Origin of the sequence: Stutzerimonas stutzeri (genome assembly GCF_024448715.1) — a bacterium.
Lineage (GTDB): Bacteria > Pseudomonadota > Gammaproteobacteria > Pseudomonadales > Pseudomonadaceae > Stutzerimonas > Stutzerimonas stutzeri_AR.
In genome coordinates this window covers 114,843-228,674 of record NZ_JAMOHZ010000009.1, presented here as the reverse complement: position 1 = coordinate 228,674, position 113,832 = coordinate 114,843, and the positions used below count along the sequence as shown (strand labels likewise).

At 59.0% G+C, this 113,832-nt stretch carries 105 protein-coding genes, 1 tRNA gene and 4 pseudogenes (2 of these 110 running past the window's edge); 58 read left to right on the top strand and 52 right to left on the bottom strand.

Translation table 11 applies throughout. The features are described from left to right. The 17 genes from mnmG to glmS all read left to right on the top strand — a co-directional run. Positions 1 to 942: the end of a tRNA uridine-5-carboxymethylaminomethyl(34) synthesis enzyme MnmG gene (gene mnmG / locus NAV33_RS19105; protein ID WP_255982974.1), read on the top strand. It extends 951 nt beyond the left edge of the window; only the last 942 of its 1,893 coding nucleotides appear in the window; the start codon falls outside the window, past its left edge; the stop codon is at positions 940 to 942. Next, positions 942 to 1,589, top strand: coding sequence for a 16S rRNA (guanine(527)-N(7))-methyltransferase RsmG (gene rsmG, locus NAV33_RS19100; protein WP_255982972.1), 648 nt, complete (start codon positions 942 to 944; stop codon positions 1,587 to 1,589). The genes mnmG and rsmG overlap by 1 nt, the downstream gene beginning before the upstream one ends. A 19-nt stretch (positions 1,590 to 1,608) precedes the next feature. Further along, positions 1,609 to 2,397, top strand: coding sequence for a ParA family protein (locus NAV33_RS19095; protein WP_255982970.1), 789 nt, complete (start codon positions 1,609 to 1,611; stop codon positions 2,395 to 2,397). Between the two features lie 9 nt (positions 2,398 to 2,406). Next, positions 2,407 to 3,279, top strand: coding sequence for a ParB/RepB/Spo0J family partition protein (locus NAV33_RS19090; protein WP_255982968.1), 873 nt, complete (start codon positions 2,407 to 2,409; stop codon positions 3,277 to 3,279). A gap of 149 nt (positions 3,280 to 3,428) precedes the next feature. Next, a complete protein-coding gene (locus tag NAV33_RS19085; protein WP_255982966.1) occupies positions 3,429 to 3,833 on the top strand; it encodes a F0F1 ATP synthase subunit I in 405 nt (134 codons plus the stop codon). Between the two features lie 15 nt (positions 3,834 to 3,848). Beyond that, positions 3,849 to 4,718, top strand: a complete 870-nt coding sequence (gene atpB / locus NAV33_RS19080; protein WP_255982964.1) for a F0F1 ATP synthase subunit A — start codon at positions 3,849 to 3,851, stop codon at positions 4,716 to 4,718. A 54-nt stretch (positions 4,719 to 4,772) separates the two neighbouring features. Then, entirely contained in the window at positions 4,773 to 5,030 is a 258-nt protein-coding gene (gene atpE, locus NAV33_RS19075; protein WP_002555987.1) for a F0F1 ATP synthase subunit C, read from the top strand. A 58-nt stretch (positions 5,031 to 5,088) separates the two neighbouring features. Beyond that, positions 5,089 to 5,559, top strand: a complete 471-nt coding sequence (locus NAV33_RS19070) for a F0F1 ATP synthase subunit B (protein WP_255982961.1) — start codon at positions 5,089 to 5,091, stop codon at positions 5,557 to 5,559. Positions 5,560 to 5,574: 15 nt separating this feature from the next. Continuing rightward, entirely contained in the window at positions 5,575 to 6,111 is a 537-nt protein-coding gene (locus NAV33_RS19065; RefSeq protein WP_255982959.1) for a F0F1 ATP synthase subunit delta, read from the top strand. A 21-nt stretch (positions 6,112 to 6,132) separates the two neighbouring features. Further along, positions 6,133 to 7,677, top strand: a complete 1,545-nt coding sequence (gene atpA, locus NAV33_RS19060; protein ID WP_255982957.1) for a F0F1 ATP synthase subunit alpha — start codon at positions 6,133 to 6,135, stop codon at positions 7,675 to 7,677. 51 nt (positions 7,678 to 7,728) lie between these two features. Then, entirely contained in the window at positions 7,729 to 8,589 is an 861-nt protein-coding gene (gene atpG, locus NAV33_RS19055; protein WP_255982955.1) for a F0F1 ATP synthase subunit gamma, read from the top strand. Between the two features lie 27 nt (positions 8,590 to 8,616). Continuing rightward, positions 8,617 to 9,993, top strand: coding sequence for a F0F1 ATP synthase subunit beta (atpD, locus tag NAV33_RS19050; protein ID WP_255982953.1), 1,377 nt, complete (start codon positions 8,617 to 8,619; stop codon positions 9,991 to 9,993). A gap of 79 nt (positions 9,994 to 10,072) precedes the next feature. After that, positions 10,073 to 10,498 (top strand): F0F1 ATP synthase subunit epsilon, encoded by a 426-nt coding sequence (locus NAV33_RS19045; RefSeq protein WP_255982951.1) that lies wholly within the window; start codon positions 10,073 to 10,075, stop codon positions 10,496 to 10,498. 125 nt (positions 10,499 to 10,623) lie between these two features. Beyond that, positions 10,624 to 11,988, top strand: coding sequence for a bifunctional UDP-N-acetylglucosamine diphosphorylase/glucosamine-1-phosphate N-acetyltransferase GlmU (gene glmU / locus NAV33_RS19040; RefSeq protein ID WP_255982949.1), 1,365 nt, complete (start codon positions 10,624 to 10,626; stop codon positions 11,986 to 11,988). Between the two features lie 116 nt (positions 11,989 to 12,104). Then, a complete protein-coding gene (locus tag NAV33_RS19035) occupies positions 12,105 to 14,252 on the top strand; it encodes a methyl-accepting chemotaxis protein (RefSeq protein ID WP_255982947.1) in 2,148 nt (715 codons plus the stop codon). Between the two features lie 72 nt (positions 14,253 to 14,324). Then, positions 14,325 to 15,110 (top strand): DeoR/GlpR family DNA-binding transcription regulator, encoded by a 786-nt coding sequence (locus NAV33_RS19030; RefSeq protein ID WP_255982996.1) that lies wholly within the window; start codon positions 14,325 to 14,327, stop codon positions 15,108 to 15,110. Between the two features lie 2 nt (positions 15,111 to 15,112). Then, positions 15,113 to 16,963, top strand: coding sequence for a glutamine--fructose-6-phosphate transaminase (isomerizing) (glmS, locus tag NAV33_RS19025; protein WP_255982945.1), 1,851 nt, complete (start codon positions 15,113 to 15,115; stop codon positions 16,961 to 16,963). 283 nt (positions 16,964 to 17,246) lie between these two features. On the opposite strand, the gene NAV33_RS19020 is transcribed toward glmS, so the two are convergent. From NAV33_RS19020 to NAV33_RS19005, 4 genes are all read right to left on the bottom strand, one after another. Beyond that, positions 17,247 to 17,810, bottom strand: coding sequence for a biliverdin-producing heme oxygenase (locus tag NAV33_RS19020; RefSeq protein WP_255982943.1), 564 nt, complete (start codon positions 17,808 to 17,810; stop codon positions 17,247 to 17,249). Further along, positions 17,810 to 20,206 carry a response regulator gene (locus NAV33_RS19015; RefSeq protein WP_255982941.1) on the bottom strand — a complete coding sequence of 799 codons (2,397 nt, stop codon included), beginning with the start codon at positions 20,204 to 20,206 and terminating at the stop codon, positions 17,810 to 17,812. The genes NAV33_RS19020 and NAV33_RS19015 overlap by 1 nt, the downstream gene beginning before the upstream one ends. A gap of 67 nt (positions 20,207 to 20,273) precedes the next feature. Beyond that, a complete protein-coding gene (locus tag NAV33_RS19010) occupies positions 20,274 to 20,759 on the bottom strand; it encodes a response regulator (protein WP_255982939.1) in 486 nt (161 codons plus the stop codon). A 13-nt stretch (positions 20,760 to 20,772) separates the two neighbouring features. Beyond that, positions 20,773 to 23,031 carry an ATP-binding protein gene (locus tag NAV33_RS19005; RefSeq protein ID WP_255982937.1) on the bottom strand — a complete coding sequence of 753 codons (2,259 nt, stop codon included), beginning with the start codon at positions 23,029 to 23,031 and terminating at the stop codon, positions 20,773 to 20,775. 203 nt (positions 23,032 to 23,234) lie between these two features. Here NAV33_RS19005 and NAV33_RS19000 point away from each other — a divergent pair, with 203 nt between their 5' ends. Both NAV33_RS19000 and NAV33_RS18995 read left to right on the top strand, forming a co-directional pair. After that, on the top strand, positions 23,235 to 23,642 hold the full coding sequence (locus NAV33_RS19000; protein ID WP_255982935.1) for an SMI1/KNR4 family protein: 408 nt from the start codon (positions 23,235 to 23,237) through the stop codon (positions 23,640 to 23,642). An 88-nt stretch (positions 23,643 to 23,730) separates the two neighbouring features. Then, on the top strand, positions 23,731 to 24,105 hold the full coding sequence (locus NAV33_RS18995; RefSeq protein WP_255982933.1) for a DUF3301 domain-containing protein: 375 nt from the start codon (positions 23,731 to 23,733) through the stop codon (positions 24,103 to 24,105). A 9-nt stretch (positions 24,106 to 24,114) separates the two neighbouring features. Here the strand turns inward: NAV33_RS18995 and NAV33_RS18990 are convergent, their stop codons facing one another. Then, positions 24,115 to 25,074: a CobW family GTP-binding protein gene (locus NAV33_RS18990; protein ID WP_255982931.1), complete on the bottom strand. Its 960-nt coding sequence runs from the start codon at positions 25,072 to 25,074 to the stop codon at positions 24,115 to 24,117. A 91-nt stretch (positions 25,075 to 25,165) separates the two neighbouring features. Between NAV33_RS18990 and NAV33_RS18985 the strand changes: the two genes are divergently transcribed. Further along, positions 25,166 to 25,519: an NADH:ubiquinone oxidoreductase gene (locus NAV33_RS18985; protein WP_255982929.1), complete on the top strand. Its 354-nt coding sequence runs from the start codon at positions 25,166 to 25,168 to the stop codon at positions 25,517 to 25,519. Positions 25,520 to 25,573: 54 nt separating this feature from the next. Here the strand turns inward: NAV33_RS18985 and NAV33_RS18980 are convergent, their stop codons facing one another. Further along, positions 25,574 to 26,098 carry a DUF3617 domain-containing protein gene (locus NAV33_RS18980; protein ID WP_255982927.1) on the bottom strand — a complete coding sequence of 175 codons (525 nt, stop codon included), beginning with the start codon at positions 26,096 to 26,098 and terminating at the stop codon, positions 25,574 to 25,576. Between the two features lie 153 nt (positions 26,099 to 26,251). Here NAV33_RS18980 and NAV33_RS18975 point away from each other — a divergent pair, with 153 nt between their 5' ends. The 4 genes from NAV33_RS18975 to NAV33_RS18960 all read left to right on the top strand — a co-directional run bounded on the left by NAV33_RS18975 (position 26,252) and on the right by NAV33_RS18960 (position 31,599). Further along, positions 26,252 to 26,770, top strand: a complete 519-nt coding sequence (locus NAV33_RS18975; protein ID WP_255982925.1) for a sigma-70 family RNA polymerase sigma factor — start codon at positions 26,252 to 26,254, stop codon at positions 26,768 to 26,770. Further along, on the top strand, positions 26,767 to 27,726 hold the full coding sequence (locus NAV33_RS18970; protein WP_255982923.1) for a FecR domain-containing protein: 960 nt from the start codon (positions 26,767 to 26,769) through the stop codon (positions 27,724 to 27,726). Before NAV33_RS18975 ends, NAV33_RS18970 begins: the two co-directional genes overlap by 4 nt. Positions 27,727 to 27,828: 102 nt before the next feature. Next, positions 27,829 to 30,345: a TonB-dependent siderophore receptor gene (locus NAV33_RS18965; RefSeq protein WP_255982921.1), complete on the top strand. Its 2,517-nt coding sequence runs from the start codon at positions 27,829 to 27,831 to the stop codon at positions 30,343 to 30,345. Positions 30,346 to 30,414: 69 nt separating this feature from the next. Next, positions 30,415 to 31,599, top strand: a complete 1,185-nt coding sequence (locus NAV33_RS18960) for a PepSY-associated TM helix domain-containing protein (protein ID WP_255982919.1) — start codon at positions 30,415 to 30,417, stop codon at positions 31,597 to 31,599. Between the two features lie 46 nt (positions 31,600 to 31,645). Here the strand turns inward: NAV33_RS18960 and NAV33_RS18955 are convergent, their stop codons facing one another. The 3 genes from NAV33_RS18955 to NAV33_RS18945 form a co-directional block, all read right to left on the bottom strand. Further along, positions 31,646 to 32,047 (bottom strand): DUF1850 domain-containing protein, encoded by a 402-nt coding sequence (locus tag NAV33_RS18955; protein ID WP_255982917.1) that lies wholly within the window; start codon positions 32,045 to 32,047, stop codon positions 31,646 to 31,648. Further along, entirely contained in the window at positions 32,044 to 34,080 is a 2,037-nt protein-coding gene (locus NAV33_RS18950; protein WP_255982915.1) for a TRAP transporter permease, read from the bottom strand. The genes NAV33_RS18955 and NAV33_RS18950 overlap by 4 nt, the downstream gene beginning before the upstream one ends. A gap of 172 nt (positions 34,081 to 34,252) precedes the next feature. Continuing rightward, positions 34,253 to 35,206, bottom strand: coding sequence for a TAXI family TRAP transporter solute-binding subunit (locus NAV33_RS18945; protein WP_255982913.1), 954 nt, complete (start codon positions 35,204 to 35,206; stop codon positions 34,253 to 34,255). A gap of 398 nt (positions 35,207 to 35,604) precedes the next feature. On the opposite strand from NAV33_RS18945, the pseudogene NAV33_RS18940 reads away from it, so the two are divergent. From NAV33_RS18940 to madM, 12 genes and pseudogenes are all read left to right on the top strand, one after another. Then, positions 35,605 to 36,033: pseudogene (locus tag NAV33_RS18940) on the top strand (DNA methylase). A 228-nt stretch (positions 36,034 to 36,261) separates the two neighbouring features. Next, complete coding sequence (locus NAV33_RS18935; RefSeq protein ID WP_255982911.1) at positions 36,262 to 36,504, top strand: hypothetical protein; 243 nt, start codon at positions 36,262 to 36,264, stop codon at positions 36,502 to 36,504. 42 nt (positions 36,505 to 36,546) lie between these two features. Next, positions 36,547 to 36,984 carry a YqaA family protein gene (locus NAV33_RS18930; protein WP_255982909.1) on the top strand — a complete coding sequence of 146 codons (438 nt, stop codon included), beginning with the start codon at positions 36,547 to 36,549 and terminating at the stop codon, positions 36,982 to 36,984. A 115-nt stretch (positions 36,985 to 37,099) separates the two neighbouring features. After that, positions 37,100 to 38,776 carry a malonate decarboxylase subunit alpha gene (gene mdcA / locus NAV33_RS18925; RefSeq protein ID WP_255982907.1) on the top strand — a complete coding sequence of 559 codons (1,677 nt, stop codon included), beginning with the start codon at positions 37,100 to 37,102 and terminating at the stop codon, positions 38,774 to 38,776. After that, a complete protein-coding gene (locus NAV33_RS18920; protein WP_255982906.1) occupies positions 38,776 to 39,651 on the top strand; it encodes a triphosphoribosyl-dephospho-CoA synthase in 876 nt (291 codons plus the stop codon). Before mdcA ends, NAV33_RS18920 begins: the two co-directional genes overlap by 1 nt. 2 nt (positions 39,652 to 39,653) lie before the next feature. Next, positions 39,654 to 39,953, top strand: coding sequence for a malonate decarboxylase subunit delta (locus NAV33_RS18915; RefSeq protein ID WP_003296879.1), 300 nt, complete (start codon positions 39,654 to 39,656; stop codon positions 39,951 to 39,953). After that, complete coding sequence (locus NAV33_RS18910) at positions 39,946 to 40,812, top strand: biotin-independent malonate decarboxylase subunit beta (RefSeq protein ID WP_255982905.1); 867 nt, start codon at positions 39,946 to 39,948, stop codon at positions 40,810 to 40,812. The genes NAV33_RS18915 and NAV33_RS18910 overlap by 8 nt, the downstream gene beginning before the upstream one ends. Next, the gene (mdcE, locus tag NAV33_RS18905; protein ID WP_255982904.1) at positions 40,809 to 41,594 is read left to right on the top strand and encodes a biotin-independent malonate decarboxylase subunit gamma; all 786 of its coding nucleotides are present in this window, start codon (positions 40,809 to 40,811) and stop codon (positions 41,592 to 41,594) included. Before NAV33_RS18910 ends, mdcE begins: the two co-directional genes overlap by 4 nt. 110 nt (positions 41,595 to 41,704) lie before the next feature. Further along, entirely contained in the window at positions 41,705 to 42,337 is a 633-nt protein-coding gene (locus NAV33_RS18900) for a malonate decarboxylase holo-ACP synthase (RefSeq protein WP_255982903.1), read from the top strand. Then, a complete protein-coding gene (gene mdcH / locus NAV33_RS18895; protein ID WP_255982902.1) occupies positions 42,334 to 43,269 on the top strand; it encodes a malonate decarboxylase subunit epsilon in 936 nt (311 codons plus the stop codon). Before NAV33_RS18900 ends, mdcH begins: the two co-directional genes overlap by 4 nt. A gap of 122 nt (positions 43,270 to 43,391) precedes the next feature. Next, entirely contained in the window at positions 43,392 to 43,790 is a 399-nt protein-coding gene (gene madL, locus NAV33_RS18890) for a malonate transporter subunit MadL (protein WP_255982901.1), read from the top strand. A gap of 3 nt (positions 43,791 to 43,793) precedes the next feature. After that, on the top strand, positions 43,794 to 44,558 hold the full coding sequence (madM, locus tag NAV33_RS18885) for a malonate transporter subunit MadM (RefSeq protein WP_255982900.1): 765 nt from the start codon (positions 43,794 to 43,796) through the stop codon (positions 44,556 to 44,558). A gap of 226 nt (positions 44,559 to 44,784) precedes the next feature. Here the strand turns inward: madM and NAV33_RS18880 are convergent, their stop codons facing one another. From NAV33_RS18880 to NAV33_RS18865, 4 genes are all read right to left on the bottom strand, one after another. Beyond that, positions 44,785 to 46,101, bottom strand: a complete 1,317-nt coding sequence (locus NAV33_RS18880) for a TRAP transporter large permease (protein WP_255982899.1) — start codon at positions 46,099 to 46,101, stop codon at positions 44,785 to 44,787. Beyond that, complete coding sequence (locus tag NAV33_RS18875) at positions 46,098 to 46,667, bottom strand: TRAP transporter small permease subunit (protein WP_255982898.1); 570 nt, start codon at positions 46,665 to 46,667, stop codon at positions 46,098 to 46,100. Before NAV33_RS18875 ends, NAV33_RS18880 begins: the two co-directional genes overlap by 4 nt. Positions 46,668 to 46,757: 90 nt before the next feature. Then, on the bottom strand, positions 46,758 to 47,750 hold the full coding sequence (gene dctP, locus NAV33_RS18870; RefSeq protein WP_255982896.1) for a TRAP transporter substrate-binding protein DctP: 993 nt from the start codon (positions 47,748 to 47,750) through the stop codon (positions 46,758 to 46,760). A 194-nt stretch (positions 47,751 to 47,944) separates the two neighbouring features. Continuing rightward, positions 47,945 to 48,865 (bottom strand): LysR family transcriptional regulator, encoded by a 921-nt coding sequence (locus NAV33_RS18865; RefSeq protein ID WP_255982894.1) that lies wholly within the window; start codon positions 48,863 to 48,865, stop codon positions 47,945 to 47,947. Between the two features lie 366 nt (positions 48,866 to 49,231). Here NAV33_RS18865 and NAV33_RS18860 point away from each other — a divergent pair, with 366 nt between their 5' ends. Then, positions 49,232 to 49,408 carry a hypothetical protein gene (locus NAV33_RS18860; RefSeq protein WP_255982892.1) on the top strand — a complete coding sequence of 59 codons (177 nt, stop codon included), beginning with the start codon at positions 49,232 to 49,234 and terminating at the stop codon, positions 49,406 to 49,408. 96 nt (positions 49,409 to 49,504) lie between these two features. On the opposite strand, the gene NAV33_RS18855 is transcribed toward NAV33_RS18860, so the two are convergent. Continuing rightward, a complete protein-coding gene (locus NAV33_RS18855) occupies positions 49,505 to 50,377 on the bottom strand; it encodes a helix-turn-helix domain-containing protein (RefSeq protein WP_255982890.1) in 873 nt (290 codons plus the stop codon). A gap of 158 nt (positions 50,378 to 50,535) precedes the next feature. On the opposite strand from NAV33_RS18855, the gene pobA reads away from it, so the two are divergent. Continuing rightward, positions 50,536 to 51,729 carry a 4-hydroxybenzoate 3-monooxygenase gene (gene pobA, locus NAV33_RS18850; protein ID WP_255982888.1) on the top strand — a complete coding sequence of 398 codons (1,194 nt, stop codon included), beginning with the start codon at positions 50,536 to 50,538 and terminating at the stop codon, positions 51,727 to 51,729. Positions 51,730 to 51,808: 79 nt separating this feature from the next. Here the strand turns inward: pobA and NAV33_RS18845 are convergent, their stop codons facing one another. From NAV33_RS18845 to galB, 9 genes and pseudogenes are all read right to left on the bottom strand, one after another. Then, complete coding sequence (locus tag NAV33_RS18845) at positions 51,809 to 53,068, bottom strand: OprD family porin (RefSeq protein ID WP_255982886.1); 1,260 nt, start codon at positions 53,066 to 53,068, stop codon at positions 51,809 to 51,811. Positions 53,069 to 53,183: 115 nt separating this feature from the next. Then, positions 53,184 to 54,506, bottom strand: a complete 1,323-nt coding sequence (locus tag NAV33_RS18840) for a TRAP transporter large permease (protein ID WP_255982884.1) — start codon at positions 54,504 to 54,506, stop codon at positions 53,184 to 53,186. Then, positions 54,503 to 55,030, bottom strand: a complete 528-nt coding sequence (locus tag NAV33_RS18835) for a TRAP transporter small permease (RefSeq protein ID WP_255982882.1) — start codon at positions 55,028 to 55,030, stop codon at positions 54,503 to 54,505. The genes NAV33_RS18840 and NAV33_RS18835 overlap by 4 nt, the downstream gene beginning before the upstream one ends. 46 nt (positions 55,031 to 55,076) lie before the next feature. Next, the gene (locus tag NAV33_RS18830; protein ID WP_255982880.1) at positions 55,077 to 56,138 is read right to left on the bottom strand and encodes a TRAP transporter substrate-binding protein; all 1,062 of its coding nucleotides are present in this window, start codon (positions 56,136 to 56,138) and stop codon (positions 55,077 to 55,079) included. 246 nt (positions 56,139 to 56,384) lie between these two features. Then, a pseudogene (locus NAV33_RS18825) lies at positions 56,385 to 57,439 on the bottom strand (TRAP transporter substrate-binding protein). A 355-nt stretch (positions 57,440 to 57,794) separates the two neighbouring features. Beyond that, entirely contained in the window at positions 57,795 to 58,694 is a 900-nt protein-coding gene (locus NAV33_RS18820; RefSeq protein ID WP_255982877.1) for an NAD(P)-dependent oxidoreductase, read from the bottom strand. Then, positions 58,691 to 59,830, bottom strand: a complete 1,140-nt coding sequence (locus tag NAV33_RS18815) for a 4-oxalomesaconate tautomerase (RefSeq protein ID WP_255982875.1) — start codon at positions 59,828 to 59,830, stop codon at positions 58,691 to 58,693. Before NAV33_RS18815 ends, NAV33_RS18820 begins: the two co-directional genes overlap by 4 nt. Position 59,831: 1 nt before the next feature. Beyond that, positions 59,832 to 60,548: a 4-carboxy-4-hydroxy-2-oxoadipate aldolase/oxaloacetate decarboxylase gene (locus tag NAV33_RS18810; protein WP_255982873.1), complete on the bottom strand. Its 717-nt coding sequence runs from the start codon at positions 60,546 to 60,548 to the stop codon at positions 59,832 to 59,834. Further along, positions 60,545 to 61,279, bottom strand: coding sequence for a 4-oxalmesaconate hydratase (gene galB / locus NAV33_RS18805; protein WP_255982871.1), 735 nt, complete (start codon positions 61,277 to 61,279; stop codon positions 60,545 to 60,547). Before galB ends, NAV33_RS18810 begins: the two co-directional genes overlap by 4 nt. Before the next feature lie 159 nt (positions 61,280 to 61,438). On the opposite strand from galB, the gene NAV33_RS18800 reads away from it, so the two are divergent. Beyond that, the gene (locus tag NAV33_RS18800) at positions 61,439 to 62,635 is read left to right on the top strand and encodes a LysR family transcriptional regulator (RefSeq protein WP_255982869.1); all 1,197 of its coding nucleotides are present in this window, start codon (positions 61,439 to 61,441) and stop codon (positions 62,633 to 62,635) included. A gap of 248 nt (positions 62,636 to 62,883) precedes the next feature. On the opposite strand, the gene NAV33_RS18795 is transcribed toward NAV33_RS18800, so the two are convergent. After that, the gene (locus tag NAV33_RS18795) at positions 62,884 to 64,140 is read right to left on the bottom strand and encodes a gallate dioxygenase (RefSeq protein WP_255982867.1); all 1,257 of its coding nucleotides are present in this window, start codon (positions 64,138 to 64,140) and stop codon (positions 62,884 to 62,886) included. Between the two features lie 17 nt (positions 64,141 to 64,157). Then, on the bottom strand, positions 64,158 to 65,495 hold the full coding sequence (locus NAV33_RS18790; protein ID WP_255982865.1) for an MFS transporter: 1,338 nt from the start codon (positions 65,493 to 65,495) through the stop codon (positions 64,158 to 64,160). Positions 65,496 to 65,849: 354 nt separating this feature from the next. Here NAV33_RS18790 and NAV33_RS18785 point away from each other — a divergent pair, with 354 nt between their 5' ends. Continuing rightward, positions 65,850 to 66,266: a VOC family protein gene (locus NAV33_RS18785; protein WP_255982863.1), complete on the top strand. Its 417-nt coding sequence runs from the start codon at positions 65,850 to 65,852 to the stop codon at positions 66,264 to 66,266. A gap of 32 nt (positions 66,267 to 66,298) precedes the next feature. On the opposite strand, the gene NAV33_RS18780 is transcribed toward NAV33_RS18785, so the two are convergent. The 5 genes and pseudogenes from NAV33_RS18780 to NAV33_RS18760 form a co-directional block, all read right to left on the bottom strand. Next, positions 66,299 to 66,667 (bottom strand): PH domain-containing protein, encoded by a 369-nt coding sequence (locus NAV33_RS18780; protein ID WP_255982861.1) that lies wholly within the window; start codon positions 66,665 to 66,667, stop codon positions 66,299 to 66,301. Between the two features lie 368 nt (positions 66,668 to 67,035). Next, positions 67,036 to 68,073 (bottom strand): RES family NAD+ phosphorylase, encoded by a 1,038-nt coding sequence (locus NAV33_RS18775; RefSeq protein ID WP_255982859.1) that lies wholly within the window; start codon positions 68,071 to 68,073, stop codon positions 67,036 to 67,038. Positions 68,074 to 68,076: 3 nt separating this feature from the next. Next, positions 68,077 to 69,015, bottom strand: coding sequence for a sce7725 family protein (locus NAV33_RS18770; protein ID WP_255982856.1), 939 nt, complete (start codon positions 69,013 to 69,015; stop codon positions 68,077 to 68,079). Between the two features lie 4 nt (positions 69,016 to 69,019). Further along, positions 69,020 to 69,922 carry a sce7726 family protein gene (locus NAV33_RS18765; protein WP_255982854.1) on the bottom strand — a complete coding sequence of 301 codons (903 nt, stop codon included), beginning with the start codon at positions 69,920 to 69,922 and terminating at the stop codon, positions 69,020 to 69,022. A 474-nt stretch (positions 69,923 to 70,396) separates the two neighbouring features. Continuing rightward, positions 70,397 to 71,301, bottom strand: a pseudogene (locus tag NAV33_RS18760) (tyrosine-type recombinase/integrase); the annotation flags it as partial. Positions 71,302 to 72,005: 704 nt separating this feature from the next. On the opposite strand from NAV33_RS18760, the gene NAV33_RS18755 reads away from it, so the two are divergent. Together NAV33_RS18755 and NAV33_RS18750 are read left to right on the top strand one after the other, a co-directional pair. Further along, positions 72,006 to 72,683: a DNA adenine methylase gene (locus NAV33_RS18755; RefSeq protein WP_255982852.1), complete on the top strand. Its 678-nt coding sequence runs from the start codon at positions 72,006 to 72,008 to the stop codon at positions 72,681 to 72,683. Next, positions 72,683 to 73,516, top strand: a complete 834-nt coding sequence (locus tag NAV33_RS18750) for an 8-oxoguanine DNA glycosylase (RefSeq protein ID WP_255982850.1) — start codon at positions 72,683 to 72,685, stop codon at positions 73,514 to 73,516. Before NAV33_RS18755 ends, NAV33_RS18750 begins: the two co-directional genes overlap by 1 nt. Here NAV33_RS18750 and NAV33_RS21535 read toward each other — a convergent pair. From NAV33_RS21535 to NAV33_RS18735, 4 genes are read right to left on the bottom strand one after another with little or no spacing between them, the layout of a single operon-like run. Next, positions 73,451 to 74,131, bottom strand: coding sequence for a nitroreductase family protein (locus NAV33_RS21535; RefSeq protein ID WP_423836675.1), 681 nt, complete (start codon positions 74,129 to 74,131; stop codon positions 73,451 to 73,453). The two genes, NAV33_RS18750 and NAV33_RS21535, sit on opposite strands and share 66 nt — an antisense overlap. Beyond that, complete coding sequence (locus NAV33_RS18745) at positions 74,109 to 74,714, bottom strand: 7-cyano-7-deazaguanine synthase (protein ID WP_255982848.1); 606 nt, start codon at positions 74,712 to 74,714, stop codon at positions 74,109 to 74,111. The genes NAV33_RS21535 and NAV33_RS18745 overlap by 23 nt, the downstream gene beginning before the upstream one ends. Further along, a complete protein-coding gene (locus NAV33_RS18740; protein WP_255982846.1) occupies positions 74,711 to 75,922 on the bottom strand; it encodes a PfkB family carbohydrate kinase in 1,212 nt (403 codons plus the stop codon). The genes NAV33_RS18745 and NAV33_RS18740 overlap by 4 nt, the downstream gene beginning before the upstream one ends. Before the next feature lie 18 nt (positions 75,923 to 75,940). Then, positions 75,941 to 76,258: a hypothetical protein gene (locus tag NAV33_RS18735; RefSeq protein ID WP_255982844.1), complete on the bottom strand. Its 318-nt coding sequence runs from the start codon at positions 76,256 to 76,258 to the stop codon at positions 75,941 to 75,943. A gap of 78 nt (positions 76,259 to 76,336) precedes the next feature. On the opposite strand from NAV33_RS18735, the gene NAV33_RS18730 reads away from it, so the two are divergent. The 4 genes from NAV33_RS18730 (at position 76,337) to NAV33_RS18715 (ending at position 81,865) form a co-directional block, all read left to right on the top strand. Continuing rightward, on the top strand, positions 76,337 to 76,576 hold the full coding sequence (locus tag NAV33_RS18730; protein WP_255982842.1) for a hypothetical protein: 240 nt from the start codon (positions 76,337 to 76,339) through the stop codon (positions 76,574 to 76,576). Positions 76,577 to 76,753: 177 nt separating this feature from the next. After that, positions 76,754 to 80,203 carry a hypothetical protein gene (locus NAV33_RS18725; protein ID WP_255982840.1) on the top strand — a complete coding sequence of 1,150 codons (3,450 nt, stop codon included), beginning with the start codon at positions 76,754 to 76,756 and terminating at the stop codon, positions 80,201 to 80,203. Continuing rightward, positions 80,200 to 80,652, top strand: coding sequence for a response regulator (locus NAV33_RS18720; RefSeq protein WP_255982838.1), 453 nt, complete (start codon positions 80,200 to 80,202; stop codon positions 80,650 to 80,652). Before NAV33_RS18725 ends, NAV33_RS18720 begins: the two co-directional genes overlap by 4 nt. A gap of 10 nt (positions 80,653 to 80,662) precedes the next feature. Further along, positions 80,663 to 81,865, top strand: a complete 1,203-nt coding sequence (locus tag NAV33_RS18715) for a response regulator (protein ID WP_255982836.1) — start codon at positions 80,663 to 80,665, stop codon at positions 81,863 to 81,865. Between the two features lie 203 nt (positions 81,866 to 82,068). On the opposite strand, the gene NAV33_RS18710 is transcribed toward NAV33_RS18715, so the two are convergent. After that, positions 82,069 to 83,004: a hypothetical protein gene (locus NAV33_RS18710; protein WP_255982834.1), complete on the bottom strand. Its 936-nt coding sequence runs from the start codon at positions 83,002 to 83,004 to the stop codon at positions 82,069 to 82,071. 137 nt (positions 83,005 to 83,141) lie between these two features. On the opposite strand from NAV33_RS18710, the pseudogene NAV33_RS18705 reads away from it, so the two are divergent. Beyond that, a pseudogene (locus NAV33_RS18705) lies at positions 83,142 to 83,319 on the top strand (IS30 family transposase); the annotation flags it as partial. A gap of 459 nt (positions 83,320 to 83,778) precedes the next feature. On the opposite strand, the gene NAV33_RS18700 reads toward NAV33_RS18705, so the two are convergent. Then, on the bottom strand, positions 83,779 to 84,027 hold the full coding sequence (locus NAV33_RS18700) for a helix-turn-helix domain-containing protein (protein ID WP_255982832.1): 249 nt from the start codon (positions 84,025 to 84,027) through the stop codon (positions 83,779 to 83,781). 121 nt (positions 84,028 to 84,148) lie between these two features. Between NAV33_RS18700 and NAV33_RS18695 the strand changes: the two genes are divergently transcribed. After that, positions 84,149 to 84,667: a hypothetical protein gene (locus tag NAV33_RS18695; RefSeq protein WP_255982830.1), complete on the top strand. Its 519-nt coding sequence runs from the start codon at positions 84,149 to 84,151 to the stop codon at positions 84,665 to 84,667. A 37-nt stretch (positions 84,668 to 84,704) separates the two neighbouring features. Continuing rightward, positions 84,705 to 85,013, top strand: a complete 309-nt coding sequence (locus NAV33_RS18690; protein ID WP_255982828.1) for a hypothetical protein — start codon at positions 84,705 to 84,707, stop codon at positions 85,011 to 85,013. 12 nt (positions 85,014 to 85,025) lie between these two features. Here NAV33_RS18690 and mobA read toward each other — a convergent pair whose 3' ends face one another. The 3 genes from mobA to NAV33_RS18675 form a co-directional block, all read right to left on the bottom strand. Then, positions 85,026 to 85,328, bottom strand: a complete 303-nt coding sequence (mobA, locus tag NAV33_RS18685) for a plasmid mobilization protein MobA (protein ID WP_255982826.1) — start codon at positions 85,326 to 85,328, stop codon at positions 85,026 to 85,028. Between the two features lie 849 nt (positions 85,329 to 86,177). Then, positions 86,178 to 87,149: a plasmid replication initiator TrfA gene (gene trfA, locus NAV33_RS18680; RefSeq protein WP_255982824.1), complete on the bottom strand. Its 972-nt coding sequence runs from the start codon at positions 87,147 to 87,149 to the stop codon at positions 86,178 to 86,180. Between the two features lie 68 nt (positions 87,150 to 87,217). Beyond that, a complete protein-coding gene (locus NAV33_RS18675; RefSeq protein ID WP_255982822.1) occupies positions 87,218 to 87,523 on the bottom strand; it encodes a helix-turn-helix transcriptional regulator in 306 nt (101 codons plus the stop codon). Positions 87,524 to 87,632: 109 nt separating this feature from the next. Between NAV33_RS18675 and NAV33_RS18670 the strand changes: the two genes are divergently transcribed. Further along, on the top strand, positions 87,633 to 88,208 hold the full coding sequence (locus NAV33_RS18670) for a hypothetical protein (protein WP_255982820.1): 576 nt from the start codon (positions 87,633 to 87,635) through the stop codon (positions 88,206 to 88,208). Between the two features lie 3 nt (positions 88,209 to 88,211). Here NAV33_RS18670 and NAV33_RS18665 read toward each other — a convergent pair whose 3' ends face one another. Beyond that, on the bottom strand, positions 88,212 to 89,285 hold the full coding sequence (locus NAV33_RS18665; RefSeq protein WP_255982818.1) for a site-specific integrase: 1,074 nt from the start codon (positions 89,283 to 89,285) through the stop codon (positions 88,212 to 88,214). 113 nt (positions 89,286 to 89,398) lie between these two features. Then, positions 89,399 to 89,475 (bottom strand) — tRNA-Arg (locus tag NAV33_RS18660). Between the two features lie 327 nt (positions 89,476 to 89,802). Between NAV33_RS18660 and gabD the strand changes: the two genes are divergently transcribed. From gabD to NAV33_RS18640, 4 genes are all read left to right on the top strand, one after another. Further along, positions 89,803 to 91,251, top strand: coding sequence for an NADP-dependent succinate-semialdehyde dehydrogenase (gene gabD, locus NAV33_RS18655; RefSeq protein ID WP_255982816.1), 1,449 nt, complete (start codon positions 89,803 to 89,805; stop codon positions 91,249 to 91,251). Between the two features lie 344 nt (positions 91,252 to 91,595). Continuing rightward, the gene (locus tag NAV33_RS18650) at positions 91,596 to 93,701 is read left to right on the top strand and encodes a 3-hydroxyacyl-CoA dehydrogenase NAD-binding domain-containing protein (protein ID WP_255982814.1); all 2,106 of its coding nucleotides are present in this window, start codon (positions 91,596 to 91,598) and stop codon (positions 93,699 to 93,701) included. 46 nt (positions 93,702 to 93,747) lie between these two features. Further along, the gene (locus NAV33_RS18645) at positions 93,748 to 94,944 is read left to right on the top strand and encodes an acyl-CoA dehydrogenase family protein (protein WP_255982812.1); all 1,197 of its coding nucleotides are present in this window, start codon (positions 93,748 to 93,750) and stop codon (positions 94,942 to 94,944) included. 12 nt (positions 94,945 to 94,956) lie between these two features. Next, entirely contained in the window at positions 94,957 to 96,099 is a 1,143-nt protein-coding gene (locus NAV33_RS18640; RefSeq protein WP_255982810.1) for an acyl-CoA dehydrogenase family protein, read from the top strand. 388 nt (positions 96,100 to 96,487) lie between these two features. On the opposite strand, the gene NAV33_RS18635 is transcribed toward NAV33_RS18640, so the two are convergent. After that, entirely contained in the window at positions 96,488 to 97,390 is a 903-nt protein-coding gene (locus NAV33_RS18635; protein WP_255982808.1) for an alpha/beta fold hydrolase, read from the bottom strand. 99 nt (positions 97,391 to 97,489) lie between these two features. Between NAV33_RS18635 and NAV33_RS18630 the strand changes: the two genes are divergently transcribed. Further along, positions 97,490 to 98,068 (top strand): TetR/AcrR family transcriptional regulator, encoded by a 579-nt coding sequence (locus NAV33_RS18630; protein WP_255982806.1) that lies wholly within the window; start codon positions 97,490 to 97,492, stop codon positions 98,066 to 98,068. Between the two features lie 14 nt (positions 98,069 to 98,082). On the opposite strand, the gene NAV33_RS18625 is transcribed toward NAV33_RS18630, so the two are convergent. Beyond that, complete coding sequence (locus NAV33_RS18625) at positions 98,083 to 98,865, bottom strand: IclR family transcriptional regulator (protein WP_255982804.1); 783 nt, start codon at positions 98,863 to 98,865, stop codon at positions 98,083 to 98,085. Positions 98,866 to 99,445: 580 nt separating this feature from the next. Here NAV33_RS18625 and rpmB point away from each other — a divergent pair. Both rpmB and rpmG read left to right on the top strand, forming a co-directional pair. Beyond that, on the top strand, positions 99,446 to 99,682 hold the full coding sequence (gene rpmB, locus NAV33_RS18620) for a 50S ribosomal protein L28 (RefSeq protein ID WP_025243688.1): 237 nt from the start codon (positions 99,446 to 99,448) through the stop codon (positions 99,680 to 99,682). Positions 99,683 to 99,693: 11 nt separating this feature from the next. Then, positions 99,694 to 99,849: a 50S ribosomal protein L33 gene (gene rpmG / locus NAV33_RS18615; protein WP_025243687.1), complete on the top strand. Its 156-nt coding sequence runs from the start codon at positions 99,694 to 99,696 to the stop codon at positions 99,847 to 99,849. A 67-nt stretch (positions 99,850 to 99,916) separates the two neighbouring features. Here rpmG and NAV33_RS18610 read toward each other — a convergent pair whose 3' ends face one another. After that, complete coding sequence (locus tag NAV33_RS18610; protein ID WP_255982801.1) at positions 99,917 to 101,236, bottom strand: aspartate aminotransferase family protein; 1,320 nt, start codon at positions 101,234 to 101,236, stop codon at positions 99,917 to 99,919. 204 nt (positions 101,237 to 101,440) lie between these two features. On the opposite strand from NAV33_RS18610, the gene NAV33_RS18605 reads away from it, so the two are divergent. Then, positions 101,441 to 102,934, top strand: coding sequence for an aldehyde dehydrogenase (locus tag NAV33_RS18605; protein ID WP_255982799.1), 1,494 nt, complete (start codon positions 101,441 to 101,443; stop codon positions 102,932 to 102,934). A 73-nt stretch (positions 102,935 to 103,007) separates the two neighbouring features. Here the strand turns inward: NAV33_RS18605 and NAV33_RS18600 are convergent, their stop codons facing one another. From NAV33_RS18600 to NAV33_RS18565, 8 genes are all read right to left on the bottom strand, one after another. Continuing rightward, positions 103,008 to 104,408: a glycosyltransferase family 2 protein gene (locus NAV33_RS18600; RefSeq protein ID WP_255982797.1), complete on the bottom strand. Its 1,401-nt coding sequence runs from the start codon at positions 104,406 to 104,408 to the stop codon at positions 103,008 to 103,010. Further along, positions 104,405 to 105,442 (bottom strand): HEAT repeat domain-containing protein, encoded by a 1,038-nt coding sequence (locus NAV33_RS18595; RefSeq protein ID WP_255982795.1) that lies wholly within the window; start codon positions 105,440 to 105,442, stop codon positions 104,405 to 104,407. The genes NAV33_RS18600 and NAV33_RS18595 overlap by 4 nt, the downstream gene beginning before the upstream one ends. Positions 105,443 to 105,518: 76 nt before the next feature. Further along, complete coding sequence (locus NAV33_RS18590; RefSeq protein WP_255982793.1) at positions 105,519 to 106,649, bottom strand: YaiO family outer membrane beta-barrel protein; 1,131 nt, start codon at positions 106,647 to 106,649, stop codon at positions 105,519 to 105,521. Next, on the bottom strand, positions 106,646 to 107,035 hold the full coding sequence (locus NAV33_RS18585; protein ID WP_255982791.1) for a response regulator transcription factor: 390 nt from the start codon (positions 107,033 to 107,035) through the stop codon (positions 106,646 to 106,648). The genes NAV33_RS18590 and NAV33_RS18585 overlap by 4 nt, the downstream gene beginning before the upstream one ends. Then, complete coding sequence (locus NAV33_RS18580) at positions 107,032 to 109,899, bottom strand: CHASE3 domain-containing protein (RefSeq protein ID WP_255982789.1); 2,868 nt, start codon at positions 109,897 to 109,899, stop codon at positions 107,032 to 107,034. Before NAV33_RS18580 ends, NAV33_RS18585 begins: the two co-directional genes overlap by 4 nt. A gap of 163 nt (positions 109,900 to 110,062) precedes the next feature. Further along, positions 110,063 to 111,700, bottom strand: a complete 1,638-nt coding sequence (locus NAV33_RS18575) for a diguanylate cyclase (RefSeq protein ID WP_255982787.1) — start codon at positions 111,698 to 111,700, stop codon at positions 110,063 to 110,065. Next, complete coding sequence (locus NAV33_RS18570; protein ID WP_255982785.1) at positions 111,693 to 112,079, bottom strand: response regulator; 387 nt, start codon at positions 112,077 to 112,079, stop codon at positions 111,693 to 111,695. The genes NAV33_RS18575 and NAV33_RS18570 overlap by 8 nt, the downstream gene beginning before the upstream one ends. Next, positions 112,076 to 113,832 carry the 3' portion of a PAS domain S-box protein gene (locus NAV33_RS18565; protein WP_255982783.1) on the bottom strand. 652 nt of this gene lie beyond the right edge of the window, so 1,757 of the gene's 2,409 nt are visible here — the last part of the coding sequence; its start codon lies beyond the right edge, outside the window — the gene reads right to left on this strand; it ends in the stop codon at positions 112,076 to 112,078. The genes NAV33_RS18570 and NAV33_RS18565 overlap by 4 nt, the downstream gene beginning before the upstream one ends.

The window sequence follows — 113,832 nt, the reverse complement described above, 5'->3', positions numbered from 1 at the left end:
TTCGATGTCCAGTTGCAGATCGTGCAGAGCATCCGCGGCATGGAGCAGGCGCACATCGTTCGACCAGGCTACGCCATCGAATACGATTATTTCGATCCGCGTGATTTGAAGTACAGCCTGGAAACCAAGGTCATTGCTGGACTGTTCTTTGCGGGTCAGATCAATGGCACCACCGGTTACGAAGAAGCGGGCGCGCAGGGGCTGCTCGCCGGAACCAATGCCGCGTTGCGCGCGCAGGGGCGCGACAGCTGGTGTCCGCGCCGGGATGAGGCCTACCTCGGCGTTCTGGTCGACGATCTGATTACCCTGGGCACCCAGGAGCCGTACCGCATGTTCACCTCGCGCGCCGAGTATCGGTTGATTCTCCGTGAGGACAATGCGGACCTGCGGTTGACCGAGAAGGGCCGTGAGCTGGGGCTGGTAGATGATGTTCGCTGGGCGGCTTTCGAGCGTAAGCGCGAGCGCATCGTTCAAGAGGAACAGCGGCTGAAAAGCACCTGGGTGCGGCCCGGAACACCCGAGGGAGACGCCATCGCCGAACGCTTCGGGACGCCGCTGACCCACGAGTACAACCTGCTCAATCTCCTTGCCCGCCCAGAGATCGACTATCGCAATCTGGTTCAGCTCACCGGTACAGGCGTCGAGGATTCGCAGGTCGCAGAGCAGGTAGAGATCAAGACCAAGTACGCTGGCTATATCGATCGCCAGCAAGACGAGATCGCCCGCCTTCGTGCCAGTGAAAATGTCGTACTACCGGCAGAACTGGATTATTCAAAGATTTCGGGGCTTTCCAAGGAAATCCAGCACAAGCTCTCGCTCGCTCGCCCTGAGACGCTTGGCCAGGCCTCGCGAATTCCAGGCGTGACTCCTGCTGCCGTATCACTGTTGATGATCCACCTGAAAAAGCGCAGTGCCGGGCAGAAGCTGGAGCAAACCGCCTGATGGAACCCGGAGACGTCAGCTACGCGGCAGATTTGGAGCAGGGCGCGACCCAACTGGGCATCGAGTTGAGCGAGACTCAGCAACAGCAGCTTCTCGCCTATCTCGCTCTGCTGAACAAATGGAACAAGGCCTACAACCTGACTGCGGTGCGTGATCCAGCGGAAATGGTTTCTCGTCATCTGCTCGATAGCCTTAGCGTCGTGCCGCATGCGGAGCAGGGCGGTTCACGCTGGCTCGATGTGGGAAGCGGTGGAGGTATGCCTGGCATACCTCTGGCCATCCTGTTCCCAAAGCGGAGCTTTACGCTGCTTGACTCGAATGGCAAGAAGACCCGCTTTCTCACCCAAGTGAAGCTGGAGCTGAAACTCGCCAACGTCGAGGTTGTCCACAGCCGCGTCGAGCAGTTCAAACCCGAGCAGCCATACACTGACATAACCTCTAGGGCTTTCAGTTCGCTAGACGACTTTGCCAAATGGACGCGTCATCTGGGTGATGTGGAGACTCGCTGGCTTGCCATGAAAGGTGTGCAGCCGGACGATGAGTTGCAGGCTCTGCCTGAAGACTTCCAGCTGGAGCACTGCCTAGTTCTCAAGGTTCCTGGTTGCCAAGGGCAACGCCATCTGTTGATACTGCGCCGCACTTCATGACTCCGGACAGACACTGACCATGGCTAAAGTATTTGCCATCGCCAACCAGAAAGGCGGTGTCGCCAAGACAACCACCTGCATAAACCTCGCCGCCTCGCTCGTTGCGACGCGTCGTCGTGTGCTGCTCATCGATCTCGATCCACAGGGCAACGCCACGACCGGAAGTGGTGTGGATAAGTTGAGCCTTGAATATTCGATCTATGACGTTCTGATCGGCGAATGCAACCTAGTCGACGCCATGCAGTTTTCCGAACACGGTGGCTATCAACTACTTCCGGCCAACCGTGACCTGACCGCCGCAGAAGTTGCGCTTCTGAATCTGCCGGCCAAGGAAAACCGCTTGCGTGAGGCGCTCGCCCCGGTACGGGAAAACTACGATTACATTCTTATAGATTGCCCACCTTCGCTGTCGATGCTGACCATCAACGCGTTGACTGCGGCTGATGGCGTAATCATTCCGATGCAGTGCGAATATTACGCGCTCGAAGGGCTGACCGACCTGGTCAATTCAATCCAGCGCATCGCACAGGCATTGAACCCGTCGCTGAAGATCGAGGGCCTGTTGCGCACCATGTACGATCCGCGAAGCAGCCTGACCAACGATGTCACCGAACAGCTGAAGGCGCATTTCGGCGAAAAACTTTACGACACCGTTATCCCGCGCAATGTGCGGCTGGCAGAAGCGCCCAGCCACGGCATGCCGGTGTTGGTCTATGACAAGCAATCCAAGGGTGCCTTGGCCTACCTGGCACTGGCGGGCGAGCTGTCGCGTCGCCAGCGGCGAGCCGCCCGCAGCGTAACCGCATAAGGAATTTTCATGGCGACCAAAAAACGAGGCCTAGGACGCGGACTGGATGCCCTGCTCGGCGGCGCCAACGTAACGGCAATGCAGGAAGAAGCCGTTCAGGTCGATGAGCGCGAACTGCAACAGTTGCCCCTCGATCTGATTCAACGGGGCAAATATCAACCGCGGCGTGACATTGACCCAGTGACCCTCGAAGAGCTGGCGCAATCGATCCGCACCCAGGGTGTGATGCAGCCAATTGTGGTCCGCTCGATAGGTTCGGGACGCTACGAAATCATTGCTGGCGAGCGCCGCTGGCGCGCCAGCCAGCAAGCTGGCCTGGAGAAGATTCCAGCGATGGTGCGCGAAGTCTCCGATGAGACTGCCATTGCCATGGCGCTGATCGAGAATATCCAGCGCGAGGATCTCAATCCAATCGAGGAAGCCGTGGCACTGCAACGGTTGCAGCAGGAATTCCAACTGACCCAGCAACAGGTTGCAGACGCCGTGGGCAAGTCCCGTGTGACCGTTAGCAATCTGCTGCGTCTGATTGCCTTGCCGGAAGAAATCAAAACCCTGCTTTCCCACGGCGATCTGGAAATGGGACACGCGCGGGCCTTACTGGGCTTGCCTGTCGAACAGCAGGTTGAAGGCGCGCGGCATGTTGTCGCACGGGGGCTGACCGTTCGCCAGACGGAGGCTCTGGTACGGCAGTGGCTGAGTGGTAAAGAAGGCTCTAAAACCGAGCCGAAGAACGATCCTGACATTGTTCGTCTAGAGCAGCGGCTGGCCGAGCGGCTGGGTTCGCCGGTGCAAATCAAGCATGGCGAGAAAGGCAAGGGTCAGTTGGTGATCCGCTACAATTCGTTGGATGAACTGCAGGGTGTTCTCGCCCATATACGCTGAAACAATTACAAACGTATGAGGTTGTAGTACCGCCTGGTAATCACTACCAAACGGTTGTACCTGGCTCTAACGCCACATATAATCTGCGCGCATTTTAAAGACACTGGCATGACGATTGAATGGCGTGCCGGCGAAGCCAAGGGAAATAATTGGTCGACTACGAGCGAAAACGCCTACCGCTCCATCGGATAGCGGTCTTTCCGGTTCTGTTGACACAATTGGCGTTGTTGCTCGCCGCAGCGGTTGTGTTGTGGCAATGGATCGATCACGTAGCAGGTTACTCTGGGTTGCTTGGCGGTTTGATCGCTTTGCTTCCAAACATTTATTTCGCTCATAAGGCTTTTCGCTTTAGCGGCGCTCGAGCTGCTCAAGCTATCGTTCGGTCATTCTACGCCGGCGAAGCGGGGAAACTGATCTTTACGTCAGTGCTGTTCGCGCTGGCATTCGCAGGGGTGAAACCGCTGAACCCGCTTTCCTTGTTCGGTGTGTTCATGCTGACTCAAGGGGTCGGTTGGTTTGCTCCTCTGCTGATTAAGAAAAGAATTTCAAATTGATTCATTGAGGCAATCATGGCAGCAGAGAACGCTTCGGGATACATACAGCACCACCTGTCGAATCTAACCTACGGCCGGTTACCCACCGGGGAATGGGGATTCGCCCATTCTGCTGAACAAGCCAAGGAAATGGGATTCTGGGCATTCCATGTTGATACTCTTGGAGTTTCCGTGGTGCTCGGTCTGGTATTTATCCTGCTGTTCTGGGCAGTTGCTAGAAAGGCCACGTCCGGTCAGCCGGGCGGCGCGCAAAACTTCGTCGAAATGATGGTGGAATTCGTTGACGGTAGCGTGAAGGACACGTTCCACGGCCGCAACGCGCTAATCGCACCCTTGGCCCTGACCATTTTCGTCTGGGTATTCTTAATGAACTTCATGGATCTCATCCCGGTAGATTGGTTGCCTATGTTGGCTGCCAACATCGCCGGCAATGAGCATCTATTCTTCCGCGTGGTCCCGACCACCGATCCTAACGCTACGCTTGGCCTTGCACTTTCCGTGTTTGCGCTTCTGCTGTTTTATAGCGTCAAGGTCAAAGGTTTGGGTGGGTTTTTCGGCGAGCTTACGCTGCATCCTTTCAGCAGCAAGAATATGGCCGTGCAGGTCCTGCTCATCCCGATCAACTTTCTTCTCGAATTCGTTACCCTGATTGCCAAGCCTGTTTCGCTGGCGCTGCGTCTGTTCGGCAACCTTTATGCTGGCGAACTGATCTTCATCCTGATCGCCATCATGTTCGCTAATGGGGTGATACTGGGTGGACTGGGTATTGTTCTGCAGTGGGCGTGGGCTGTGTTCCACATCCTGATCATCGTGCTGCAGGCTTTCATCTTTATGATGCTCACAATCGTCTACCTGTCGATGGCTCATGAAGAAAACGATCACTGATTCGATTCGCTATACCTAAACCCTTAACCAATACGACATTAAGTCGGAGGAAAAATGGAAACTGTAGTTGGACTGACTGCTATCGCTGTAGCTCTGCTGATCGGCCTGGGTGCCCTGGGTACTGCAATCGGCTTCGGCCTGCTGGGCGGAAAGTTTCTGGAAGGCGCAGCGCGTCAGCCGGAGATGGTACCGATGCTGCAGGTGAAGATGTTCATCGTCGCCGGCTTGCTCGATGCGGTAACCATGATCGGTGTCGGTATTGCGCTGTTCTTCACTTTCGCGAACCCCTTCGTTGGTCAATTGGCAGGCTGATCCATTCGATTTTCCGAATGGGTAGGTTTGACGGACAACGAACGAGCGAGGTGTTGGCGTGAACATTAATGCAACCCTGATTGGCCAGTCCGTTGCGTTCTTCATTTTTGTGCTGTTCTGCATGAAGTTCGTGTGGCCTCCGGTCATAGCAGCTCTGCGGGAACGCCAGAAGAAGATCGCTGATGGCCTGGACGCTGCCAGTCGCGGTGCTCGTGATCTGGAGTTGGCTCAGGATAAAGCGAGCCAGCAACTGCGCGAAGCCAAGACGCAGGCAGCTGAAATCATCGAGCAAGCCAAAAAGCGCGCTAACCAGATCGTTGACGAAGCTCGCGATCAGGCCCGTGTCGAGGGTGAGCGGCTTAAGATCCAGGCTCAGGCCGAGATCGAGCAGGAATTGAACGGAGTCAAGGACGCTTTGCGTGCCCAACTGGGCAGTCTGGCCGTCAGTGGCGCCGAGAAAATCCTGGGCGCTTCCATCGATCAGAACGCGCATGCGGAGCTGGTTTCCAAATTGGCAGCCGAAATTTAAGCGAGGGGCGCGATCATGGCAGAACTGACCACGCTGGCCCGACCTTACGCCAAGGCTGCCTTCGAGTACGCACAGGTCCATCAGCAACTGGCCCAATGGTCAGCCATGCTCGGTCTGGCTGCAGCGGTGTCGCAAGACGACACCATGCAGCGCGTGCTCAAGGCCCCGCGTATGACGAGAAACGACAAGGCCACCACCTTCGTTGAGGTGTGTGGTGAAAAGTTTGACGCTCAGGCACGCAATTTCATTCACGTATTGTCCGCTAACGACCGTTTGCCGTTGTTGCCGGAGGTCTCCGAATTGTTCGAGCTGTACAAGGCCGAGCAGGAAAAAACGGTAGATGTGGATGTGACCAGCGCCTTCGCGTTGAACAACGAACAGCAAGACAAACTCGCCAAGGTTCTCAGTGCACGGCTCGGCCGGGAAGTGCGCCTGCATGCCGCGGAAGACGCCTCCCTTTTAGGGGGAGTATTGATCCGCGCCGGCGACCTGGTTATCGATGGCTCAGTCCGCGGCAAGATCGCGAAACTAGCCGAAGCATTGAAATCTTGAGTTTGAAGGGGCAGCAGAGCAATGCAGCAACTCAATCCTTCCGAAATAAGTGAAATCATCAAGGGGCGCATCGAGAAACTCGATATCGCCTCTCAAGCCCGTAACGAAGGCACTGTCGTCAGCGTATCGGACGGTATTGTGCGGATTCATGGTCTGGCCGACGTTATGTATGGCGAGATGATCGAATTCCCAGATGGCGTCTACGGTATGGCCATGAACCTGGAACGCGACTCTGTCGGCGCCGTGGTTCTGGGCGCTTACCAGACGCTTGCCGAAGGCATGAGCGCCAAGTGCACTGGCCGCATCCTTGAAGTACCGGTGGGCCCTGAGCTGCTCGGCCGCGTGGTCGACGCTCTGGGTAATCCGGTCGACGGCAAAGGCCCGCTAAACAATGTCGCTACCGATGCGGTCGAAAAGGTTGCGCCGGGCGTGATCTGGCGTAAGTCAGTCGATCAGCCGGTCCAGACCGGTTACAAGGCTGTTGACGCCATGATTCCCGTTGGCCGCGGCCAGCGTGAGTTGATCATTGGCGACCGTCAGATCGGTAAGACCGCTTTGGCGATTGATGCGATCATCAACCAGAAAAACAGCGGTATTTTCTGCGTATATGTCGCCATCGGCCAAAAGCAGTCGACCATTGCCAACGTGGTACGCAAGCTTGAGCAGAACGGCGCTCTGGCTAACACCATCATCGTTGCTGCGAGTGCTTCAGAATCCGCCGCGTTGCAGTTCATTGCGCCATACGCTGGCTGCACCATGGGCGAATACTTCCGGGACCGCGGCGAAGACGCCCTGATCGTCTATGACGATCTGTCCAAGCAAGCAGTTGCTTATCGCCAGATTTCCCTGCTGCTGCGCCGTCCGCCAGGACGCGAGGCATACCCAGGCGACGTATTCTATCTCCACAGCCGTCTGCTGGAGCGTGCATCGCGCGTTTCTGAAGAGTACGTCGAGAAGTTCACCAACGGCGCTGTGACCGGAAAAACCGGCTCTCTGACTGCTCTGCCGATCATCGAAACCCAGGCGGGCGACGTTTCCGCGTTCGTTCCGACCAACGTGATTTCCATCACTGACGGTCAGATCTTCCTGGAATCGGCGATGTTCAACTCGGGTATCCGTCCGGCCGTCAACGCCGGTGTATCGGTTTCCCGTGTGGGCGGTGCTGCTCAGACCAAGATCATCAAGAAGCTGTCCGGTGGTATTCGTACTGCATTGGCGCAGTACCGTGAGCTAGCGGCTTTCGCCCAGTTCGCTTCCGATCTGGACGAGGCGACCCGCAAGCAGCTCGAGCATGGTCAGCGCGTTACCGAGCTGATGAAGCAGAAGCAGTACGCGCCGATGTCGATTGCCGACATGTCACTGTCGCTGTATGCCGCTGAGCGTGGTTTTCTGACCGACGTCGAAATAAACAAGGTCGGTAGCTTCGAGCAGGCCCTGATCGCCTACTTCAACCGTGATCACGCCGATTTGATGGCGAAGATTAACGTGAAGGGTGACTTCAACGACGAAATCGATGCGGGCCTCAAAGCCGGCCTCGAGAAGTTCAAGGCCACCCAAACCTGGTAAGCCGCAGCGGAGGCCATAAGGCCTCCGCCTGCTTAACCCGATAGGTGTGAAATGGCAGGCGCAAAAGAGATTCGCAGCAAGATTGCGAGCATCAAAAGCACGCAAAAGATCACCAGCGCCATGGAAAAGGTGGCCGTCAGCAAGATGCGCAAGGCTCAAATGCGCATGGCTGCCAGCCGTCCCTACGCGGAGCGTATCCGGCAGGTCATTGGCCATCTGGCCAACGCTAATCCGGAATATCGTCACCCCTTTATGCAGGAGCGCACCGTCAAGCGCGCCGGCTATGTAGTGGTGAGTTCCGACCGTGGTCTGTGCGGTGGCTTGAACACCAACTTGTTCAAGGCGCTGGTCAAAGACATGGCGATGAACCGTGAGAACGGCGTGGAGATTGATCTCTGCGTGATCGGCAGCAAGGGTGCGGCATTCTTCCGCAACTTCGGTGGTAACGTCGTCGCGGCAATTAGCCACCTGGGCGAGGAACCGTCGATCAATGATCTGATCGGCAGCGTGAAGGTCATGCTGGACGCCTATTTGGACGGTCGGATCGATCGTCTGTCGGTGGTTTCGAACAAGTTCATCAATACCATGACGCAACAGCCAAAAGTGGAGCAGTTGGTTCCGCTGGTGGCCGATCCGGATCAGGAACTCAAGCATCACTGGGACTATCTGTACGAACCCGATGCCAAGGAGCTGCTCGACGGCCTGATGGTGCGCTACGTGGAGTCGCAGGTGTACCAGGCGGTGGTCGAGAACGGCGCAGCCGAACAGGCCGCGCGGATGATCGCGATGAAGAACGCAACTGACAACGCCGGTGATTTGATCAGCGATTTGCAACTGATCTACAACAAGGCGCGTCAGGCCGCGATCACACAAGAGATCTCGGAAATCGTCGGCGGCGCTGCCGCGGTTTAACGGTTCAAATATTCAGAGGAACCAGCTATGAGTAGCGGACGTATCGTTCAAATCATCGGCGCCGTGATCGACGTGGAATTCCCACGCGACCAGGTCCCGAGCATTTATGACGCGCTGAAAGTGCAAGGCGCCGAAACCACTCTGGAAGTTCAGCAGCAACTGGGCGATGGCGTGGTTCGTACCATTGCGATGGGCTCCACCGAGGGCCTGAAGCGCGGCCTGGACGTCAACAACACCGGTGCCGCGATTTCGGTTCCGGTCGGTAAGGCGACCCTGGGCCGCATCATGGACGTCCTCGGCAACCCGATCGACGAAGCCGGTCCGATCGGCGAAGAAGAGCGCTGGGGCATTCACCGCCCGGCACCATCCTTCGCTGAACAGGCGGGCGGCAATGATCTGCTGGAAACCGGTATCAAGGTCATCGACCTGATCTGCCCGTTCGCTAAAGGCGGCAAGGTCGGTCTGTTCGGCGGCGCCGGTGTCGGCAAGACCGTGAACATGATGGAACTGATCCGTAACATCGCCATCGAGCACAGCGGTTATTCCGTGTTCGCCGGTGTGGGCGAGCGTACTCGTGAGGGTAACGACTTTTACCACGAGATGAAGGATTCCAACGTTCTCGACAAGGTAGCCCTGGTCTACGGTCAGATGAACGAGCCGCCAGGCAACCGTCTGCGTGTAGCGCTGACTGGCCTGACCATGGCCGAGAAGTTCCGTGACGAAGGTAACGACGTTCTGCTGTTCGTCGACAACATCTACCGTTACACCCTGGCCGGTACCGAAGTGTCCGCACTTCTTGGCCGTATGCCGTCGGCGGTGGGCTATCAGCCGACCCTGGCCGAAGAAATGGGCGTTCTGCAAGAGCGCATCACCTCGACCAAGAGCGGTTCCATCACCTCGATTCAGGCCGTATATGTGCCTGCGGATGACTTGACCGACCCGAGCCCGGCGACCACCTTCGCCCACTTGGATGCCACCGTTGTACTGTCGCGTGACATCGCCTCGCTGGGTATTTACCCGGCCGTCGATCCGCTCGATTCGACTTCGCGTCAGCTCGACCCGAACGTGATCGGCAACGAACACTACGAGACTGCTCGTGGCGTTCAGTATGTTCTGCAGCGTTACAAGGAGCTGAAGGACATCATCGCCATTCTGGGTATGGACGAGTTGTCGGAAACCGACAAGCAGCTTGTATCCCGCGCGCGTAAAATTCAGCGTTTCCTGTCACAGCCGTTCTTCGTGGCAGAAGTTTTCACTGGCTCTCCAGGGAAGTACGTTTCGCTGAAAGATACCATTGCAGGTTTTAAGGGCATCCTTAACGGCGACTACGATCACCTGCCGGAACAAGCGTTCTACATGGTTGGTGGTATCGAAGAAGCCATCGAGAAAGCCAAGAAACTGTAATCCGTGCGCCCGGGGACGGGCGCTCACCAGGCAGCGAGACTGGCATACCAATCTCGCTGTTTGATACGTGAGGCTAGATATGGCTATGACAGTCCATTGCGATATCGTCAGCGCAGAAGGCGAGATCTTTTCAGGTCTGGTCGAGATGGTGATTGCCCATGGCAACCTCGGTGACATCGGTATTGCACCGGGCCACGCGCCGTTGATCACCGATCTGAAGCCGGGTCCGATTCGTCTGACCAAGCAAGGTGGCGAAACTGAGGTGTTTTATATCTCTGGTGGGTACCTGGAAGTTCAACCGAACATGGTCAAGGTACTTGCCGATACTGTGCAGCGTGCCAGCGACATCGATGAAGCGTCTGCCCTGGAAGCGGTCAAGGCTGCCGAAAAAGCCCTGAACCAGAAAGGCTCGGAGTTCGATTACGGGTCTGCGGCGGCACGTCTGGCCGAAGCAGCAGCGCAATTGCGGACGATTCAGCAGATGCGTAAGAAGTTCGGCGGTTAAGCCATCAGCTTCTTCATCGCAACTGATTAAGAGGGTAGCCTTGGCTACCCTTTTTTTATTTTCAGGCTTGGAAAGCTCGTTGCCCTCATCGGCCACGCATCGGTCCAAGAATGTCAGGACTTACCATGTCTCTCGATATCGTCATTCTCGCCGCTGGCCAGGGCACCCGCATGCGTTCGGCTCTGCCCAAGGTCCTTCATCCGGTCGCCGGTCAGTCCATGCTTGGCCATGTCATCGATACTGCCCGTGCATTGAAACCACAGGCCATTCATGTGGTGATTGGCCATGGCGCTGAGCAGGTTCGTGAGCGCCTGGCCGCGGATGACCTGAATTTCGTCGTGCAAGCCGAACAGCTCGGCACCGGTCATGCGGTTGCCCAAGCAATGCCGGCCATTTCCGCTGAGCGTGTGCTGATCCTCTATGGTGACGTACCGCTTATCGAGGCGCAGACACTGGAGCGTTTGTTGGAAAACGTCGGCCCACAGCAGCTCGCATTACTCACCGTGAATCTTGCCGATCCGACCGGCTATGGCCGGATCGTCCGCGATGCGCAGGGAATGGTGAAGGCAATCATCGAGCACAAAGATGCGTCGCCTGAGCAGAAACTCATCCGCGAAGGCAATACCGGTATTCTCGCGGTGCCTGGTGACCGCATTGGTGATTGGCTGGGGCGCCTATCCAACAGCAATGCGCAGGGCGAGTATTACCTCACCGACGTGATCGCGATGGCGGTGGCCGATAATTTGGTCGTAGCTACTGAGCAGCCACTCGATGCGATGGAAGTGCAGGGCGCCAATGACCGCATTCAACTGGCCGAACTCGAGCGTCATTATCAGCAGCGCGCGGCGCGGCGTTTGATGGCGCAGGGGGTGACCCTGCGTGATCCAGCGCGTTTCGATCTGCGTGGCGAGGTGTCGGTCGGCCGCGATGTGCTGATCGACGTGAACGTAATTCTCGAAGGCCAGGTGGTAATCGAGGATAGTGTCGAGATCGGCCCGAATTGCGTGATTCGCAATAGCACGCTGCGCCGCGGCTCGGTGGTCAAGGCCAACAGTCATCTGGAAGGTGCCGAACTGGGCGAGGGTGCCGATTGCGGGCCTTTCGCTCGCTTGCGTCCCGGCGCCGTACTAGGCGAGAAGGCGCACGTCGGCAATTTCGTCGAGGTAAAGAACACCCACATGGGCGAGGGTGCCAAGGCCGGCCACCTGGCCTACCTGGGAGACGCAGAAATCGGCGCGCGGACCAACATTGGTGCCGGTACTATCACTTGCAACTACGACGGCGCCAACAAGTCCCGCACGGTCATGGGTGAGGATGTATTCATCGGTTCCAACAGTTCGTTGGTTGCTCCGCTGACCCTGGGCGATGGCGCCACCACAGGCGCTGGCTCGGTAATCACGTCGGACGTGCCGGCCGCAACTTTGGCGCTCGGACGGGCTCGGCAGGTGTCGATCCAGGACTGGCAGCGACCGCAGAAGTCTCACAAGTAGCTCTGTTGACGCTGAGTGCCCCTCGCGCTTGAGGCGCTCGACATTTTTCCCGGTGGGCATTCAAGAGATCGTACATCCGGCCGATCTATCAGGGCATAACGACAAAGGAAGCGATTATGCCCTCCCTTACCCGCCTGTCCATCCAGTGGAAGCTCACTTTGCTGGCTGGCCTCTGCCTGTTACTCATTGTTGGCCTGCTGGTCGGCGCTTCGCTCTATCAATCGCGTCAGGCGGTGGCTCTGGTCAGCGCCTCGAGTAGCGCCATGCTCGAGGAGTCGGCGCGCAGCAATCTGCAGGCGCGGGGCCTGGCGCAAGCCCTGCGCATCGAGCGCCAATTCAACGATGCCTATCAATACGGTCAGGGCTTCGTCCGCCAAGTGCTGTCGCTGCGTGCGCAGTCCATCGAGCGCATGTCCAACGCCTTCGAGGTCCGTGAGGATCTGCATCGGCAGATCAAGAATGCACTGCAAGCCAATCCCGACCTGATCGGCCTGTACGTGGTGTTCGAGACCGACGCGCTGGACGATAAGGATGGCATGTTCATCGGCAACGAAGAGATGGGTGGAAATGACAGCGGGCGCTTCTCGCTGTACTGGTCGCAGCGCTCACCTGGCCAGCTCATGGCTGAGACTATAAGCGAGTCAATGCTTGCCGATACCTCCCCAAGCATCAGTGGCGCTCCCTACAACGCTTGGTACAGCTGCCCGCGCGACAGCGCCCGAGTCTGTCTTCTCGATCCTTATTTCGACGAGGTGGAAGGCCAGCCGTTGCTGATGACCAGCGTTGCCTTTCCCATGATCAAAGACGGCAAGGTGATCGGCGTGGTGGGCGTCGATATCAGTCTGGCCTCGCTGCAGCAGCATAGCGAACAGGCACATCAGGAGCTGTATCAGGGTGAGGGTCACTTGAGTGTGATCAGTCCGGCCAAGCTATTGGCCGGCCACAGCCGCGATGCCGGTCTGCTCGGCAAGCCGCTAAGTACCGCCTTCAATGCCGATAGCGAAGCGATTGGCCGCGCTGTCGATACCGGTCAGAAAGCACTGCTCGAAAACGGCGAGATGCTTCGGGTGCTGCAGCCTGTGCAGCCGATACCCGAACTCAAGCCCTGGGCGATCCTGCTGGAAGTGCCAAAGCCGGTGCTGCTCGGCCCGGCGCTGCAGCTTGAACAGACGCTGCATGCACAAAGCCGTCAGGACAGCATAATCGCCTCGATCATTGGTCTTGGTGCCGTGTTGTTGGGCTTGGCACTGATGTGGCTGACTGCGCGTGGCGTCACCCGACCCATCGAAGGGGTGGCGGCGATGCTCAAGGACATCGCCAGTGGCGAAGGCGATCTTACACGCCGGTTGGAATACAACCGCGAAGATGAACTTGGCGCGCTGGCCGGTTGGTTCAATCGCTTCCTCGATAAGCTGCAGCCAACCATCGCCGATGTGAAGCGCTCGGTGCAGGATGCCCGCAGCAGCGCTGACCAGTCCGCAGCCATTGCGACACAGACCAGCGCCGGCATGCAGCAACAGTTCCGCGAAGTCGATCAGGTGGCCACCGCGTCCCAGGAGATGAGCGCCACTGCTCAGGACGTCGCGCGCAACGCGGCACAAGCGGCTGAGGCGGCACGCGGCGCGGATCAGGCCACCCATGAAGGCCTGAGTGTGATCGACCACACCACCCGCAGCATCGGCAGCCTCGCCGACGAACTCAACAAGGCCATGACTCAGGTCGAAAGTCTGGCTGCCAGCAGCGAGCAGATCGGCTCGGTCCTGGAGGTGATTCGCGCGATCGCCGAACAGACCAATCTGCTGGCGCTCAATGCCGCTATCGAGGCGGCACGAGCAGGCGAGGCCGGACGCGGCTTCGCCGTGGTGGCCGACGAGGTGCGCAGCCTGGCTCGGCGTACCCAGGAATCCATCGAAGAGATTCGCCAGGTCATCGAACGTCTGCAGAACGGCACTCGCGACGTAGTGACGGCAATGCAGGACAGTCGCAGTCAGGCACAGGGCAGCGTCGATCAGGTGGGTAATGCGGTTGCGGCGCTGCGCAAGATTGGCGACGCGGTGGCGGTGATTTCCGACATGAACCTGCAGATCGCTAGCGCGGCTGAAGAGCAGAGCGCTGTCGCGGAAGAAATCAATCGCAACGTGGCAGGCATTCGTGACGTCACCGAATCGCTTTCCGGGCAGGCCGATGAATCGGCACGGGTCAGTCAGGCGCTCAACCAGTTGGCAAACCATCAACAGAGCCTGATGGGCTATTTCCGCGTCTGATGCCAAGCGGGAGTTGACGGAGCCGGCAGATTAGGTTTTGATTCGCGAAATTTTCTTTCGAACCGAAACTTAATTATGTCGAAACGCAACACACCGCAGCGACGTCACGCAGTCCTCGCCTTGCTCAATGAGCAGGGCGAGGTGAGCGTCGATGAGCTGTCCAAGCGTTTCGAGACCTCTGAAGTCACCATCCGTAAAGACCTCGCTGCACTGGAAAAGAACGGCCTTCTGCTGCGCCGCTACGGTGGCGCGGTGCCCTTGCCCCAAGAACTTATCGGCGACAGTGCGCAACCGGTTTCGCCCAGGAAGCAGGCCATCGCCCGCGCAGCCGTCGACTGCATTCGTGAGCACGCGCGCATCATCATCGACAGTGGCACCACCACCGCCGCGATGATCCCCGAGCTGGGTCATAAGCATGGACTGCTGGTAATGACCAATTCTCTGAGTGTCGCCAACGCCTTACGTGAGCTGGAACACGAACCGACCTTGCTGATGACCGGCGGAACCTGGGATCCGCACTCCGAGTCGTTCCAGGGGCAAGTGGCGGAACAGGTGCTGCGTTCCTACGATTTCGATCAACTATTCATCGGTGCCGACGGTATCGATCTGCAGCGCGGCACCACCACCTTCAATGAATTGCTGGGCCTGTCGCGGGTCATGGCTGAAGTGGCCCGTGAAGTTATCGTGCTCGCCGAATCCGACAAGATCGGTCGACGCATACCCAATCTGGAGTTGCCCTGGAGCGACATCCACACTCTCATAACGGACGAACGCCTCACCGCCGAGGCGCGTTCAAGCATTCAAGCCCGCGGCATCAAGCTGATCTGCGTGGCCGTCGAACCCTCGCAGGAGACCTGATCATGTGTGGCATCGTTGGCGCTGTCGCTGAACGCAACATCACTGCAATTTTGCTCGAAGGCCTCAAACGTCTGGAATACCGAGGTTATGACAGCGCCGGCATTGCCGTGCTGGATGCCGGCGGCACGCTGCATCGCCTGCGTCGTTCCGGCAAGGTGGCCGAGTTGGAGCAGGCGCAACAGCAAGAACAGCTTGCCGGGCGTTTGGGTATTGCCCATACCCGTTGGGCCACCCATGGCGCGCCCTGCGAACGCAACGCTCACCCGCATTTTTCCGGTGAAGACTTAGCCGTGGTGCACAACGGCATCATCGAAAACCACGAAGCCCTGCGCCAGCAATTGAAAGCGTTGGGTTACGTATTCGTCTCCGATACCGATACCGAAGTCATCGTGCATCTGCTGCGGCACAAGCTCGACGAATATGGAGATCTGACCGTGGCCCTAAAGGCGGCCGTCAAGGAACTTCATGGTGCCTATGGTCTGGCCGTGGTCAGCGCCAAGCAGCCCGATCGTCTGCTCGCCGCTCGCAGCGGCAGCCCTTTGGTGATCGGGCTGGGCATGGGAGAGAATTTTCTGGCCTCGGATCAGTTGGCGCTGCGTCAGGTGACCGACCGCTTCATGTATTTGGAAGAGGGCGATATCGCCGAAATCCGCCGTGACAGCGTGCAGATCTGGGCCGTGGATGGCCAGGCCGTGGAGCGCGAAAGCGTGCAATACCACGAGGGCGCGGAAGCCGCGGACAAAGGCGAGTACCGCCACTTCATGCTCAAGGAAATCCACGAGCAGCCCAAGGTCGTGCAGCGCACTCTGGAAGGTCGACTCGGTGATCACCAAGTGCTGGTGCAGGCATTCGGCCCACAGGCTGCCCAGCTATTCGCCAAGGTGCGCAACGTGCAGATCGTTGCCTGCGGGACCAGCTACCACGCCGGTATGGTGGCGCGTTACTGGCTGGAGGAGCTGGCCGACATTCCCTGCCAAGTCGAGGTCGCCAGCGAGTTTCGTTATCGCAAGGTCGTGGTTCAGCCCGACACGCTATTCGTCACCATCTCTCAGTCCGGCGAGACGGCCGATTCGCTCGCTGCGCTGCGAAACGCCAAGGCGCGCACGAACGAGGAGGGACGCTATCTGGCCAGCCTGGCGATCTGCAACGTCGGTATCAGCTCGCTGGTGCGCGAATCCGATCTCACCTTGCTAACCCAGGCTGGTCCCGAAATCGGTGTGGCGTCGACCAAGGCCTTCACTACCCAACTGGTCGGTTTGTTGCTGCTGACTCTATCGTTGGGACAGGTACGTGGCACGCTGGCCCCTCCTCTGGAGGCCGAGCTGGTCGACGAGCTGCGTCGCCTGCCAACCCGGCTGGGTGAGGCCTTGGCGATGGATACCACGGTGGAGAAGATCGCCGAGCACTTCGCCGAGAAGCACCACACGCTGTTCCTTGGGCGCGGTGCGCAATACCCGGTGGCGATGGAAGGCGCGCTCAAGCTCAAGGAAATTTCCTACATCCACGCCGAGGCCTATCCGGCCGGCGAACTCAAGCACGGCCCGCTGGCGCTGGTGGACGCGGATATGCCGGTCGTCACCGTGGCGCCGAACAACGAGTTGCTGGAAAAGCTCAAATCCAATCTGCAGGAAGTGCGCGCTCGTGGTGGTGAGCTGATCGTGTTCGCCGACCGCGAGGCGGGCATCGAGAACGGCGAAGGTACCTTCATCGTCAGCATGCCGCATATCCATGACGTGCTGGCACCGATTCTCTATACGCTGCCGTTGCAGCTGCTGTCGTACTACGTCGCCGTGCTGCGCGGCACCGATGTCGACCAGCCGCGTAACTTGGCCAAGAGTGTGACAGTAGAGTAAACGGCGCGGGCTGGGCGAGTAGAAGAAGAATATAGTGCGGTCGAAACGCTTGCCGATGATGGCCAGTCGCATTGCTGCAACCGCTGACAGTCCCGACAGGGCGGCGCGAACCTTGCGCCGCGGCGCTCGTTCGCTCACGAATATGGCTGTCTGGGCCTGACCGTGAAGCGACCACCGAAACGGCGATTACTGCCCTGTTGTAACTCGCGTTACTTGGCCAGGCAAGGGCAGACGCATCGGTTAGGTGGAGGATAGACGGCGGGACGGAAGCGGCCGGGCAGCGCTAGGGCTGTACCGAGGTGGCGGTCTGTAACTCATGCTCGGCCGCGCAAAGAAACTGTCCGAACGCCAGCTGCACGCCAGCAAGCAGCTGATCCCGGTCGACCGTTTTCGCTCGATGCTCGAACTGCACCAGAAAACGCGGCCATAGCGGAGTGCCTTCGCCATGACCGAGGTAGCGCAGCGGGCCGATGGAGCCACCCTCGCGGACACGCTGGGACAGCACTCGACCGCCTATCCGTGACCCCTCCAGCACATAGGCTACGCCCCAAGACCAGCCTTCGCCGGTTCCCGGTTCAAGGCTCAGCGGAGTCGGTAGGGCAATCTTGAGCGTCTGTAGGTCTTCACGTAACGCCGCACTTCGGCGTCGTTCGGGCCAATCCGACAGCAGGCGCGAGATCCCGCCTTGTTCCAGCGTAGCTTCCAGACTGAACAGGGCAGCGCCGTGGGCGCGCAGAAACCGTCCGTAATCGTGGCGATCGCTCAGCTCAAAGCGGGAATATGCCGCATCGACACGCTCGTGCATTGGCGCGCTCGCCTCGCGAATCCATTGACGCAACGATGACATCAGGCTGGACTCGCTTCGGCGAGCGCTCCGCGGATCTTGCTGGCCAGGTCGTCTTCGCGGAAGGGCTTCTGGATGATCGTCGAACTGCCCATGCCTAGCTCTCCAAGCTCGGCGTACCCGGTGATGAACACTACGGGCAGCTTCGGATAACTCGACAGAACGGCTCTGGCCAGTTCGCCACCATTCATCCCTGGCATGGCGAAATCCGCCAGAAGCAGATCCACCATCGTGCCGTCGTTGAGCAGTTGCAGTGCCCTGTGGCCGCTCTCCGCCTGGATCACCGTGTAACCAAGGTTGACCAGCATTTGTGCAGTCACTTCGCGCACGCTTTGATCATCGTCGACCAGCAAGACGGTATTCGATGCATCACCGATCGGCGTGCTGGGGGGACATTCCGGCGCTCCGATCGGCAGTTCGGGGGCCTGAACCCGCGGCAGATAGACTTTGACGGTAGTGCCCACTCCCACTTCGGTCTCTATCCGCGCACCGCCGCCGGACTGTTTGGCGAAGCCGAACACTTGCGCCAAACCGAGTCCTGAGCCCTTACCCACTTCCTTGGTGGTGAAAAACGGCTCGAAAGCCTTCTGCAGTACTTCATCGCTCATGCCTATGCCGGTGTCCCTGACCGACAGAACCACGTACTCGCCAGGGCCGGGCTCTTCTGCTCGCAGCGCTGGCGTGTCTATCACCGCGTTCGCGGTGCTGAGGGACAAGCGCCCACCCGAACCCATGGCGTCGCGCGCGTTGATCGCCAGGTTGAGGATGATCATTTCGATCTGTGTTGGATCGACCAGGGCGTGCCAGAGCCCGGCGCAGGTATCGGTCTCGATGGTGACGGCACCGCCAAGCGTGCTGTGCAACAGACTGAGCAAGCCGACCAGAGTGTCGTTGAGGTCCACCGCCTTCGGGGCTAGCTGCTGACGACGAGCGAACGCCAGCAATTGGCTGGTTAAGGTCGCGCCGCGCTCGCCAGACTCTTGAATGTATTGCAGGCGGCTCAATGACTTGGACAGCGGCGCGCCCCTTTCCAAATCGTTCTTGAGAAAGCTGGCACTGGTGAGGATCACCGTGAGCAGATTATTGAAGTCATGCGCGACGCCGGCGGTGAGCTGGCCGACGGCCTCGAGACGCTGCATCTGCTGCAGAGTGGCTTCGATGCGCTCGCGCTCTTTGATCTGCTCCGTCAACTCGCGGTTGGCCGCCGCTAGCCGGTCGACCGCAGCGATCTCGCTGGTGATGTCGCGCCCCGCGGCGTACATCCTTTCGCCTTCAGGCACGGCCGTCCACGAAAGCCAGCGATAGCCTCCATCACGGTGTCGCATACGATTGACGAAGCGATCGGTGAAGTTGCCCCGGCAGATCCGATCGGTCTCCTCGAGCGTTGCACTGATATCGTCCGGGTGTACGAGCGACCAGAGGGGCTGGTCGATGAGCGTTTCGCGCGGCCAGCCGAGCGTGTCTTCCCAGACTGGATTGAGGGCGACGACCGTAGTATCGAAACGCATTACTGCAAGCAGGTCGCGAGACAGCTCCCAGGTGCGGTCGCGCTCACGGGTGCGGGCCTCGACGCGCTCGCCGAGCGTTTCGTTCATGCGCTTGAGCGCTTCGGTCGCCAGCTTCTGTTCGGTGATATCCATCACCACGCCAATGAAGCGCTGGCATGCATCATTCTCGAAGAAGCCCTGACCACGTGTTTCCACCCAGCGCACCCGTCCGTCATCGAGCAATATCCGGTAGTCGATGGTGAATTCCTTGTCACCCTCGGAAAGGGCATCCTGGATCTTCTCGCGTATACGCTGCAGATCATCGGGATGGCAGAGCGAGCCGAGCACTCCGATATTCACCGCAGCGTCGTCGGGCAGGCCGAGCATCGTGCGGCAGCGATGATCGAGAATCATCGTGCCGCTCTGCAGCTCGAAGTCCCACATACCCAGGCCCGCCGCATCGATGGCCAGACGCGCGCGCACTTCTACCTCGCGCAGCGCCTCCTCGGCGCGAAGCCGCCCGTGGCGCTCCTGAACTTCGCTTAATGCGCGCTCGATTGCCTTGGGCAGGAAATTCAAATTCTGCTTGAGTACGTAGTCGACGGCGCCGGACCGCATCATGTTGACGGCGTGTTCTTCGCCAAACACGCCGGACAGAAAGATAAAAGGCGTTTCGGGGGCCAGTTGTCTGGCGTCCTGGAGTGCCTGGCTGCCCGAGTAGCCAGGCAGAATGAGGTCCGAAAGGATCAGATCGAAGCGTCGCCGTTGCAGTGCTTCGAGGACTCCGGCACGGTCGTAGACGATTTCCGTGTCGACGATGTAATGGGTCCGTTCCAGCGTCAGGAGTGCCAGCTCGGCGTCGTGCGGACTGTCTTCAACGAACAGGAGGCTGATATTTTTTTTCGGTGACATAACCTTCCTGTCGCGGGTGTCGCACTGCTTGATAGAAGACTGCTGCCCAGTCGTTCAGAGCCGCCTTTCAGCTCGGCTCCTCGTCGCCTTGAGCGCCGCGGCGTTGGCGCTTTAACCGAAACGACCCCGGTGGCGGTTCGTTGAGAACAGCCCAGAAGATACCCAGGTCGGAAATCGCCGCGACAAAGTCCCGGAATTCGACCGGCTTGACCACGTATGCGTTCACCCCGAGTTCGTAGGCCTTCACCAGATCCGGTTCTTCACGCGAGGAAGTCAGCATCACGACCGGGATACTGCGTAGTTCCGGGGTTTCGCGGACGATCTTCAGCACCTCCAGGCCGTCCACCTTGGGCAGCTTGAGGTCGAGCAACAACACGGCCGGATTGCCATCGGCGCGATGGGCATATTCGCCGCGACGCAACAGGTAATCGAGCGACTCGGCACCGTCGCGCATGACAATCACATCGTTGGCCAGCTGGCTGCGCTCGAGCGCGACCAGTGTCAGCTCCAGATCGTGAGGGTTGTCTTCTACCAAAAGAATCGGCTTGAGCATCAAAGGTCCCGTACTAAATGGATGACGCATAGGTGAGTCTGGGCAGCGAAAAGAAGAACGTCGCGCCCTGGTTGACTTCACCGTTTGCCCAAACTTGCCCATCATGGCGCTCGACGATACGTCGTACGCTGGCCAGGCCGATTCCGGTGCCTTCGAACTCTTCCATTCGATGCAGGCGCTGAAATACACCGAATAGCTTGTTGGCGTACTGCATATTAAAGCCCACGCCATTATCGCGGACGTAGACGATGGTTTCCTCGGCGCGTTGCTCGGCCCCAATCTCGATCGTTGCATGCTCGCGTGTGCGGCTGTATTTGATGGCGTTCGAGATCAGGTTGCGCAGAGCCATATGAATAAAAGCGGCATCGGCCACGACCACAGGCATTGCCCGAACCTGCCATTCTATCTGCCGGTCTTCGCAGTCCGGCGCCAGTTCCTGACGAATGGATTCGACCAGCGCATGGAGATTAACGTCTGACAGACGCAGTGCCGCGCGGCCCATCTGGGAAAAGCTCAGCAAGTTGTCCACCAGCGTGCCCGCGAAACGGGCCGCATCGCTGATGTTGTCGAGAAAACGCAACCCGCGGTCGCTCAGCTTGCTGCCTTCCAGTTCACCCAACAACTCCGCATATCCTGCGATGTGCCGCAGCGGTGCACGCAAGTCATGCGAGACGCTGTAGGAAAACGATTCCAGCTCCTTGTTGCTTTCACGCAGCTCGCCGGCGAGCTGGGCCATTTCCTCAGCTTTGCGCAGAACGATGCCGAGCACGGCGGTGCGTAGCTCGAGCGCACCTTCCATCTCCACTTGCTGCCAGGGTCGGGCATAGCCCCTAACCGTCTCGCGCCAGCTTTCGAAACTGTCGCGAGGGGTGAGCCCGCCATGATCGTCGCGTTGTTTGTCTGCCTGACCGGCCCAGTTCACCGTCTTGATCTGCTCACGGCGGAACCAGAGCAGGTAGTGCGGATGTAGACGCGAAATCGAAATCGCCAGCAACCCTGCGCCGTGTTCGGCCAGTTCAGGCACGGCCGGGATATCGCGCATCACGCAGTCAGTACTGAACACCAAGCGCTCTTGCTGCTGTGACAGCCACAGGGTCAGGCGGGTCAGGAGTTCGGGGGGTGGAGTTTCACCGATGGTTTCGTGATGTTCGCCGGAGATGATCGCGGCGCCGCTAGCACTGGCGAAACCGAGCACCACGGTCGGCAAGCTCTTGAATCCTTCGATGACGCTGTCCCTGTCGGCCATGGCAGAAAGCATCTCGACGATCTGCCGACGCAGTTCCAGCTTGCGCTGAGCCAATGCGGCCGCCTCTTTGGCTTCGATCTGCAGCGACAGGATGCGCCCCAACAGCTCGCATGCCGTACGGGTCTGGTAGCCCACCGCGCGCGGCGAGGCGTCGTGGCAGGAAATCATGCCCCACAGCTCGCCCTGAATGACGATCGAAATGGACATCGATGCGAGCGTGCCCATGTTGCGCATGTATTGCAGGTGCACCGGCGACACGCTACGGAGCGAGGCGAAACTCAGGTCCAGCGGTTTACCGGTGTCCGGATTGATCGGCGGGAGCAGAGGGCACGGCTTGTAATTGGCATCCTGTATCACGCGGATCAGGTTGTTGCGATAGAGCTGACGCGCCTGCGGCGGAATATCCGAGGCTGGAAAATGCAGCCCAAGATAGCGTGGATACCCGTCATCGGCCTCTTCGGCCAGTACCAGGCCGTTGCCCTGCGCATCGAAACGATAAGCCTTGACCCGCCCGAAACCGGTGATGCGCTTGACCTCGCGTACGGCCAGTTGGCAGATCAATTCTAGATCCTGTGCTTCCTGCAATTGCACGACAAAGGTCCGCATCAGCGGATACAGCGTGTCGTAGGCTTTTCCGGAACTGCCGGCACGCTCGAACTCGACGATAAGCTGACCGTCATAGCGGTGCGCCATCAAGGCGAATGACGGCTGGTCGACACGCTCCGGCAGGCTGAAGCTGATATCGCTGAGGTGGAACGGATTGTGGTCGTCCTCAGCCAGCGCAGCCAGGCGTTCGGCGAAACCGCATTCTCCGATCAGTTCGGTGAGCGGGCGTCCGAGCAGTGCCTGCGCGTCCACGCCGAGCCAGTGCAAGACGTTTTCGCTGGCTTGGACGATGATCAGCTGAGGCTCTTTGAGCACCAGCAGAAACCCATGAGGCTGAATGCTTCCGGGAATGTGGATGGGTTCTTCACCACATAGGGCGACGGCCCGTGCAAGGCTGTCGCGTTCGTTGGAGGATGCCACGATATCTCCTGGTCGAGCCCAATCGGGCTGAACGCCGAGCGAACACTCATGCGGTTATCAGGGTGGCTGCATCGTTGCGCTTGCGCGCGGCGGGATGCGGCTTTCCTGAGCGATCACGCACTTTAGCGCGACTGGTACTGGCTAGCCAATGCGCGGGCTTGTATAAACGGCGCATTCCTGGCGACTGTAGAAGGAGGACTGTCATGGAAGAGGTTATCGAGCAGCTGCGTGAACTCAATGAGCCGGTGCCGGTGCCGTTGGAACTGCCGGACGATGACCGTCTGGTCGAAGTCGAAGAAGAATTGCTGATCAACTTGCCGTACGGCTTGCGCGAATTCCTGCTACTGGTCAGCGATGTGGTGTACGGCCGGCTCGAGCCGGTCACTGCCGTCGATCCGCAATCGCATACCTATCTGCCGGAAGTAGCGGCGAACGCCTGGGATGCCGGCGTATCGCGCGATCTGCTACCGATCTGCCAGGATGGCCCCGACTATTATGTGGTGGATCTGGAGGGTGAGGTCATGTTGTTCGATGGCGACGAGCATGAGCTCACCGATGAGAGCTGGGAGTCGGTTTGGCACTGGGTCCGTGACGTCTGGTTGGAAAGTTGAGCGGCTTGGCTACGGTCGTTAAAGCGCCGTTGTTCGACGCATGGAGCGCGTATGCATCCGCCGGTCAGCGGTTTGGGTTGCTCAATCTATGGTGACGCTTGGCAACCTGTTCATCTTTCTCCTGCTGGCCACCGCTTGCGCGTGGCTCTGGCATTCCCATGGAATACGCGAGCGCGCGCTGGCGGCGGTGCGACAGCATTGCAAAAAAATGGACGTCGAGTTGCTCGATGGCAACGTCGCGTTTCGTCGGCTAGGGTTGATCCGCGATGCGCGCGGCCAGCGCCGCTTCGCGCGGGTGTATGGTTTCGAGTTCACGGTGACGGGCGAACAGCGCCACCAAGGCAGCATCGTCATGTTCGGTGCACGCCCCGGGCCGATCGAGATGGATGCACACCCGTTTCATGCGCGGCCGGATTCGGGCCAGGTGATCCAGATGGACGACTGGCGGAGACGCGGCGAATGAGTCGTTGCGCTACAGCCGACAGGCACCCATCGCCGTTTTTAGAAGCTGTTCATCCTGCGGCTCGCTGAAGATCAGTTCGAGCCGCGAATCCTTTCGCCATTCACTGGCCACGAAGACGATCGGCTCCCCAGCCAGCGCATTGGCCGAGCGCCATCCCTCAGGGCCGTGTACTACCAACTTGGCACGTCGCCAGCCCAACCCGCCGAGCCACTGCGCGACGCGCTGCAGATCAAAACGCTGACTCGGATGCCAACGCCAGCCAATGCTCCAGCCCTCATCGCTTCCCTGGCTCTGGCAGAAAGCTTGTTGCGGATCCAGCCAGACATCGCCCAGAACCACAGCGGAGTCGGGTGATGGCGCTAAAGCGCGAGGACCGGCTCGCTGATCGATTCCCGGCAGTTCGGCGATCGGCAGGTGGCTCTGGTGCGTCCAGCGCAATGGCAATGACGGCAACCGCTCGATGATGCGGTGGCGATCCGCTTGATTCAGCGTTTCGCTTTTGTTCAGTAATAACAACCCACAACGAGGCAGCGCTTGTTGCTGGCTCGGCGGCAATGTTTCGTCACGCGCTAGCGCTGGTGCGTCGAGTACCGCGACGCAAGGCTGTAACGCGAGTACCTCTTGCCACGGCGGCGCGCCGAGTTGTGCAAACAGTTCGGTCGGGTGACCAAGACCTGAAGGCTCGATCAATAGCCGATGTGGTTTGGCCTTGCGTAGCAACCGAGTTAGGCCGACCTGAAACGGCACGCCATTGACGCAGCACAGGCAGCCACCGGCGACTTCGGCGAGGCTAACGCCGTCTTTATCTGTACTGAGCAGTGCAGCATCGAGACCGATCTGGCCGAACTCATTGATCAGCACAGCCCAGCGCTCGTTGGCCGGCTTCTGCGCCAGTAATGAACGGATCAGGCTGGTCTTGCCGGCACCAAGCGGCCCGGTGATCAGGTGGGTAGGAATATGGGTCAACATGCCGCTATGGTGCGTAATCGGCAGATCGGATGAAAGCGATTTTCGGAGGCGCGTGCTAGAGTCGCGACGGTTCACCGGGAGGGCCAGATTGATGCGTTCTGTGTGTTTTTTATTGTTGTTGGGCTTTGCCGGGCAGGCACTGGCCGAGGGCTGTGTTGTTCACAGCCAGGACGATCGAATCGAGGTGAAGGTCTGCCAGCAGAACCGCACAATTCCTACCGAACTGTTTCGTTCCGGCTTCTGCCAGCCCGAACTCAAGAACCAGAAGGTGGAAGTGACATTTGTCGAGCAGTGCCCCGGCGGCGCCTTTGGCATTTGCCGCAATGCCCACGTATCGAACATGCCCTATCGGCAGGACATTCACTACTACGGCGTTGCCAGTGATGCACGCTTCCTCCAGCCCGCCTGCGAACAAAACAGCGCTGGCGATTGGGTGGCCGAATAGCGACCCCGCTTAGGCCGACATGCTGGGGGTTCCACGTGAAACCTCTACAAATCGTCACTCTTTCGATTTGAGCGTCCCACAATCCTCGCTCAGCCATTTGCCGTGTGATTGCATGCGACTGCTGCCTTGCTGATTGCCGACCCGGTAATCACTCTCGATGACGCTGGTCACTTCGCGCTCGCTGATCAGCCGTGTTTCGCCCTGTCCCGTGGCGTCCGGGCATTCGAAGCTGAACTTCCACAGGCTGTCGGTCTGCTCGGTGATTTCCTGAGTGCAACCGTGCTCGTCCTGAAACGGTAACTTGCGGGATTTCACCTGCGTCTCGCTCAGACACATCCGTATGCCGCCGGAACCCAGCTCGACGCCCTGTGCAGCAAGCATATCCTCCATCATCTTTCTCTGATCCCCAGACAGGCTCTTCATCTGTTCGACCATCTCCGCCACGCCCGGCATCTGCATGCCATCCACTTCGATGTCGTCGCTGGAAAATTCCCAAAGGCCGGGCAGCATCTCGACGGCCTGGGCTGGCGGTACGCTGAAGAGCAGTATGGCGGCAGTCAGCTGAGCGATGTATTTCATTTCGACCTCCGAAACCGGTTTCAGCTGAGCCTAGTCGAGGTATGAATAAACGACGATGTGCGCCGTAGAAATTCACGCATGCGCTGGGATGACCATAGCTTGCGATGTTGAGAAGCGTTAGCATTAGCGTCTCGACGGTGAAGGGCAACAACCATGGCGACCGAGGGTCTGGTGCGGCAACAACTGGTGCATCGGCTCTATGTCGATCATCAGGGCTGGTTGAACGGCTGGCTGCGCCGCCAGCTTGGCTGCAGCCAGAGGGCTGCCGACCTGGCGCAAGATACCTTTGTTCGCGTGCTGATGAAGGATCAGGGCCTGGAGACGATCCGCGAGCCACGCGCTTATCTCCATACCATCGCCAGGGGGCTGCTGATCAACCATTGGCGACGCCGGCAAATCGAACAGGCCTACCTGGACGCGATCGCGCTACAGCCAGAGGCCGTTATGCCTTCACCCGAATCTCAGGCGTTGGTCATCGAAACACTGTTGCAGGTCGATGCGATGCTGGCGCGGTTGCCACAGAAGGTACGCCGCGCGTTTCTGCTTTCGCAGCTCCATGGGATGACCTATGCGGCTATCGCCGTCGAGCTCCAAGTGTCTGAGCGGATGATCAAGAAGTACATGGCGCAGGCCATGTTGCACTGTCTGACACTGATCGAAGACGAAGCATGAGCCTCGATTACGCAGTGTTGCAGGCCGCGGCGCAGTGGTTCGCCGTGATGAAATCAGGCTCCGTCAGCGAAGCGGATCGTCAGGCGTGGCACGATTGGCTCGCCGTTCCCGAACATGCGCGGGCCTGGCAGCGGGTGGAACAGATCAGCGGGCGTTTCGAACCATTGGCCGGCGATCCCTTCAGTCCTGTGGCGTCTGCTCTATTGGAGCGCCGTCAGCCCAATCGACGCCAGGCGCTGAAAACACTTTCCGTTCTGTGTGGCGGTGGCGCTTTGGCGCTGGCTTGCGGCGCGATGCCTTGGCGTAGCTGGGCGGCGGATCAACGCACAGCGGTCGGTGAAGTACGTAACTGGCGCCTGGAGGATGGCACGCAGCTGTGGCTGAACACCGACAGCGCGATAGACATCGCCTTTGACGATCAAACCCGAAGTCTGTCGCTGTACCGTGGCGAATTGCTGATCCAAGTGCCTGCCGAGCGACGGCCTCTGGTGTTGCGCACTGCCGAAGGTCGTCTACAGACGCGTGATGCGGCTAGATTTTCGGTGCTTCAACGTGACGGCAGTACACAGCTCAGCGTGTTCGACGGTGTGGTTGATATTCAGCCAGCCGGGCAGGGCGGTTCGCGAACGGCTATGCGCGGTCAGCAAGTTGTGTTCAGCAGCCTCCATATCGAACCCGATCGTCCCGTTCAGGCTGGCCGCCAGGCGTGGGCCAGCGGCGTTCTGCTGGCCGATAACCTGCGCTTGGATGAGTTCGTCGCTGAACTGGCACGCTATCGGCAGGGCTTTCTCGGTTGCGATCCGCGTGTGGCGGGCCTGCGCGTCGTGGGTGCTTATCCGTTGGCGGATACCGAGCGGGTACTGGAGGTGGTGGCGAGCACGCTGGCGTTGCGTATCAATAGGCGGTTGCCTTGGTGGGTGAGTCTGGAGCCGCTGCAACACGGCACAGGCGCTTGATTAACACGAATGTAAAAAATTCTTATCTGCAGTTCCCCTTTTGCGGCCTCGCTGGGCATAACGGCAACGATCACGATTTTGCCTTCGCAAAAAGGATGACCCATGCGTTCTGTTGCTCTGCCGCTTCGCCGTTCCTGCACGCTTACTCAGGCCGTTCGCGCCGCCATGCTCTGCTTGCCGCTGGCAGCGCTCGCCACTTCGCCTATGGCCTTGGCGCAATCAGCCAGCCAACAGGCAGTGCGCGGTTACGATATTCCCGCGGGTCCACTGTCCAGTGCGCTTAGCCGCTTTGCGGGCGAGGCGAGGGTTATGTTGTCCGTTGACGGCAGTCTGCTCAAGGGGCGCCAATCGAGCGGCCTGCAAGGTCAATACGGGATTGAGGACGGCTTCGCAGCACTGTTGCAGGGCAGCGGATTGCAGGCGGTGCGCGATGAGCAAGGCACTTACTCGCTGGCGCCGCGTCGTGAGCAGGCTGATGCGCTCGAACTGAAGCCGATGGTGGTCGAGGGCTTCGCTCTGGGTAACGCGCTGGGTGAGATGCAGGGGTACAGTGCGACCCACAGCAGCGTGGCGACCAAGACCAGTATGCCGTTGGTGCGGACGTCACAAAGCGTCTCGGTCGTCACGCGTCAGCAGATAGACGATCAGGGATCGCAGACGGTTTCCGAAGCAATTCGCTACGTGCCCGGCGTGGTGACCAACCCCTACGGCGCAACAAAACGCTACGACTACGTCGCGATGCGTGGCTTCAATGACGGCTCGGTGGACAACATCATCGTCGACGGCCTTAAGTCGATGAGCGATGCGGGTACCTACAGCAGCCTGCAGGTCGACCCTTACTTCGTCGAGCGCATCGATGTGCTCAAGGGGCCGTCCTCGGTGCTTTATGGGCGAAGCAATCCCGGGGGTCTCGTCGCAGTGACCACCAAGCGGCCACAATTCGAAACGCGACGCTCGGTGGAATTCGGCGTGGGTAGTAACGACTACAAGAGCTTGGGCTTCGATTTCACCGGACCGCTGACTGACAACATCGCTTACCGTCTTGTGGGCCTCGCCAAGGACAGCGATAGCCAGTTCGATCATGTCGAAGAAACCCGCTACACCCTCATGCCAAGCGTGGCGATCAATTTCAGCGAGGACACCTCGTTGAATCTGTACGCCTATCTGCAGAGCGATCCGCAAAGCGGCTATCACGGAGGATTGCCGGCTTCCGGTACGTTGTATCCGCATACCAACGGGCAGCGAATCTCCGACAACTTCTTTGAAGGTGAGCCGGGTTTGGACACAGCCAAGCGCGAACAGCAGATGTTCGGCTATGAATTCCAGCATCGTCTGAACGATGTCTGGAGTGTGCGGCAGAATTTCCGTTACCTGGACTCGGAGCACACTCAGGAACAGGTGTATGCCTGGGGCTATGACATCTACACCCCCAACCCCAACGAGCTCTATCGTCAGTACACCGGTGCTGAAGAGAGGCTGCATTCGTGGATCGTCGATAACATGGTTCAAGCTGAATTCATGACGGGCTCGGCCATGCATACGCTGGTCATGGGGCTCGATTACCAGCGCATCAAGAACGTAGTGGACTGGACCTATGGGCAACCGAGCAACATCGATCCATTCGATCCTACCTACGGCAACGACGAGATTGCCTATTTCGCACCTTATGACTTGTACAGCTACCTGCGCCGCAAAGAGCAGACCGGCGCTTACGTCCAGGATCTTATCGAGTTCGGTCGATGGAATGTCTCGCTGGGGCTGCGCAAGGACTGGTTCGAAGTGTCGGAAACCAACCGAGTGGATGAGTTCAGCTCGACAACTGGCCTGCTCAGTCGCGCCAGCGGAACCGAGAATTCGCTCGAAGACAGCAAGCTGACCGGCCGCGCAGGCGTGCTCTACCAATTCGATAACGGCATCGCGCCTTATATCAGCTACTCCGAATCGTTCAACCCGTCGACCTACAGCGACGCCGCCGGCAGCCTGATCGAGCCCTCGGAGGGGACGCAGTGGGAGCTGGGGCTGAAATATCAACCCAATGGCACCGATGATCTCTACACCGCTTCTCTGTTTCACATCACCCAGGAAAACGTCGCTACCAAGCTGGCCAATGAAGAGTTCTATCGGCAGGTGGGCGAAGTTGAATCACAAGGCCTCGAACTGGAAGGACGCGTACAGCTGACGGAAAGCCTTCGGTTGCTTGGCAGCTACACCTACACCGACGTGGAATACACCAAGAGTTACTTCAACAGGGCAGCTGACAATGTGGTGCGCGATGTGAGGGGCAACACCCCAGCGCAATCACCCAAGCATATGGCCAGCCTATGGGCGGACTACCGCTTCCTCAAGGGCCGTCTCGCCGGACTAGGCGCGGGGCTCGGCGTGCGCTACATGGGCAAGAGCTGGGCCGACGCGGAAAATACCGTGCACGTACCGTCGTACACGCTGTATGACGCATCGCTTAGCTATGACCTGTCGAAGGTTGGCCTGAAGGGAACCGAGGTTCGCCTGAACGCAAACAACCTGACCAACGAAAGCTATGTCGCATCCTGCGGGAGCCTCAATTATTGCTACTACGGAGCCGAACGAAACGTGACCGCCACCATCAGCCACGACTTCTGACAACGAGCGCTGCGCCGCCGGTCCTGACGGGCCGGCGGCTTTGTGCTTTCTGCAATATGGAAACTGACGATGCGCGCGATCTTGGTTCTTCTGCACCGTTACATCGGCCTGGCAACGGCGCTGTTCCTGTTCCTAGCCGGTATTACGGGCAGCATTCTGGCCTTTCACCACGAGCTGGACGAATGGCTGAATCCACAGTTCTACCACACCACCAGCGAAGGACCGGTGCTGGCGCCGGGGACACTGGTCGATCGCGTCCAGCAGGCCAATCCGCGGATGCAGGTCTGGTACATGGAGTTTCCCGACGAGCCGGGTCACGCCGCGCTGATGGCGCTGGTGCCGCGCAACGATTCGGCAACCGGCAAGCCGTTCGATGAAAAGCCCGTCGTGCAGTATCTCGACGCAGTTACCGGCGAGGTCGTTGGCACGCGCTATTGGGGTGAGTGCTGCTTCTCCCGCGAAAACTTCGTGCCCTTCATGCTGGAATTCCACTACAACCTGTCGCTGCCCGGCAATTGGGGACTTTGGCTGATGGGCGTGATAGCGATCTTCTGGACCCTCGACTGCTTCGTCTCATTGCTGCTGACCTTTCCGCGTGGGCGACCGTTTTTCGGCAAATGGTGGACGGCCTGGAAGATCAAGCGGCAGCGACTCAACCATGATGTGCACCGTGCCGGCGGGCTCTGGTTGTGGTTATTGCTCACCCCGGTGGCGATCAGCAGCATCGCGATGAATTTGCCGGAGCAGGTGTTCAAACCGGTGGTTTCGCTATTTTCGCCGGTCGAACCGAGTGTCTACGAGGCACGCGGCAGGCTGCCGAAGGACCAGCTGGGCGTAACTCAGTACGACTTCCACCAAGCCTACGATTACGCCATGCAGCACGCCGCCGATCTGAATCTGAGCGAGCCCATCGGCGAGCTGTACTACAGCTTCGAATACAACTTCTATGGCGCCGGCTTCGGTGATCACGACAGCAACCAGGGCAATGCCTGGCTGTTCTTCCATGGCAGCGATGGGACGCAATTGCTGGGGCAGGAAATACCGGGTCAGGGCACGTTGGGTGAGCAGTTCCACATGCTGCAGCCGGCGATCCATGGCGGCCGGATTCTCGGTATGCCGGGGCGGATCCTGATCGCCATTCTTGGCGTGGCGATTGCCGTGCTGTCAGTGACGGGTGTGGTGATCTGGTGGCGCAAGTCGCGGGCACGGCGGAGCGCGGCCGTCAGGCGAGACGTGCTGTTGGAAGCGAATTGATTAGAAGCGCAGGGGAGAGTGAGGCGGCCGGAAAACCGGCCGCTGTTCACCGTGAACCGGCCACTTGCGTGGCGCAGCTCCAGAGTTCCAGCGAGGGCTGGTCCGCTTTTGGCGGACCGAGCCATTCGCTCATCGCGTGGCAACGCTGGTCGAAACACAGTTGATAATCCCCTGCTTCGGGGGTTCGCCCCACAAGCAGCGGTTGCAACGGCGGGACCTGACGCTGGTAGTGCCAGGTGCCGTCACGCAGTTCGGCGTCATCCGGGATTTCCATCCCGGCGCCTGAACCCTTGACCCGCGCTTCGCCGAGTAGCAGCCCCTCCGGCGTCACGCGGTAATCCTCTTCCCAACGAATCTTCTCGATCGTGTGGGACCAGGCCAGGGTGAAGTCGGCTGTAGGCACTTGTGCCCACACCACCCCAGCCAATCCCAGGCAGAGCCCTATCATGCCGTTGCGACTTGCGCAGCGCGGCGGGCGCGCCAGAAGTGCTGAGCAAAGAACAGCGCCGCCAACGCAAAGCCAACCTCATCGCTCATTGGCGAGGCGAGGATCAGGCTTACCCCTGCCGCGAAGCCAAGCAGCCGCTCCCACCAGGTCAGCTTGCTTTGCAGGAAGCCGGTGAACACCGCTCCCCAGAGTCCAATCGCCAGGGCAGCCTTGAGCAGCATGTAGATCGTCGCCACCCAGCTGTCGCCTTGCATCATTAACGCTGGGTCGTATACCGCCATAAACGGCACGACGAAACCGGCAACGGCGATGCGTACCGCCCAAAAGCTGATCTTCAGCCCCGTCTCCTTGGCAATCGGCGAAGCGGCAAAGCAGGCCAGCGCCACTGGAGGCGTGAGGTCGGCCATGATGCCGAAGTAGAAGACGAACATGTGCGAAACGATTAGCGGCACACCAAGGTCCAGCAATGCTGGTGCGGCGATCGAGCTGGTGATGATGTAGTTGGGGATGGTCGGAATGCCCATGCCCAGCACAAGACAGGTCAGCATGGTCAGAAGCAGCGATAGGAATAGGTTGTTCTCGCCGACAGCCAGGATATAGCCGGCAAACGTCGAGGCCACGCCTGTTAGCGAAACCACACCGATGATCACGCCAACCAGGGCGCAGGCGATACCGACCGGTACGGCGTGACGGGCGCCTTCGACCAGCGCATGCAGACAGATCATCAGCGTGTCACGACCGCCCTTGATGAACCAGCACACGGCCACCAGCACGGCGATAACGCCGAAAATCACGCCTATCCCGAGCTGGAAGAATCCTGCGCAGAGCAGACCCAGCGCGATCCAAAATGCGATCCGTAACCCGAACGACGAGACCTTCAAGATGATTGCGGAGCCGAGAATCACGATGGCGGTCAGCGCCAGACCAATGGTCCCGGCGAACATGGGCGTACGCCCGGAGAATAACAACCAGACCAGCACAAGCAGCGGAATCAGCAGGTACCAGCGCTCTTTCACCGCCGCCCAGGCGCTTGGGCACTCGTCCTTCGGCAGACCCTTGAGACCGGCGCGCTTGGCTTCCAGGTGAACCATCCAGAACGTCGAGCCGAAGTAGAGCAGAGCGGGAATCAATGCGGCTTTGGCCACTTCGACGAAGGGCACGTTGATGGTTTCGGCCATGATGAAAGCCACGGCGCCCATTACTGGCGGCATGATCTGGCTGCCCATGCTCGACGTTGCCTCGACCCCACCGGCAAAAGCCGCTCGGTAACCAAAGCGTTTCATCAGCGGGATGGTGAACTGGCCGGTGGTGACAACGTTGGCGACGCCGGAGCCGGTGATGGTGCCCATCAACGCTGAAGACACCACCGAAACCTTGGCCGGGCCGCCGAGCTTGTGGCCGAACAGGCCCATGGCGAAGTCGGTGAACAGCTTGATCATGCCGGCTTGTTCGAGAAATGCACCGAACAGAATGAACAGAAATATATAAGTGGCCGACACATAGGTCGGTGTTCCGTATAGGCCCTCGGTGCCAAATGCCAGCTGATTGACCAGTTGGTCGAAGCCATAGCCGCGGTGCGCAAGGTCACCGGGCAGATATTCGCCCAACAGGCCATAAGCGAGGAACATTGCGCAGATGATTGGCAGCGCAATGCCCATTACTCGTCGCGCGGCCTCGAAGATCAGTGCGATTAGCGCTACACCGACGACAAAGTCGAAGGTGGTCAGGTCACCGGAGCGCTGAATCAGATCGGCTTCGAAATACCACTGATAGAACGCCGTTCCCATACCGGCCAGAGCGAGCACCCATGCCAGCGGCTGCCACGGGCGGCCTTTGCCGTTCGCCGGGAAGCTCAGATACACAAGCATCAGCAAAAAGCCGACGTGTCCCGCCCGTAGCACCTGGCTCGATACTGGGTGAAATGCCGCCATGATGATCTGATAGATGGAAAACAGCAGGGCGACATAGAACAGGGCCTTTGGCCAATCGGCAGGGTTACTTGCCAATCCTTGTTCTTGTTGTAGTTCGCTCATGGAATGCCTCGAGCTAGTGAATCGTGGTCGCGTAGAATCGCTAACAAAACCTGCCGTGAATACACGCTGGTTTTACTAGCGCCTCTGCAAATAAGGTCTGTTTAGGGGCCGATTGGCGAACGCGGGCAGCGCCGCCAATCGGATCGGGGCGGCACTGGCCGCCCCAAGGTAGTCAGAGCGCGCCGACTTCCTTGTAGTAACGCTCGGCACCCGGATGCAGCGGGATCGGCAGATTCTTGGCTGCGTTTTCCAGTTTGATGTCCTTGGCTGCCGAATGAGCATTGCTCAGCTTATCGAGGTTTTCGAACAGCAGCTTGGTCATCTGGTAGGCCACGTCGTCGGACACGCCTTCATGGGTAACCAGAATGTTGGTGATGGCAACTGTCGGCACGTCGGCTTCCTGGCCGTCATAAGTACCGGCAGGGATGTTGGCCGACTGGTAGGCCGGGTTGTTGATTTTGGCGACCACGTCTGCCGGTACTTCCACGTAGTTCAGCGGCATGGTCGAAGCCAGGTCACGGATCGCGGCCATGCCCAGGCCGGCGGACTGCAGGGTGGCATCGAGCTGGCGGTTCTTGATCAGCTCGACCGACTCGGCGAACGGAAGGTATTCCACCTTACCCATGTCTTCGTAGCTCAGGCCTGCGGCCTTGAGAATGGCGCGGGCGTTGAGCTCGGTGCCGGATTTCGGCGCGCCGACGGAAATCGATTTGCCTTTGAGATCTGCCAGGGTCTTGATCCCAGATTCCTGGCTGGCAACGATCTGGATGTAGTTCGGGTAGCTGCCGCCGATGGCGCGCAGTTTCTTCAGCGGCGCCTTGAAGCCTGCGTCTTCCACGCCGTTCCAGGCGTCAGCCACGGAGTCGCCGAGGGCGAAGCCCAGCTCGCCGCGACCGGCCTGCAGCAGATTGAGGTTTTCGACCGAAGCCTTGGTCGCCTGTACGGACGTCTTCGAGCCGTCAATGCCCTTGCTGTACAGCTGGGAGACGGCTACGCCGATCGGGTAGTACACACCGCTGGTGCCGCCAGTGAGGATATTGATGAAGGTCGGCGCGGCCACCGCGGCGGTGCTGGCAGTGAAGGCCGCTGCGGCAGCGAGCAGGCTGAAGCGTTTGGTCAGTCTCATTGTGTAACTCCGTTTCGTTGTTATTGGTTTTCGCAACCCTAAACGATAGACGATCGGCTGCAGCTACAAGGCTACTAGCGGACAAGAAAGGCGGATACGGCAACGGGTTAGCTTTCGTAGTGAAAACGGGGCGCGCTGTGCGGCTTTCTTGTCGTGGTAATCGCATCGGGCGAAACAGAATAAAGCACGAGCCGTGCCATATGTCTGCAGGGCTCTGCCACGTTGAGTTAACGCGCCAGTTCGCTTGCCGTTGGCAATAAATCGCTCACCATGCACAAGTGGTAGGCGGAATTTTGCCGACGCTATGGCGAGCCGGTCGACTAGTTCGACGGAAAACCCCGAACCTGGCGCCATCACCGGCGTCGCATGAGGGAAGACTGCTTAAAGCGAGGTCGCCAATGGCAAGCGAAATCAGCGCAAAGGACCTGGGTATCGAAATCGAGAAGGGCGAAGGCGAGCTGTTCAAGTGGTTCATCGCCAGCTTCCTGTTCGGCAAGCGCATCTAGCAGGATATCGCCGCCGAGGCTTATCGGGTCATCGTCGACCAGCACAAGCGCGATACCCCTCGAAAAGTCTGCAATTGCAGCTGGCAGGAATTGGTGAACATGCTCGGCGAAGCACATTACGTGCGTTACGACGAGTCGACCGCCGAACGGCTGCTCAAGCTGTGCGCCAAGCTCAACAGCGACTACGGCGGCAAGCTCGGCAACATCCGTGAGCAGAGCAAGGACCGCAAGGAGCTGGAGAAACGCCTGGCCGAGTTCGAGGGTATCGGGCCGAAGACGGTGGAAATCTTCATGCGCGAGGCGGCGAAGGTCTGGTATTGAACAGTGCCTGCCGATGCTATTCGCGAGCAAGGACTCGGCGTCCCCCTCGCTCCTACAGGGGCGCGCGGGCGGCTGCTTTTTGTGGAAGCCGGGAGACACCGATTTCTTGCCGGCGAAGTTATGGGCGAGCCGCGGCTTGCTTGTGTAGGAGCCCAGCTTGCTGGCGAAGCTTTGCGCTTTGAACCGATCCGGCTACAGTGGCGCCAGCTCCCTGTCGAAGTCCGTCCCATGCGCGCCGTATTGCTTGCGTTCAGCCTGTTTTTGCCGCTATTGGCCTCTGCCGGCCCCGCGCCTTATTACCAGTGGCAGAGCAAGGCGGACGGCACCGTCATTTGCCGACAAACGCCGCCCGGTCATGGCTGGGAACTGCTCAATGGCCAGCCCTTTCGCGACCTCAACTGCACGCAGCCCGCTACGCGTGTCGATCGTCCCAGCGAGATGCCGGGCTTCCGCGCGCAATCGGGGCGCTGAGCCCAGGCTTTCGAGCCACGGCTCTGCTGGTTTGTAGCGTTTATGCTCGAGTTGTCTGGTTACTTCGGCCTGTTTCTCGCGGCTTTTGCTGCTGCCACGTTGTTGCCGGCACAGTCCGAGGCGGTGCTGGTCGGGTTACTGCTGAGCGAGTCGTTCTCGCCGTGGATGCTGCTGGGCGTGGCCACGTTCGGCAATGTCCTGGGTTCGCTGGCGAACTGGCTGATCGGCCGCTATATCGAACGACTGCGCGGCAAGCGCTGGTTTCCGGTGAGCGAAAAACAACTCGACAAGGCCCAGCGCGCCTATCACCGCTACGGCCGTTGGTCGCTGATGCTGAGCTGGGTGCCGATCATCGGCGACCCGCTGACCGTGGTCGCCGGCACCCTGCGCGAACCGCTCTGGAGTTTCCTGTTGCTCGTGACGCTGGCCAAGGGTGGCCGTTATCTCCTGCTAGCTGGCGTCACGCTCGGCTGGTTCTGAAGGGCCTGAAAGTATCGTTAACTTCAGCGTAACGAAACGGCCCGCTGCTTGATTGATGACCTTCGTGGTCATGTCTCACTGTGCGCTCCACAAAGCGGAAACCTGTGGAGTCAGCATGACAACAACAATATCCCCACCGCCGCAGTGGTCGCGTCGTCGCGCTGAAAAAGCCCGACGGATCGACCAGGTGCGCAACCTCGCCGACGGCGTGGTGTTGCCGAGCGACAAGATCGTCGCGGCGCTCGAAGCGTTGATCGCGCCGGGTGATCGGGTGGTGCTCGAAGGTAATAACCAGAAGCAGGCGGACTTCCTCTCGCGCTCGCTGGCCCAGGTCGATCCCGACAAGCTGCATGACCTGCACATGATCATGCCCAGCGTCAGCCGCGCCGAGCATCTGGATCTGTTCGAACGGCAGATCGCGCGCAAGCTCGACTTCTCCTTCGCCGGCCCGCAAAGCCTGCGCATCAGTCAGTTGCTCGAAGACGGGCTGCTGGAAGTCGGCGCCATCCACACCTACATCGAACTCTACTCGCGCCTGCTGGTGGACCTGATCCCCAACGTCGCGCTGGTGGCCGGCTTCACTGCCGACCGCGAGGGCAACATCTACACCGGCCCCAGCACCGAAGACACCCCGGCGCTGGTCGAGCCCACCGCCTTCTCCGACGGTATCGTCATCGTCCAGGTCAATCAGATCGTCGATGATCCGCGCGACCTGCCGCGCGTCGACATCCCGGCCAGCTGGGTCGATTTCGTCGTGGTGGCCGATAAGCCGTTCTATATCGAGCCGCTGTTCACCCGCGACCCGCGTCATATCAAGCCGGTGCATGTGCTGATGGCGATGATGGCGATCCGCGGCATCTACGAGAAACACAACGTCCAGTCTCTCAACCACGGCATCGGCTTCAACACCGCCGCCATTGAGCTGATCCTGCCGACCTACGGTGAATTCCTGGGCCTCAAAGGCAAGATCTGCCGCAACTGGACGCTCAACCCGCACCCGACACTGATCCCGGCAATCGAAACCGGCTGGGTCGAGAGCGTGCATTGCTTCGGCACCGAGCTGGGTATGGAAAACTACATCGCCCAGCGCCCAGACGTGTTCTTCACCGGCCGCGACGGCTCGATGCGCTCCAACCGCATGATGTGCCAGCTCGCCGGCCAGTACGCAGTGGACCTGTTCATCGGCGCTACTTTGCAGGTCGATGGCGACGGCCATTCTTCCACCGTTACCCGTGGGCGGCTGGCCGGTTTCGGCGGTGCGCCGAACATGGGCCACGACCCGCGCGGCCGGCGTCATCCGACCCCGGCCTGGCTGGATATGGCCATGCCCGGTGGCGAAGCCCCGGTAACCATGCTCGAGCGCGGCAAGAAGCTCGTCGTGCAGATGGTCGAGACTTTCCAGGAAGGCGGCAAACCCACCTTCGTCGAGCAGCTCGATGCGGTGGAGGTGGCAAAGAAGAGCGGCATGCCGCTGGCGCCGATCATGATCTACGGCGACGACGTTACCCACCTGCTCACTGAAGAAGGCATCGCCTACCTATATAAGGCGCGCTCGCTGGAAGAACGCCAGGCGATGATCGCCGCGGTGGCGGGCGTCACCAGCATCGGCCTGCGGCACAACCCGAAAGACACCGAGCGCATGCGCCGCGAAGGGCTGATCGCGCTGCCGGAAGACCTCAGCATCCGCCGCAACGACGCCAGCCGCGAACTGCTCGCGGCCAAGAGCATCGCCGAGCTGGTCGAGTGGTCCGGCGGCCTCTACAACCCGCCTGCGAAATTCAGGAGCTGGTGATGAGTGCTCTTATTGCAAGACAGCTGCAGCCCTCGCTGGCTGAACGCTTGGCGGACCTGGCGATGCAGGCGCTGATCGACGAAGCGGACCTCTCGCCGAAGCCGGGGCTGGTGGACCGTCGCGGTAATGGCGCGCATAACGATCTGCACCTGGGCCTGATGCACGCCTCGGCACATGCGCTGTGGCCAACCTTCAAGGCCATGGCCGAGGCAGCGCTGCTGTTGGGCGAAGCCGGTCAGCCGCTGTGCGAAGTCCTCGGCCAGCTGGGCCGCGACGGTGAAGCGGAGATGTTGCGCGTCACCGGCGGGGTGAACACCCATCGCGGCGCGATCTGGGCGCTGGGGCTGCTCAGCGCGGCGGCTGCGCTCGAAGCCGGTGCACCCGATGCTCGGCGTATTGCCGATACCGCGGCGGCACTGGCGCGGCTGAGCGATTCCGCCGCGCCGGGCAACCCCGACAGCCACGGCGCGCGGGTCTGCCGCCGCTACGGTGTGCTTGGCGCGCGCGAACAGGCGCAGCACGGCTTTCCCGCCGTTATCGAACACGGTCTGCCGCAGCTCAACGCCAGCCGTCGCGCTGGCGCTGGCGAGCAGAACGCTTGGCTCGATGCGCTACTGGCGATCATGAGCACGCTTTCCGACACCTGTGTGCTGCATCGTGCCGGGCTCGATGGCCTGAACCGTATGCAACAGGGCGCCCGCGCCGTGCTCGAAGCCGGCGGTTGCGCCAGCCTTTCCGGTCGCCGCCAGCTGCGTGAACTTGACCGCGACATGCTCGCCCTCAACGCCTCGCCAGGCGGCGCCGCCGACCTGCTCGCCGCCACCTTATTCCTCGACCGCCTGACGCCCCCACCGGCGCCGATTGGGAGCAATTGAACATGGAAACCCTGTCTTTCGAATTCGCCGCCGGGCAACCCGCCCGCGGCAAAGCCCTGGTCGGCGTGGTCGGTTCGGGCGATCTGGAAGTGCTGCTCGAACCCGGCCAGGCCGGCAAGCTGGCGATCCAGGTAGTCACTTCGGTCAACGGTGCCGAGCAGCGCTGGCAGCAACTGTTCGAGCGGATGTTCCGCGAACAGACGCCGCCCGCGCTGAACATCGACATTCACGATTTTGGGGCCACACCCGGCGTAGTGCGTTTGCGCCTGGAGCAGGGGTTGGAGGAGGTCGGCCATGACTGATTCGTCTGCTGTCAACGTGGCCCGTTTACTCAAGTCGCGTAGCTTCGTCGAGCTCGGCGCTCGCCAGCGGGCCCGTGCGCTGCTGGATGAAGGCAGCTTCCGCGAACTGCTCGACCCCTTCGCCCGCATCACCTCGCCGTGGCTGCCGAAGCAGGGCATCGTCACTCAGGCCGACGACGGCGTGGTGGTCGCCAAGGGCACCATCGACGGCCAGCCGGCTGTGATCGCCGCGATCGAAGGCGCCTTCCAGGGCGGCAGCATGGGCGAAGTCGGCGGCGCGAAGATCGCAGGCGCCCTGGAACTGGCCGTCGAAGACAACCGCAACGGCATCCCGACCCGCGCCGTACTGCTGCTGGAAACCGGCGGCGTGCGGCTGCAGGAAGCCAATCTGGGGCTGGCCGCCATCGCCGAGATCCAGGCCGCCATCGTCGAGTTGCGTGAACACCAACCGGTAATCGGCGTGGTGGCGGGTTCGGTCGGCTGCTTCGGCGGCATGTCCATCGCTGCCGGCTTGTGCAGCTATCTCGTGGTGACCCGTGAAGCACGCGTCGGCCTCAACGGCCCACAGGTGATCGAGCAGGAAGCCGGACTCGACGAATACGATTCGCGTGATCGTCCGTTCATCTGGAGCCTGACCGGCGGCGAACAGCGCTACGCCAGCGGCCTGGTGGATGCCTATGTCGCCGACGACACCGACGCCATCCGTGACGAGCTGCATTCGCTGTTCGCCCTGGGTAAACCGGCCCAGCCACGCAGCCAGCGCCACGCCTGGTTCCTGCAACGTCTGGCCGACGCCGATACCCGCACGCAACTCGATGCCGCCGCCGTGCGTGCCCTCTATGAAGGAGATGCCAGATGAGCCGTGGACTGAACTGGTTGCAAGCCCTGGCCGGTGGTCAGACCCTGGCGGGCTATCCGGCCTCGGTGAAGGTCATCGATGGTCAGCTCGGCGAACGCGCCGCGCGTTTCATCGCCGTGGTCCCGGATGCTGAGAGCCCGTTTCCGCGCGCGCGCAATGGCGAGGTCGGCCTGCTGGAAGGCTGGGCGCTGGGCAAGGCCTTGGACGAAATCATCGAAGCCGATCGTGACAAGGCGGAGAAGCGCGTGCTGGTCGCCGTGGTGGACGTGCCGAGCCAGGCCTATGGCCGCCGCGAGGAAGCCCTGGGCATCCATCAGGCGTTGGCCGGTGCGGTGGACGGTTATGCCCGCGCCCGCCTGGCCGGGCATCCGGTGGTCGCGCTGCTGGTGGGCAAGGCCATGTCCGGCGCCTTTCTCGCCCACGGCTACCAGGCCCAGCGGATCATCGCACTGCGCGATCCGGGCGTGATGGTGCATGCCATGGGCAAGGCCGCGGCGGCGCGCATCACCCTGCGCAGCGTCGAAGAACTCGAAGCCCTGGCTGAATCGGTACCTCCGATGGCCTACGACATCGACAACTACGCGACGCTCGGTCTGCTCTGGGAAACCCTCTCGGTTGAGAACATCGAGCAACCCGCCGGCGCCGACCTGTCACGGGTGCGCGATTGTCTGCAAAAGGCCGTCGAGGACATCGGCAGCAGTACAGATCTGCGTGGGCGCCTCGGTGCGCCGAATCGCGAGGCGTCGTCGCGAGTCCGCGAGCTACTGCGAGAGCAGTGGTGAGCTTTTCTCCCCTCGCCGCCTGGGGGAGAGGGGCCGGGAGTGAGGGGCAACGGTAATACCGACGCCACCGAACCCCATCCTCCACAAAAATAATCACGAGGAGGCTGTAGATGCACGCCACGCCACGCCCCCATGACCTGCTCTGGGGCATGACTTCAGAGCAGCTGCTCGCTGACGCACCGGAGTGGGCGCGACAAATGCTCGCCACCGGCCAGCCGGTGGTGGTGCGCCGTGCGCTTACGGCGGTCGGTCAGATAGCGGTGGGCCTGCGAGGCATCAGCCGCGATCAGCGCTACGCCACGGTCATGGATGTGAGCCGCGCATTGCGTTGCGTGAGCCCGGAACAATTGATCGAGGCGCTGCCGTCCAGCGAGCTTCCGGCTTTCAAGGCGCTGGCGGCGATCAAGCCCTTCCTGGATGACCTGGGGCGCAGCTGGGGCGTAACCGGTTCGGTCGGCTACCAGTTGGCCACCGGGATGCCGACTGCGCATGCCGAAAGCGATCTCGATCTGCTGCTGCGCATGCCCTGCGAACTCACACGCTATGAAGCGCACGAACTGCAGCGGCTACTGGATCAGGCATGCTGCCGCGTCGACATGCAATTGGAAACACCAGCCGGTGCCGTTGCCTTGCGCGAGTGGGCAGGCGCTGCGAGCCGCGTACTGCTCAAGTGTTCCAGCGGTGCGCGGCTGGTCGGCAATCCCTGGCGTGACTCCTTGGATCAGCCGGAACTGGTCGCATGAGCAGTCTCTTCGCCTTTCCCGGCCAGGGCGCGCAGAAGCCCGGCATGCTGCATCGTCTGCCGCAGGAGCCCGAGGTGCTCGACTGTCTGAAACAGGCCGGCGAAGCGCTCGGCGAGGATGCCCTCGCGCTGGACAGCGAAGCCGCCTTGGCCTCGACTCGCGCCGTGCAGCTCTGCCTGTTAATTGCCGGTGTCGCTGGCGCGCGTCTGCTGATGCGCGGCGGGCGGGCGCCGGACTACGTGGCGGGACTGTCCATCGGCGCCTACGCGGCGGCCGTGGTTGCCGGTTCGCTCGATTACCACGATGCCGTGCGGCTGGTCGCGCTGCGCGGCGAACTGATGCAGGACGCCTATCCGCAAGACTTCGGCATGACTGCGATCCTCGGCCTTGATCTCGGCACCGTCGAGCGACTGCTGGCCGAGGTGCATGGCGAGCAATCCCCGGTTCACCTGGCCAATATCAACGCCGACAACCAGATCGTGATCGCCGGCGCGGACCACGCCATGATGGAGGTCGCGCAGCGCGCCAAGGCCTTGGGCGCATCTTGTGCCAGGCGACTGGCAGTGAGCGTGCCGTCTCACAGCGCCTTGCTGGAGACGCCAGCCGCACAGCTCGCCGATGCCTTCGCCAGTGTCGAGCTTCGCGCGCCACGCATCCGTTATCTGAGCAGCACCACGGCGCGGCCCATCGCCGATCCGCAGCGTCTGCGCGACGACCTGGCTTTCAACATGTGCCGCGTCGTCGACTGGCACGGCACGCTGCGCACCGCCTACGAGCGCGGCGTGCGGCTGCATATCGAACTGCCGCCCGGCTCGGTACTGACCGGGCTGGCTAGGCGTGTATTTGAACAAGGTACGCTGATCGCCTTTGACGGTGCCCGGTTGGACACAGTGGACGCCTTGCTGCGTCAGGAGGGCAGCCGTAGCCGATGACCGCGTGAACTGAAGAGTGAGCCGAACTCGCTACTGTTCGATGGATAAAAATAACGACCTCGACAACACGCGCATTCAAGCCGGCAACGCCGAGCCTTGAGCGCAACCCCAAAAGGACAATAATGATTATCTTCGGTGTGGCCTTCCTGGCCTTATGCACCCTGGCAGGCATCTTCGTGGGTGAATTGCTGGGGAAACTCATCGGCGTACCAGCCAATGTCGGCGGCGTCGGTATCGCCATGGTGCTGCTGATTCTGCTTGGCAGCTCTCTCAAAAAGCGCGGCCTGTTCACGATGGATTCGGAGCAGGGCGTCAAGTTCTGGAGCGCCGTCTACATCCCGATCGTGGTGGCCATGGCTGCCCAGCAGAACGTCTTCGGCGCCCTCAGCGGCGGCCCGATGGCAATCCTTGCCGGTATCGCCGCGGTGGCGATCGCTTTTGCTCTGGTGCCGGTGCTCGATCGGATCGGCCGAAAAGAGCTTGAAGCCGATGTCGCCAAACCACTGACCACCGAGGGCTGAGCCATGTATGAATCTCTACTCAAGGTCGTCTCCGGCTACGGCCTGATCAGCGGCTTCGCCATCATCGGCGCGACCATGTGGTTCTCCTACTGGCTGTCGGACAAGCTCACCAAAGGCCGTCTGCACGGCTCGGCGGTGGCCATTCTGATCGGCCTGTTACTGTCGTATATCGGAGGCGTTGTGACTGGCGGACAGAAGGGGCTGGTGGACATCGCGTTGTTCTCCGGCATCGGCCTGCTCGGCGGCTCCATGCTGCGGGACTTCGCCATCGTTGCCACCGGCTTCGGCGTGAGTGTCGAGGAGCTCAAGCGCGCCGGAATGGTGGGCGTGCTGGCGCTATTCATCGGCGTTTTCTCGTCCTTTATCGCGGGCGTTTCGGTGGCTATGGCCTTCGGCTACACCGATGCGGTAAGCCTGACCACCATCGGCACGGGTGCGGTGACCTACATCGTCGGCCCGGTAACCGGTGCCGCGATTGGCGCCAGCTCCGAAGTGATGGCGCTGTCCATCGCCGCCGGCCTGGTCAAGGCGATCCTGGTGATGATCGCGACGCCCTTCGTTGCGCCCATGATCGGCTTGAACAACCCGCGTGCCGCTGTGATCTTCGGCGGGCTCATCGGCACGTCCAGTGGCGTCGCGGGTGGTCTGGCGGCGACCGATGCCAGGCTGGTGCCTTACGGCTGTCTGACCGCGGCGTTCTATACTGCGCTGGGCTGCCTGCTTGGCCCGTCACTGCTGTTCTTCATCATGCGCGGCCTGCTCGGTTGAATCGACTCGGGGTGGGAAGCGGATTGCCGTTTTCCACCCTGCAATGCCCCAACTGGGTTGAACCAAACGCCTATCGGAAACGGCTTACTAGGCTTTGCAGTGCTAGGTAAACGAAGCAGCCTCCAGCACCGGTGCACTGTTCGTCCGTTGCTGAACTAATGAAGCAATCGTGAAGCAAAAAAAACGGGCTTCCGAGGGAAGCCCGCCAGACGGCCAACATCTTCTCCTAGTCGGCTTTACCCATGACATAGTCAGGCAGGACGGTAGCGATCTGTGGGAACAGGCACAGCACGATTATCGCCAGAATCATGACCAGCGCATAAGGAAGGGCTCCCCAGAGAATGTCCCGCGTGGGAACCTGCGGCGCGATCCCATTGATGACAAACAGGTTCAGCCCCAGCGGCGGGGTGATCAGGCCGATCTCCATATTGATGGTAAGCACCACCGCAAACCAGTAAGGATCGAAGCCGGCTTGCACCACGATGGGGAAGAGTAAAGGCGCGGACATCACGATTACTGCCACCGGTGGCAGAAACATCCCGGCCACCAACAGAAACACGTTGATCACGCCCATCAGCACCCAGCGGTTGACTTCCAGACTGGCGATCGTCTCGGCCACCGATTGGGTGATGTATAGCGAGGACAGCGCGAAGGCGAACAGTTCGGCGGAAGCCAGGATCATCATGATCATGACGCTTTCGCGCATGCCGGTGCCGAAGATGTCGCGAAAGGTGCCCAGCTTGAACAGCCGGTACGCCAGCACTACCACCACCAGCGTAAGCATGGCGCCTGCGCCAGCTGCTTCGGAAGGCGTGGCCACACCACCATAAAGTACGTAGAGAACGCCCAGGATGATGAACATCAGCGGCAGTATTCGGGGCAGCGCCGCCAGCTTGTCGCGCAAGCTGTAGTGCACCCCTTCGGCGCCGAAGCGAAAACCCTTGCGGCGGGCATCGAACATTGCCCAGCACATGAACATGGCGGTCAGCATCAGGCCGGGTAGTACGCCCGCGAGAAAGAGCCGGCCGATGGATGTTTCCGTGGCAATGCCGTAGATGATCATCGTTACCGACGGCGGCAACAGGATGCCGAGCGTGCCGCCTGCGGCGATCGAGCCGGTCGCCACCGAAGTGGGGTAGCCGCGGTTGATCATTTCAGGGATGCCGAGTTTGCCGATCGCTGCGCAGGTTGCCGGGCTCGAACCCGTCATGCCGGAAAATACTGCGCAGGCGCCAATGTTCGACAGCACCAGGCCGCCTGGAACCTTGTACATCCAGCGATCCAGGGCGCGGTAAAGGTCGGCTCCGGCGGGCGTGCCGGCAACGATGGCACCCATCAGCACGAACATCGGAATCGATACGAAGGCCAGGTTGCCGATGCCGGCGAACATGGTTTCGGCCACCACGCCGATGACTTCCGGACCCATCGCCATGAACAGACCACCCATGGCCGCCAGGCCGAGGGCGAAGGCAATCGGCATGCCGGTGGCGAGGAATAACAGCAAGGCGCAGATCAGCAGCACACCTGCAAGGGACGGAGTCATCTTACTTCTCCCAGATTCTGATGGCTTTGCAAGGTGGTTTCGTTCTTCTCCGCCTCAGCGTTTTGTGGCTCTGGAATGCTCAACTCGGGGCGAATCAGTTTCATCAGCTCCACCACGTATTGCAGGCACAGCAGGCCGAAGCCCACCAGCATTGGCGTTGCGGGAATCCACAGCGGAATGGCGGCGATAGTCGGGGTGGTCCAGCCGCCTTTCCAGGCCTCGTGGACATAGATGCCGCTAGCCACGCTCATCAGCAGGCAGAAGATCAGGCCTAACACTGCACCGAGACACTGCATGCGCCGTCGGTTTGGCGACGACATCATCAGCTCTATTACATCGACGCCGACGTGACCCTTCTTCATCAGCACGTAGGGCGCGCCAATGAATATTGCCGCGGTCGCTGCGAATACCACGACCTCGGTCTGCCAAATAGTGGGCGCTCGGAACAGGTAACGCATGAGGATCATCTGGCACATGACCACCATGGCGATGATCAGCAGGACAACGGCGCTGACACCACCAAGGCGCGATAGCGTCTCGATCGAGAGAATAAAACGTCTGGACATGGGGACTCCTTGGAACCGGCGCCTTCAGCAGAAGCCGCGGCGCGAGCTCGAACGCAGCGAAGGCCGCTGAGGAAGCGGCCGCAATGGGCATCACTGCACGGCGAGGGCCTTGTCCAGAAGCTCTTTGCCGCCTTTAACCTTATCGGAGAAGTACTGGTAGGAGGATGCACGGGCTACCTGCATCCAGGCGTCGTGTTCTTCCTTGCTCAGGTTTACCACCTTTACTCCGGCCTTGGCGAAGGTCTCCTTCATGCGCTGTTCGCCTTTAGGGCCTTCCTCGGCGAAGTAGGCCTCGGCCTTGCTTGCTGCTGCCAGGATGACCTCCTTCTGTTCCGGAGTAAGACGATCGAAGGTGCGCTTGGACATCAGTACGGGCTCATACATGAACCACAGGGCGTTATCGCCCGGTGCGGTCAGGCATTTCACCTGCTCATACAGGCGGTACGAGACAAAGCTGTCATTGGAGGTGTTGGCTGCGTCCAGTACTCCGGTCTGCATGCCGGTGTATATCTCGGAGGACGGCATCGACGATATCGAGGCACCCGCGGCGGCGAGCATGTTTTCGAATGCTGGCCCGGCGGCGCGGATAACCTGGCCCTTGATGCTCTCGGGTGAGGTGATGCAGTGTTCCTTGGAGGCGAATCCGCCGGCCAGCCAGGCGTCAGCGAGAATAACCGCGCCGTTCTTCTCAGCCAGAGCATGTATTTCTTTTATGAAATCGGACTGGTTCAGGCGCTGGGCATGTTCATAGTTCTTGACCAGTCCCGGCATCAGCGTGGCGGAGAACTGCGGTACGCGGCCGGACGCATAGTCCAGCGGCAGAGCCGTCATGTCGAGCTGCCCCCGAGTCAGGGCGCCCCATTGCTCGTTGGCTTTGTATAACGATGACGCAGGGTAGATCTGGAGCTTCAGGCCAACATCGGCGGCGGCGACTTCGCGGGCAATGATCTGCACCATTTCATCGCGGGGGTCGCCCTGGTTGCCGGGAAACTGATGGGATGCGCGCAGGACGGTCTCGGCGAAGCTGGGGATGCTGGCGACCAGCAGTGCAGCCGCAACCGAGGTACGGAGTAGGGCTTTCATTGGAATTCTCCTGAATTGACACATCAGAACCGCGCCATGCGGCTCATAATTATTTTTATTACGTCATAGGACTTTTCTTCTTGTTGTTCGGGCTTCCGTGCTCGATCCGAATGCAGGCTAGCGCGCGCAAGGGGGCGGATCAATTAAGACCCACCCTCCATCGTTACGGAAAAGTTAATGATTCTCTGGGGGCGTCAAGAGGAGTTCGATCGAGGACGGTACATGCGGCATTCCGCTACAAGCGCAAGCAGATTGGGATCGCGCTCTTTGGATTTCAGGAATACCACACCGATCTGCTGTTGCAGGCGGTATCTGGGCTGCAAGGGAATCAGGCGGATGCGGTTTTCGTACACCGCTGCGACCCGCCCGGGCAGCAGGGCGTAGCCAACCCCAGAGCTGACCATGCTGAGCAGAGTGAAAATGTCGTTGACCTGCATGCCCACATTCGGCTCGAAGCCTGCCTGGTTGAATACCCGAGCACTGTCGCGATGCGTGGCAAAACCCTGCGTGAGGGTGATGAAGGTGGCATCGCGGAGGTCGGCCAGATCCACCTCTGCCTGCTCGGCGAAGGGTGAATTAGTGGGTACCGCTAGAAAAATATCATCGGCGAAAAGCAGCAATTGCTCGCAGTCAGGGTTTATGAGGCTGTCGTCGAGGGAGATCAGGATGGCGTCCAGCTCCATATTCTTCAGTTTGTAGAGCAGGTCGACGTTGGAGCCGAGGATCAGGTCGATGTTGAGCTCGCTGCGGCGCAGCTTCAGTCCCATGATCAGCTGCGGCACCGTCTTGACCGTCAACGAATACAGCGCACCGAGCTTGAAGCGCTCAGCTGAGAAACCGGCGGCCTCTCGGGTCTGGCGTACCGTTTCCAGCACGTCCTGCACCAGCTTCTGAGCCTTTTCTTCCAGTACGTAGGCGCTTTCCAGCGGAATCAGGTTGCGTCCTTCATGTTTGAACAAAGGACAGCGTAAGGCGCTTTCCAGTGAATGGATGGCGCGGTGAACGCTGACATTGCTGGTGTTCAGCTCGGCAGCCGCCTTGCTCAGATTTCCGCTGCGCATGAAGGCCAGAAAGACTTCCAGCTTTTTCAGGGTGAGTTCTTCGTCGATTTGCATGGCGAATGCTCGGGGCATGGCAGTCGATTATGCCTAATGGCGAACGCGCTTCGGGCGCGGTTATGGGACTTTTGTCAGTGGTTGTTCTTTTTGTTGATTGCACTGTTGTTTTGGCCGTTCGGCTGATGGTGCGTGTTCAGCCATTGGGCCGCAGGCCGTGCATGCACATCGCATGGTGACTATTTGATGACTGTGCAACTTGCATGAGCTCTTGGGTCTTTCGAATTTTATAAGTTATTGAAATATAAAATAAAAATAATAAGTCAGATGATGGCACGTTCGATGCTGTAGTTGCATATTGCTATCCGGGCGGCTAACAGCCCGAACGTAATGGCTGGTTGCTCCAGCCTCAAGAGGCCCGAAAAAATGGTTAACAAGCTGAACGGCACAACGCAGGTATGGGCCGATGGGTATTCCTTCCGGGAAGTCACCGAGGCGCTGGCGACAGCGTTGGGGATTTGCGTCGACGACTGCCAGTCCGCGAAACCGGAGACCAATCCGAAGGCACATAATCCGTCAAACGGCGAACCGGCCGATGAGTAGGTCGGCCATGGGTGCAAAATGACTCGTTAAGGTCGTCGTCCTTTCAAAGCCCGTCTGCTGTTCAACGGCCTGCAGCAGACGGCTCATCCGCTCCCGTCAGCGCCGATTGCGAAACTCCCGCGGCGGCAAACCGGTCAGCCGTTTGAAAAAGCGAGAGAAATAGGCTGCTTCGGAAAATCCAAGGTTGTCGGAGATCTGGCTCACGGTCATCGTCGTGTAGATCAGCTGTCGCTTGGCCTCCAGCAGTACCCGTTCATGTACCACACCCTGGGCTGTCTGGCCGGTAAAACGACGCGCCAGGGTGTTCAGGTAAGCGGGAGTGATGTCGAGCCGGTGAGCGTAGTCTTCAACCGAATGCCGCCGGCAGAAGTCGGTTTCGACAAGCCGGGTAAACGCGGCAAGTAATGCCTGGCCCCGCAGCGGATGGCTGTTCGTCTGCCGCACCAGCATTTGCCGCCCGACCCAGACCGCGAGCACGCCGACCAGCGATTGCAGCAACAGATCGCGTGCAGGTGCCGGCGTTCGGTATTCCCGGTCGATGGCGTCGAACAGCGTATCCAGATAGCGACGGTCTTTGCCGACAGCATGCAGCCCGGCTATACCGAGCGGCGCCTGATGCCCGCCGAGTGCCGCCTCCAGCCGCGCCAATAGCGGTGCAGCGAGGGTCAGCACGTAGCCTTCAACGCGCTCGGAAAAGCGGAACCCATGCACGCACAGCGGCGGCAGTACCTGCACAGCCGCTTCGTCGATGCGTGTCTGCACGCCTTCCACTTCTACTAGAGCCCATCCCCGACGGATGTAGAGCAACTGCGTCAGGTCGGCGTGGCGGTGCGGGCTGATCTCCCAGTCATGCATGCGGCTGCGCTCGGGGATCGACTCGCAATGCAGCAGGTCCGGGGTCGGCCAGTCGAGTGAGTCGCCATAGAGTTTGTAGACCGGAATGGCGCCGGTGGAGCGGTTGGAACTCACGGCATCGTCCTTTGGGCGGTAATCGAACCGAGTTTATAAAAGTCCAAGTTTGCGACGATTGAATGCATTATCGCCAAGCTCTGCTGAGCAGAACATGGGGTTATCTCGAAGCAGCCCGGCGGACCGCCGCGACGCGACAACAAAAAACGAGGATTCCCATGAAAACAGGTGTCGCCATCATCGGTGCCGGGCCGTCCGGCCTGTTGCTCGGCCAGTTGTTGCACAACGCCGGAATTGCCAACGTGATCATCGAACGCCAAACCCCCGAATACGTGCTGGGGCGCATCCGCGCGGGCGTGCTGGAACAGGGCATGGTCAACCTGATGCGCGAGGCGGGGGTATCTGAGCGCATGGACCGTGAAGGACAGATTCACGATGGCGTCGAGCTGGCGTTTGCTGACCGTCGCGTGCGCGTCGACCTGAAGGCGCTGACGGATGGTGACACCGTGATGGTCTACGGCCAGACCGAGGTTACCCGCGACTTGATGGCAGCGCGCGAGGCGTCCGACGCAGTCTCGCTCTATGGCGTATCGGACGTTCAGCTACACGAGGTGAAGGGCGAAACGCCTCACGTGACCTTCACCCACAACGCCGAGACGGTGCGCCTGGATTGCGACTACATCGCCGGTTGCGATGGCTTTCATGGGGTGTCTCGCAAAAGCATTCCCCCCGAAGTGCTCACCGAATTCGAGCGCGTCTATCCCTTTGGCTGGCTCGGTGTGCTCAGCGATACGCCGCCGGTAAGCCATGAGCTGATCTACGCCAACCATGCGCGCGGTTTCGCCCTGTGCAGCATGCGCTCGTCCACACGCTCGCGGTATTACGTGCAGGTCGGGCTGGAAGAAAAGGTCGAGGATTGGTCCGACGAGCGTTTCTGGGCCGAGCTCAAAAGCCGGCTGCCCGAAGACGTCGCCGCGCGGCTGGTCACCGGCCCGTCGCTGGAGAAAAGCATCGCGCCGCTGCGCAGTTTCGTGGTCGAGCCGATGCAGTACGGGCGATTATTCCTGGTTGGCGATGCCGCTCATATCGTGCCGCCCACCGGCGCCAAAGGCCTCAACCTGGCGGCCAGCGATGTCAGCACCCTGTATCGCATTCTGTTGAAGGTTTACCACGAAGGCCGGACTGACCTGCTGGAAAAGTACTCGCCGATCTGCCTGAGACGCGTCTGGAAAGCCGAGCGATTCTCCTGGTGGATGACCAGCCTGCTGCATCGTTTTCCCGATACCGACGCCTTCGGCCGGCGCATCCAGCAGAGCGAGCAGGACTACTTCACCAGCACCCAGGCGGGCCTGACCACCATCGCCGAGAATTACGTCGGGCTGCCGTACGAGCCGATCGAGAACTGCGGCTGAAAAAAAGGCCCGTCCATGGACGGGCCGAAGCATCACGCGCAGGAGGAGGGCGCGTACAACGGGAGCAAAACGTCAGCGTTTACAGGATCGACAGCGGGTAGTTGATGATGATGCGGTTCTCGTCCAGGTCGCGGGTGTTGGCCTCGGAGCGGAAGCTTGAGTTGCGCCATTTGATGTTGAGGCTCTTCGCCGGGCCGCTCTGGATGGTGTAGGCCACCTCGGTCTCGCGACCCCATTCCTCGGCGTCGTCGGTGGTCGCTGTCCGGATGTTGTCACCGCTGATATAGCGGTTCATCAGGGTCAGGCCCGGGATGCCCATGGCGGCGAAGTTATAGTCGTGACGCAGTTGCCAGGAGCGTTCCTCGGCATTTTCGTAACTGTTGTTGAAGCTGTCGTTGGCTAGCGAACCGCCGCTGGTGCCGTTGACGCGCATCCAGGTGTCGCCGCTGACTTTCTGCAGACCGACATAGAAAGTGTTACCACCGGTCTTGAGGCCGAACAGACCCGAGTAGGTCTTGTTGTCCAGCTCGCCGCCCAGCGCGCTGCCGTCTTCGTCGCCCTGGAAGTAGCCGAGGTTAGCGGTCAAAGCCACGTCCTCGCTCAACGGCTGGGTGTGCAGCAGCTGCACATACTGCTGCTCGTAGACGTCCTTCAGCTCAGCCGTCCACAGGCCTACGGTGGTGCGCTTGTCGTTGAAAGCGTATTCACCGCCAATGAAGTTGAAGCGGTCGGACGCGCCGCCGGCGAAGCTCATGTCTTCCATGCTGGCGTCGTCGCGTGGGCTGTTCTGGCGGAACTGGCCGGCGGTGAGCATCAAGCCGTCGATTTCACGCGAGGTGATCATGCCGCCCTCGAATGTCTGTGGCAGCGAGCGGCCATCGTCCGAGCGCAGGATCGGAAGGACCGGCATCATCTCGCCGACCTTCAGCTCGGTGTTGGAGATCTTCGCCTTGGCGGCAACGCCGAAGCGGCCGTAATCGTCGGCCGGGCGGCCATCGTCGTGGCGTGGCAGCAGGGCGGTGCCGTAGGTGCCGCCACCGCCGTCAAGCTTGACCGCCAGACCGGCGAGCACATCCACACCAAAGCCGACCGGGCCAGGCGTGTAGCCGGACTGGATGTTGAGGATGAAGCTCTGGGTCCACTCTTCGGCCTTGCTGCGATCGGTGATCGAGTCGTCGCGAAATTCACGGCCGATGTAGAAGTTGCGCGCGTTCACCGTGATCTTGGTGTCTTCGACGAAGCCTTCGGCGCTGGCGGCCAGCGGGACGAGGGCGGCGATGGACGCGGCGAGCAGGGTGGGCGCGAGGATGCGGCTTGCTTGGGTGGTGTGGTGTTTCATTGTTGTTGTTTTCCTTTTTCAAGGTTGAGGGCTCCCCTCCGCCGTTGCGGATGTTCGAAAGCGAGGGGGGAGTGAAGCAGCCGCCGCCGGCGGCAATTCGATTAGCCGGTCGGGGTCATGTCAGCCACCGCACCAGGCAGAGGGTGATGGAGGGGAACAGCACCAGAATCACCACGCGAACGATGTCGGAAATGAGGAAGGGCACCACGCCGCGAAAGGCGTCGCGCAGGGTCACGTCGCGGGCCATGCTGCTGATCACATAGACGTTCATCCCCACCGGCGGGGTGATCATGCCGATTTCCACCACCATCAGCGCGAGGATGCCGAACCAGATGGCCTTCTCGGTCTGGTCCAGGCCGTAGAAGTCCAGGCCCATGATCAGCGGGAAGAAGATCGGAATGGTCAGCAGGATCATCGACATGGTGTCCATCACACAGCCGAGGATCAGGTACAGGATCAGGATCCCGGCGAGCACCACGAAGGGGCCGACACCGCTGTTGGTGATGGCCTCGGCCAATGCCACCGGCAGCTGAGAGACAGCGAGGAAGGAGTTCATGACGTCGGCGCCGAGCAGGATCATGAAGATCATTCCTGTCGTCACCGCCGTGCCGTAGAGCACTTCCTTGAACCCTGCCCAACGCATGCCGCCCAGCACCACAGCGAAGAATCCGGTGCCCACGGTGCCGATCGCTGCGGCCTCGGTTGGAGTGAACCAGCCGCTATAGATGCCACCGAGAACCAGCAGGAATATAAGCAGCACCGGCCATACGCCTTTCTGCGCGGCCAGCCGCTGACGCCAGCTCATGCGCGGCTGCGCCGGGCCTGCGTCGGGGTTCATGCGTACGTAGATGGCGATCGCGATCATGTAACCGATTGCCGCGAGAATCCCCGGAATGAAGGCGGCCATGAACAGCGCCGAAATGTTTTCCTGGGCCAGGATGGCGTAGATCACCAGCACCACCGAAGGCGGAATGAGAATGCCCAGGGTGCCGCCAGCGGCCAGGCTGCCGACCGCGAGCGAGCCGGAGTAGTTGTACTTCTTCAGTTCGGGCAGGGCGACCTGGCCCATGGTGGCTGCGGTGGCGATGGAGGAGCCGCAGACCGCGCCGAAGGCCGCACAAGAACCTATCGCCGCCATTGCCAGGCCGCCGCGCCAGTGGCCGATCATCGCCGCCGCGGAGCGGAACAGGCCGGTCGCCAGGCCGCCACGCGAGGCAAACTGGCCCATCAGCAGAAAGAGAGGAATTACTGAAAGGTCATAGACGGTGAACCGTCCGTAGGCGACGGTCTTGATGTAGCTCAGCAACGGTGACCAGCCACTGATGGAAACGTAACCGCCGATGCCGGTCAGCAGCATGGCGATGGCGATCGGGATACGCACCACCAGCAATACCAGAAGGATGGCGAGGAATAATCCGCCGATTTCAACACTGCTCATGCGGGTTTACCCTCACCACGAAAATCCTGCCAGGCGGTATACAGCGACACCACCGCCAACAATGCGAAGCCTGGGGCGAAGGCGGTCATCGACCACCAGATCGGCAACCCCATGATGATCGACTCCTCGCCGGTGCCGTAGGCATCGACAGTGCCGATCGCCGAGCGCCATGCCAACAGGGCTGCGGCCAGTGCCATCAGCACCCCGCCGAGGGTGTCCAGTGTGCGGCGCACCCGTTCAGAAGCATGCAGAGTGAATACGTCGACGATCACGTTGCCCCGATGCAGCTGGCACAGCGGCAGAAAGAACACGATGGCGATGCCGCAGCCCATCTGCACCAGCTCGACGTCGCCAAGCAGCGGCTCGTCGAACACGGCGCGCATGGCGATGCTGTATGTCGCCATCAGCGTCATTGCTACCAACAGCAGGCCGCCGATGAAGGCGAGCAGACGCGAAAGGGCATTGAGCAGGCGGCCGACGGCATCTACAGGCGCGACGGCGACCTGAACTACAGGTTCACTCATTTAATTCTCCAGGGCGGTACCGTCACTGCAGTACCGCTTGCTTCGCTCAGCGGGGTAGCTGGGCGTTGTAGTGCTCGATCAATTGGCGGGCGTCTTCGAGCAGCGCTTCGCCGTTCTCGTAACCTTTGTCCTCGACTTCCTCGATCCAGCCCTCACTCACGCGGCTGGTGGCCTTCATCCACTTTGCCTGCTCCTCGGGAGACAGCACGTAGATCTCGTTACCCCGGGATTCGGCGAGCTTGTGGCCGGTCTCGACCACCTGGTTGTCCCAGATGCGGCCGGCCTCTCGGGAAAGCGCGCGGCCGCTGTTGTTGTCGATGACCTTTTTCAAGTCGTCCGGCAGGTTTTCATAGGTGTTCTTGTTCATTGCCACCACTAACGCGGTGTGCATCAGCGCAGGCATGCCGGGTGCGGTTTCGGTGTGGTACTTCACCAGCTCGTGCAGCTTGAGCGCCGGGACCACGTCCCAGGGCAGCACGGCGCCATCGACCACGCCTTTAGAGAGGGCTTCGGGCACCTGCGGCACCGGCATCGCCACTGGCGTCGCGCCGAGCAGGGAGATGGTCTTGGTCGCGGTACGGTTGGCCGCGCGCAGCTTGAGGCCGCGGAAGTCCGCCATTTTCTTGATCGGCTTGTCGGTGGTATGCACCAGCGCGCCATCGGTCAGATGGGTCGCCAACAAATGCATATCGGCGAATTCCTTCTGCCCGTGCTCCTCGAGAAAGTCCCACATGGCCTGGCTGCTGGCCTCGGAGGAACGGCTCATGAAGGGCAATTCGAACGCCGCGGTCAGCGGGAAGCGGCCGCTGGTGTAGCCGGGCAGCGTCCAGACGATATCGGCGACGCCGTCGCGGACCTGATCGACCAATTGCGGAGGCGTGCCGCCGAGCTGCATCGAAGGATAGAACTGAAACTGGATGCGGCCGTTGGATTCCTCGGTGATCTTCTCGGACCAGGGCTTGAGGAAATCCGCCTGCGTCACCGAGTGTGCCGGAAGAAAGTGCGCCAGCTTGAGAGTAACCACCGGCTCGTCAGCCTGGGCAGGGGCGTGCAAGGCGAGGGAGCCGAGCGCGAACAAGGAGAGCAGCGCCTTGGGGAGCTTGAGCATCGCGTAGTCCTTTTTATTCATTGTTTTTATGTGCGATCCGCGCGACCCGAGGCGAGGGCGGCTGGCCAGCGGACCGCAGATCGTGTCGCGGTTGAATCCTGATAGCTCCCGTCCGGCTATTCAATTGGACATTCCGCTTAGTGTGCGATTATCGAACGGCATCCGCTCCGTTGCGTCCTGATTGGGCGATTATCGGACAGTCGTGAGCGCAGCCCATCGTTCACTGGTAACGCATGTCCAAGCGAGTCAATCGGGTAATTGCTCGCTGTACTTTTCGACCAACTGGCGAGCGTCTTCAAGCAGGGCGCCGCCGTTGTCGTAGCCCTTGCTGTCGACTTCCTTGATCCAATCCTGGTCGAGGCGTTTGGCTACCTTCATCCACTTCTGTTGCTCATCCTCGGGCAGGACATAGATCTGGTTGCCTTGGCTCTTGGCCAGTTTGTGTCCGGTCTCGACCACCTGGGTATCGAACAGATGTCCGGCCTGGCGCGACAGCGCGATGCCGCTGTTGTCGTCGATGACCTTCTTCAGGTCCGCCGGCAGCTTGTCGTAGGTGGCCGGGTTCATCGCGATGATGACGGTTGTGTACATGAGTGCCGGCTGCCCAGGCGCCATTTCGGTGTGGTACTTGACCAACTCGTGCAGTTTCAGCGCGGGCACCACATCCCAAGGCACGATGGCGCCGTCAACGACAACCTTGGACAGCGCTTCTGGAATCTGCGGTACCGGCATGGCAACCGGTGTTCCGCCGAGCAGCGCGATGAGCTTGGTCGAAGTGCGGTTGGCCGCACGGATTTTCAAACCGCGAAAATCGGACATCTTCTGATGGGCTTCTCGGTGGTATGCACCAACGCGCCGTCAGTCACATGGGTGGCCAGCAAGCGCATGCCCTCGAATTCTTTCTGCCCATGCTTCTGCAGGAATTCCCACATTGCCTGACTGCTCGCCTCGGCGGACCGGCTCATAAACGGCTGCTCGACGGCGGAGATCAGCGGGAAGCGGCCACTGTTGTATCCCGGCAGCGTCCAGACGATATCCGCGACGCCATCGCGTACCTGATCGACCAATTGCGGCGGCGTGCCGCCCAGCTGCATGGAGGGGTAGAACTGGAATTGGATGCGGCCGTCGGACTCTTTGGTGATTTTCTCTGCCCAGGGCTTGAGCAGGTCGGCCTGGGTGACCGAGTGTGCCGGAAGCTGGTGATGAACCTTGAGCGTCACGACCGGTTCGGCCGCCTGTACAGCCGGGCCAACCGATCCGGCGACAAACAGTGCGAGCAGCAATCTGGAAACTTTCGTCATTGCGATTTCCTTTTGTTGTTGTTTTAAGCCGTGCTGGCGACAGCGATCGTCATGCAGCGGCTCGGACCGGCCGCGCACTTGGCCAGCACTGCCAATACAGTGCAGAGCAAGGCGCTAGCGCGTCAGTCGTCAGGAATGGTTGCACGCAGCCTTGCGTGGCGAACAATGCATAACAGCTACCTGCCTATGCGTATTGTTTATGGGTAGTGGCGCAGGAAGCCTGTGATGTTCCGCGGGCTCGTTAAAAGTGTGGTTATCGCGGCACGCGCGTTCTCGCTTCGGAAAACGCTGATACGCATAGGGTCGCTCAACTGCAGCCGAACGGGTCTACATGCAGCCCCGTCAAGGCATTCGGTCAGTCGCTCGGTCCGGCCCTGAGCAGGGCGTCCAGATGCTGCCAGTCGAAAGGTTCGAGATCGACGTAACGCAAGCCGCGCGCGGCGATTGCGTCGACCAGCCCGCGTTGGGTCTGCACGATCGCCTGGCTCATTTGCGGCTCGATGCCGGCGGCGCGCACCGTCTCGGCGACTTCTTCCATTTCCTCTGCGCGGCGCCGGCCGTGTTCGGCCACGCGACTGATCAGGTAGTGCGGCAGCTCGGCATCCCAACCCATCGACGGGAAGCTCTTGTGCAACGAGGCCAGCACTTCCGTTTCGGCGCCGTAATGCTGCGCCGTGCGCAGGCATTCGGTAGTCAAGGCTTCGAGGCCCTTGATCATTACGCTGCGGCACATCTTGATCGCCGAGGCGACACCGATTTCGTCGGCCACCACGCGGGTGGCGAAACCGCAGGCATTCAGCGCGGCGGAGAGTTCGGCGGCATCGCGACCGCCGAGCAGGATCGGCGTCTGCAAACGCTTGGGCGGTACCGGCGCCATGACCGCGGCGTCGACGTAGCGCCCGCCAACGGCGTCGATGGTCTCTGCCGCCGCCTGCTTGGTCGCCGGGGCAACCGAGTTGATGTCCATGAACAGCTGCCCGGGTTGCAGCGTGCGTGCCGCCGTTTTCGCCACGTCCAGCGCACCGCCGGCGGTCACCGCCGAGATGACCAGCGCCACGCCAGCGATGGCTTCAGCCGCGCTATTGCAGAGAAGTACCCCCGCGTTGGCAGCCTTGGTCTCCAGCGCCGGGCGTTGCGTCGGGTCATCCAGCAGACGGTCATAAACCTGAACGGCGACGCCTTGGGCCGCGAGATCGCTTGCGAGGATGCCGCCCGCTTCGCCGAAGCCGATCAGAGCGATGCAATCGAGTGTCATGGTGTGTTCTCCGTATGGCCCGAGCAGACGTGGCCCGACCGAATGCGGCCCAACTGAACGCAGCCCGACCAGACCGCGCCGGGAATGCAGACGAAACCATCAAACAATAGCCGGGCGGTGCGCACCAGCCCGCAGCCGGCCAGTTGGCCGTCCTGCAGCCGCAGCTCGACGGTAAATTCACCGGTGGGATGCTCCACTGACAGTCGCCGCAGGTCGCCTTTGCCGGTAACAGCGAGCCCCGCCGTCACCGAGCCCTCGACCAGGCAGGCGCTGGCCGCGCTGACCGCGCCGAACACGCCGATCGAGGCGTGGCAGCGATGTGGAATGAATGTCCGCGTATTCAGCGCGCCACCGGCACGCGATGCGGCGATCAGGCACATCTTCGGTACCGTGCGCTGGCTGACGTCACCGAGGTTCATCAGCGGCCCGGCCTGCAAGCGAATCGATTCCAGCCGCGCCTTGAGTTCGCTGTTGTCGTTCAGTGCTTCGGGCGTCTCAAAGCCGCTGATGTCGAGGTCCTCGGCGCGCAGCACCACCACCGGCATGCCGTTGTCGATGCAGGTCACCTCGATGCCATCGAATCTGTCGGTCGGGTTGCCCGTCGGCAACAGGGCACCACAGCTCGATCCGGCAACGTCCTCGAATTCGATCACCAGCGGCGCGGCGGTGCCGGGCACGCCATCGATCTGGGTGTCGCCGTCGTAACGCACCTGGCCGTCCGGCGTCGGCACATGCGCGACTGCGATCTGGCCGGTATTTTCCATGAAGATGCGCACCGCTGTTTCTTCACCCACGACCGGCACAAGGCCGCGCTCGATGGCGAACGGGCCGACGCCGGCGAGGATGTTGCCGCAGTTCTGGCCGTAGTCGACACGCGGTTCTTCCACGACCACCTGGGCGAAGAGATAGTCGACGTCGGCGTCGGTCCGCTGCGAGGGCTGCACGATGGCGACTTTGCTGGTCAGCGAGTCGGCACCGCCGATGCCGTCGATCTGCCGCGCATCCGGCGAGCCCATTGCGGCCAGCAACACGCAGTCGCGCAAGGCCAGATCAGCGGGCAGATCGGACGCGAGGAAATAGGCACCCTTGGAGGTGCCTCCCCGCATCTGTAGACAAGGGATGCGGGTCTGGTGCATATCAGCCGTCCAGCTCGTCGAGGTTATCGACGTAGCGCAGGCCCTTCTCAGCCAGACGCGGACGCATGTTGTAGATGTCCAGACCCAGCTCGCCCTTGGCCAGGCGAATCCGCTTGGCTTCTTCGGCGTCGCCGCGCTTGCGCGTCGCTTCCGCCACATGGACGACCTCGTCGCGGCGCACCACGACTACGCCGTCGTCATCGGCCACAACCACATCGCCCGCATTGATCAGCTGCCCGCCGCAGATCAGCGGCAGGTTCACCGAGCCGAGGGTTTCCTTCACCGTGCCCTGGGCATTGACCGCCGCCGACCACACCGGAAAGCCCATTTCACGCAGCGTGTGGGTGTCGCGTACGCCGGCGTCGATCACCAGCGCGCGTACGGCGCGAGCCTTCAACGAAGTCGCCAGAAGATCGCCAAAATAGCCATCGGTACAGGGCGAACTCGGCGCCACGATCAGCAGATCGCCAGGGCGGCATTGTTCGACCGCCACGTGGAACATCCAGTTGTCGCCCGGCGCTACCAGCACGGTAATGGCCGAGCCGGCCAGCGATACACCTTGCTGAATCGGGCGAATATTCGACGCGAGCAACCCTTTGCGACCCTGCGCCTCGTGCACCGTGGCGACGCCATAGCGGCCCAGTTCGTTGATCAGATCGCGGTCGGCGCGCTCGACGTTGCGCACGACGATTCCGGTCTTGCCAACGAGCCCGCTCATGCCAGGTTCTCCGTCACGCGTGGGAAGACGCTCTGGAAGCCTTCCGCGTAGACGATGTTCTTGCTCGCGGTGATGCCGATGTTGCGCTTTGCCTGCACGCCGCGCTGCAGGGCCACGCGGGTGTAGTACTCCCAGAGGTGTTCCTGGCCGGCCATGCATTGGATCGCTGCGTACTTCTTGTCCCAGACCTCGGTGATATCGAGGAAAGTGTCGGGGCGCCACTCGCACTGTTCCGGCTGGTGCGGCTCGAAGGCGTACACCGGCGGCGCGCCGACGATATTCTCGCCGGGCTTGTAACCTTCGGCCTGGGCGATGATGCGCGCCTCCTGGGTCAGGTTCATGGCCAGCGGGTGATCGTAGTTGTACGGGTCCTTGATCGAGTGGCTGAGCACGAATTCCGGCTGCACGCGGCGGAACACGTCGGCCAGGCGGAACAGGGTGTCTTTATCGGCGCGCATCGGGTAGTCGCCGATATCGAAGAACTCGACGCTCGCACCGAGCACTTCGGCGGCGGCTTCGGCCTCGCTGCGGCGGGCGGTCTTGACCTTCTCTTCGGTCATCTCGCCTTTGCGCCACAGCTTGGCGGACTCGCCGCGCTCGCCGAAGGACAGACAAACGATGTGCACGGCGTAGCCCAGCTTGACGTGCTGGGCGATGGCGCCGCCCGCGCGCCAGACGAAATCGGCGGAATGGGCGCTGACGACGAGGGCGGTTTTTTGTTGTTGCGACATGGTTGAGTGGCTCCTCTTGCGATGAAGAGAGCATGTCACCGGCACTTGCGCGGGTTGTAATGCAATAGACGGCTCGGGCTATACCTTTTATTTATTGCCCGTCTTTGCACCGGGGCGGCATAGTGGCGTGGTTCGTCGATTTGCGGAGCCGCAAGCCATATGGGTCACGATCTTCCCAACCTGATGCAGGTACGCGCCTTCGTCCGCGTTGCCGACCACGGCAGCGTCTCGAAAGCATCGGCAGTGCTCTACCGCGCGCAGTCGGTGGTGACCCGCGCCATCGCCGATCTGGAAGTGCGGCTCGGGGTCACGCTGTTCGAACGTCATGCCAATGGCATGCGCCTGACCGATCCGGGCGAACGGATGCTGCCTCGCGCACGACGCGTATTGGCGGAGCTGGAAAGCGTGCCCGCGCAACTCGGCACCGATGCGACACGCATGACCGAACCGCTGTATCTCTATCAGGCGCGGCGTTTGCAATTGTTCGTCAAACTCTGCGAGACGCACCATATGCAGACGGTCGCCAGTCTGTTCGGGCTCAGCCAGCCGGCGGTCAGCGCGGCGCTCAAAGTGCTCGAGGAGGGTTGCGGGCAAGGCCTGTTCGAGCGCACGCCGCGGGGGCTGCAACCGACGCGCGCCAGCCTCGACATTCTCTTTCCGATCCGCCGGGCATTGAACGAACTGCGCCGCCTGGAAGCCGACCTCGCGGCGCTTGAGGGCGAGCTGCGCGGCGTGGTGCATGTCGGCGCGTTGCCGCTGGGGCGCACGCGTATCCTGCCCGAAGCCATCGTCCGGCTCACCGCCACGCACCCCGGTGTGCAGGTGGTCACCAATGAAAGCCCCTTTGACCTGCTGGCGACCGAATTGCGCTCTGGCGATCTGGACTTCATCTTCGGCGCGCTGCGTTCTGCAGCCTATGCAAGCGATCTGCACGGCGATGCGTTGCTGACCGAGGAAATGCTCATCCTGGTGCGTGATGGTCATCCGTTGCTGAAAGGCACGGTTGACCGCGGCCACTTGCAGCATGCCCGCTGGGTTCTGCCGCGCGCCGGCTCGCCTGCACGGAAACTGCTCGATGCCTGCTTCGCCGATGCCGGCATGGCATCCCCCTGGCCGGTGGTGGAAAGCGGTGACTTGGCCATCATTCGCGGCCTGCTGTTGCGCTCGGACATGCTTGCCGCCGTCTCGGCGCACCAACTGGAAGAGGAAATTCAGTCCGGCGAGCTGCGCGTCCTGCCTTGGCCACTGCAACACACCACCCGCGCAATCGGCCTGACCTACCGCACCGCCAGCTTACACACGCCCGCCGCCCGCGCGCTGATGGACACCATCCGCGACGTCTCCCGCCAGCCCTAACCGCACATCGACGTAGGGTGGGCTTCAGCCCACCGCCTGTCGCAGCCGAGCCGCAATTACCGCTCCGTGGTCACCTTCGATGGGTTACGGAAGCGGGACAGCTATGTAGGGTGGGCTTTAGCCCACCAAAAAACGCGTCAGAAACTAGAACCGGTTGCGAGGCACGTCGACCAATTCTCCGGGCCATGCGGTGGGCTGAAGCCCACCCTACTTGCTGGTCGTACCACAGGGACAAAAGGCCGGGCGGGTCAGCTCTTGCGAGCGACCCCGTACAACACTTGCTGATTGCGGGTTTTCTGGAACTCTTCGAGCGTCTGTCCGCGCATGGCGGAATAGATATCGAGATTGGAAACGCCGACCACCGCGCCGAGCTTTTCCAGGCCAAAGAAGATCGCGCCGTACTGGATCAGCGCACGCCAGTCGCGGCGGCGTAGCATGTCGCGTTCCTCTTCGGTCAGGCCGCCTTCTTCATAGAGAGCCTCGGGCTCGCTGAGGAATCGCTCGCGCCAGGAGAGCTCGATCATCCGCCGCAGAAACTTGTTCAGCCGATAGCCCTTGGCGCTGCGGGCCAGCGTGAAGGGATAGGTGCCCTCGAGCTTCTCGACGCCGTCCAGCTGATGTTGCATGTGCGCGCGATGGCGTTCGATGGCGGCGACCGGTAGCGGCTGGTCCCGGTTTTCCAGCAGCAGGGTGGCGATGGCCGTCATCGATGGCAGGTAGTAGCCCTGGTGCAGCGTGTTCACCTGTGCCGAGAGCGCGCCGCGCATGATCAGCCAGGTGATCACCTCGGAGCCCTCCAAGCCACCGAGGGTGGCGTACTCGGCGACGGTCATCTCGGTCAGCTTGATCGGATCGTTGATCAGCAAGTCGGTGAATTGCTTGTCCCACTCGGTGTTGTTGAAGCCGCAGCGCTCGCCATGAACCTGATGAGACTGGCCGCCGGTAGCGACGATGGCCACCTTTAGATCCTCTGGATAGCTCTCGATGGCGCGGCGCAGCGCCTGGCCCAGCTTGTAGCAGCGCGCTGCGCTAGGAATCGGGAACTGCAATACGCCGACCTGCAACGGGACGATCTCGACCGGCCAGCCGCCATCATGCGGCAGCAACGCGGACATCGGCGAGAAGAAGCCGTGGTCCAGCGGTTTGTCGCGGAAGAAACTCATGTCGAACTCGTCGGCCATCAGGCTTTCGCCGATGTGGCGCGAGAGCGCGGCGTGTCCGCCGATGCCCGGCAAATTGCGGGCATGGCCACCTTCGTCGGCGACGTCGTAATGGTCATCGACACCCAGCGAGAAAGCGCCGTAATGGTCGAAAAAGAACGAGGTGACGTGGTCGTTGAAGATGTAGAACAAGACGTCGGGCTTTTTCTCGCTCAGCCAGGTTTTGATCGGCTCGAAGCTCTCGAAGATCGGCGCCCAGGCCGCTTCTTCCTGCTTGTCGTGATCCACCGCGAAGCCGATGGTGGGGGTGTGGGAGACGGCGAGGCCACCGATGATGCGTGCCATGAAATCAATCCTTTCTATCAATGCGCCGCAACGGCGCGGTTGGCTTGGCGGGCGGCATGACCATTGGCGAGGATCGCCACGGCGGCGATGAACGCCGGCAGGCCGAGCAATGTGAACAGGGTGGGCAGGCCGAGGCCGAGACTCAGCACCACACCACCGATCAGTGAACCGAAGATGGCGCCGAAGCGGCCGATACCGAGCATCCAGCTCACGCCAGTGGCGCGGAATTCGGTCGGATAGTAGCCCGGCGCGAAAGCGTTCAGGCCCGTCTGCGCGCCGCTTATGCAGAAGCCGGCGGCGATCACGCCCAAGGTCAGCAGGCTGGATTCCAGGCTGAAAGCGCCCAGCAACAGGATGCAGGCGCCGCCCAGCGCATAGGAGCCGGCGATGACGCGGTTCGGGTTGCGCCGGTCCATCAGCCAGCCGACCACCAGTGCGCCGACGGTGCCGCCAATCTGGAACAGTCCGGTGATGGTAGCGGCGCGTTCGATCGAGACGCCGCCGTCGCGCAACAGGGTCGGCAGCCAGCCCATCATCAGATAGATGACCAGCAGGCCCATGAAATAGGTCAGCCACAGCGCCAGGGTGCCGAAGCGGTAGCGCTCATTGAACAACATGCGCACCGGCGTTTTGGTCGGCTCGCTGGAATCGGTGGTGACGAAGCGGGTATTTGCATCGAACTGCCCACCCAGCTTGTTCAGCACGGCGGCGATGCGATGTGCCGGCGCTTTACGTGCAGCGAGGAAGCGGGCCGATTCGGGTAGAAACAGCCAGATGAAGGGCAGCAGCAGGAGCGGCAGCACCCCGCCAGCGGCCAGCACCGCTTCCCAGCCATAGTTCGGAATCAGCCAGGCGGCGAGAAAGCCACCGCAGCCGGAGCCCAGATTGAAGCCGGTGAACATCAGCGTAATCAGCAGCGCGCGCTTGCCTTCGGGCAGGTATTCGGACACCAGCGTCGTGGTGTTCGGCAATGCAGCGCCGAGCGCGATACCGATTAACAGGCGCAGGCCGGCAAGTTCGTAAGGATTGCGCGCAAACGCACAGGCCAGGCTCAGAACGCTGAAGACCGTGACAGCGGCGAGCAGGACTGTCTTGCGACCAAAACGGTCGGCGTAAGGCCCCGCGGCGAGTGCGCCGATCGCAAGGCCGACCATTCCGGCGCTCATCACCGGACCGAAGGCTGTCCGCGACAGATCCCACTCCTGCATCAGCGAGGGGGCGATAAAGCCCATGACAGCGACATCGAAACCATCGAACACGACCACCAGAAAGCACAGGCCGAGGATCAGCCACTGGTATCGGGAGATGGGGCGATCGTCGATCCACGTCTTCACATCGACTGTGGCGTTACCCATAGCATTCACCTTTTGTTTTTGTAGACGAGGGCAATGTCGGCAGAACCGGCATCACCACTTTCGGTGGCCCGACTCTAAGCGCACCCAGGTGAATAAGCGTCTGGTAAATCGTTAAGCAGGTATCCGTTTTATTTATCCGCAGCAGTAGGTCGTTGCGATCAGAGCTAGCGGGGCTCATGGGGCGAGTGGCATTCCTCCACCGGCCCGGCGTCGGCGCAGTGGTCAATGACGCGCGAATGTGAAGCCATGGCCTCGTTCGGTGCGGGCGCTGAGGCAGGGGAGCACGATAGCTGAGCATGGCGTCCGCTTCGCTCTAAACTCGATGCACAGCCGAAACCTATAACGGAGTCTGAAATGCAGCCACGTATTACCGTCATAACCCTGGGAGTGGATAATCTCGAACTCTCATTGCGGTTTTATCGAGACGGCTTGGGCTTCGCGAGCGAAGGCATCATCGGGCAGGAGTTCGAGCACGGAGCCGTTGCGTTCATTCAACTGCAACCCGGGCTGCGTCTGGCCCTTTGGCCACGCAGCAGCATCGCCCATGACACTGGACTGGCGCTTGGTCCGGCCAGCTCAACGGAAATGACGTTGGGCCACAACGTCGCGTCGCAGGCAGAGGTCGATGCCGTCATGGCAGCGACGGAAGCGGCTGGGGCCACGATCGTCAAGCCCGCACATGCCACCTTCTGGGGTGGCTATTCCGGGTATTTCAAGGACCCGGACGGCCACCTTTGGGAAATCGTCTGGAACCCGCAGTTCTCCGACTGACGCGTTGCGGAGGGGATTTCCGCTCCGTTGGCTCAGAGTAAATGCTTGGAGATGTGCTTCGATATTTCCACGATCGACGTCTTGCCGGTGAACTCGAACTTCACCTGGCCCAGCGACGAGAAATAGATTTCCAGTTCGGAGTCCAGGTCGAAGGTTCCGGACGTTTCCACCGAATAGGCGACGATATTCTTGTAAGGCAGCGAGGTGAAATCCTTCTTGCTGCCGGTAATACCCTGCACGTTGACCGCGATGATTCGGTGAGTAGTGAACACAACGCCGTCACGCATGGACTTGTAGGCATCGACCACTTGCTCGCCATCCAGCAGCAGCGACTTGACCCGCTCGGCGTACTCGTCGTTCTGCTTTAGCTTGAAGAAGCCCTTGTTATTGAAGTCGATCATCCGCGTTCCTCATGATGGCGTTTGGCACAGCATGCTGCCGCACCACGGCGACATCTACCAATAGTTTTGCGATGCCTTTGACCGGGACTACCCGCGCTGAATGTCTTCAGAACGCATTCGGCATCTCTCGCTCGACGCATCGACGAGCTACTGGATGAAAGCGTGGTGCTGGACTACGCCAGTTGGGGATGCAGATGGGCGGCTTAATGCTTGTCCGATAGTTACTGCAAACGAAAAAGCCCCGGATTTTCGTCCGAGGCTTTTTGCTTTGAAGACCAGGCGAGCTTATAACTATGGCCTTAAGCTGATGATTTGTATGGGCTTTCTTCGGAATAGAAAGTAAAGGGATACAGGTGGGGATACAGACCTCAGGAAGTAGGGGCTGCAGGTTGCGGTATAGCTTGTACATCAACTTTGGACACGTAGTGCATTGAGGTCCCTCTTGCACGAGCCTTTTGAGGATAGAAAAGGGCAATATTCATTTCATTCCCTACGGAGCTACGATAAATGACGCCGTCAAATCCAAACTTCTTAATCATCTCGCACAAATATTGGCTTGGAATGTAGTCAATTGCGGCTGCTCTTGGCAGTACTGGTCGGGTTAGTTCCTCTCCGAATCTTTCAAGAAACTCAACGTCTCCACGCAATTGGACAATGTCACTTTCATTTTCACAAATAAATGGGGTGACAAGTTTTCTTGGATTTTGGAGATCTACTAGCTTTAACTCTTCAATCAACTCGAACTCAGCTACAGTGACTAGCTCTCCAGTGTGAGGCCGGATTTCAGAAATTGCGGTTGTCAAATCTGAGGCCATATAAAGATAAGAAATTCCTGCAGGGTTTGCACGCCCGTGAGTAGCTTTATCTTTAGGCGGCGGCCCCATTTTGTCCATGGCATATGGGGTAGATGATTCTTGTATTCGCGCTCGAAACCAGACGGCCGGGATGTCGGCGTTCTGCAGAATCAATTGGGTGGCTAAGAAGTGCATTCTTTCGTGGCTGATCGTATCTTTCGGGAAGAATCTATTTTCCTCCATCAGCTCAGTTCTAAGCCTAGCCCATAAGTCGAGATTAGTAGATGTGGTTTGGGAGATCGGGTTAAAGTTAAGTCTGAGGAGGTTGGCGTCATCAAATATTTCTCCTAGCAGCTCTTTTGTTTGTAGAACGGAGAGGGAATCAAATAATCTCCAGTCTAATTTGAACCACTCTGCTAAATTTTTGCCGCCCTCTTCGGCTACTGCGTAGCTTCCTTGCAATTGCTCGAAAAACTCTCTCAGTCGTACTGGTTCGATTACTAGAACATCTTCAGCGCCGCAAAATGAGCAAGTTCCTCGGTCCGAATGGTGGGTATCTATTTCTCGAGAGATTTGTTTGTCTTCAAAGCATAAAGCGCAACATTTAGGCATTGGTCAGCCTCGAAAATATTGAGCTAAAGTTTCTATGTGATGCTTCATTGAGAGTTTTTTAATATATCCCAGCCCAGGGAAGTGCCCAGCATTGTGGAGCTGAAGAAACTCTTCAACTGCTGAGCTACGGTACACTTTTGTGTCAGGTTTGTTAACTTCGTTTACAAGTTTTGTAAGGGCTTCATAAAATTTCCCTGCCGGGTCTGTTGGCGTATCTTGTCTGTCAGATTTAAAGTGATGGATAAACATCGCATCGTCCATCTCTGAATCGATAAATGTTAAGTGGATAGCTACAGCGTAAGCTGGCCCTCCAGTTTCTGAATATTCATCTCCAACAATCAGGAAGTCGCCAAAGCCGTTCATCCCCTCTTCTGCGTAAGTTACATGCAGGTCGGAGAAAGGCTCTGTATCAGGGTATTTGCTATTCGCTTGCCGTCTAAATCCATCGCGAAGAAGGATTCGGTTGGGCGCATCAAAATGCCTGCGGTAAAGCTTTCCACAATGTGCCTCAAAGAAAATGTGGCCTGCATCGATATTTTCGTTAGCTATAGCAATCGCAAGATCTTTGGGGTCAGAAAATCCTGCATGTATAAATCTAAGCGGGCGCCCCTTAAACCGCTCGGCTAATTCAATAGCCATCCATGTGCTGCTGGCAGATGTTAGAAGCACGCCTATAGAAATATTCTGACTAGTCTTCAGCTCTCCCTTGATGAATGCATCAATCGCATCTGCTTTCTCAGTGTGGTCGCCATAAACAGGGTTGGCGATCAATATTGCACTGGCATTGGTTTCGTTGAGCTGATCCACTGCTCTTTTTAAACCGCTAAGCGACTCTCTAACCGGCTCAATTATTGGAATAAAGCTGTTTTTGGCGAATATCTCCGCGCACTCGCGGACCGTTAGGAGGTCAAACTGCTTGCCCCTGAAATATGGATAGTACATAAAATTATGCCCAGGCTAGGGCCTCCCCGATTTGAGTATTTATAGCCCGTAATAGTTTGGGCTGGTCCTTTTCTTTTATGGGTGCAGAAATAATCGCTGCTACAAGCGACTGCGGAAGCTCGCTCAGAAAGCCTGCTAATGTATGAGAACTTCTTGAGTGCCTCATGACGCTGACCATTTTTTTATGTGTTTCTATTGGGTCTAAGTCTCTGAATATATCTCTTAGTGTTCTATGTGTTTCGGTGTTTGGGACGTTGGGAGGGGTTATTCCAAACTCCGCAAGCAAACTGGTGGCTTCTTTTAGTTTTAGAGAGTCAAATATTATTTCGGGTTGAATAAGCTCGGGTCTATCTACAGCTTCCCTTACAGTGGAGATGGTAAACCTACTGCTTAGCAAAAGAACGCCGACGTCTTCTTCAGTTCTTCTTGTAACTTCTTCTACGTGGTTGTCGCCGGTCACTACATAGACTTTCGAAAACACTTTGCGATATGAGTTGATCTGATTTTCCAATCTATCAAGCCGGTCCCTTTCGGATTTTATTTCATACGCTGTTGCAGTTCCGTTGAAGATGGCAACATCGACCTTGCAAGTCTCGACTCTAAACTCCGTCAGCAGTGAGGCTGTCTTTAATGAGTGCCGACCCAGCAATAGTTTGCTGGCTATTGCTGATTTGTATGCGTATTCGGTTCTGTATGCCTTCTTTCTAAGAACATCAAATGCGGTATCAAATACAGTGCTTACTGAGTCCGAAAGTTTAAGCTCATCAAGTAAGTGACTTTCAAGCAAAAGGCGGGAAAAAAGAGGTGAGCGCCCTTTATCTGCAAGCTCCCGCAAAACAGTAGCGGAAAATAGTCTTGCAATCGCGGACTGCTGGGTATTGTTGAAAGTCTTGAGGGTCATGCTCATTGCAACAGATCCTTGGCTGCTTCTCCGGGTTTCGAGTGATGAAGGCAAGGCAAGCGGCTTTGTCCTCACGTAAGCAGCCTATTTTTGAGAATAGCATTGTGCATGAATAGGCGAACTCTTGCCGAGATCAAGCTCTGTAAGGCTTTGGCAAGCCCCGCGAAGACCACTCTGCTTCATCCTTTTCAGCGATGCCACAGCTGATTGACTAACTGCATCTCTATTGGAGCGGCCTCTGTGCGGGGTTTTGCAGGGTTTCCATGCTGTGCTGACCTTCGCGTTACGCATAGTCCCGCCTAACGTACAGTCCGTGCGGGGCTGCAGAAAAACCGACCTATTTAGGCCGCAGGCGTGGCGGGGGGACGATTGCGCGCGCGGGGGTAAGACCGGTTTGGCGGTGTTGTCTGGTAGGTGCGCTGGGAAAGCCCATTAGGCGCATCAAAGAGGCACAAAAAAGCCGCCCGTAGGCGGCTAGCGGCCATTCAGCGTGTGAAGTTCGCGCAGCGCTTCGACCGCCTGGCACGACAGCGGCACCAGATGATCTCGACGCTTTTTCATGCGTGCGGCTAGGATGCTCCAAAGCGCATTGTCTAGATCGAACTCTGACCAGGGCGCTTCCCGAAGCTCGCTCGGCCGCACGCCCGTGAGCGTCAGCAGACGCATGCCGATGCGCAAATCCGCGGCATGTGGATAGGAGCTGATAGCGCGCAGCAGCTCGGGCAACTCTTTGGCAGTGACGTGCGCGTAGTTTTCCGCAGCCTTGCTCTGCAGGAAGCGGTTGAGCCCTTCCAACGGGTTATGAATTGCTCGGCCGGTCACCCTGGCCAGGTCGTAGATTTCCTTACAGGAGCGCCGAACACGGCTCATCTGCTCGAGGATGGCTCTGCGCTCAAGCGTCTGCAGGAAATCCATCCACTGCTTGGGCGTGATCTCTGTATACGGTCGCTTTCCGAATACAGGGAATACGTGCAGCTCCAGAGCGCCGACTGTGCGCTTTGCAGTGCTGGGCTCCCAGCCCGGAGTGCGGATCTCGATCCACTCGCGAGCCAGGATCTCGAATGTGTTGGTAGCTGCCTCAAGCTCGGCAGCCTGGCGCGCTTTGCGGGAGGCAATTGGGTCGCCGCCGTCGGCGATTTCTTTGCGGTGCTCAGTCGCTTTCTATCTGGCCAGCGCGCCGCTGACCTGGGATAACCGCCAAGGCCAAGCCAGCTCCATTTGCCGCTCTGGTTTTTGTATCGGAGCTGCCAGGACTTCTGGCCGTCTGGCTTCATCCGCAGGTACAAGCCATTGCCATCTAGCTCCCGGTACTCCCGGGTCTCGGGTTCGATGCTTGCCAAGACCGTGTCGCTGAGCGGCCGGCGCTTGATTTCTGACCGTTTCACGTCCGTGTATCCCCTCAGTTCTAGAAATGCCCAGGGATACACCCTGGGATACAAGGCGCTACGGTATAAGGGGATACAGGAGACAACCAGAAACAACAAAGCCCGCACGGGGCGGGCTTTGTAAGGCGTTTCGTAGACATCAGGAGACAACTAGAAACATTGGTCTGGCGCACCAGGCGGGATTCGAACCCACGACCCCTGCCTTCGGAGTCCTAAAAGTCGGCGTTTAGAATCAATACGTTAGCGCGTATTAGCTGGGAAATCAAAGGGTTATGATAGCCGTGGTTAGCGCGTTTTCGCTTCGGTTAGCGGGCCGAGTGTGGCAAATTTGTGGCATTGCTCGTTGCAAAGTCCTGCTACGGAATTGCATCGCGCTTGACCGCCTAAATTGCAAGACCGCCTCCCAGTCAAATGCATTCGCGCTGACCACCGCGTACATCAGGCTTGGCCAATGTACACCGAGGAGGCGGCAGGACTGAGAACGTCCAAAACGGGTCTGTCCTGCATATAAATCTGCGCCCATTTTCGTATTAGGAACGACGGGCCGTCATTGATCATCTGCACCTGTTCTGCTTGAACGAAGTGGAGGCATACACCTGCACCCCAAAGGCCAACCTGCGTTTGTGGTGATGGCCATGATTCGCTAGCAGACCATTCAGCGCTTGGTAGTTGACATCATCGTCACTTCTGACGATGCTTGGTGCATGAGATATCCAGGCGGGAAAGGCAAGTGCTACCAGCGCTTAATCAACTTGATGCCACCGCATCAGACATACATTGAGTCCCATCTTGGTGGTGGCGCCGTCATGCGCAACAAAAAAGCTGCGCAGCGGAACATCGGCTTGGATATCGACGCCAAGGTCATTGAGCTCTGGCAGTCGGAGCTCTCTGGGGCCTGCGAGCTCCACCAAGTCGATGCCGTGTCATTCTTGGAAGGCTATTCGTTCAAAGGCGAGGAGCTGGTGTATGTGGACCCACCCTATATCCCCGAGACACGCCGACGGGAGAAGGTCTATCGCTGCGACTACACCGAAGCCGACCACGTCCGGCTACTACGTTGCTTGGTCGCTTTGCCTTGCAATGTGATGCTGTCGGGCTATGACTCAGATGTCTATAACCGAGAGCTGATCGGGTGGCGCAAAGTGAGTTTTCTCGCCAAGACCCATGTAGAAATGCGCGAAGAAGTGGTGTGGTTGAACTTCGCGCCCCCAAGCCGTTTGCATGACACCCGCTACTTGGGCGAGACATTCCGAGACCGCCAAACCATTCAGCGCCGCCAAACCAGACTCCGTACACGCATTGAGAGTTTGGATCCTATTGAGCGGCACGAGCTACTGCAGTGGATGCAGGAGCTCTACGGCAACGACGAGGAGGCCGCCTGATGCAACTTGGCGCTATTTTTGTGGATCAAGTGGTCTTCAATGTCGAGCTTCCCAAGGCAGAGGCTGAGGTAATCCCAGGCGTCCCATGGGGCGCAATGGAGGCATTTCCGACGCCTGCTTACTGGGCCTATCAGGTCTATGCCCGCCGGCTCACCGGCAATCGAATCACCTACAAGCTCGGGGCAACCCTGAAAGAGGAAGTTGGGGCCTGTCTGCTGGGGGGGCACGGCATCCCTGCGAACGTCGGCATCGCCGCTTTCCATCACGTCAGAGAACGTGGAGCGTTTGGCGAGCAACCCCCGTCACAGGAAAGATTGTTTGGGTGGCTGAGCGAGCCTCTGGCAATTGATGGGCGTCAAGTTCGATACCGCTTCGTCAAGCAGAAGGCTCGTTACCTCAGTGCGGCTTTACAGAAGCTTTCAGCTGAACGTCCTCCTTTGACCTCCGGTAAGAACCTGCGTGACTGGCTGCTGGATATACCTGGTATCGGTTACAAAACTGCCTCATGGGTAGCTCGCAACTGGCTGGATGCAGACGATGTGGCCATTTTGGATATCCACATTCTGCGGGCCGGACTCTTGGGCAAGTTCTTCGAGAGCAGCCTGACTGTCGAGCGCAACTACCTAGAGCTTGAGGAGCAGTTCATCCGTTTCAGCAAAGGGCTTGGTGTCAGGGCATCCGAGCTGGACGCACTGATGTGGCTAGAAATGATGTCCTCTCCTGCCACAGTGCACAGCATCATGGGGATAGGTCACCACAACCCTGAGTCAGCTACACGCAACCGACCCAAAAAGCGCAAGGCCAACTCCGGCCAGCTTGCCTTGATCGGTTAACGCGCTCGCCCACGGCTCGCCAGTGATGCCCAGAGGACAGAAGCTGAGCCCCTGTGCTGTCGCCGTCAGTGCCATCACGGCGAGCAGAGCGCCTGCGTCACGCCAAACTAGGCTGCACCCATCCTGATATTTGCCCAATGTCTTACCGGGCTCGGCTAGAAAGAGGAAGCGAGTAGCTTGGTCGCCTTGCAGAACCTGCAGGCTGAGGTCATGCAGGCCTGCGAGCTTTTCGGATGCGTGCTTGAGTTCTAGCAACTGGTGGGTGCTGGGTTCGTACAGCCACCATCGATCATCACCAGGTTGTTTAATGACAACGTGAATTGGATGAATCGCGCCGGCAGATGGCGCAGCACGATGCTCAAGATCGAACCCAAGATTCGAAACGCCCACCCCTCGCGTTCTGCATGCCATCCAGAGGAACGAACCTAGCTGATGGTCGTCGACAGAGCCGAACTCGCGGTGCGAGACGCGTGTGTCCAGTACATCGCTGAAGGACCGATCAGGCGCTCCCGAGAAAGAAGGGAGCGAGTAGATGTCGCCCACGTCCCACTCGACTGGAGCATAGGGTTCTGGAGTCTCCCTAGGTAGGGGATCAGCCAGGTCTATCCAGGTCATACCCGACCTCTTGAAATACCTCCATGTACTTATTGCAACCGCGGCAGTCACCGCATGCTACGTGTGACTTATGACAGCTGTGGGCCCAGGCCAGGAGGCCGGCTGGGATACCTGACAGGCGTACGAGTTCAGCGGTGGAGATTTCTATTGCGGGCGCCTCTACCACCATGCCGCCCTCCTGCAGGGAGAGCAGGTGGCTGATCGCAGCCATGAACTCGGGCGAACCATCTTTGTGGAAACCATCTGATTTCACGGTGCCGAGCCACAGGTGCGTCACGCCGAACGAAATCGCCTTCATGGCCGCCAACGTGACCAGCATTTGATTCCTATACGGCCACCAGTCTGAGGCCGGAGCCAGGCTATCGGCTTGAGTGCCCGCCATGTCCCCAGAGCCTAGCTGGCGGCAGTCGACCTCAATCACATGGTGGGGAATATCCAGCTGTTGGCAGATGGTCCGCGAGGCATCGATTTCGGCCTGGGCTGCCAACTGGCCGTAATTCAGGGTGAATGCTATATCTGGCCGCTTCCACCAGGCCAGCGTCAGGGAATCCATGCCACCGGACAGCAACAATCCTATCTTCATAGCTCTACCGCCTCCCAAACCATCTGGTAGACCGCACTGACATAGTCATCGGTAATGCGGCAGTCTGAGCCTTTCATCATCTTCTTGTCCTGGTCAGACTCATTCTCTGCATAGAAAACGACAGGCTTGTTTAGTGCTCGTGCATAGCCAATCTCGTAGATCGTGCCCGAATCGAGCCCATCGCCGATCGCGAAGAGGACATCGCAATCGCGTACACCTTCGAGGTCCTTCTCCACTACGTCTTCAGCAGTACCCAGGCCGACATCGTGGTAGGGGGAGAACACATCCAGGCCCATGTCTATAAGATCTCGGCGAGCCTGCCCGACCATCCAGAGCTCAGCTAGCGTGAAGAATGGGCCGGCAAGGTAAACCTTCGGGACGTAGCCGTTGCAGTATCGCTCGGAGGGCTGCAGGGCCTTTGGTTTGAATCCAGCGAACAATATTTTGTCCGGGAAACCCTGGGTCTCGCAGTAGAAGGCCGTTGCGACAGACGCCGTCGAGGCTGCCTCATGAGCTGATAGACGGTTGTCCATCCACCCCAGAGCAAAGTGGGCGGCGAAGGTATCGCCGGAGCCAATCTTCCATACGCGCTCAGTTCGGTATGCCGGTACCCTCGAAATGGTGCCGTTGTCATATACAAGCGCGCCCAGTGGGCCCATTTTGATGACAACCACCTCCGCGTTCTCCTGCGTGGCCAATGCCGCCGCGATCTCCTCGGGGGGCAGCCCGTTGGAGCTTGGAAGGAGCAGGTTGGCTTCGTGGCGGTTCAGGACAAGCGCCAGGTGTTTGGCTGTAGAGCCATTGGCGCTGAAGGACTCAGGTCCTTCAGCGTTCTGGGGATCAAATACCGCATATTCAGCATTCACTATCGCGGTTCCATCGATCATGCCGAACCGAAGCACTTTATCGGCGGTAACCTGGAGTTGCGAGCTGGCGTGGGCGCCGCGGCGAATATCTGGAGTGGCGAGGCCATGGATATACTCGAAGGTCACCCCAGCCTGAGAAGCTTTGGGTTTGCATGTGAAGCCCTCTGCGGCTGCGCGCGCCGCCACAACGATCTGGGTATCGCTATCAATGCAGGCATGCAATTCAGCCTGCCCGCCAAAACGGGCAACCGCCGTTGCTGCGCGTCCTGCAGATCCATAAATATCGTCCCAAGCCGGGCTCATGCAGCGCTCTCGGTAGACGCCACCTACAATGGTGATCATGGAGCACTCCTTGCGTGCTTAGACGTGGAAGACCCGTAGGCGGACTTGCCCGCTACTAACCTGAAGCACACGTGCTTGATACTGCTCGCCCTGAGTCATGCAGTTACGCAGCTGAGTCAGAAGCGAGTGGACGATACTTCCAGCCTCTGCACCGTTCCACAGCGCTATGACGACTTGATAGCCCGTCGCTGCAAAGGCGATATCAAGAATGTCGCCAACGTTCAGCTGACGAACCACCGGTGCTTTCGGCGACGCTAGCTGGGTATCGAACTGGAGGGTTTCGCATGAACTGGTGGGCGTGGATGAGCCCAGGTAGCTTCCGCCTGAACCGGACATATGCATTTCCTTTTGCTGGTCGAATAGAGAGCTAAATAACTATCACACAGCGAGGGCAAATGCGACGGACTAAGTTCGATGTTTATCGAAGTGGTGCCTTCTTGTGATAAAGAATGGGGCGGTCAGCAGGCTGCTTTCTGGCCAGAAGCAGAATTACAGAGCGGGGGAAATCGAATCTGCCCGCCCTTTCTCGAAAGCCGGCAGTTAGCGCGCAATCGCGGCGAGCGCTTCAGCAGTCGTGCCCAGATGCAACAAACATGTTTGAATACGTCGAAAGCGGTACAACTACAGCGGCGGCACAGCATGCATGCACCTTAGTCCGAACGCCTTTTCAGGTTGTCCCGCGCCGCTATCACGCCAAAAGTGGACACCTTAAGTCCATCCCTTATCAAGGCGCCAAGAATCTTCGAAATACAAAGATTCAAATAGGCGAACCTAGCACTGTGCTAGCGTTCATTTGTCCGACGCTCGACTCACCTATTTTAAGTGATTTGCATGAAAAGCAAGAAAGATAAAGTTCAAAAGAAGCGAAAGCAGAGCAATCTCTCACGTGTGCTGGCGTCATCAAAGTCAGCTTACCAAGTGAGGAAAAATTTTTTTGAGAAATTAGACCCTGTAGAAATTAGAAGCAGCGTAAAGAGCCTTGCCAGTCATATTCACTTTAAGCAAGCGATCAGTCTTAAAGACCTGAAGTTCTCTAAGCGCTACATGAAACAATCTCCTGATACCTCGCTGGAAAAAAATATAGCGTGGTGCCTAGGGGTGCTGGAGTTGTTTAAAGCGGATCTGCAGATATTCCTAGACACAAGCTCTACCGTTGAGCAGCTAATTTTAAGCGAGCAACTTGACGAAGCCTTACAACAATTGGACTTTATCGACAGGTCGTGCGGCTTATCTTTTTGGTCCATTGGGATTCGGTCGGCCATATTATCCATATCTGGTCGCAAAGAAGAGAAGCAGTTGTTACTCGAAAACTATATGAATCTAGCGGATAACAATGCCTTCCTAAAAAGCATTACGCGAATGATAATAAACAAATTTGAAGAGAATGACGGACTCTCATCAGAGTCAATGTTCACCGAGCAAAAAATTAAACGTACCTACAGCGGCCCCACTCTTCATTTGTTAATGTTCAAAGCCTTGCCTCTGAACACCGACTTCGACTACGACTACAATCACATCTTGAACATAGAGAAACACACCAGCGCAATCGATATATTGGTATGCCTGATAGATCTTGTTTCGCACTCAATAACAAGCGAACACGGCAGCAAATATCAGGTTTCCGCTCGCAGAATCTCAATCATGTTCTCTAGATCATTCCACTCCGCGCATCTGGCTGCCTTGGCTACAGCCTTTGAAATAGAATGTGAGTGGCATACAGATTCTTCCGACTGCGAAATATTAGAGATGTACACAGAGGGCCGGTACTCTGAACTTCTGAGCAAGACGGTCAGTCACGACCAAGCTTACAAATTCTCAATTTTTAGTATAATCGCTAGCTCAGCATGTCGACATCCACATAGCATCGGGGGCTTGCAAGGAAACTTGGTTAACGCAGCCACTTCTCTATTGCTAAAAACCGAGAATTTTGAGGAGGCGACCGCATTCCTGTCACTTCTAACAAACTCTCTAGGCAAGCTGCCTTGGTTTAGATTATTGCAGCTCTTCCTGTTACGAGAGTCTAAATTTAGCACGCCACTTTCAAACAGTTTACTGTACAACGCGCAAGGGCTTTTAGCTGATATCAATTCCCCAAGAAAATACCGATATCTACCTGAAAGCTTAAAAGACAGCTTCCTGCAAGCAATTACGCCCACATATCGTAATACATCAATATATAACCTATTCCTTGGCGAATTAAGTTTTACGCCTGTCTTAGAGCGCCTGGTAGGTGTCGAGCAGTTCAGGGCAAAAAAATATATAGCTCAGGATCTGTACGATCAAGGTAAAGCTGATGATGCTATAAGGTTACTAGAAACCATAACGCCGCAAGATGACCAACTTATCTACAACGATGCATCAAAGCTTCTAATACTTGCCAATATACGAGCCTTTAATACCCCGCAAGCCATCGATCTCTATGTGAATTTGGGCCTGGAAAACCCGAGACTGCTCAAAACGCTGGACAGCAATTCAATTTGCAGCTCGGCAGAGAAAATAATTGACAGCTCAAAATCGATAACTGTGCCGATAGCGCTATCTTTACATACACGCTTCATAGCAGATAACCACATAGCTGCGCTACGCTATTCATTTGAGTGTTTTTTGAGTAGCAACGAGCTACAAACTCCCTTGGAACTCTTTGATAACCCGCCAGATAACAGCGCGCATTTTTATTATTTCGCTGAGCACATTTGCACTCCCGAGGTAATGAAGCTGTATTTGAACTTCGATACGGCCCGCGATGTTGAAAATTGCAGAATCGAAATTTGCAAACGGCTAATAAAGCTCGGAATCTCGACAGAGCTTATGATTGCAGAAGTAAAGGATCGCACCAGGAAAATAGTTCTGCATGATGCAGCCAAGCACGTCGAGAACAGTAAAATCTATTCTGACACTACGAGCTTTAACACATCTCCGGAATTTCAAAGTATATTTGCAAAATATCAGCGAATTAGACTTGATCATACCACAGAGACCGCTGACGATGTCGAGCTAGGTAGTTTTGTCGAGGGCGTAAAGTCACAGAGCGATTTGATCAGCAGCGCGCATCTAATACACATTCAAAACATTGTGTTAGGTGAGAAAAACTCGCTGTTTTTTAAGCTTCTAAAACTCATGAGGGACGAGTTTGCATTTGGAACTAAAGGGCTTGGCGGATTTCTAAGCACCCGTATACGGCACGGCCACTTTCCCAATACTTTAAGAAAATGCGCAGCTGATGAAGGATTGCTTTCGCCTAAGGCAACCAGTGCTGGCGGATACAAAAAGAACTTATTATGGATAGATCGCCTATCTCCTCTCAGTCGCGAACAAGAATCCTCTATCGACAAATATCTAACCGAATTTGCTTCTCGCTTCGACGAACTAATAAATCACGCAAATGATAAATGGCTCAATATAACCATCGTCGACCAGGATGTTGCAGGGCTTCGACTTGATGAGATTGAAAACGAAGCTCAATTCAACTACTCCTGCACCTATCTAGACGCCCACCTGGTCCAGCTCAAGATATCAGAAGCTACTAGCTATCAAGACTTCGCCAGAATTGTCACCGAATGGCTATGGACGAGGACCGAATACAACCTCGGGCGTGTCAGATCCAAAATTTCCAAGGAGTTTCGGGAAGGTGCTTTTAGGCGCGTTGACAAACTTGAAAAAGACATTACTGACACAATTAAAGACCAAGCCAAACTAGTTGCATTTCAAGAGTCAATTGTGCGCCTCCGGCAACGACTAGCCAGCAGCATTGATACAGTTATAGCTTGGTTTGAGCGTTCTCGTGGGCATTCCATCTCGCATTTTGATACCGATGTAGCAATGCAGATAGCGTGCATGTCAGCCGACGCTAAGATCGACTTTTCCGATAGCACAAACATTCAATTCCAAGGCAGATCTTTAACGTATATTGTTGACGTGCTGTATGTAATACTTGAGAACTGCGTTACAAAGTCTAACCTTCCTAGGGAAGGGCTAATGATAAGTGGAACTCTCAGGTTAATCGACGATATATTAGAGTTGGTCATCGAAAACAATTGCGCCCCTGTAGGTGACTATATGATGGCTAATGCAGCACTCGGAACTTACAGGGAGCGCTACGGTAAAGAAAGCTACATGCTGCCTGCCTCACGCAGTCAAGGTGGAACGGGTTTCTTTAAAATCTGGAAAGCACTAAGTAATGATTTAGATCTCGCGCACACACTCGAGTTCGGATACACATCAACATCGAGCTTTAGAGTCAAGCTTCTTATTAGCGAAATCAAGAAGGTCATCCAGTCATGAAAATATTGATCGTAGAAGACGAGTTTGATAAGAGAGAAAAAATCATTAGCTTTCTTAAGTCAGATCTTGGCCAAGACTGCGTAGAGATTATCGAGGCTGAGTCATTGCGCTCCGGACTTCGCATGCTCATCACAAACTCCGATATTGATATAGTTTTGTTAGACATGAGCATGCCTGGCTATGATGTGACCACAGATGAACCAGGCGGGGGAGATCCAGAGAGCTATGCTGGAAAAGAACTAATGTCTCAGATGCGCCTCAGGAACATTAAAGTGCCGGTGGTTGTTATCACTCAATACAAAAAATTTAAGAAAGAAAATATCAGCTTAGACGAGCTTACCCAAGAATTCGAAGAACAATTTCCCGAATTTTTCTGGGGAACTATACACTTCAGCTCAGCGATTGAAGGCTGGAAAAAAAGCCTCTCTGACTATCTAAACAAAATTTAAGGTAAGACTCATGCGTACATTAGTGGTTGACGATCAGTACGAAGACAAATCAAAAGTAATTATCAGCATTCTCAAGAAAGTTGGCGCTATCGACTTCGAGTTAGTAACAAGCGCGAAAGACGCACTCAAGAGTATGGCTAAAGAAAAATTCGATCTTCTTATTCTCGACCTTCAGATCCCAGCTGTACTGGGGGATGATGCGGAGCCGAAAGGAGGCGTGCAACTTGTTAAGGAGATTGAAGTCCGTCAAAATCTGAACCGGCCACTCAGCATTCTCGCGATCACAGGGCATGCCGAAGCATATGATGATTCACGTTCATTTTTCGAAGAGCGAGGGTGGTCAATTTTGCTTGGTGTTGACGACACAGAACGTCTGGAGACCATTCTACGAACTCAAGCCCTTCATTTAAAAAGATCCAAAACCATAGAATATGACGTTGCGGTGATAACCGCATTGCACACCCCAGAACTTGAGCAAGTATTACGTCTCCCATGCAACTTCCAGCAAACCAGCTTTGACGGCGACGACAATATATATTACGAAGGCGAGTTTTTAGATTCGGTTGATCAACCAAGAAAGATATTGGCCACATCTGCACCACATATGGGGATGGCCGCTGCAGCAGCTTTAACGGCGACTGTATGTGTGAGGTTTAAACCGAAACTGGTTATGATGACGGGCATTTCTGCGGGCGTACCCGGGGATACCGACATTGGCGACATACTTATTGCAGACCCTTGTTGGGACTGGGGAAGCGGAAAGCTTACAGTTCGCGATGATGAAGTTGTTTTTCTAAGCGCGCCAACTCAAATCCCACTGGACTCGTCCGCCCGAAGAATTTTTCAATATATCTCGGCGAACGGTCTTTACGTATCTGATATATATACATCTTGGAGAGGTGGAAAGCGTCCACCGAATGAACCAAGGGTGATTGTTGGTCCTGTTGCTACTGGCTCGGTTGTTTTGGAGGATCCTAAAACAGTGGCGACTATCCAGTCTCAGAATCGAAAAGCTATCGGAGTGGAGATGGAAGCATTTGGTGTAATGTCTGCCGCATATTATTCAGGCGAGCCACGCCCGAAGGCAGTGGCGATCAAGTCTGTTTGTGACTTCGCCGACCCCACAAAGAATAACGAGTGGCAAAGCTATGCCGCATATACTAGTGCGCAAATAGCGCACGCCTATATTACTAAGCACTTCCATTTTAATTAGTGCTAATCATTACAGGTCTAGTTCGCGCCTTGAGAAGACGGGCTCCGCCATCCACGCCTGTCCATTTTCTGGCTTAATGAGGCACGTCCTTCGACCGTTATGGATAGTGCACATCGGTGCCCAGCCGACAGGGATCGTTGCTCAGAGAGCGCCGACTAGCAACGGTTTTACACGCTCTGGGCCAGAAGCGGTCACTCGAAGCACTAGAGTTTCAGGAATGCACTGCAAATCATGCACAGCATCAGAATGGCCGTGGCGACGCCGGTTAATGTGGTTAGAGGTTTCTTCTCAATGTTCAAATGAGGCAGTATGACTTTTTTGATCTTATTGACTCTAACCATAAACCAGGCAGCTGTATACGCCAGCAAGTACATCCATAGCCAGACAGAGGTCATGAGACTTGAGATGAAAAAGACACCCTCGGGGAACATATAAGTGACCATTGTTTCGAATGGTGTATCAAGTTCAAAAGTGTTGCTGCTCGTATAGCGCCCTGACGATAAGTCAAAAGCGTTAACGGCTTGTACCCCCATTGTTATCTCAGTAGGACTTGTCCAAATTCTCAATGAGTCAGACAAGCCCAAGAAGAACTGATCCGAAAGAATATATTTGAATATAGAAAGGCCTACATAATACACCGCGACTGAACTCGCCAAATCTGTAATTGCAGCCAAGATAAAAGACTTTTTTCCTTTCGCTACGGTCATTCTGTAAATTTTTCTAGTCACGTTGATCGATAGATAATCGACGAGCAGAATCACGAGAAACGCTGTGATTGCTAGATTTCTCAAGTTCGGCGTTTGCGCTATCATGTGAAGCGCGTTTTTGAATTGAGGGAAGGTGTACCCATAATTCAACATAAAGCATATGCCCCACATAGAAGTCAGGATAACGCTTACTCCGAGGGAGCGAAGGGAGAAAATTCGCTTACCGAAGAGCGTGTTGTTCAGGCTCAAATAAATTTCTAAAACTTTGCGCGTCCCTTTCCGAAAATCGCCCGTCAATAAACGATGCCCCATCCTCGCTCGAGTCACTTCTGAGATCGTTTCCTCGAAAATAACTATTGCAGCGTGAAGTCCCACGATTGTGGTTAATACAATAAATAGGGAGCCTGGAAGGGCTTGAAGATGCTCGGACATTTTTTACCTTTGAAGAATTATGGGCAGCTCTCAAAAGATCGTTTGCTAAGCTGCCTTCCCGTCCCGTTGTGAACGTTTATGACAGGTTTCGCATTCGTGAAGACTGTCCGTAGCCTGGTTTAGGCCGGTGAAGCGCGAACAATGAAAACACCAACGGGCTGTTACGACAGTATTTCCCGAAGGGGACTAATCTCACGCTTTATTCGCAGGACAAGCTCGACGAGACTGCCCGGCAGTTGAACGAGCACCCCAAAAAATCCTGAGGTATGCGACGCCTGCCGAAAGGTTTAAACAGCTGTTGCGTCGACCGGTTGAATCCACAGCCGAAAGCGGCTATTGGCTAGCAGGCTGCTACCGGCCACTATGGCTTTTGTAGCCTGCAGCTGCTAGAAAGCGTCGGTCAAAGCGCTTGCAGCGAATGTCGACACGAATGCAAATGCTTGTTCGTGAAGGATGCAATATCTCGTCAAGTCAGCGCATTCACCCTTAACGAGAGTCTTCACCTAATGCGATATAGTCGCTAAGCGGCAAAACGCCACCATCTGGATACCTAACACACCATACTGCGTCGATCTTAACTACGTCAGGCAATCCAAGTGCAGCAGTCTCCTGCGCGGCCCTTGCGATAGCATCGGCCATTAGCTTGTTTGCATGGTCTAGCCCAATCTCTTCAAAGATGGATTTCATAACCCCAGTCCTCGCTAGGTAGTCGACCGAGCAGGTTCATTCCGTTCCAATCGCCCCCTGCTTCTGTTGCAGATGTCGCCGCGCACGTTATTTCGCTCCTAGCGCTTGTTCATAAGCTCTAGAAAAGCTCGACAGGTCGGTCCCTAGAACGAAGCATAGATCGCGCAGTTGCACGATATCCAATCTCCTCACTCCCCGCTCGACGTCACTCATGAAAGATTGTGGTCGCCCTAGGGCCGCAGAGCATTGAGCTTGCGTCAATCCAGACTTAGTACGCAGACGCTTTAACTGTTGAAGAAAAACCTCATATTCGGGCCTGTAGATAGCCTTGGTCATAGCCGCATGTCTGTAAGGGGCGGCTTACCAAGCTATATCTGCTTTTAAGATATCTGATTTTCAGATATTTTTGTTTCAACATCGATTCGAGGACGAAAGGATGAGATCGGCATGGGAGCTGTTGCGAGCGCTGTGGGCTGTCGGATGCATCCCGGTCGGGGCGCTTCTGCTGATTGTTTTAGTGCTATGTGGGTTCAACCTCGCATTCTTCCTAGGCATTAGCGGCGGCGCCGACCCGGTTGTGCGCTGGTTGTTTTGGACTTTGGTCTTGTATTTCGTTGGCGGGATTTGGTTGTTCTGGACGGTCGATCAACGCTATGCCGGCAAGCTGAAACAGCTAGCCGCAGAATTCCAAGCGCATGGCTTCCAACCTCAGGTCGAGGTATTTGCGAAGATGAGCGATGCCTATCTCGGAATTGATGGCTCATCACGCAGATTGCTGGCCTACCCCGTCGATGGCGCAGTGCATTTCTTCCAGCTAGATGAAATTAGATCTTGGCGCATTGTGCCGGTCGGGAAGCGCAATCATCGGTTAGAGCTGCTGACTAGCAACCTAAACATTCCGGTGTTCAGCCTTGCGCTGAAGCCAGCCGAGGTGCTTACCACCGAGGCCAGGTTGGCGACGATACTTGGCACCTAGGGCAGCGCCCCACGCACCATGCGAAAAGGATATCCACATGCTCAGCAGCAATACTCTGCTTTCAATCGCAGCAAATGTGTTGGCAAGCGACACGATTGAATCTGTCCTGCGATCGCCATCATTCCATGCTCGGGGGTGGAAGATACTCGACCGCTGGGCATTCAACAGCCCGATTCAGCTTCGCCAGCTAGAGGCCGAGGGGGAAGTCGTTCTGCTGGGAAGGCTTTTGGAGCAACAACAGATTGAGCATTTGGCATTGCTCGCGCCTGAAAGTCTTGCCCGGTACCGCCGTGGACTTGCAGAGCAGGAAATCCTGGCGTTGCATGAGATCTCCTTAGCTCTGTGAGCCGAAGCATGCTCAGTGCTCGATACGTTTGATGGCGTCGGCTATTTCTACCAGTACGTTGGCGTACTCTCTGGAGTGCACGCCATCACCCTGGCGGAATAGGTATTTCTGAAGCCCTCCAAGACGCCGCAATTCATTGATGATGTGCGCGTCGATTCGGCTTCTAGTCTGTCGCTTCAATGCGGCAGCCAACATGAATTGGCCAATGCTCATTCCGCTGTCGTGGGCCTTTTCGCGTACTAGCGCTTCTTCCTCCTCGAAACAACGAATTGCTGGCAGCCACCCGGTGCGCCGGCGTTGCTCGCTACGACTCATAAATATTCCTCTTCTAGGTGCTGGGGTCTCGGGGCTTGCCCTGAGCAAGGACGGTAGGCAAAAGCAGAGGGAGTGAAACGACTGGCGCGTGCCGGTTGTGAGTCGTCAGGTACTGGCGGTATCACAAACCCTACCTTGTCCCTGGGTTCTGCCTTTATAACGTTGACGTCCTGGTAAAAAGTTGAAGGATCAACTGCGCTGTCATGAGGAGATGGACTCGGGGATGTTCCGTTGACAAAAAGTCGAGGCTTGTAAGTATTCAATGAGTTGCACCGTTGAACGCGCAGGAGGAAGCGTGAGATACGGTTTCTGCCATTTCGAAGCCTCTGTCATCGTTGAACGCAGATGACGTATGAGATGCGTCTGCTTAATGTGTCGCTGGAGCTTGGGCGGCATGAATGATCAAAATCATTTCGGCCGGCTGGAGATCGCCAGGGATAAAAAGTGTGGATGGTCTGGTTGAGGCCCATGTTGATAGGTCCTGTAAATCTTTGGGAGCGCGGCATCTGCTGCTTGGCTGCAAAGTTGAACAGGTTTTGATGACGGGCTCCTTTCCTGCTGGCAAGGCTCTGCATTGGCGGCAGAAAGGAGCGAAGGCGTTTCACGCAAGGTCACTCCTCGGTGGCATACCTGACTACCAAGCATTCGTAGTATCAAGCTAGCCCCTGTAACTCAGACGGCCATTTGATTAACAACTGATTAATAACGGATTAGCGCCTCTTCGCCGATTGGCTCGAGCTTCAGCGGCATCTAGCCCGGAGCCTCGCGTGGACTGTGGGTCGCCTACCTGCTGGAACGGGTTTACCTACCCGCTAGAACGGCTAGGGCTACTCGTTGGAACGGCAATACCTACCCGCTGGAACGGTAATTCTGTGGCTGCTTCCGAGGCTTCTGCGGATCTTTCAGAAGGTGGCGTTGCTGGGATTTGCTGGGTTGTCTCACGACATCTACGAGATCACCGCGGATGGCATAGCTGAATGACTCGCCATGCGCCTCACAGGTAGAGCTCAGCGCACCGAGGGCGCGGCGCAAGGTTTGGGTGAATTTCCAGATTTCGTTTGCCTCGCTTCCACATAGCCGATGCAGAGTGGCCACCTTCATCGGAAAGGGCTTGGCGTGGCTGGAATAGAAGCCATGCAGCCATTGAGCAAGAGGCTGACCCTCCAGAGCAGAGCGAATGCTCCAGTCCACGTAGGTGAAGCCGTTACTGGGAAACAGTACATGCAGTTTTGCGTCGAGCATCACGACATACTCGGCGGTGGCATCGTCCTTGTACGCTTCTTTGATCAGGCTCCCTATATAGGTGAAACTAGTTTGGGTGATCTCTACAGCACATGCTTTGAGCCGCAACAACCGCTTATGCAGCAATTTTCGATTTTTGCCTGTGTCGGTCTTACCCATAAGTTTAAGCATGGCGTATGCCGTGAAGCGGCACTGTTCCATCGCCTGCAAACGGGCGAGATGCAGGACGCACTCCCAAACGGTCAGGTCGCCTTGGTCGAGCCGGGATCCGGTGTAATGGATTTCCAGCCCATCGAGTGATGCAACGTGCACCTGATCAAGATATTGCCGGCTACCCTTTTTGACTGCCCCGAACAGCGCCGACCGTAAAGCAGCATTTGGCACGCCGCGTACATCCTCTGGCCAAGGCTTTATTTGTCGCTTCTTAATGGCTAGTTCGCGCTTGGGCTGAACCTGGCTCTGCGCCGTCGCCCGAGCCGCAAGCCTGGCGATCATGGCTGGCGCGCCCCGTCCTATTGCAGAGGACGCTAAAGGGCTTTCTGAGAGCTGCTTGAAGTCCGATGCACCGTCGAAGGCCATCGTTTAGCTCCGGCCTGAGCGCGCTGTTCTACCTGCAGCATGCAGAACAATAGCAAGTGCCAGAGTTTTCACTTACGGCGCTCCACCTGCTCCTTCTTGGTGGGTCTACCAACCCGATGGAGGGTCTTGGTTGCCACTGCTGCCATGTCTGCTGAGGTTGAAATGCATTGAGGGCCTGAGCGCATCCATTGGCGCAGATCGCCCAAACGCCAGCGCAAGCGTGATAGGCCAGGTACCGGTTCAAGGCCAGGTAATTTGCGCTGCCGAACGGTGAGGATGCTGAAGCCGGTCAGGGCGGCCACCTCGGCAACGCCTATCAGTACGTCATCGCCGAGCTTCTGAATTTTCTGGATGGTTTCGTAGTCGATGCTCATGCTTGTTGTCGCCTGGATGCGTTGGAATGCCTCCAGTTTTCGCCAGCAGGTAGCGGTGTAACTAGGACAGGTTTTTGACAGACGCTGGCGTTAGCCGAAGAATGCGAGCATGCAGAAAATAGAATCAGCAACCCTGGGTGTGGAAGAGCATGAGGCCTTCGAGCTTGTCGCTCGCGAACTCCAAACTCATCACGCAAGCGGGCGGAAAAACTTTGCTGTGCGGGCACCGCTCAATTTGGTGAGCTACCTCTTCACCAGCGTTTTGCGAAAATCACGGCTTCCAAAAATTCAGCTAGAGGAGGTCATAGCAGGGCAGCGCCTCGTCCTCGAGGCAAGGAGCTTGCGGCGGTATCTCAGCGGTCAGGCTCGGATGACGTGGCCGACGTTCCAGAAGCTGGTTTTCTGGGCGCGAGCCCAGCAGTGGATAAGTGCCTGGATGTGTCGCGATCTAATATTGAGAGCTCACCTGCAGGAGGTTGCGCAGTTAAGCGCTCGTACGCTCCTGAACAATCGAAAGCGGCTAGTCAGCCCACATGTGATATCCAAAGAGCAGATGGTTAGAGGCTTCTACGAGAACCTAGTGCAGAAGGATCTTGAGCTTGAGGAAGTAGCAGCAGCATCTGTTCGAAGAAACAGCGAAATCAGGGAGCTCGCCTGCTCCCTGGGACTGGAGATGCTTGATTGATCTTTAGGCCAGCTTCGCCGCGAGTTCTTCTGCGGTGATGTTGTAATAGCGCTTCAGCATATTGACCTCCCGATGCCCGGTCACACTGGCCAGCTCGATCAGGTTGGGCAGTTTGGTGGCCAGGCGGCAAGTCGCTTCGTGACGCAGGTCATGGAAACGCAGGTCGAGCAGAAAGCCCTCCTGAGGCGGCAACTGCGCTTTCTCGCAATCCTCCAAGTATCGGCCCCGTGCCCTCGCCAAACCACGCGTAAAGGCCTTCTTAAGGGCGTCGGCGGTAGTGGGGAACACTCGCCCGCAAAGCGATCTGGGCAGCTGCTTCAATAACTGCGCAGCTTTGGGTGTGAGTGGTAGCGTTCTCGGTAAGCCATTCTTGGTGGAAGGCAAGTGGGCCGTCCGGCGATCCAGACTTACATGCTTCCACAGCAGTTGGAATATCTCGCCACGGCGCATGGCAGTTTCCAGCGCAAGCTGCACGATCGGGCGTATCCAAGGGTTGTGTGAGCCGTCGGCATAGGTGCCATCTACACGCCGCTCGAAATACTCCAGGGCGGCCAGCAGATACTCTTCTTCATCTGGGGCCAGGCGGCGGGAGCGCTCGTCGTTGTAACTCGGCCGGCTGACCATTCGCACAGGATTCTCTGCGATATGAATTCCCCACTCGCGGCGAGCGACCTCGATGACGCATTGAAAGAGTGCCAGCTCTCGCTTAACTGTATTGCCCTTGCGGACCTTCAAACGCTCATCGCGATAACGAGCAAAGTCAGAGGAGGTGAGGGTGGCAACGATCCGAGTAGCCAGTGGATGGCGCTTCAATGCTTCCAGCCGTTTGATCTCCGAATAAGCACCTTTGTGCTTTGGTGCGACTTCGGAAATATAACGATCAATAAGCTCATGGAAGGCGGTGCGCTCGGCCTCGACACGTGAGACGAAGATGCCCCGGTCGATTTCGCTTTCGATCATGCGTGCCCAGGCTTGGGCGTCGGCTTTGGTTTCGAAGGTTTTGCGCTGGGCTGGATAGCCCTTACGGCGAATTTGCGCTTCCCACTGATACTCGCCGCGATTCCTGATTGTTGCCATTTCGACCATTCCCGCCACGTTCAAGTGTGGCAAATTTGTGGCAAAAACGACTTTCAGGACTAGGACAGGTTTCTGTCAGAAGCGCTAACCCCTTGAAAATAAAGGGTAAGAGATGGCGCACCAGGCGGGATTCGAACCCACGACCCCTGCCTTCGGAGGGCAGTACTCTATCCAGCTGAGCTACTGGTGCGTTGCGGGGGGCAATCATACGCATGTCGTCTGCGGTCGTCCATGGCGGTTCGGCGGCTGCCAGGCGGGCGAATCAGGGCGTGCGGCGACGATTCGATTGGTCATCAGGCTGAGCTATAGCGCGTTAGTTTTTTCGAACATGGTGTTGCCTGTTATCAGGCGATAGGCCTAGCATCGTTCGAGATTTCAAACGTTCTGTCATGCAGCAGGAACCCAGGGGCTATCCCTCGTTCTGACCTAGGTCGGGCGGTTCCACTGCCAACTGCCCCGTATCGGCCTGACGGCCTTGGATCATTTCCGGCGCCGCGCCGGCTCTTAGGAGACTGCCATGCAACTCAAAGATTCTTCACTGTTCCGCCAGCAGGCTTATATAGATGGCAACTGGCAGGACGCCGACGGCGGCGAGACGATCAAGGTGAACAACCCGGCCAGCAACGAAATTCTCGGCACCGTGCCGAAGATGGGTGCCGCCGAAACTCGTCGCGCGATCGAAGCGGCTGAGCGTGCATTGCCGGCCTGGCGTGACCTGACCGCCAAGGAGCGTTCGCAGAAGCTGCGGCGTTGGTTCGAACTGATGATGGAAAACCAGGAGGATCTGGCCCGTCTGATGACGCTGGAGCAGGGCAAGCCGCTGGCCGAGTCCAAAGGTGAGATCGCCTATGCCGCCTCCTTTATCGAATGGTTCGCCGAAGAAGCCAAGCGTGTTTATGGCGACACCATTCCTGGCCATCAGAAAGACAAGCGCATTATCGTCATCAAGCAGCCGATCGGCGTGACCGCGGCTATTACGCCGTGGAATTTTCCGGCGGCGATGATTACGCGCAAGGCCGGTCCGGCCCTCGCGGCGGGCTGCACCATGGTGGTCAAACCTGCCAGCCAGACGCCATTCTCGGCACTGGCCTTGGCCGAGCTGGCCGAGCGCGCCGGAATCCCTAAGGGCGTGTTCAGCGTTATCACCGGATCGGCCGGAGACATTGGCAACGAACTGACCGCCAACCCCACCGTGCGCAAGATCACCTTCACCGGGTCGACCGAGGTCGGCGCCAAGCTGATGGCGCAGTGCGCGCCGGGCATCAAGAAGGTCTCGCTGGAGTTGGGCGGCAACGCGCCGTTCATCGTCTTCGACGATGCCGACCTGGATGAGGCCGTCAAAGGCGCCATGCAGTCCAAGTACCGCAATGCCGGGCAGACCTGCGTCTGCGTCAACCGCATTTACGTGCAGGACGGCGTGTACGACGCCTTCGCCAGTAAATTCCAGGCGGCCGTAGCAAAGCTGAAGATCGGCAATGGCCTCGATGAAGGTGTCGACATCGGCCCGCTGATCGACGACCGCGCTGCGGCAAAAGTCAAAGAGCATATCGAGGATGCCGTAGCCAATGGCGCTCAGGTGGTTACCGGGGGCAAAGCGCATGAGCTAGGTGGCAGCTACTTCGAGCCGACCCTGATGATCAATGTGCCGCACAGCGCCAAGGTCGCCAAGGAGGAAACCTTCGGCCCGCTGGCACCGCTGTTCCGTTTCAAGGACGAGGCCGAAGGTATCGCCCTGGCCAACGACACCGAGTTCGGTCTGGCCGCGTATTTTTACGCCCGCGATCTGGGACGGGTGTTCCGCGTCGCCGAATCGTTGGAATCGGGGATGGTTGGGGTCAATACCGGAATGATTTCTACCGAGGTGGCGCCTTTCGGCGGCGTGAAGTCGTCTGGGCTGGGCCGTGAAGGCTCCAAGTACGGCATCGAGGATTATCTGGAGATCAAGTATCTCTGCCTTGGGTTGTAAAAGCGCTGTGGTTGTTGGGGCCGTACTTCTATAGCGGCCCCAGGGTTCCGCTTTTGATCTGTAGGGCGCGCTTGCTCGCGATCAGCAACCGTTCGCGAGCAAGCTCGCTCCTACAGATGGTGCCCAATGTTGGGGCTGTTGACGTCCTCGATTCGCTTTCCCCTCCCGTTCCTTTTGCTCATTTCAATCGCAGAACGCTCAAGATGCCCTCTATGGTTATCCGAGCAGATTCACACCATGGCTTACCCTCGACATACGGAAATGACTCAACTATTCTGCTGTGCGAAACCTGATTCCGTGAAATAACAAATCCAATTCATCATTTCACAAAGCGGAGGCCAATCATGACGGATGTCGTACGGCTCGAACTTCAAGGCGAGATTGCCCTGATCACGGTCAACAACCCACCGGTCAATGCGCTCGGCCATTCCGTGCGCGAAGGTCTGCTGCAGGCCTTTCAGAGCGCTGAGGCGGATCCACAGGTTCGCGCCGTGGTCCTGGTCTGCGAGGGCAATACCTTTATTGCCGGCGCTGACATCAAGGAATTCGGCAAGCCGCCGCAGGCACCGAGCCTGCCGGAGGTGATCGAGGTCATCGAAAGCAGCAGCACGCCGAGCGTCGCAGTGATTCACGGCACCGCCTTGGGTGGTGGTTTGGAAGTCGCGCTGGGTTGCCATTACCGCATTGCTCGGCGGGACGCCAAGGTCGGGCTGCCGGAAGTCAAGCTGGGGCTGCTGCCGGGTGCCGGTGGCACGCAGCGGCTGCCACGTCTGGCCGGGGTCGCCAAGGCGTTGGACATGATCGTCAGCGGCACGCCGATCGGTGCGGCAGAGGCGGTGGAGCACAACATCGTCGATGAGCTGTTCGACGGCGACCTGAAGGAAGCCGGCCTGGCCTATGCCCGTCGCATGATCGAGGAAGGCCGCGCGACACGGCGCACGGGCGAGCAGACCCGCGGCTTGGAGGGTGCCGACATTGAGGCGCTGATCCGGGCCAAGCATGCCGAGGTGGCCAAGCGCATGCCTGGGCTGTTCTCGCCGCTGCGTTGCATTGCGGCGGTCGAGGCGGCGACCCAGCTGCCACTGGCCGAGGGCCTCAAGCGTGAGCGTGAGCTGTTTGCCGAGTGTTTGAACTCGCCACAGCGCGGTGCGCTGGTCCACTCCTTCTTTGCCGAGCGCCAGGCGAGCAAGATCAACGATCTGCCGGCTGACGTGAAACCGCGTGCGATCAAGAGCGCCGCGGTCATTGGCGGCGGCACCATGGGTGTCGGTATCGCCCTGTGCTTCGCCAATGCCGGTGTGCCGGTGAAGCTGCTGGAGATCAATGAGGAAGCGCTGCAACGCGGTCTGCAGCGTGCCCGCGACACCTATGCCGCGAGCGTCAAGCGCGGCAGCCTGACCGAGGAGGCAATGGAAAAGCGTCTGAAGCTGGTCACCGGCGTCACCGATTACGGCGCGCTGGCCGACGCTGACGTGGTGGTCGAAGCGGTGTTCGAAGAGATGGGCGTCAAGCAGCAGGTCTTCGAGCAGCTGGACGCAGTGTGCAAGCCCGGTGCGATCCTTGCTTCCAACACCTCGTCGCTGGACCTGAATGCCATCGCCGCCTTTACCAAACGTCCTGAAGACGTGGTCGGCCTGCATTTCTTCAGCCCGGCCAACGTCATGCGTCTGCTGGAAGTGGTGCGCGGTGAGAAGACCAGCCACGAGGTGCTCGCCACCGCCATGGCCATCGGGAAGCAGCTGAAGAAGGTGTCGGTGGTGGTCGGCGTCTGCGACGGCTTCGTCGGCAACCGCATGGTCTTCCAGTACGGCCGCGAGGCGGAATTCCTGCTGGAAGAGGGCGCCACGCCGCAACAGGTCGACGGCGCGTTGCGCAACTTCGGCATGGCCATGGGGCCGTTCGCCATGCGCGACCTGTCCGGTCTCGACATCGGCCAGGCGATCCGCAAACGCCAGCGTGCCGACTTGCCGGCTGATCGCGATTTCCCCACCGTTTCGGACAAGCTTTGCGAAGCCGGCATGCTCGGGCAGAAGACCGGGGCCGGCTATTACCGCTACGAGCCGGGCAACCGCACGCCGCTGGATAACCCTGAGCTGGCTTCTATGCTCGAAGCAGCCTCGAGGGAAAAGGGTATCGAACGCCGCGAGCTGGACGAGCAATACATCATCGAGCGGACGATCTACGCGCTGGTCAACGAGGGCGCGAAGATCCTCGAGGAAGGCGTCGCCCAGCGTTCCAGCGACATCGACATCATCTACCTCAACGGATACGGCTTTCCGGCCTTCCGTGGCGGCCCGATGTACTACGCCGACAGCGTTGGCCTGGACAAGGTGCTGGCGCGGGTCAAGGAACTGCACGCACGCTGCGGCGACTGGTGGAAACCCGCGCCGCTACTGGAAAAACTGGCCGCTGAAGGCCGCACCTTCACCGAATGGCAGGCCGGGCAATGAGCGCCGCCCGCCTGCAATCTGCCGATCGGACATCGAGGATCCATCCATGAATGTGAACTACACGGCCGAAGAGCTCGCCTTCCGCGATGAAGTGCGCGCCTTCCTGACTAACGAGCTGCCGGCGGACATCGCCGCCAAGGTCAAGCTCGGCAAGCACATGTCCAAAGAGGACCACCAGCGCTGGCAGCAGATTCTGGTCAAGCGCGGCTGGTACGCGCCGGGCTGGCCGGTGGAACTGGGCGGCACCACCTGGGGCCCGGTGGAAAAGCACATCTTCGACGAGGAGTGCGCCGCCTTCGGTGCGCCGCGCACCGTGCCGTTCGGCGTCAACATGGTCGCGCCGGTGATCATCAAGTTCGGCAGCCAGCAACAGAAGGACCATTACCTGCCGCGCATCCTTTCGGGTGAAGACTGGTGGTGCCAGGGCTATTCCGAGCCCGGCGCCGGCTCCGATCTCGCCAGCCTCAAGACCCGCGCCGTGCGTGACGGCGACCATTACGTGGTCAACGGCCAGAAGACCTGGACCACCCTCGGCCAGCACGCCAACATGATTTTCTGTCTGGTGCGCACCGACCCCGAAGCCCAGCAGCAACGTGGTATCAGCTTCCTGTTGATCGACATGAGCACGCCGGGCATCAGCGTGCGGCCGATCATCACCCTGGACGGGGACCATGAGGTCAACGAGGTTTTCTTCGACAACGTCCGCGTGCCGGTGGAAAACCTCGTCGGCGAAGAAAACCAGGGCTGGACCTGCGCCAAGTACCTGCTGACCCACGAGCGCACCGGCCTGGCCGGCATTGGCGCCTCGAAAGCCGCGCTGGCGCATCTCAAGCGCATCGCCATGAAGGAAGTCTGCGACGGCCGGCCAATGCTGGAAGACCCACTGTTCCGCGCTCAGGTGGCCGAGGTCGAGATGCAACTGATGGCCATCGAGATGAGCACCCTGCGCATCCTCGCGGCAGCGAAGGAGGGCGGTGTGCCCGGCGCCGAGTCCTCGATCCTCAAGGTCAAGGGCACCGAGATTCGCCAGGCCATCACCAGCCTGCTGCGCAAGGTCATCGGCCCTTATGCGCTGCCGTTCCTCGATGAAGAGTTGCAACTGGACTATGAAGGCGAGCTGTTGCACGCCGACTACAGCGCGGCGCTGGCCGGCGACTACTTCAACATGCGCAAGCTGTCGATCTTCGGCGGCTCCAACGAAATCCAGAAGAACATCGTCTCGAAGATGATTCTCGAGCTGTAAGGGGGCACCGCAATGGACTTCAAACTGACTGAAGAGCAGCAAATGCTGCAGGACACCGCGGCGCGTCTGGTGCGCGACGCCTACCCGTTCGAGCTGCGCGAGAAATTCAGCGAGTCGGAACTGGGCTTCTCGTCCGAATTCTGGTCGCAGCTGGGCGAGCTGGGCCTGACCGCCGTCCCGTTCGCCGAAGAGATCGGTGGCTTTGGCGGTGGCGGCGTGGAAACCATGCTGGTGATGACCGAGCTGGGCCGCGGCCTGACGCTGGAGCCCTACCTGCAATCGGTGATCTTCGGCGGCGGCTTGCTCAACCAGCTGGGCAGCGACGCGCAGAAAGAGAACCTGCTACCCCAGGTGGCGGCCGGTTCGCTGCAACTGGCGGTGGCTTTCGAAGAGCCGCAGAGCCACTACAACCTCAACGACGTGCAAACCCGGGCCGAGGCGGTCGACGGCGGCTATCGGCTGTCCGGGCGCAAGGCTGTGGTGATCGGCGGGCACAGCGCCGGGCAGATCATCGTCTCCGCGCGCAGCTCAGGCGGCAGCCGCGACGAAGCCGGCATCAGCCTGTTCCTCGTCGATCCGAACGCCCAAGGCGTCACCCGCCGCGTCTACCCGACCCTCGACGGACGCAAGGGCTGCGAGCTGTTCCTCGATAATGTGCAGGTGGGTACCGACGCGGTGCTCGGTGAGATCGGCAGCGCGCTCTCGGCGCTGCGCTATCAGCAGGGCCGTGCCATCGCTGCGCAGTGCGCCGATGCGCTGGGCAGCATGGACGAAGCCTGCAAGCTGACCCTCGATTACCTGAAGACGCGCAAGCAGTTCGGCGTACCGATCGGCAAGTTCCAGGTCCTGCAGCACCGCATGGTCGACATGCAGACCGAACTGGAGCAGGCGACCAGCATGGCGATCCTCGCCGCGACTTTTGCCGATGGTGAAGACAACGACGACCGCCGCCGCATCATCGCCGCCGCCAAGTACATCTGCGCCCGCGCCGCACGCAAGGTCGCCGAAGAGGCGATCCAGCTGCACGGTGGCATCGGCATGACCTGGGAATACAACCTCGCCCACCACGCCAAGCGCCTGGTCATGATTGCCCATCAGTTCGGTGACGACGACCATCACCTGAAGGCGTACGCCAAGCTTATGCAGGTAGCGTGATCGCCTGATCGCGGCACAGCAACCGGGCCCATGGCCCGGTTTTGCTTTTACAGGCATGTCCCCGGCGCTAAGGCATCACCCATAGGTAAGGAGGCAGAACGGCGCTTTTGTAGGTGGGCCGGGCGGCGTTCCGCTTCAGCCCACCGTTGTGATGCTGGCGGTGGGCTGAAGCCCACCCTACGGCACGGAATCGTAATACTGGAAACCCACTCTCAAGAGCGGGTTTTTGTGGCTGGGGATTCGCGAGCAAGCTCGCTCCTACAGTCAAGAATTTCCCCAGAAGGTAATTGCCTCGTTCCACCGCATTTGTAGGAGCGAGCTTGCTCGCGAAGGGACAACTGCAGTGGGTATGGCCTAAGACGTATTTCCTTTCATATCCAGGCGTCGGCTATCTCGCCGCTTCCAATGCAATCGCCTGGTCACGGCTGGCGCATTCGAGCTCCGGTAGCAGGTACTTCGACCAGAGCGTCGGTGTGAAGGTCTCGCGAAAGAACCCGAAGTGACCGATGCGATCTGCCCCGACTTCACTGGGGGCGATGCGCTGCATGCTCTTCGGTGCGCCGGTATAGAAGCCGTGCAACGACTCGGTGTTGCGCGCAGACATCATTTCGTCGTCGGTGAAGGAGAGCGAAGTCATCGGCGTTCGCACGGCGTCGAAAGCGCGTTGCATGGGCTCGCCTTCGACGCCGACCAGATATTCTGGATGCAGACACCAGCGACGCCACTGGCGTATCACGCCTGCCGGCAGATCACCGACCGCACCGATGCGATCGCCGGGAAAGTAGCCCGTCAGCGCCGTGAGCAGCGGAGCCAGCCCGTGCCAGAGCAGCCACGCCTTGCGGCGGATCTGTGGGCTGTTTTCGCGCCAGTAGCCGCTGCCGGCCGCGATGGTGACGATACGGGTAAGCCGTTCATGACCTTTTACCAGGGGTAGGATCTGCGCGCCGACGCTGTGGCCGATCCAGTACAGCGGTAGATCGTCAGCAGCTTCGGCCACTGCCGCGAGTACTGCGCTGCAGTCGTGCCGGGCCCAGTCGAGAATGTCGACCTGGAGCTTGCGCAGCGGCATCCGACGGGAGCGGCCCATGCCCAGGTAATCGAAGGTGACAACCAGATAGCCGCGGTCGGCCAGCCAGCGGGCGAAATCGGCGTAGAAACGTTGCTTCACACCCATCGCCGGTGCGATCAGCACGGCGCCGCGTGGCGCGCTGCTCGGTAGGTACCAGTAACTGGACAGAAGGTGGCCGTTGCCGTTGTCGATCGAACGCTCATCAGCCTGTATCGTCGCCATTTTGTTGTTCTCCGCACTATTTGAATTGCCTGAGCGATGCAGTATACGAACGGCAGAATATAATTCTAGAAAATTATTCTAGTAAGCTTTGGAGCCCGAATGGCCCGTAGTAGTCGCAAGCAGGAAATTCTTCAGGCCGCGCTGGCCTGTTTTACCGAGCATGGGGTGGAGGCCACCACCATCGAAATGATCCGCGACCGTTCCGGTGCGAGCATCGGCAGCCTCTATCACCACTTTGGGAACCGCGAGCGAATCATTGCTGCGCTGTATCTGGAAGGCATCGGTGAGTATGCCGCGCTGCTCGAGGCCGGGCTGATCGAGACGCTGGATGCCGAGGCATGCGTCAGGCTGTTCGTCACCAGCTATATTGACTGGGTCGTCGCGAACCCGGATTGGGCACGCTTCGTCCTGCACAACCGTGGGCGGGTCGAGGCCGGGGAGATGGGTGAACGACTGCGTGAGGTCAATCATGCCCATGGCGAGCGGGTCGGGGCGATCCTGCGGCGCCACCGTGAAAGCGGGGCCTTTCGACGGATGCCGGGCGATTGCTTTCTAGCGGTGGTCATCGGACCCTGTCATGACATGGCGCGCAATTGGCTAGCCGGGCGTTCGCGAACGAAACTGGCCGACTGTCGCGATCTGCTCGCCGAGATCGCTTGGGCCAGCGTCAGGGTCTAGTGGCAGCGCTAGGCTCAGACGCCCAGACTTTCGATATCGCGCGCGAGCATTTCCAGCTGGTGCGCCAGGGATCCCTTCAGGGTTTCCTCGCTGAGCTGGAACGACGGTGCGCCGCAGGTCAGCGCCATGATACTGCCATCGGCCAGGTGCAGCGGCACACCAGCGGCTTTCACGTTGCGGTCCCAATCGCCCAGTGACAGGCAGAAGCCGTGCTGACGGAACTCCCTGAACGATTCCTCCAGCGACTGCTGCATCGCCGGCCAGTCGTCGCCATACTTGGTTTCCAGTGCCGCCATTAGATGTTCGCGCTCCTTTTCCGGCGTGGCTGCTAGAAAGGCGCGACCAGCGGAGGTGGTGGCCAGTGGCAGGCGCACGCCGGCATCCATGCGCAGCGTCGAAACTTCGGCGGGGCGGCAATTCTCGATATAGATCATCGACAGACGATCGCGGCAGGTCAGACCGACCGTTGTATTGGTACGACGGGCGAACTCGTCCATATAGGGCTTGGCCAGCTGGCGCACACGAAGGTTGGAAACGTAGGCGTAGCCCAGTGCGAGCACGCCGGAGTCGAGCTGGTACTTCTCCAGCTGCTGCGAGTAGCTGAGGTAGCCGAGCTTGGTCAGCGTGTAGGTCATGCGCGACACGGTGGGTTTGGGCAGCCCAGTGATCCGAGCGATGTCCTGATTGCCCATCACCACCGAGCCGTGGGTAAAGGCGCGCAACACATCCAGGCCGCGGGAAAGAGCCTCGACGAATTTGCGGTCCTTGGGGCTCTCGGTATCTTCGATGTCGCTCATGGTGGTATCGGTTCTGTCTGGTAGTGGGCAGCGGGGGCGAACGATAGCAGATCGCCTTATTGACTGGCAGATTCCGCGCGCTGAAGCTGGCGTCGTTGTTATTGATGTACAAAAGTTAGCGCATAGTATCGTTTAACGACACAACATTTCGCACAGTAAAATGATAATTCACCCATGGTCCCGACAAGCTAACTTAACGGTTTGAAAGCCGTTGTACCGAAGGAGGTGTGGCGAAGCGTGACCGCGATGGTTCAAGCGACAGTTCGGTGTCATCCGTTCTTTATATTAAGGAAAGTAACCGTCTGGCAGCGCGACGAACGGCAGATCGCTGCAAGCCTGGCACAAGCGCCGTCTGCGGCGCGTTTGGGGTTGCACAGCTAGCAAGGAAAAGTCACTCCGCGCTTGTTGCTCAGGGAGCTTTCTGATATAAAGCAGCGCTCTTTTCTAGGGGCCCGGTTTCTTCGCATGCAGCGTAGCCGGTAAGACCCCAACGAAACGTGGCGCTGAGCGCCAAAAAGACAATTGAATTCAAGCGGCCAACCCATGCCGGGTTGGGCATGTGGTTTTAGAGGGCTGAGGCATGTCGAGAGTCTGTCAAGTTACCGGTAAGGGTCCGGTAACCGGGAACAACATTTCCCACGCGAACAACAAAACCCGTCGTCGTTTTCTGCCGAACCTGCAGCATCACCGCTTCTGGGTCGAGTCCGAGAACCGCTTCGTACGTCTGCGTTTGACCGCCAAGGGCATGCGCGTTATCGACAAGCGCGGCATCGACGCCGTTCTGGCTGAAATCCGCGCTCGCGGCGAAAAGGTTTAAGGAGAATTATCATGCGTGACCTGATCCGTTTGGTGTCCAGCGCCGGTACCGGCCATTTCTACACCACCGATAAGAACAAGCGCACCACCCCCGACAAGCTCGAAATCAAGAAATTCGATCCAGTCGTACGCAAGCACGTGATGTACAAGGAAGCTAAGATCAAGTAATTGATCGGCCCTTGAAGGAAAACCCGCCTCTCGGCGGGTTTTTTCGTTTTTGGCGATGCGGCTTCGGTCAGGCGGCCTTGCGAATGGCATCGGCCAGGCGCTCGATCATCGCATCGATGTGCTCGCGCTCGACAATCAGCGCCGGCGACAAAGCAATGGTGTCGCCGCTGGCGCGGGCCAGCAATCCATCCTCGAAACACTGACGGAATACCTCGTAACCGCGTTTGCCGACGCCATCGGCGTGAGCGGAAAACTGGATGCCCGCCACCAGGCCGACGGTGCGGATATCGGTCACGTTCGGCAGACCCTGCAGGCTGAACAGCGCATCCTGCCAGTAGCTTTCGATTTCGATGGCTTTCTGGAACAGGTTCTCTCGCTGATAGATCTCTTGGGTTGCCAGTGCGGCGGCGCAGGCTACTGGATGTCCTGAATAGGTGTAGCCGTGGAAAAACTCGATGGTGCTTTCCGGGCCATGCATGAAAGCGTCGTGAATCTTCTCGTCGACGAACACCGCACCCATTGGAATCGCGCCATTGGTCAGGCCTTTAGCGCAGGTGAGAATGTCCGGCGTCACGCCCCAACGCTGGGCAGCAAACGCCTCGCCAACCCGTCCGAAGCCAGTGATCACCTCATCGAAGATCAGCAAAATGCCGTGTTTAGCGGTGATCTCGCGTAGCCGCTGCAGATAGCCCTGCGGCGGTAGAACCACTCCGGCCGACCCGGACATCGGCTCTACGATTACCGCGGCGATATTTTCAGCGCCGTGCAGGGTGACCAGCCGCTCCAGCTCTTCGGCCTTTTCCACGCCGTGCTGCGGCAGGCCCTTGCTGAACGCGTTGCGCTGTAGGTCAAGGGTGTGCGGCAGATGATCGACGCCCGGTAACAGCGCACCGAAAGCCTTGCGATTGTTGGCCATGCCCCCCACTGAAATGCCACCGAAGCCAACGCCGTGATAGGCCAGTTCGCGACCGATCAAGCGGGTGCGGCTGCCTTGGCCTATCGCCCGCTGGTAGGCCAGCGCGACTTTCAAAGCGGTATCGGCAGATTCGGAACCGGAGTTGGTGAAGAACACACGATTGAGCCCGGCCGGGCTTATCTGCGCCAGACGTTCGGCCAGTTCGAATGGCAGCGGATGTCCCATCTGAAAGGTCGGTGCGAAATCCATTCGAGCGATCTGCTTGCTCACCGCCTCGGTGATTTCCCGGCGGCCGTGACCGGCGTTGCAACACCAAAGCCCCGCCGTGCCATCGATTACCCGGCGCCCGTCGGTGTCCGTGTAATACATGCCTTCGGCGCTTTCCAATAGACGCGGGCTGCCTTTGAACTGACGATTGGCAGTGAAGGGCATCCAGAAATGATCGGCAGATGCGGCGGGTTCGTTGGCCATGGCTCGCTCCGGAAAATTCGTGGGTTCGGTGTTCTATGCTCTAAGGAGGCACACGCCGCTCGCTTCGCGGCTCCATCGAGTCTATGTTTAATAAAACGAACAAAACAAGGCTGAAACCGCCATTTCGTAAAAAATATTGATAGGTCTGGTATCGCTGGTTTAGGGTGCCTTTTTTGATTATTCGACAAATACCGAGGATGCTCCATGACCACCCTGACACTCGCCGATTGGCAACAGCGTGCCCGTGACCTGCGCATCGAAGGACGGGCTTTCATCCAGGGCGAATACACCACATCCAGCGCCGGCGCCAGCTTCGATTGCATCAGCCCGGTGGATGGCCGGGTTCTGGCGCAGGTCGCAAGTTGTGACGACGCGGACGCTGACCGAGCCGTGATCAGCGCGCGTATGGCGTTCGAGTCTGGCGTCTGGTCGCGTTTGGCGCCGGCCAAGCGCAAGGCGGTGATGATCCGTTTTGCCGATTTGCTCGAAGCCAATGCCGAGGAGCTGGCACTGCTGGAAACCCTCGACATGGGCAAGCCGATCAGCGATGCACTGAGCGTGGATATTCCGGGTGCGGCACGAGCGCTGCGCTGGAGTGGCGAGGCGATCGACAAAATCTACGACGAAGTGGCAGCGACGCCACATAACCAACTGGGCCTGGTCACGCGCGAACCCGTTGGGGTGGTGGCGGCCATCGTGCCGTGGAATTTTCCGTTGATGATGGCCTGCTGGAAGCTTGGCCCGGCGCTGTCCACCGGCAACTCCGTAGTACTCAAGCCGTCCGAAAAGTCACCGTTGACCGCGATCCGCGTGGCGCAGCTGGCTATCGAGGCCGGTATCCCACCAGGCGTGCTCAACGTGCTGCCGGGCTATGGACACACCGTGGGCAAGGCGCTGGCGTTGCATATGGATGTCGACACCCTGGTCTTCACCGGCTCCACGCGGGTCGCCAAGCAGTTGATGATCTATGCCGGCGAATCGAATATGAAACGCGTCTGGCTGGAGGCGGGCGGCAAGAGCCCGAACATCGTCTTCGCCGATGCGCCCGATCTCGAAGCCGCGGCACAATCCGCCGCTGGCGCCATCGCTTTCAACCAAGGGGAAGTCTGCACCGCCGGCTCGCGTCTGCTAGTGGAAAGCGCGGTGAAGGAGCGTTTTCTGCCGCTGGTGGTCGAGGCGCTCAAGGGTTGGAAGCCGGGTAATCCGCTGGACCCGGCCACGAATGTCGGCGCACTGGTCGATACCCAGCAACTCGATACCGTACTCGGTTATATCCAGGCCGGTCGCAACGATGGCGCCCATGTGCTCATCGGAGGCCAGCGGACCATGGAAGACACGGGCGGCCTGTATGTTGAGCCAACCATTTTCGACGGCGTCAGCAACGCCATGAAGATCGCGCAGGAAGAAATCTTCGGCCCGGTACTGTCAGTGATCACCTTCGATACCGCTGCGGAAGCTGTCGCTATCGCCAATGACACCCCGTACGGCCTCGCCGCTGCGGTATGGACGGCGGATCTGTCCAAGGCTCACCTGACCGCCAAGGCGCTGCGTGCCGGCAGTGTCTGGGTCAATCAGTACGATGGCGGCGATATGACCGCACCGTTCGGTGGCTTCAAGCAGTCGGGCAATGGCCGCGACAAATCGCTACATGCATTCGACAAGTACACCGAGCTGAAAGCGACCTGGATAAAGCTTTAAAAAGCCGCTTGAAGCCGGACAGCCCGCATGGCGCGACGCCGGCGATGCGTCCGGCTTCAAGCTTAAGGGAGACCTACTGCCCCCACCGCCCGCTGCGGCGCATCGCGCCCCACTGATGCTTGCGTCGTGAGAACCATTGCCAGAGCCCGCGGCAACGCCAGGCTGTGTTGATCTGGCGGTAACCGAAGTTCTCCAGCACGGCCATTAGAAACAGCCGCAGCATGTCGCGTCGACGCTCATAAACGCGGAACGATATGGTTTCTAGCAACAGGCCGTTCACCGACAGCAAGATGCCCATACCGATCGCCACCAGCAGGAACGCCGCCAGTGCCTGATAGGACACTATTCCGAGCACGAACCCGCCGATCATGAAGCCGTAGCCGGCCAACTCGATCAGCGGGCCCAGCCATTCGAAAAGCGCCATGAACGGCCAGGCCAGCCAACCCGGCGTGCCACCGCGCAGACTGAATGCAAGCCGCGCGTGGCGGCTCAGGCTTTCCGCGAGCCCGCGCTGCCAGCGGCTGCGCTGACGTCCCAGCGTGCCCAGGTCCTCCGGGCATTCGGTCCAGCAGATCGGGTCTGGCAAGTAACGTATGCGGTACGGAATGCGTCGCTCTCGGTGGTAGCGGTGCAGCCGCACGACCAGTTCCATGTCCTCGCCAACGGTATCGGTGCGGTAGCCGCCGATGGCCATCACCCGCTCGCGATCGAACAGGCCGAAGGCGCCGGAGATGATCAGTACGGCGTTCATCGGCGACCAGCCGAGGCGGCCGAAAAGAAAGGCACGCAGGTATTCGACGATCTGGAAACGCGCCAGCCAGTTGCTCGGCAGCCCAGCGCGGATCAGGAAGCCGCCACGCACCTCAGAACCGTTGGCGATGCGCACGGTACCGCCAGCCGCCACGGTGCGTTCGTCTTCAAGGAAGGGTTGAACCACACGCAGCAGGCTGTCGCGCTGCAGAATGGAGTCAGCGTCGACACCACAGAACAGGCCGTGACGCGCCGCGTTGATGCCTGCATTCAATGCGTCCGCCTTGCCGCCGTTGGCCTTGTCGATTACCCGCAGATTGGCATAGCGGCGCGAGCGATAAATCGCCGCGACCGGCTGGTGCGCGACCGCTTGGCGCAGTGGTTCGGGGTGCGGCACCAGTTCGAACTCCTCAACCAGGACGGCGAGGGTGTTGTCCTTCGAGCCGTCGTTGATGACCACCACTTCGAAGTCAGGGTATTGCAACTGGAGCATCGAACGCACTGAGGTACGGATAGTCGCTTGCTCGTTGAACGCCGGCATCAGCACCGAAACCGGGGGCTCCACGCCAAGGTATGGCGCGATTTCGCCAGTTTCGGCGCGCTGGCGGATGTACCCCATCAGGCTCACCATCGACAGAACGTTGAGCAGCAGGTACATGCCGTTGAGTAGCAGGAAATAGAGAATAAAGCCCAGTTGCAGCCACCACAGCCAGTCGAACGTCACCGCCGTACCTCCGCGATTGCGCGGCGCAGTGCGTCCTGGCCGTAACGGTCTGGCACATGCGCGAGCAGCTGCTTCAAACCGTCGGGCGTGGCGCCGGGCAGCGTTGCCAGGCTGTCGGCAGCCGCCTGTCGGACCCACCAACTGCTGTCGCCGAGCATCGGTAGAAACAGTTCGTTGTCATCGCCGCGTGCCTGCTTGTGGAGCGCTTGCAGCGCGGCCAGCCGCACATCGGCGTGGCTGTGCGTCAGGGCACGTTGCAGTCGTGCACGATCGCGCGGATCGCCGAGTTCGCAAAGACAACGCAATGCCACTTGCAACTGCTCCGGCGCGGCGTTTTCGTCTAGCCGAGCGCGTGCCCAAGGCGCAGCATGGCGCGGTTCGCCGTGCACCAATAACGCAGCCAGCCGCCCGCGCCGTGGATCATCGGAGCCGGACAGGGTCATCAGCAGCGGCATGGTCACCGCCTGTTCGCCGGCCTGCTGGCAAAGGCTGGCCAGGCGAGGCAGCGCCCAGTCCGGGCGCGTTACCGATGCCGGCAGAATGAGCTGCATGGCCCGCGTCGGGTCCATGGCGATCAAGGACTGGGCGGCGGCAAGCGATACGATGGCGTTGCGGTTCAGCAATAGCGGCTGTACCGCGTCCCAGTGCGCTGGATCGGCCAGATGGCGCAGAGAGGTCAAGCCGATCAGTTTGCTGCGTACCCGGCCGCGTAATAGCCCCAGCGCCTGGCGATCCATTCCCATGGCGACGAGCGCACGGTTCATCCGCTCGCGCGCCGTGCCACGCAGTTGCAGCTGTGTGCGGTTCCACTGCAGCAGAAACCAGAACTGGCGATTACGGGGTAATGAGGGCGGCGGCTCGGGCAAATCCTCGCCAAGGCTGCACAGCGCAAAGAATGGTCGCCATTGGTCATTGAATTGCTGGCGCCGTGCCGCTCGGCGCCTGGCTACTTCGCCGAGCACCAGCACTTGCACCATTATCAGCAAGGTCAGCGCACCCAGGCCCAGCGCGCCATACAGTACGAGTTGCAGCATGCCGTCTTCCGGCCAGAGCGATAGCCACACAGGGTTCGGCCTTTCGCAGAGCCAAGCCGGACAACTCACTGCCTCCTCAAAAAGCATGGCGCAAGCCGAGCTGCAACCAGCGCCGCTGATAAAAATCTCCTTGGCGGTGATGGCCAACCTCCCAGGTCAGTGCCCAGCGACTGTCGAGCCAATGCCGACCCTGCAGGCTGAGCGCGCGCACGTCGCTGGTAATCAACTGTTGCTCCTCGACCGCTTCTTCCTCGCCGACCGTCATGCGTATGCCGGCATAGCTCAGGCCATCGTAGTAGTAATCCAATGCCAGGTCGTGGCCGATGGGCGTGCCGGCATTGGCAACATCGGTGATGTTCAATGTGTAGCCAGCACGCCAAGAGTCCCAGTAGCGTTCGGCCGTGAGCGCGAGGCGGTCGACTCGGGTGGTTTCATATTCGGTGCGGCGGATACTGGCGGCACCGAGAAACCCTGAGGGCAGACGCCGTTGCAGGCGAAGGTCGGCGTGCCACTGTGGCAGGAAGTAAGGCGAGGGCTGATAACCAACCTCAGGTTGTAGCGTCCAGTTGTCACCCAGGGCAAACACCGCGCCCAGTTCGGCGCCCTGATCCCATTCGCCGAAACGCTGTTCGCGTAACAAGGCACCGTACCAGCCGAGACCCTCCGGCTGCGTCGAGGCGTAATCCAGGCGCTGGCTGCGCCAGTTATCGAAGCCGCTATCGAGCCAATCCTGACGGGCCGACAGCTCTATTTCATGACGGCGTTGCGCAGGGGCGCTGGCGGGTGGCGTGGTGGCGGTTGCCGGTGAGGTCAGCGCGGCGCGGGTCTGCTGCATCACCTGTTGCACCTCGGCATAATTCGGCGCGATGCGCGCGGCGCGCTCCAATGAATCCAGGGCGGTCTGTGGACGACCGCCCCAGAGCAAGGCCTGGCCTTGACCGAGCAGGTAGTCGGCGTTGTCGGGTTCGCGCTGCAACAACTGTTGATAGATCGGCAAGGCCTGCTCCGGCTTACCCTGCCAGGCCAGCACTCGCGCCAGCAAGAATTGCGCTTCGCTATCGTCAGGCTGTCGCAGCAGATACGCATCGAGTGTCGCCTGTGCGGCGTCGAGTTGTTGGGCCTCGATTTGCCGTTGCGCGGTCGCTACATCCCCTAGCGCTAGCGGCGCAAACAGCGCGAGGGCCAGCAACAGAGCCCGACGAATCATCGCGGTCTCCTTAGCAGGCGGCGGATGCGCGCCAGCAGTTCCTCCGGCTGAAAGGGCTTGGTCACATAATCATCCGCGCCCAGCTCCAGCGCACGGACGATATCCACCTCACGTGCCTTGGCGGTCAGCATCAGCACCGGCACGCTGCCCCAGCCAGGCTGTGCGCGTAGCCGCTCGATCAGCTCAAGGCCGTCATGGTACGGCAGCATGATGTCCATCAGCGTCAAGTCGGGTGGGCTGGAACTGCTCAGCTTTTCGAGTGCCTGTCGGCCGTCAGCGGCATGCTCGACGACAAATCCGTGCCGCTCGAGCATGAAGCGGATAAGGAAGGCGATATCTTCTTCGTCCTCCACCATCAGGATGCGCTGATTGCCAGAATCGCTCATACATTGACCTCGTCGGAATTTTTCGTCTGGCTGGGTGGCCAGTGCTGTAGCAAGTGCTGGATCAGCGTCGCCAGTTCATCCCCGTCATGGCGGGATTTGACCAGTTGGCGCAAGACCAGGCGGCTGTCGTAGGCGGGCGAATCCAGCGCGGAAAAGATGATCACCGGCGGCGGTGGTACTGTCTGAGCCAGCTGATCAAACAGCTCGCTACCGTTGCCGTCGGGCAGCATCAAGTCGATGATTGCCAGGTCGTAGGGCTGTTCTGCGATCATTTGGCGAGCTTCGGCCAGGCTAGCGGCGCCCTGCAGATCGACCCCAAGCGGCGCGAGCAGCCTGGCCAGGAGTTCACGCAGATCCGCTTCGTCCTCGACGTGCAGTATCAGCGGGCGGGAGCCGTCGGTTTGGAGGCAGGTGCGAACGACGTCGGTGATCCGCGACGGATCGATCGGCTTGTGCAGCCAGTCGATTACCCCGACTGCGCCACCTCGCAACTCGCCATCGTCGTCATCGCGGCGTTGCGGTTGCAAGCTCACAATCAATACCGGCAGGTGTTGGTAGACGCTTTGGCCGCGTAAATTTTGCAAGAAGACGACGCTGTCTTCATCGTTCAATGCAGGGCTGAGCGTAAGCGCCTGAACATTGAACGTTGCGAGCAGCTCACGGGCCTGAGCCGCCGTCTCGGCAATCAGGGTTGCGTAGCCTTGTTGCCGCAAGATGGCGGCCAGCTGTTCGGCAGATGGCGAGTCGGGTTCGAGAATAAGAATGCGCGCTGACGATTTCGAGGCCGCCGCCAGCGGGGGTTGCTGTGGCATCGACGTGTAAGGCGGTGTCCGTGGATACAGTGGCAGCCGCAGCCAGAAGCGCGTGCCCTGGCCTTCCTGCGAGTCGAAGCCGATCCGCCCGCTCATCTTCTGTACCAATGAGCGGGTGATGGCCAGGCCCAGCCCGGTGCCACCGCGACGGCGGGCATCGGAAGAGTCGGCCTGGGCGAAACGCTCGAATACCCGGGAACGGAAGCTTTCCGGAATCCCCAGCCCCCGGTCCTGAACGCCGATTTCCAGCATGCTGCCATCATCACTGTGTATGTCGACAGACACGATGCCGCCAGGTGGCGAATGCTTAATCGCGTTGGACAGCAGGTTGGCCATGATCTGGGCGAAGCGGTCCGGATCGACCTCGATATCCGAGCCGATCGGCTCCGCCAGCGTCGCAAGCGTCAGGCTGACGTTGTAATCGCGGCCATAGGGTTCGATATCCTGCAATGCCTGTTCGAGCAACGTGAGCGCATCGCAGCGGATGAGATTGAATGGAAGACGACCGGCTTCGAGTTTCTCGATGTCGAGAATGTCGTTGATCAGGCGCACCAGCCGCTCGCTATTCTTGTGCGCGATGTCCATCAACGGCCGAGCGCCCTCGCTCACCTCACCCGCGATGCCGCCGGCCAGCATGCCCAGGGCGCCGCGGATGGCCGTCAATGGCGTACGCAGTTCATGGCTGACAGTGGAAATGAATTCGGTCTTCATTTGCTCCATATGTCGGCGCAGGGAAATATCCACCGCCACGGTCACCACGTAACAGGCACCGCCGGAAACCTGCAGCGGTCGCTTGAGCACTTGTAGCCAGCGTTCCTGGCCGCGCGCATCGGTCAGGTTCACGTCGGTGATGCGTAGCTCGCCACCGCTACTGAGCAGCTCCGCCTCGCCCTGCAACAACGGCAGCAATAACTGCGCACCGGCGATGTCCTCGACACAACGTCGCTCGATCACGTCCGGTCGGGTGTCGAGCAGGCCGGCAAAAGCCGAGTTGCACAACGCAAAGCGTCCCCGTTCGTCGCGCACGAAAATAAGGTTTTCGTCGGTATCGACTACCTTACGCAGGAACGCTCGCTGATCGTGCAACTTGTCGCGGCTGCGTTGGAGCTCGGTGACGTCGCGGGCGATGGCGAGGTGATCGTCAAATCCGGTGCGTACAAGACGCACCTCGAAAGTCCGATGACCATCTACCTCGCACCAGGTGGTCTGCTGTACTTCGTCATCGTCGGTTTGCTCGAGCAGCTTCAGCAATAAGGGTTCGATTGCCGTAGGTGCTGGCCCGCGATTGCTGCTCGCGTGGGATAGGCCGGTTACCTGGCGCCGGCTGTCGATCGCGTAAAGGTAATCGGGAATGGCCTGCAGCAAAGCAGCTAGATGCGCTTCACCGGCTTGCGCCTGGATTGTCAGGCGTTGACGGATCTGCATGTTGCGGCGAACTGCCCAGAATGCGGCGAGGAACAACGCGAACACGATCAAACCGCCGGCCAGCGCCAATTGCCGGCTGTGCTCGATGGTCCCGGCCACAGCGCGGTGCGCGCTGGCGAGCTGCTTCCGCTCGCGCTGTTCGACTGCGCCGAGCAGCGCCCGCAGGCGATCCATGATTTGTTTGCCACCGGCCCGGCGAGCGCGTTCGACGGCGGTCTGCAGGCCGCTGTCGCGGCGCGCTTGAATGTTGCCTGCCGCAATCACCAAGCGTGCGGCAATGGCAGCATCCAGTTCGTCGAACCAGGGCGTATCGGGATATTCGCTTTCAGACGTGACGGCCTGCAGATGGCGGCGATGTGCCTCCAGCTCGACTAGCCCTTGCTCATACGGCGCCAGATATTCGGCTTCGCCGGTGAGAATGAAGCCGCGCGAGCCTGTTTCGATATCCTTTAGCGACGAAAGTATCGCCTGTGCCGCCGTGATGATCTCCAGGCTACGGCTGACCGATTGGTTGGTGGCGAGTACGGCTTGCTGGGTTCGCGCAGCCTGGAAGCCAAGTGCGGCCAGCAGCATGAAGGAGATCAGAAAGGCGATCGAATGCCAGCTTATCGCGGGGTTTGAAGGCAAACCGGAGCTCCTTTCGCCGGCAGATGAGTGCGCAGGCTGCAGGCGCAGTCCGTCGCTCGGCGTCCAACGTTGCTTGGCAGGTCACTGTTCGTGACCGCTGGATCTAAAGCAGTTGGACTCGGCAATGTCGCAGCGGTTCGCTGGTTCTAGGCTGGCGAAGCGATCAGTGTTCTGCGACTTGTACTTGATTACGGCCCTCGCGCTTGGCGACGTAAAGGGCTTGGTCGGCGCGCTCTAGCAGATCACTGGGCTTGGAGTGGCTGTCAGTCTCGCTGATACCGGCACTCAGTGACACGCTGAAGGTTCGCGTCCCCGTATGGAAACGCAACGCCGAGAAGCGCTGACGGATTTCGTCGAAAATCTGCCAGGCTTGCTCGGTGGTGCAATCGGGCAATACCGCCACGAACTCTTCGCCGCCGTAGCGGCCGAGGCTGTCGATCCGGCGCAACCGTTGGTGCATCAGATTGGCCAGCGAGCGAATCACGTTATCGCCGGCGGCATGACCGTACTGGTCGTTGACCTGCTTGAAATGATCGAGATCGACCATCACCACGCTTGCTGGCTTGCCGTTGCGCAGCGAGCGTTCCACCTCCAGCGCTACCTGCTCCTTGATATCGGCATGTTTGAGCAATCCGGTCAGGCTGTCGCGCGACAGCGCCGTGCTCAGCGATCTCGCGCGCTGGGCATGGGAAAACACCGCGGCGATCAGCGCGTTGTCGCTGATGGGTTTGGTAATGAAATCGTCGCCAGCCTTCAGCAAGGCGGCCATCTGCCGGTTGATGTCAGTTTCGGCAGACAAGTAGATGATCGTCACCCGCAGCCACTCGTCGTTCAGGCGGATCATCTGCGCCAGCTCCGGGCCAGAGCAGCCGGGCATATTCACGTCGAGTAGCAGTACTTCCGGGTTGAACGCATGCATGACCTCGAATAGCGTGCTGGGGTCGCTCAAGGTCTCCACCAGCATCTGTGAATTGCGCAGCACCAAGCTATAACGCGCCGCGAGGTCGGCATCGTCATCGATGATCAGAATTCGGTACGGCTCGCTCAATTGACGGTTGAGGCAGTGCTCGAGGCTGCTTTCCAGCTGAGTAATGTTCACCGGCCGGGTGAAGTAGCCTTGCGCGCCGGCGCGAACCGCCGCCAGCTGGCTGTCGAAATCGATGCGATGGTTGATCACCAGCAGCGGCAAGGGTGTTTCCAACCGCTGCTGAAGTGCGCTCACCGCGGCCAACTCACCGTCGTGCTGGCTGATGATCAGTGCGTCCGGCATCTGCCCGTCGAGGGCCGTTTGCAGCAACGCAATATCCGGAAACCGCAGCACGTCATAGCCAAAGTTACTCAGGGTTTGACACATTTCCTGCCCGGCATCGAGGTCGCTCTCAAGCAAATAGACGCGGCAACCGGCGTGCAGTTTTTCATGTTCGTCGGGTTGCCCGACCAAGGCGCTATCAGGAGCGCCGGCCAGCGCTTCGGCCACCAGTTGGTGGGTCGCCCGGACCAGCGCGGTGAGCGCCTGGCCGCTGGGCTTGGCCGCGTCCAGCCAGTGGTCGGCCCGCTGTTCAAGCAATCGCGACTGCTGGCCGAGCGTGGTGAAACCGAAGGTGCCGGCCGTACCGGCCAGGCGATGCAACCGCTCGCGGACGTCGAGCACTAGCGCCCGGCGCTTCTCGCGTTCACGGGTGTGCTGCAGTTGCTCGGCGACCTGTTCGAGTTCAGGAAGCTCCTGCTGCAGCCGCTCGGCAAATTTCTCGGTTAATGCTTGCAGCTGGCTCTGCAGCGCGTCTCCGCTGCCATTAGTCATGCTCGGCTTCCCATATCTCGTTCAACTGTGCCGCCAGTTGCAAGGGATCGAAGGGTTTTTGCAGCAGGCTTCGCACGCCAAGTCGTTTCAGTTCGGCTAGGTCGGCGGGCTCCTGCTGCCCTGTCAGCAGTACTACCGGCGTCTGGGGGAGATCAATCTGCAGCGCGAGCTGACGCAGCAGTTCCAGGCCGCTCATCTGCGGCAGCATCACGTCCAGCAGGATCATGTCTGGGACGAATTGCTGGGCCTGGCCCAGCGCATCCTGGCCAGAGGCGCAGCTGAGCACCTGAAAGCCGCCGAGCTTTTCCAGGGCAATACGGGTCACCACCTGAATCGATGGCACATCCTCGACATGCAGGATGCGCTGCAACGGTCTCACGAATGCAGCTCTTCAGCGGGCTCGCAAGGCAGCTCGAACCAAAAACAGGCACCTTCGCCAGGCGTCGAATCGAAACCGATCTGTCCATCCATATGCTCGATCAACTCCTTGCTGATGGCCAGGCCAAGGCCGGTGCCGCCTTGCTGGCGAGTATCCGACGAGTCCGCCTGCGCAAACTTGCTGAAGATCCGCTCGCGGAACGCCTCGGTGATTCCCGGACCTTTGTCGCGAACGCTTACACGTACTCGGCGATCGCCCACCGCTTCGCTCCACAGCTCGATGGTTTGGCCGGCTGGTGAAAATTTAGATGCGTTGGAGAGTAGATTGCTCAATACCTGTTCCAGACGCATCGTATCGACATTGATCAGGACCGCAGGGCACGCGCCTAGCTCGATAGTCACAGCGTAGCTATCGGCGTAGCCCTGGTTGCTGCGAAGCGCCTGTTCCAGCAACGGCTGCAGCGGCTGCAACTCCAGCTCGAAGCGCATCTTGCCGGCGTAGAGCTTGTCGATATCCAGCAGGTCGTCAATCAGCACACTCAGGCGTTTGCTGTTCTGGTGGGCGATATCCAGCAGCTCCTGCAGGTGCTCAGGCACTTCGCCCATCACCTGTCCGCAGATCAGTCCCAGCGAGGCGGTAATAGAGGTCAACGGAGTGCGCAGCTCATGGCTGACGGTAGAGACGAAGTCGCGCTGCAAGATCTCGATCTGCTTGCGTTCAGTGATGTCGTGCAGCACCACCACAGCGCCGTTCTGCTGGCCATTGGAAGCAAACATCGGATCGGCATTGGCCAACACATGCCGTGTCGTACCATCCACCACGATAGTCATCTCGACGTTGCGGATGTGCTCGCCGCGCAGGGCGCGCATCAGCGGGACCTCTTCCAGCGTCATCGGCGTCACCCCGTCGGCATGGAAGAGGTGATAAATGATCGGCCACTGTTCAGGCGACAACTGCTGCGCATCGAGGCCGTGCCAGAGCCGAGCGGTATTGTTGAACAGGGTCAGATTGCCCTCCGCGTCGCAGGCGACAACGGCCTCGGACAAGGCTTCGAGCAGACGCCGATTGATTTCCTGCTGCTTATCCAGCTCAAACTGCTCGGCCTTGCGCTCGGTAATGTCGGTCACCAGGCCGTGCCAGAGCACGGAGCCATCGGCCTGGCGCATCGGCGTCGCGCGCGCTTCGACCCAAATAAGGCCTTTGCGCGGATGGTCGATGCGGTGCTCGAAATGCCAGGGCGTCAGGGTCGCGGCGGCATGTCGGATACTTGCCAGCACGCGCTCTCGGTCATCCAGATGAACCCGGGTATAGATCGGCCCGATGCTCGGTGCCATTTCGGCGGCGCTCAGGCCGTAGATGTCCTCGACGCCTTCGCTGAGGTAGGGAAAGGAGCTGTTGCCGTCGGGTCGCCAGCAGAACTGGAACAACAAGCCCGGCACCTGCGCTGCGATCTGTTGTAATCGCAGCTGCAGGTGCTCCTGGTGGGCCAGGTCATAGGCACTGACGATATAGCCGCGCAGCAGTTCTCGTTCGTCATGGATCGCCGAGACGTTCAGTAGCACCGGTACGCTATCGCCGTTTCGGTGCAGCAGACGCCATTCACGCATTTCACGCCGCCCTTCGAGCAGCGGCGCGATAAGCACGGCGAATCCCGGCTCGATGGTCTCGCCCAGTTCGTTGCTGAGAATGGCGGCGCGCCGGGCCAGCGCTTCTGGGGGAAACAAAGCCGAGGTCAGCGGATGGCCGACCACCA

Bases quoted from the DNA above. Each gene is read 5' to 3' on its own strand.
- NAV33_RS18650 (WP_255982814.1), top strand. From the start codon at position 91,596: ATGACGGATGTCGTACGGCTCGAACTTCAAGGCGAGATTGCCCTGATC.
- NAV33_RS18935 (WP_255982911.1), top strand. From the start codon at position 36,262: ATGCGCGCCGTATTGCTTGCGTTCAGCCTGTTTTTGCCGCTATTGGCC.
- NAV33_RS18815 (WP_255982875.1), bottom strand. From the start codon at position 59,830: ATGCACCAGACCCGCATCCCTTGTCTACAGATGCGGGGAGGCACCTCC.
- galB (WP_255982871.1), bottom strand. From the start codon at position 61,279: ATGTCGCAACAACAAAAAACCGCCCTCGTCGTCAGCGCCCATTCCGCC.
- NAV33_RS18915 (WP_003296879.1), top strand. From the start codon at position 39,654: ATGGAAACCCTGTCTTTCGAATTCGCCGCCGGGCAACCCGCCCGCGGC.
- NAV33_RS18955 (WP_255982917.1), bottom strand. From the start codon at position 32,047: ATGATAGGGCTCTGCCTGGGATTGGCTGGGGTGGTGTGGGCACAAGTG.
- NAV33_RS18670 (WP_255982820.1), top strand. From the start codon at position 87,633: ATGCAGAAAATAGAATCAGCAACCCTGGGTGTGGAAGAGCATGAGGCC.
- pobA (WP_255982888.1), top strand. From the start codon at position 50,536: ATGAAAACAGGTGTCGCCATCATCGGTGCCGGGCCGTCCGGCCTGTTG.
- mdcA (WP_255982907.1), top strand. From the start codon at position 37,100: ATGACAACAACAATATCCCCACCGCCGCAGTGGTCGCGTCGTCGCGCT.
- NAV33_RS18835 (WP_255982882.1), bottom strand. From the start codon at position 55,030: ATGAGTGAACCTGTAGTTCAGGTCGCCGTCGCGCCTGTAGATGCCGTC.
- madM (WP_255982900.1), top strand. From the start codon at position 43,794: ATGTATGAATCTCTACTCAAGGTCGTCTCCGGCTACGGCCTGATCAGC.
- NAV33_RS19015 (WP_255982941.1), bottom strand. From the start codon at position 20,206: ATGTCACCGAAAAAAAATATCAGCCTCCTGTTCGTTGAAGACAGTCCG.
- NAV33_RS18945 (WP_255982913.1), bottom strand. From the start codon at position 35,206: ATGAGACTGACCAAACGCTTCAGCCTGCTCGCTGCCGCAGCGGCCTTC.
- NAV33_RS18590 (WP_255982793.1), bottom strand. From the start codon at position 106,649: ATGATTCGTCGGGCTCTGTTGCTGGCCCTCGCGCTGTTTGCGCCGCTA.
- NAV33_RS19095 (WP_255982970.1), top strand. From the start codon at position 1,609: ATGGCTAAAGTATTTGCCATCGCCAACCAGAAAGGCGGTGTCGCCAAG.
- NAV33_RS18960 (WP_255982919.1), top strand. From the start codon at position 30,415: ATGCGCGCGATCTTGGTTCTTCTGCACCGTTACATCGGCCTGGCAACG.
- NAV33_RS18985 (WP_255982929.1), top strand. From the start codon at position 25,166: ATGCGTTCTGTGTGTTTTTTATTGTTGTTGGGCTTTGCCGGGCAGGCA.
- NAV33_RS18980 (WP_255982927.1), bottom strand. From the start codon at position 26,098: ATGAAATACATCGCTCAGCTGACTGCCGCCATACTGCTCTTCAGCGTA.
- NAV33_RS18970 (WP_255982923.1), top strand. From the start codon at position 26,767: ATGAGCCTCGATTACGCAGTGTTGCAGGCCGCGGCGCAGTGGTTCGCC.
- NAV33_RS18610 (WP_255982801.1), bottom strand. From the start codon at position 101,236: ATGGCCAACGAACCCGCCGCATCTGCCGATCATTTCTGGATGCCCTTC.
- rsmG (WP_255982972.1), top strand. From the start codon at position 942: ATGGAACCCGGAGACGTCAGCTACGCGGCAGATTTGGAGCAGGGCGCG.
- gabD (WP_255982816.1), top strand. From the start codon at position 89,803: ATGCAACTCAAAGATTCTTCACTGTTCCGCCAGCAGGCTTATATAGAT.
- NAV33_RS18900 (WP_255982903.1), top strand. From the start codon at position 41,705: ATGCACGCCACGCCACGCCCCCATGACCTGCTCTGGGGCATGACTTCA.
- NAV33_RS18820 (WP_255982877.1), bottom strand. From the start codon at position 58,694: ATGACACTCGATTGCATCGCTCTGATCGGCTTCGGCGAAGCGGGCGGC.
- NAV33_RS18645 (WP_255982812.1), top strand. From the start codon at position 93,748: ATGAATGTGAACTACACGGCCGAAGAGCTCGCCTTCCGCGATGAAGTG.
- NAV33_RS18775 (WP_255982859.1), bottom strand. From the start codon at position 68,073: ATGCCTAAATGTTGCGCTTTATGCTTTGAAGACAAACAAATCTCTCGA.
- trfA (WP_255982824.1), bottom strand. From the start codon at position 87,149: ATGGCCTTCGACGGTGCATCGGACTTCAAGCAGCTCTCAGAAAGCCCT.
- NAV33_RS18700 (WP_255982832.1), bottom strand. From the start codon at position 84,027: ATGACCAAGGCTATCTACAGGCCCGAATATGAGGTTTTTCTTCAACAG.
- NAV33_RS18675 (WP_255982822.1), bottom strand. From the start codon at position 87,523: ATGAGCATCGACTACGAAACCATCCAGAAAATTCAGAAGCTCGGCGAT.
- atpA (WP_255982957.1), top strand. From the start codon at position 6,133: ATGCAGCAACTCAATCCTTCCGAAATAAGTGAAATCATCAAGGGGCGC.
- NAV33_RS18575 (WP_255982787.1), bottom strand. From the start codon at position 111,700: ATGACTAATGGCAGCGGAGACGCGCTGCAGAGCCAGCTGCAAGCATTA.
- NAV33_RS18635 (WP_255982808.1), bottom strand. From the start codon at position 97,390: ATGGCGACGATACAGGCTGATGAGCGTTCGATCGACAACGGCAACGGC.
- NAV33_RS18730 (WP_255982842.1), top strand. From the start codon at position 76,337: ATGTTTATCGAAGTGGTGCCTTCTTGTGATAAAGAATGGGGCGGTCAG.
- NAV33_RS21535 (WP_423836675.1), bottom strand. From the start codon at position 74,131: ATGACCTGGATAGACCTGGCTGATCCCCTACCTAGGGAGACTCCAGAA.
- NAV33_RS18965 (WP_255982921.1), top strand. From the start codon at position 27,829: ATGCGTTCTGTTGCTCTGCCGCTTCGCCGTTCCTGCACGCTTACTCAG.
- NAV33_RS18930 (WP_255982909.1), top strand. From the start codon at position 36,547: ATGCTCGAGTTGTCTGGTTACTTCGGCCTGTTTCTCGCGGCTTTTGCT.
- NAV33_RS18740 (WP_255982846.1), bottom strand. From the start codon at position 75,922: ATGATCACCATTGTAGGTGGCGTCTACCGAGAGCGCTGCATGAGCCCG.
- NAV33_RS18790 (WP_255982865.1), bottom strand. From the start codon at position 65,495: ATGGGTAACGCCACAGTCGATGTGAAGACGTGGATCGACGATCGCCCC.
- NAV33_RS19090 (WP_255982968.1), top strand. From the start codon at position 2,407: ATGGCGACCAAAAAACGAGGCCTAGGACGCGGACTGGATGCCCTGCTC.
- glmS (WP_255982945.1), top strand. From the start codon at position 15,113: ATGTGTGGCATCGTTGGCGCTGTCGCTGAACGCAACATCACTGCAATT.
- NAV33_RS18690 (WP_255982828.1), top strand. From the start codon at position 84,705: ATGCTCAGCAGCAATACTCTGCTTTCAATCGCAGCAAATGTGTTGGCA.
- NAV33_RS18585 (WP_255982791.1), bottom strand. From the start codon at position 107,035: ATGAGCGATTCTGGCAATCAGCGCATCCTGATGGTGGAGGACGAAGAA.
- mdcH (WP_255982902.1), top strand. From the start codon at position 42,334: ATGAGCAGTCTCTTCGCCTTTCCCGGCCAGGGCGCGCAGAAGCCCGGC.
- atpB (WP_255982964.1), top strand. From the start codon at position 3,849: ATGGCAGCAGAGAACGCTTCGGGATACATACAGCACCACCTGTCGAAT.
- NAV33_RS18795 (WP_255982867.1), bottom strand. From the start codon at position 64,140: ATGGCACGCATCATCGGTGGCCTCGCCGTCTCCCACACCCCCACCATC.
- NAV33_RS18860 (WP_255982892.1), top strand. From the start codon at position 49,232: ATGGTTAACAAGCTGAACGGCACAACGCAGGTATGGGCCGATGGGTAT.
- NAV33_RS18750 (WP_255982850.1), top strand. From the start codon at position 72,683: ATGCAACTTGGCGCTATTTTTGTGGATCAAGTGGTCTTCAATGTCGAG.
- NAV33_RS18720 (WP_255982838.1), top strand. From the start codon at position 80,200: ATGAAAATATTGATCGTAGAAGACGAGTTTGATAAGAGAGAAAAAATC.
- NAV33_RS18875 (WP_255982898.1), bottom strand. From the start codon at position 46,667: ATGTCCAGACGTTTTATTCTCTCGATCGAGACGCTATCGCGCCTTGGT.
- NAV33_RS18725 (WP_255982840.1), top strand. From the start codon at position 76,754: ATGAAAAGCAAGAAAGATAAAGTTCAAAAGAAGCGAAAGCAGAGCAAT.
- NAV33_RS18715 (WP_255982836.1), top strand. From the start codon at position 80,663: ATGCGTACATTAGTGGTTGACGATCAGTACGAAGACAAATCAAAAGTA.
- NAV33_RS18975 (WP_255982925.1), top strand. From the start codon at position 26,252: ATGGCGACCGAGGGTCTGGTGCGGCAACAACTGGTGCATCGGCTCTAT.
- NAV33_RS18755 (WP_255982852.1), top strand. From the start codon at position 72,006: ATGAGATATCCAGGCGGGAAAGGCAAGTGCTACCAGCGCTTAATCAAC.
- NAV33_RS18950 (WP_255982915.1), bottom strand. From the start codon at position 34,080: ATGAGCGAACTACAACAAGAACAAGGATTGGCAAGTAACCCTGCCGAT.
- glmU (WP_255982949.1), top strand. From the start codon at position 10,624: ATGTCTCTCGATATCGTCATTCTCGCCGCTGGCCAGGGCACCCGCATG.
- NAV33_RS18785 (WP_255982863.1), top strand. From the start codon at position 65,850: ATGCAGCCACGTATTACCGTCATAACCCTGGGAGTGGATAATCTCGAA.
- NAV33_RS18780 (WP_255982861.1), bottom strand. From the start codon at position 66,667: ATGATCGACTTCAATAACAAGGGCTTCTTCAAGCTAAAGCAGAACGAC.
- dctP (WP_255982896.1), bottom strand. From the start codon at position 47,750: ATGAAAGCCCTACTCCGTACCTCGGTTGCGGCTGCACTGCTGGTCGCC.
- NAV33_RS18920 (WP_255982906.1), top strand. From the start codon at position 38,776: ATGAGTGCTCTTATTGCAAGACAGCTGCAGCCCTCGCTGGCTGAACGC.
- mobA (WP_255982826.1), bottom strand. From the start codon at position 85,328: ATGAGTCGTAGCGAGCAACGCCGGCGCACCGGGTGGCTGCCAGCAATT.
- NAV33_RS18735 (WP_255982844.1), bottom strand. From the start codon at position 76,258: ATGTCCGGTTCAGGCGGAAGCTACCTGGGCTCATCCACGCCCACCAGT.
- NAV33_RS18800 (WP_255982869.1), top strand. From the start codon at position 61,439: ATGGGTCACGATCTTCCCAACCTGATGCAGGTACGCGCCTTCGTCCGC.
- NAV33_RS18625 (WP_255982804.1), bottom strand. From the start codon at position 98,865: ATGAGCGACATCGAAGATACCGAGAGCCCCAAGGACCGCAAATTCGTC.
- NAV33_RS18910 (WP_255982905.1), top strand. From the start codon at position 39,946: ATGACTGATTCGTCTGCTGTCAACGTGGCCCGTTTACTCAAGTCGCGT.
- NAV33_RS18765 (WP_255982854.1), bottom strand. From the start codon at position 69,922: ATGAGCATGACCCTCAAGACTTTCAACAATACCCAGCAGTCCGCGATT.
- NAV33_RS19035 (WP_255982947.1), top strand. From the start codon at position 12,105: ATGCCCTCCCTTACCCGCCTGTCCATCCAGTGGAAGCTCACTTTGCTG.
- NAV33_RS18770 (WP_255982856.1), bottom strand. From the start codon at position 69,015: ATGTACTATCCATATTTCAGGGGCAAGCAGTTTGACCTCCTAACGGTC.
- rpmB (WP_025243688.1), top strand. From the start codon at position 99,446: ATGTCGAGAGTCTGTCAAGTTACCGGTAAGGGTCCGGTAACCGGGAAC.
- madL (WP_255982901.1), top strand. From the start codon at position 43,392: ATGATTATCTTCGGTGTGGCCTTCCTGGCCTTATGCACCCTGGCAGGC.
- NAV33_RS19010 (WP_255982939.1), bottom strand. From the start codon at position 20,759: ATGCTCAAGCCGATTCTTTTGGTAGAAGACAACCCTCACGATCTGGAG.
- NAV33_RS19020 (WP_255982943.1), bottom strand. From the start codon at position 17,810: ATGTCATCGTTGCGTCAATGGATTCGCGAGGCGAGCGCGCCAATGCAC.
- NAV33_RS18990 (WP_255982931.1), bottom strand. From the start codon at position 25,074: ATGTTGACCCATATTCCTACCCACCTGATCACCGGGCCGCTTGGTGCC.
- NAV33_RS18605 (WP_255982799.1), top strand. From the start codon at position 101,441: ATGACCACCCTGACACTCGCCGATTGGCAACAGCGTGCCCGTGACCTG.
- NAV33_RS18880 (WP_255982899.1), bottom strand. From the start codon at position 46,101: ATGACTCCGTCCCTTGCAGGTGTGCTGCTGATCTGCGCCTTGCTGTTA.
- NAV33_RS18995 (WP_255982933.1), top strand. From the start codon at position 23,731: ATGGTGACGCTTGGCAACCTGTTCATCTTTCTCCTGCTGGCCACCGCT.
- NAV33_RS19065 (WP_255982959.1), top strand. From the start codon at position 5,575: ATGGCAGAACTGACCACGCTGGCCCGACCTTACGCCAAGGCTGCCTTC.
- NAV33_RS18640 (WP_255982810.1), top strand. From the start codon at position 94,957: ATGGACTTCAAACTGACTGAAGAGCAGCAAATGCTGCAGGACACCGCG.
- NAV33_RS18630 (WP_255982806.1), top strand. From the start codon at position 97,490: ATGGCCCGTAGTAGTCGCAAGCAGGAAATTCTTCAGGCCGCGCTGGCC.
- NAV33_RS18865 (WP_255982894.1), bottom strand. From the start codon at position 48,865: ATGCAAATCGACGAAGAACTCACCCTGAAAAAGCTGGAAGTCTTTCTG.
- NAV33_RS18595 (WP_255982795.1), bottom strand. From the start codon at position 105,442: ATGCTGCAACTCGTACTGTATGGCGCGCTGGGCCTGGGTGCGCTGACC.
- NAV33_RS18665 (WP_255982818.1), bottom strand. From the start codon at position 89,285: ATGGCAACAATCAGGAATCGCGGCGAGTATCAGTGGGAAGCGCAAATT.
- atpG (WP_255982955.1), top strand. From the start codon at position 7,729: ATGGCAGGCGCAAAAGAGATTCGCAGCAAGATTGCGAGCATCAAAAGC.
- atpE (WP_002555987.1), top strand. From the start codon at position 4,773: ATGGAAACTGTAGTTGGACTGACTGCTATCGCTGTAGCTCTGCTGATC.
- NAV33_RS18710 (WP_255982834.1), bottom strand. From the start codon at position 83,004: ATGTCCGAGCATCTTCAAGCCCTTCCAGGCTCCCTATTTATTGTATTA.
- rpmG (WP_025243687.1), top strand. From the start codon at position 99,694: ATGCGTGACCTGATCCGTTTGGTGTCCAGCGCCGGTACCGGCCATTTC.
- NAV33_RS18845 (WP_255982886.1), bottom strand. From the start codon at position 53,068: ATGAAACACCACACCACCCAAGCAAGCCGCATCCTCGCGCCCACCCTG.
- NAV33_RS18830 (WP_255982880.1), bottom strand. From the start codon at position 56,138: ATGCTCAAGCTCCCCAAGGCGCTGCTCTCCTTGTTCGCGCTCGGCTCC.
- NAV33_RS19000 (WP_255982935.1), top strand. From the start codon at position 23,235: ATGGAAGAGGTTATCGAGCAGCTGCGTGAACTCAATGAGCCGGTGCCG.
- NAV33_RS19045 (WP_255982951.1), top strand. From the start codon at position 10,073: ATGGCTATGACAGTCCATTGCGATATCGTCAGCGCAGAAGGCGAGATC.
- NAV33_RS18810 (WP_255982873.1), bottom strand. From the start codon at position 60,548: ATGAGCGGGCTCGTTGGCAAGACCGGAATCGTCGTGCGCAACGTCGAG.
- atpD (WP_255982953.1), top strand. From the start codon at position 8,617: ATGAGTAGCGGACGTATCGTTCAAATCATCGGCGCCGTGATCGACGTG.
- NAV33_RS18840 (WP_255982884.1), bottom strand. From the start codon at position 54,506: ATGAGCAGTGTTGAAATCGGCGGATTATTCCTCGCCATCCTTCTGGTA.
- mdcE (WP_255982904.1), top strand. From the start codon at position 40,809: ATGAGCCGTGGACTGAACTGGTTGCAAGCCCTGGCCGGTGGTCAGACC.
- NAV33_RS18745 (WP_255982848.1), bottom strand. From the start codon at position 74,714: ATGAAGATAGGATTGTTGCTGTCCGGTGGCATGGATTCCCTGACGCTG.